This window comes from Bradyrhizobium sp. BR13661 (genome assembly GCF_029892425.1).
GTDB lineage: Bacteria > Pseudomonadota > Alphaproteobacteria > Rhizobiales > Xanthobacteraceae > Bradyrhizobium.
Genome location: NZ_JARXWB010000001.1, coordinates 453989 through 567360, shown reverse-complemented (window position 1 = coordinate 567360; position 113372 = coordinate 453989). Strand labels below are relative to the sequence as shown.

Here is a 113372-nt window from a genome sequence, read left to right as displayed (position 1 = left end):
CACGTTGAAGCGGACCAGGCGGTCCATGCCGGCGATGCCAATGGCCGACAGCAGCGCGCCGATCGTAGTCGGGATCAGCGTCACGAACAACGCGACCAGCACGATCACCGAGATCGAGCCGCCGGCATAGGCCGCATAGCTCGGAATGGTGACAGTGGCGAACACGAAGATGATGGTGAGGCCGGCGAGCAGGATGTTGAGCGCGATTTCGTTCGGCGTCTTTGCACGCTCGGCACCCTCGACCAGCTTGATCATGCGGTCGATGAAGGTCGAGCCCTGAGCCGCCGTGATGCGAACGCGGATCCAGTCGGACAGCACCTGCGTGCCGCCCGTCACCGCCGAGCGGTCGCCACCGGATTCGCGGATCACGGGCGCGGATTCGCCGGTGATGGCGGCTTCGTTGACGGAAGCAACGCCCTCGATCACCTCGCCGTCGGACGGGATGGTATCCCCGGCCTCGACCAGCACGACGTCACCGACCTTCAGGCTCGTACCCGGCACGAGCCTGAAGTCCCTACCCGCGCCGCTCAGCAGCTTGGCCTGGCTTTCGGTGCGGGTCTTGCGCAGCGATTCCGCCTGCGCCTTGCCGCGGCCCTCGGCCACCGCTTCGGCGAAATTGGCGAACAGCACGGTGAACCAGAGCCAGAGGATGATCTGGAAGGTGAAGCCGAGATTTGCGCCCCCCGTGAAGAGGTCGCGCAGGAAGATCACCGTGGTGAGCGCGGCCACGATCTCAACCACGAACATCACTGGATTCTTGATCATCAGGCGCGGATCAAGCTTAACGAAGGAGGCGCTGATTGCGGGCACGACGATCTTGGGATCGAGCATCGCCGACATCGGAGCGCGCTTTTGCAGTTTCATGGTTTCCATGGAGGTCACTCCAACAATCAGAAGACGTTACCGGCGTTCATCGCGAGATGCTCGACGATCGGGCCGAGTGCGAGAGCCGGGAAGAAGGTGAGGCCGCCGATGATCAGGATCACGCCGACGACGAGGCCGACGAACAGCCCGCCGGTGGTCGGGAACGTGCCCGCCGACGGCGGGATCGATTTCTTGGCGGCGAGCGAGCCCGCGATCGCCATCGCCGGCACGATCATGAAGAAGCGGCCGACGAACATCGCGGATGCGAGCGTCAGGTTGTAGAAGAAGGTGTTGCCGGTGAGGCCCGCAAAGGCCGAGCCGTTGTTGCCGGTCGCCGACGTATAGGCGTAGAGCACCTCGGTAAAACCGTGCGGTCCGGCATTGGCCATCGAGGCCACCGCCGCAGGATAGACCACGCCGACCGCGGTCCAGCCGAGATACATCAGCGGCAGCACCAGGATCGCCAGCATCGCCATCTTGACCTCGCGCGCCTCGATCTTCTTGCCGACATATTCCGGCGTGCGGCCGACCATCAGACCTGCGACGAAGATCGCGAGCACGACGAACAGCAGCATGCCGTAGAGGCCGGCGCCGACGCCGCCGACGATGATTTCCCCCAGTTGCATGTTGATCAGCGGGATCATGCCGCCGAGCGCGGTGAAGCTGTCATGCATGGCGTTCACGGCGCCGCAGGAGGCGGCCGTGGTGATCACGGCGAACAGCGAGGACGCGACGATGCCGAAGCGGACCTCCTTGCCCTCCATGTTGCCGCCGGCAAGGCCTAGCGCCTGCAACGTCGAAGTGCCATTGGCTTCCGCCCAATAGGTAACGGCGACGCCGGCGACGAACAGCACGCCCATCACGGCCAGGATCGCCCAGCCCTGGCGCTGGTTGCCGACCATGCGGCCGAACACGTTGGTCAGCGCGGCGCCCAGCGCGAAGATCGACAGCATCTGCACGAAGTTCGACAGCGCGGTCGGGTTCTCGAACGGATGCGCGGCGTTGGCGTTGAAGAAGCCGCCGCCGTTGGTGCCGAGCATCTTGATCGCAACCTGCGAGGCCACCGGCCCGACCGCGATGGTCTGCTTGGCGCCTTCAAGCGTCGTCGCATCGACATAGTCTCCGAGCGTCTGCGGCATGCCCTGCGAGACCAGGAATAGCGTGTAGACAACGCAGATCGGCAGCAGCACGTAGAGCGTGCAGCGCGTGACATCGACCCAGAAATTGCCGACCGTGCGCATCGAGGCGCGCGAGAAGCCGCGGATCAGCGCCACCGCAAGCGCAATGCCGGTGGCCGCCGACAGAAAGTTCTGGTGGGTGAGGCCCACCATCTGCACGAGATAGGAGATCGTGCTCTCGCCGCCGTAATTCTGCCAGTTGGTGTTGGTGATGAAGGAGATCGCGGTGTTGAACGACAGATCCTCCGCAACCGCGACCTGCCCGGCCGGATTGAAGGGCAGCACGGCCTGAAGGCGCATCACGCCATAGATGATGAGGAAGCCGCCGACATGGAACAGCAGCATGGCGACCGTGTAGGTCAGCCAATGCTGCTCGCGCTTCTCGTCGACGCCGGAGATCCAGTAGATGCCGGCCTCGATCGGGCGCAGCACCGGCGAGAGAAATGTCTTCTCGCCGCTGAAAACGCGCGTCATGTACCAGCCGAGCGGCTTTGCAAGCGCGACGATGATGACGCAGAATAGAATGATCTGGAGCCAACCGATCACAGTCATGGAATCAACCCTTCAGGCTTGGTGTCCGGCGCAACAGCGGCGGCAGCACCGCAAGCAGGCAGCCGACGAGCGCAGCGTCGGCCAGCAACAATTCGAGAAGCAGCACGGCTCAGAACCGCTCCGGCCGCAGCAGCGCATAGGTGAGGTAGATCAGCAGGCCGAACGAGACGGCACCGGCGAGCGTATAATCAAAGATCATGATGCGCTCCGTCACAGCCGTTCGCAGGCGTAGGTGTAACCGATCGCCAGCGCGAAGAACGCCGCAGCCAGCGCCAACATGAGAATGTCCATCATGGGATACTCCTCGTTGCGCTCAGTCCTGGCGCAACTATTCCGTAGTTTTGGACGGACATCTTGCGATGGATCAAAATCGATCCACGTAGCGCCGACCAGGATTTTCACAGCGGTGAAGTGCCACTGCCGCCATAGGTTTTCGAGACGAGGGCTATGACAAAAATATAGGAATTCCATAAAGAGCGATCCGGCCGGCCGCGTGGCCGCGCCCCTGATGCCCCCTCCCCGTCTTTATGAAATTCCTATATCTCCCGGCCCCATTCCATCTCGTTTTCCAATGCCCGTCCCACCATCCTGAAGAGGCCGGCCGACTGACCGACGCCCATTCCAGGACGCTGCCATGACCGTCGCTTTCCGCCATTTCGATCCACCATCCCTCAGCGAGCGCCTGCGCAACGCGCAAGGCATGACCGGTCCGCTGATGCGCGAGATCATGGACAAGGCCTGCCGACGAATCCCCTCACTCCGCCAAAGCGAGCGCACGGCGCGCCTGATGCAGCTGATCGATGCGGGGGCCTGGACCGATGCCGCGCTGGCGCTGATGGAGCTCGAGCTGCCGCTGTGGCACGTCCGCCGTATCGCCTATGACGAAGGCGAATGGCATTGCGCGCTGTCGCGTGAACGCGAACTGCCTGACTGGCTCGACGCGGCCGTCGAAGGCTGCCACGGCGATCTTGCGATCGCGCTGCTGTCGGCCTTTATCGAAGTCCAGGCACTGGCCGTGGACGTCTCTCGGCCGAGCGTTCCCAGCGTGCGCCCTGCCCCGGATGCGCTGTATGAGCCGGTCGCCTGCGAGAATATCGGCTGAGCGGGTACGAGGCCTTATGGCGTTCCTATGAGATCGCCGCGCGCTCTCTCTCGAAATCATATCCATTGAGCAAGATATTGATCGGGCGATGACGGGACGAGATCCCGCAGCGTCCGTCAATTGGAAGGAATATTTCCGTGAAATTCGTCGAACCTCCCTCGTGCAGCGCCCTCTCAAGTATCGTTTTCGTCGGCCGGAACCACCGGGGTCAGTGGATCGCCCAGGAGCAGAACGGCCTGTTCGGCGGCTTGTTCGTCAGCCGTGCCGAGGCCTTCAAATACGCATTGTTCGAGAACGGACAGCATCCCGAGACCATCGTCGAGCTGCCGCGCGAGATCGAGCTCGACATGGGTAGCCGCCCCAACCTGCCGCAGCGCGCCGCCTGAGCCGGCGCCTTCAGGCGGACAAGCCATGTTCATCCCTCCCTCAGCCTGGTTTACCGGCTTCATTCCCGATCTGCCGTCGCCGTTCGATGCGTCGGATGGAATCGATCTCAAGGCATTCGCCGCGCAGTGCGAGCGCCAGATCGCGGCGGGTGTTCCTGCGCTCGTGGTTTGCGAAACAGCGGGCGAAGCACCAACGCTCTCGCCCGCCGAACAGACGCTCGTCATTCGCGCCGCGGTCGACGTCGCCCGCGGTCGCGCGCGGGTTATCGCGGGCGCCATGTCGAATGCGACCAGCCGCGCCGTCGAGCTTGCCCGGCGCGCGGAGGCGGCCGGTGCCGACGCCATCATGTGTGCGGTGCCTTCCTACAACAAGCCGATGCAGGAGGGCATGCTCGCGCATTTCCGCACGATCGCCGGCTCGACAGGCCTGCCCGTGATCCTGCACGACGCGCCCTCCCGCACGTTGCGCCCGCTCGCCGACGAGACACTTCTGCGTCTGGTCGAGTCCCGCCAGTTCGTGGGCTTGCGCGATGGCAGCGGCGATGTCGCCCGGCCGATGCGCCTCAGCCGGCTACTGCCGACGGGCTTTCGCCTGCTGTCCGGCGACGACGCCACTACCTTCGGCTACCTCGCCGGAGGCGGTGACGGCGCGATTTCGGAGATCTCCAACATTGCGCCGGATCTCTGCCGCACGATCTTCTCGCAAGTTAGGCAAGGCCGCCTGCAAACTGCGCGCTATCTGCACAAGCGCCTGATCCCGCTGATCGCCTGCCTCTCCAAGGAAAGCCCGTCCGCGCTCAAATATGCGCTGAGCACGCTGGGCCTGATGTCGCCGGCAACACGGTTGCCGATCGTGCCGCTGGATGACGCGGCTCGGGCCGAGGTCATGAGAGCCTTCGTTGCGATTGCCGACGAAGAGCTGATCGATGGCCTCGGCGCGTAGAGCGCGCCTTTATGGCGTTCCTATGCGACAGCACCAGCGCCCGTCTCGCATTCCTATGCGGCAATGCTCATCATGAGAGGCATGATTGGGGCGGCCGCCGTGTCGCCCCAGGGACAAGGACTTCCGACATGTCGATGCTGACACATGACTTTGAACGGCCCTTCAACTGGGCCGAACGCCCGATGCGTATCTCTGGCGAGCGCAAGGCTCAGCTCAAGCGCGTCGCGTTGCGCGCGCTGGCCGCGCTCACCATGGGCGGCGTGCTCACCGCGCTCATCGCACTGAAGACTACAATCTTTGTCTGGAACCTCCACGCCTGACCGACGGCAAAGACCATCATGACCTTGCAGATGTGTGAGGAGGCCGCCATGGCCGCGATTGCTCTTCAAACCCCTCATCGCCAGGCACGGCAGGTGCCGGCGGCAGAACTCAAGCCGCTGGACCCTGACGTCGTCAGCACTGCCATTCCGGCCTTCTTCATCGGCCGCAACCAGGCAGGCCTCTGGGTCGCGCGCGAGACGAACGGGCGCGCCGGCGGCCTGTTCTTGCTCAAGAGCTCCGCCGTCGATTTCGCCAATCGTCAGAGCGCGCCAACGCGCTGCGCGCTGGTGTTTCCCAGCGAGACCTTCGAGCTCGACATCGAGAACCGCGGCAATCCGCTGATCGTACTTGCGGAACAGGCCAGGCGGTTTCTGGCGCGCCTCGCCGCGAGGTAACACGCCATGATCGAGCTCAAGATCGCCATACTGCTCGCGTTGATGGCCGCGCTGCTGCTCGGCCTGCGCGCCACGGCTGAGCCCGCCTCGGACAGCTAGACGTGCAGCTCCTCAAGGGACATCTCGAGCATGCGGCCACGATCATCCTGACCATGGCACTAAGCCTGGTCTGGGGCGCGGTCCTGACGATCGTGATCACGCTCGCCGCGCGGGGCCTCGGCGTCTAGATCCCCATCGCCCGGCCAGGGGCGCTTCGCGCCCTGCGGAAAATGGCCCGGCCGATCTGGCGCCGCTTCGCGGAACCGTGTTAGATCGGCTGCATGAGCACAAGCAGCGTCAATGTCGTCGCCCATCCCCTGGTCCAGCACAAGCTTTCCCTGATGCGGGAGAAGGACCGCTCGACCAAGAGTTTTCGGGAGATCCTGAACGAGATCGGGATGCTGCTGGGCTACGAGGTGACGCGCGACCTGCCACTGGAGCTGGTCGAGATCGAGACGCCGATCTCGCCGATGCAGGCGCCGAAGATCGCCGGCAAGAAGCTCACGCTGGCGCCGATCCTGCGCGCGGGCGTCGGCTTCCTCGACGGCATGCTGGCGCTGATGCCCTCGGCCCGTATCGCCCATATCGGGCTCTACCGCGATCCCGACACATTGCAGGCTGTGGAATATTACTTCAAGGCGCCGCAGGACCTGTCCGACCGCACCGTCATCCTGATGGACCCGATGCTGGCGACCGGCAATTCGGCCAGCGCCGGCGCCTCCCTCCTCAAGGACCGCGGCGCCCGCGACATCCGCTTTGTCTGCCTGCTATCGGCACCCGAGGGCATTGCGAAATTCCAGAGCGAGCATCCCGACGTGCCGATCTGGACGGCTGCGATCGACGAACGGCTCAACGATCACGGCTACATCGTGCCGGGCCTGGGCGATGCCGGCGACCGGATGTTCGGCACCAAGTAGACAGGTCTGCGCGGGCGGGCTACTCCGGTTGCCATGCATGCCGACGATGTTTCACTGCATTCGCTGATCGGATCGGAGATCGCCGCCGATCCCGCCTTCATGTTCGACGGCACGCCCGTCTCACGCGCGGAATTCTCGGGAAAGATCGAGCAGACGGCGGCGTGGCTGGCCGCACGAGACATCGGCAAGGGCGACGTGGTTGCCGTCTGGCTGTTCAACCGGGTCGAATGGATCGCGCTGCTGTTTGCCGCGGCCCGGCTGGGTGCGATCGTCGCCGCCGTCAATACACGCTACCGCAGCGCAGAGGTCGTGCACCTCCTGAAACTATCAGGCGCAAAGCTGTTGGTGGTCGAGGCGGCGTTCCGCTCGATCGATTTCGAGTCCATTCTCGCCGACATCGCCAAGGCTGATGTCCCCGCGTTGCAAGAGCTCGCGGTGGTCGGTGCGGATGCGATCGCGGTACAATGGCCCTGCGTGCGCTTCGACGCCTTCGACGAGCCCTATCCTCCAGCCCCCTCCCAGGCCGACGTCGATCTGCCCGTGCTGCTCTACACCACTTCGGGCACGACCAAGGGACCAAAACTGGTTGCGCATTCGCAGCGAACGCTCGCGAGCCACGCCAAGGCCGTTGCCAGAGCGCTCCAGCTCTCCCCGCAGCGCCACTCGCTGCTGGCGATGCTGCCGTTCTGCGGCACTTTTGGCATGACGAGCCTGCTCGGCTTCATCGCCGCCGGCGCGACCATCCACGTGCTCGACGCCTTCGAGGCCGCGCCGGCACTCAAGATCCTCACCGAGCACAGGATCACGCACAGCTTTGGCTCCGACGAGATGTTCCGCCGCATCCTCGCCCTCACTGAAGCGCCGCGGCCGTTCCCGCATCTCCAGGTCTGTGGCTTCGCTGCGTTCCAGCCCGGCTGGCGTGAGCTGGCTACGGAGGCCCAGGCGCGTGGTCTGCCGCTGTTCGGCCTCTATGGCTCCAGCGAGGTGCAGGCGCTGTTCTCGATCGCGCGCGACAGCGATACCTTCGCTGATCGCATCGAGGGCGGCGGCTGGCCGATGTCACCAGACGCACAGGTTCGCGTGCGCGACACCGAGACCGGCGAGCTTGCGGCGCCGGGCGTCTCCGGCGAGATCGAGATCCGCGCGCCGTCGTGCTTCCTCGGCTATTTCAACAATCCAGAAGCGACGCGCGACGCGATCACTGCGGACGGCTTCTTCCGCACCGGCGACATCGGCCGTATCCGCGGCGGCGCCTTCGTCTACGAGACCCGCGCGGGCGATGCCTTGCGGCTCGGCGGCTTCCTGGTCGCGCCCGGCGAGATCGAGGACGAGCTCAAGGCCTGCGCGGGCGTTGCCGATGCGCAAGTCGTCGCGGTCGATCTGAAGGGCCAGGCGCGCTGCGTCGCCTTCGTCATTCCAGCAGGAACCTCGCCACAACAGGATGCGCTGACGGCACGCCTGCGCGAGCGGCTCGCCGGCTACAAGGTGCCGGCGCGGATCTACATCGTGGACGCCTTTCCGGTCACCGACAGCGCCAACGGCGTCAAGATCCAGCGCGCAAAGCTCCGCACCATAGCGATGGAGCGGATCGCGGCCGAACAGGCCCAGCCTATTTCAGATAGCTCGCCAGGTTCATGCTGAGGATTTTTGACATCGCCGAATAGGACGCGGTGAGCTGCGCCTGGTAGGTCGAGAGTTGGGCGGTGATGGCGGCGACATCGACGCCGGTGAGGTCATTCGACAGGCTCTCGGCATAGCTCTTGTAGTCGGTCTGGCGCGCGCTCGCCGTCTCGATCGAAGACGCCGAGCTGGAGAGCTTGGCCTGCACTGCTGCAGTGTCGTCGAGTGCCGTGCTGGCGAGATTGAGCGCGCTGGAGATGTCCGAGGACGACAGCGAGGTGCTGTTGGCCACGAATTTCAGCACGCGCATCACTTCTTCGAACGCCGAATTGTCGGCGTTCACACCATAGGACACGGTGTCGTCGTTGGCGACACGCACCGAGGCGATCTCGTCATCGCCCTTGTAGTAGCTGGTGTCCGCCGTGGTGGTCGAGCCCGTCCCCGACGAAAAGCTGGTGAGGTCGACCGGTGCCGTGTCGGTCTTGCCACCGGCGAAGACATACTGGCCGTCATATTGCGTGTTCATCAGCGACCCCATCTCCTGGAGCATCTGCTGGGCCGAGGAAATCACCGAGGTCGTCTCGGTCGAGCTTCCGGTCGACGCCGCGCTGAGCTGGGAGCGGAGCTGCGTGACGATGTCGGTCATGGAGCCGACGGCCGAGTACATGACCTGGACCTTGCTGTCGGCGAGCGTCGCCGCATCGACATAGGACTGCGCGCGCGTCACCGAGACCTGGAGATTGACGACATGCTGCGCGTTCGAGCCGTAACCCGCAAAATCGGTCGAGACGACGCCGGAGGACTCCTGAACCTGCTCGTTGGCCATGACCGACTCGACGCGCATGGCGTCGGAAATCATCTTGCTCGACTGAGCAAAGGTGGCGATCCGCATCGCGACCATGATGCCCGCTCCCTCGCCTTACGACGACTGAACGGCGGTGATCAGCGCCGAGTACATCGTGTTGATCGCCGAGATCAGCGCGGAAGCCGCCGAGTATTGGTTCTGGAGCGTACTTAGATTGGCCGACTCTTCGTCGAGATTGACGCCCGACTGCGACGACAGCGAGCTCGCATAGGTCGACTGCGCGGTCTCCTTGGCGGTGTAGTTGGTAGAAGCCTGCGAGGATTTGCTCGCGACATCGGATACGATGGCCGAGGCATAGTCGGCGAAGGAGCCGGTGGTGGCGGCGAGCCCGCCTGTGGAAGAGAACGTCCGGGACGCCGTCAATGCGCTGGAGAACGCGTTGACCACGGTCGCGGACCCCGAGGTCAGCACAGAGCTGCCGACGGTGAGGCTCGACGAGGAATCCAGCGTCGCAAGCTGCAACTCGCTGGAGCCGGTCAGGATGCTGCTGTTGACCGCGATGTCAGACGCGCTGGTGCCAGTCACGAGGTCGTTGAGGCCAAAATAGTCGGAAAACCCTTCGCTCGAACTGCCGATCGAGCTCGTCATCTCGTTGATGGCGACGCCATTGCCCGAGCCGGTCGCGGTAATCGCGAGATGGCCGTTGGCATCGATCGATGCCGACATCCCGGAGATGCCGTTGATGGCGGTGACGAGATCACCGACCGTCGAATAGGATGACAGGTCGAGATCGCTGTAGGAAACCAGATTGCCGCTCTTGTCGGTGACGGCCAGCCGCACCGTACCCGTGGCCGACAAAGCCGTACTGCTGGTGACGCCGGTCGTCCCCGTCAGGGACGTCGGCGCCGGGACCGAGGACGCGCTGTTCGAGACGGTATTGACCGCGGAAGCGAGCTGCGTCGCCAGCTGGTCGAGCTGGGACTGTGCCGCCGGCAGGGTCTTGTCGCGAAGCGTGATCAACCCGCCGATGCTGCCGCCTGATATCTGCGAGGTGATGTCGACGCCGTTCACCGTGATCGCGCTGAAACCGCTCGACGACGAGCCGGCGGTGTAGGTCGTCGACGACGACACGTTGGCAGCCGACGTATAGCTGATCTTGTGCGCGGAAGAGTCGACCAGCGCCTGCCCGGTCGTGGTGTAGACCTGGAGATCGCCGTTCGACGCCGTATAGTAGCTGACGTTCATCTTGGAGGCGACGTCCTGGAGCGCAGTGTTGCGCTGGTCCTCCAGGTCAGCGGTCGACTGGCCGGCTGCAGCCGTCTGCTTGATCTCAGCGTTCAGATCCGCGATGTTCTGCAGGTCCGTGTTGACGCTGTTGATCGAGGACGAGATGTCCTGATCGGCATTGGAGCGGAGCTTCTGGATGCCGCTCGATGTCTCCCGCAACTGGCTCGTGACGTCGTCGAGCGCGCTGACGACGTTGGATTGCAGCGAGGCGCTGCTCGGCGTGCTCGCCAGCGACGACAGCGCCGACTCCAGCGAGGCGATGCCGTTGGCGAGCGAGGTCCCGGTCGACGAACTGCTCGTGCTGCTGGTCGAGCCGTAGAGCTTTTCCAGCGATGTCAGATAGGTGTTGGTCGTGTCGGCCGAGCCGAGATCGGAGTCCGCACTGACCAGCGACTTCAGCAGCAGCTTGTCCACCGTCGAGGTGATGCCGGTCACCGTGACGCCGGTGCCGACGCCGTTGGTGACGCTGCTCGACTGGTTCGCGGTCTTCTTGGTATAGCCCGTCGTGTCGGCGTTCGAGATGTTCGACGACGTCACACTGATCTGGACCGAGGTGGACGACAGTCCACTGAAGGCGATCGATCGTGCGATATCGAGCGACACGGCGGGCTCCCCTGCTCGTCAGGCGCTGCGGTTGGTGCCGCTGGAGACGGCGCGTGCAGCGACGCGGCCGGAGGCGCCATAGGGCGACACCGCGGCGATCTGTTCGCGGATCGCCTGCATGACCGCCTCGATCCTGCGGTTGCTGGCCTCGATCGCCGCGCGCAGGCGCACCAAATTCTCGTCCATCGCCGCGCGCAGCTTCAGGATCCGATCCAGCAGTTGCTCGCGCAGGATCCGGTCGCGCACGTTCAGCGTGGCCGTTCCGGCGGCGCATTCGGCGACGGTCCGCTCAAAAATCTCGGCCAGGCGGTTCTTTTCGTCGACCTGCTTCAGGCGCGAGGCCGGCAGGCCCTTGGCGAGCTCGGCATTCTCCTCCGCGACCAGCACGGTGAGAACGTCGATCAGCTGGATCAGCGACTTGATCCGCGCGTCGCCATTCGTGGCATTGGTCCTGGTGGTTTGGGCTACACTCATGGTCATCGCCTTCTTCTAATTATGCCGCTTGCCACGTTGGATTTGCGAATTGCGCAAATAGGCGCCGATCGCGGTCGTCCTGACCGTGGCCTGTCTCATCTGCCCCTCAACCTCGGCGCACTCCTTCATCAGACCGCGGCGGGTCGTCTCGATATCATCGAGCAACGCAACGAGCTGCTTGTGGTCGCTGTCCCTGACACTCCCGGCTCGCGCCACCAGGCGCTGCAGCCGACGCAGCAACACCTCTCCGGCGGCGCTGGCCTTGTCACCGCGCATCGCTCACCTCATCGCCGAAATGAGCGTGTCGTACATCTTGTTGACGGTCGAGATGACCTGGGAGGCAGCGGAATAGGCCTGCTGTGCCGAGATCATGCTGGAGAACTGGCTGGAGGTATCGGTGGTCGAGGATTCCAGCTCGCTGCCATAGATCGTGCCCGCGCCGTTCTCGCCGGACGCCTGCAATGCGGCGTTCCCAGACGTCACGGTCGCCGAATAAAGGCCGTCGCTCGCAGCAGAGAGCCCGGTCGGATCGGCAAAGGTCGCCACCGCGATCTTGTAGATCGCGATGGTCTGGCCGTTCGAATAGGTGGCGTCGACGATGCCGCTCTTGCCGATAGAGATGCTGGAGAGCTTGCCGTAGGACAGGCCGTCCGAGGAGATGCTGGTGACGTTGACGGTCGGCGTCGTCTCGCCCGAGGCATATTGCGTCAGACCGTCTGTCTTGCCGGCGGTGCCGAGATTCATCGTGATGGTGCTGTCCGTCGCGCCATCGGTCCAGCCCGTGACTTTCACCGTTGCGGGGCTTGGGCTGGTGCTGGCAAGCGAACCATCGCTGTTGAACGTAATCGCGATCGTGCCCGAGGCCGTGCCGGTCGCGGTCGTGGTACTCGATGTCGAGGTCGGATTGGCAAAGCTTGCGCTCCAGGTATTGGTCCCGGTCTTGGTCCAGGTGACCTGCATCGAGTTCGCAGCGCCGAGCGAATCGTAGACCGTCATCGAGCTGGTGTAGGTATCGCCGGTCGCGGCGTCCGACGGCAGATTGGCTGCAATCGTGGTCTTGGTGGTGGCGCTGCCGCTGGTCGAGGCGACCTGGGTGTTGATGGCCTGCAGATTGCTCGCCGATTCATTACCGACGACGTTTCCGTCCGCGTCAGTGCGCCAGCCTTCGAGGTAGCTGCCATTGTTCTCGAGATAGCCGGCGTTGTCGGTCGAGAAAGCGCCGTTGCGGGTGTAAGACGTGGTGCCGCCTGAGGTGGCGCTGGTCACGACGAAGAAGCCGGAGCCCTGGATCGCGACGTCGGTGGCGTTGGAAGTCGTCGCGAGCAGGCCCTGCTGCGTGATGTTGGCCCGGCCCGAGACCGTGACGCCGCCGGAGGCATAGGCCGTCGTGTTGCTCGATGCGGTGACGAGATCGTCGAACATCGCCGACGTCGTTTTGTAGCCTGTCGTAGAGGAATTGGCGATGTTGTCGCTGATCATCGACAGGGACTGGCTCTGCGCGCTGAGCGCCGAGATCGCCGAGGACAATGCACCGGTGAGACTCATGATGGAACTCCAGAGAAATCGTGACGAAGGATCAGGACGTGACGCCGATGATGTTGGCGGCGCTGACGGAGACGCCGTTCACGGTCAGCGACGGCGTTGAGGTCGACGTGTCGATACCCGTGACCGTGCCGGTGACGGTCGTGTAGTTGAGCACCGAGTTGCCGGCCGAATCCGTCGCCGTCACCGAAATGGTGTACTGGCCGCCGTCGGTGAGCTGGGTGCCGCTGGAATTCTTGCCGTCCCAGGTAAAGCTGTTGGAGCCGGCATTGCCGGTCCCTGTGCCGGTGTAGACAGTGTTACCCGAGGAGTCCTTCACGGTGATCGAAACGTCGGAGGCGGCCGATGACAACGAATAGCCGAACGTCGCCGAGCCATTGCTCAGCGTCGACGTGTCAGTCTTCGCCTCGACGGTGTGGCCGATATAGTTGACCGAGTTGAGCGTCACGAGGCTCGAGAACGAACTCGAAAGCGAGGTCAGACTGGAGTTGATCGACTGCTGGGAGGTGAAATTGGCGTAGGAGGTGAGCTGATTGACGAGGTCGGTGGTCGATGTCGCGTTCAGCGGATCCTGGTTCTGAAGCTCGCTGACGAGCAGGCTCATGAATTCGGTGGACGTCAGCGTCGAACTGGACGACGTGCTCGAGGACGACGATGTCGTCGTGGCGGCAGTCGTTGCAGAACTCGTCGCGGAAACTGTCATCAGGGACTCCGGGTTTCCCGCGCAGCCGGTGACAAGGATGTCGATCAGCGCGCTTGAAATCTGTGTGCTGATGAAACGCGTGGACGCGCCGATTCAGGCGCGGATTCACCCGCGCGAAAATCGCCTTCGACACGGCAAAATCTGCCGTGTGCGTGGGTGAGAAGCGTGATGATGTCGAGACGACCTGAAGCTGGGCTCTTTCGTCCCGCGAGCGGGGCGAGGTGAAGAAGCAAGCATAGAGACGTTGGAAGAAGAGCCGATCAGCTCTCGGCCGTCTCGCCTTCGGTGCGCGGCTCGGCGGTGTCGCTCTTCATTTTCGCGGCAGCGGCGGCGATGCGATCGGCGAGGCCGACCGGCGCCCGCACCGGGGGCGCGGCGAGTGCACGGCGCAAGGCGCGCATCTCTTCGAGCAGAGCCTGGGCGGCCGAGGAGTGCTTCAGCAGCTCTTCAGCAGGCAAGCGACGATCCTCGGGCCAGCGCGAGAGATCCTCGCCCAGCCGGTCGATCAGTTCCTCAAATTCGGTGACGTCCATCGCCCGCCGATCCCGCCTCGGTCAGGCCCGTCATAAAGCATTGCTGGTGCGGCGGAAACCGGTTTCCGCCGGCCTTGTGCGCCAAAACCGCCCGGAGCATTACGGAAACTGGCTCAAACTGCCGGGCTGGCGACGCCGGGATGCTTTGGCGGCCCGAGCGCCGCCGCCTTTAGCCTGTGCGGGCCGAATCGGCCGGCGCAGGCTTGGCCCCGCGCACCGCCGCGTCGACGTGCTCCCAGGCCTCCCGAAGCTCGGTCACGGCCGCGATGATCCGCCGAAAACTCTCCCGCGCGTGCGGCCTGCCGAACGCCTTGTGACTCGCCACGATCAGGCTGTTGTAGGTCTGGAACAGCCGCTCGGCCACCCCCTCACCCTTGGTGAAGTCGAGATTGTGGCTGAGCCCGCGCAGGATCGCGGTCGCCTTCAGCAGGTATTCGTGTCCTTCCTCGAAGCGCCGTGCCTCCTGCGCGGCCAACGACTTCTGGAAGAAGGTAATCGCGCCGCCAAGCAGCATCGAGATTGCCTTGAGCGGCGGCACGCTGGTGGCCGCGCCCCGATAGGCCTGATTGGCCATGTACGCCATCGGATTATGCATCATCAACCACTCGAGCTGGAGTTAAGCAGGGCCTTGAGATAGGTGAGCGTGTTGTTCGCGCTCGAGATCGCGGCCTGGTATTTCGCGTATTGGGTCTGGAGCTGGCTCTGGTAGGCGGACGCCGCGCTGTCGATATCGTCGACCTTCTGCTGAAGCTCGGTGTCGCGATCGGTCAGATTCGTGATCAGTGTCTGCAGTGAGCCCGAGCTCGACGACGCGGTCTTGGACAGCTGGTAGAGCTGCGTCGCGATGCCTGATGTCGAGGTCACCGTGATCGACTGCGACGTCGATCCCGAATAGGTGAAGGCCATGCCGGCATAGGCCGTTCCCGCAGCGCCGATGATCGTCGTACCGCTCACCGTGAACAGCGATGAGTCCCCGCCGACCGAAGCCGAGGTGAGATTTCCGGACGAATCCACGGCCACGTCGAGCGTGAAAGATTGCGGCGAGGTTCCCGTGTTGACGACGCTGAGCTGGCTCGACGAGGTCTTGGTCTGCGCCGACAATAGCGTGGTGACGCCGCTCAGATTGGTGCTCAGGACGTTGGACAGCGTCGAGGTGTCGAGTGAGAGCTCGTTCTTCTCGTTGAAGGACAGGCCGAGGTCGGCCATGGTCAGGCCGCCCACCGTGCTGTTGAGCGCGTTTTGCAGCGAGCCCATGATGTCGCGCATGGTGCCGTCGCCGAACAGCACGGCGCTGGAATCCGCGGTGCCATCCGAGGCTGTCGCCTGCTGCGCGATCACTGCGTCGCGGAACGTGTTGTAGTTGGTGACGAGCGTCTGGACCGCAGTCGAGATCTGGCTAGTGTCGGGCTCGATGCTGATGTTCAGCGTCGCTCCGCTGGTCGTTGCCTGAAGCAGATTGAACGTCACGCCCGTCAGCACGTCGGTGATGTCGTTGGTATCTCGCGTCATCGAGATGCCGTCGAGGCTGAATTTTGCCGCCTGCGACGTCTGCAGCACGTCGGAAAACGCGCCCGTGCTGTCGGTGATACCGAGCTTGTTCAGGATGTCGTCGCCGGACGTGCTCGAATACGAGATGTCGGCGGCATCCTCGGTGCCCGTCAGCACCATCTCGTACGACCCGCTCGACACCTGGACGATCGAAGCTTGGACATTGGTGGTCGACGTCTGGGCGTTGACGGCATCGACGACGTCCTGGAGCGACATCGTACTGGTGACGCTGATGCTTGCGGTGCTGCCGCTTCCGAGACCGAGCGAGAACGTGCCGGTGTAGCCGAGCGCGCTGGTCTCGCTCGACTGCGCAGTGCCGGCCACCTTCTGCGCGGTCGCGACCTGGCTGATGGTCAAGGTATGGCTGCCGGTGGCCGCGCCGTTGCTGACCGACATCGAGAGCGCGGAGGACGCGCTGACGTCGCCGGTCGAGCTGATGGTGGCCGAGCGCGTGGCGAAGACGTTGGTCGCGAGCGAATTGACGATTGATGTCGCAAGCGAGGACAGGCCGCTGGAGAGCGTCGAAAGGTCAGTCTGGAGCGTCTGGTAGGCCGAGATCTTGGCTTGGTTGCTGGTGATCGAGGTCGAGATCGTGGTCGCCGCCGTGAGCTTCGCGTTCACCGCGGCCGTGATCAGCGCACTCCAATCGACGCTGGTCGATGTCGTGGTCCCGGTCGTGGTCACCGAGGAGGCGCTCGACGTACTCGAGCTTGTGCTGGCGGTGCTGCTGGTGCTCGAACTGACTGACGTCACTGTGCTGCTCGATCCATCCCAGGGGGAACCGGGCCAGCATCAAGCCGGCCCGGCCATCATTGGCCTAGCCGCTTAGCCGAGCAGCTTGAGCAGATACTGCGGCATCTGGTTCGCCGCGGATTCGGCCGAGACCGCGGCCTGGGTCTTCACCTCGGCTGACGACAGCGTGGCCTGTTCGGACGCGATATCGACGTCCTTGATCGCCGAGTTGGCCGATTGCAGGTTCTGGGTCTGGGTCGAGATCGAGTCGGACGAGAAATTGAAGCGCGATTCCTGTGCACCGATGCTGGCGCGGGCGGCCGAGACCGTATTGATCGCGGTATCGAGCGCAGATAGCGCCGAGGTCGCGTCCGACAGCGAACTCACGTCGAGCGAAGAGACGCCGAGCGACGACGCCGTCAGGTTCGATAGCGTGATGGTGATGGTGTCCGAGCCGGACGAGCCGACCAGGACCGAAACGCCGGACGAGAACACGCTGGAGCCATCGAGCAGGCTCTGGCTCGAATAGCGCGTGCCGGTCGCGATCGAATTGATTTCGCTCGTGAGCTGCGAGAATTCCGAGTTGATGTAGGCGCGGCTGGAGTCGGTCGTGGTGCCCGAGGCGGACTCCGACGCAAGCGACTTCATGCGCGCCAGGATGTCGGAGATGTTGGAGGCGCCGCCGTCGGCGGTCTGGAGGATCGCGGTCGCCTGCGAAGAGTTGGTCGCGGCTTGCTGGAGCGTGGTGACGTCCGAGGAGATGCGGGTCGAGATCGCAAGGCCGGCGGCATCGTCGGAAGCGGAGGTGATGCGCGAGCCACTCGACAGTTTGGAGAGGGCGCTGCTCTCCTGCGCGGAATTGATGTTGAGGTAGCGGACCGCGGCGTTCGCGGCGGTGTTGGTGGAAATTGCAGGCATCGAAGACTCCTGTGCTGATGGGCAAGGCGTGCCGCATCGTTGAAGACGATTGACGACGCAGACCGCAGCCCCGTCCGTTCGCTCAAACGGTGGATCGCAAGGAGATCAGGCGCGAAATTTTCCGCAGAGCCGATTTTATGGTTAGCAATCGGTAAACGCGTTGCGGATGTCGCGTTCGTGCTTGCGCAGCAATTGACGCAACTGCTGGCGTCCGCGCTTGAGCAGGGACTCGACCGCCGCCACCGTCGTGTCCATCACCTGGGCGATCTCGCCGTTGCTCATGTTCTCGTGGTACGAGAAGATCACGGCAATGCGCTGCTGCTCGGGCAGGCGCAGCATCGCGAGCTCCAGCATGCCATTCAGCTCGTTGCGCTCGATGATCTCGACCGCGCCCGGCTGGCTGTCGGCGACTTCAGGCACCGTGTCGACATTCTCGTTGCGCGGCTTGCGGCGCAGGTCGATGCAGCGGTTGGAGATGACGCGGTAGAGCCAGGTCGAGAATTTTGCGCGGCCGTGCTGCCAGCGTCCGCGATGGCTCCAGATCTTGAGCATGGTGTCCTGCACCACGTCTTCGGCGTCGGCCGCGTTGCCGACGATGCGCAGCGCGATCGCGTAGGCGCGATCGATGTGGCGCTCGACCAGCATGCGGAACGCGGCCTCGTCACCGGTCGCCAGTTTGTCGAGGAGTTCGCTGTCTTCGTCGAAGACGATTTCAGCGGTATCAGGCGGGCTATCAGGCGCCAGCGGCGCCGACGGCATAACAGGCACGATCTCTTCAGCCGGCAGCGTCGTCGTGATCTCGGCCGCGGCGGGAGCCCAGACTTCAGCAGCGTAACTCATCCCGCAATCTCCAACCCGCAATGCCGGCGGCGCACATGCCACACGGCTTCCAGGCGTTGAACGCAGGGCCAAGACAATCCAGGCGGATAATTTTTCTTATTTTTCAAGACGTTAGCCGGTATCTTTTGCCGAGTGTCGGGCAATAATTGCCGAGCGCGCGAGCTCTTCGCGCATCCCACCTGCAATCATCACATCGTCTCGCGCCATGGCGGATCAATCATCCTGAACAGATGTCGTTGAGAGAAAACGCTGACATTACGCGGCACTAGGTGATCAAACGCGACGCGCACGCTGCGCATCAAGATGCTGATGTTTCCGAGTGTGAATGAACGCGAGACGACTTCTGCACTCGGCAATTTTTTCCGAATCACCTTTTTCGAACCTAGCGATTTTTTTGAATCTGTCAGTCGTGACGAATGCGTTTTTGAATCGCGCGTGAATTTTTTTCGCGCATGTGGCGCCTGACAACGCGAATGCGCACGTTAATTGATCCGATTGATGGGGAATCCCGGGATGGCGATCGCTACACCAGGCGCAGAGCGTCGTGCGAAGATTGTTTCTGCTTGGTCATTCGATGTTTTCGATACATTTCTTCTGCGCGCCTGCACGACGCCAGATGGCGTATTTGAAAGGACTTACGAGCTTTCCGGCATTTCGCAGATTTGTCCGAATGTTTCCGGTAGTTTCGTTCAGCATCGTATCCAGGCCGAAGCGCGCGCGCGGAGGACCGCGAAGGAGAAGCGCGGCGCGAGCGAAGTTCGCATCGATGACATCTATTCCTTTTTTCCGTTCAGGCTGTTCGGCCTTGCGCACCATCATCTGGACGATCTCGTCGAATCAGAGTTCGCAGCCGAACTCGAACTCTGCCGCGCCAATCCGGACATGCTCCGGCAATATTGGGACATGAAGCGCGCCGGCCACCGCGTCGGATTCATCTCCGACACCTACTGGGATTCCGACCGGCTGGCGCGACTGCTGCGCGCGTGCCGTCCCGGGCTGACCTGGGACTTCCTCTACGCGTCCTGCGACCATGGCAGCGGCAAGAGCGAGGCGCTGTTCGCAAAGTATCTGTCCGAGCAGGGCGTCGATGCCGGCGCCTCCTTTCACGTCGGCGACAACGACAAGGCCGACATCAAGGGCGCGAAGCGCCACGGCATCCGCCCGCGTTATTATCCGCAGGCGACCGCGCAATTGGCGTCTAGATTCCAGCGCGAGACCGCGCTGTTCGAGCTGTTATGCGGCGGCGCGCCGTCAAAGCTCGATCACGGCGCGCGGACCTTGCGGCGCATGATCGCCGCCCGCAGCGCCGAGAAATCGCCGGCCTTTCATCTCGGCATGACCGTGCTCGGGCCGGTGATGACCGCGTTCGACGCGTTCATCGCCCGGCGCTGCGAGGCGGTTGCCGGCCCGGGCCGGAAGGTCGCCCTCGCCTTTCTCGGCCGCGACGGCTTCTTATCCCACCAAATCTGGCAGGAGTTGCACGGCACGACATCGGCCTATCTGGAGATCAACCGGCGCGTCAGCCTGATCGCCTCGGCCGATACCATGCAGCCGTTAGTCGATCTCCTCAGCAAGATCTTGAAGATCGATGCGCCGGCCTTCCGGGACGTGATCAAGATCCTGCCGCCGAATGTCGCCGCGTTCTTTGCCGCTTATCCTGACGGAATTGCGCCCGGCGAAGATCTCGCCGAAGCTTTGCCAGAGCTGATGGACGCCAGCGAAATCGTCGAGCTAGCGACCGCCCTGCGTGCCCGACTGCTTGCCTATCTGCGCCACACAATCCCCGATTTCGACGAGTGCACCGACCTCGTGCTCGCCGATCTCGGCTATTCCGGCAGCGTACAGAAGGCGCTACGCCGCGTCTTCGATCTCGGGGGCCTCGAGATCCGCCTCCACGGCGCCTATCTGATCTCGCTCGACGACGCCTTCGACGATATCGCCGATGAGGACAGCGCGGCAGGCTTCATCTCGGACCTCGTGGTGACGCCCCATATCAAGCGTATGCTGATCCGCAATGTCGCGCTGCTGGAGCAGATTTGTTGCTCGGCGGACGGCTCCGTCCGGGACTATGACGGCGAGCGGGTGCTGCGCGAGATCAATCCGCGCCCGGCGAGCCAGATCGCGTTGGCCGCGGAGATCCAGGCGGGAGCAGTGGCGTTTGCGGAGAGCGCCGAGGATGTCGCGCTCGACTTCTGTCTCAGCCCTTATGACGCCCCTGATGTCGCCGCGCGCTGGTGCACGGCGACGCTGGCGCGGTTCCTGCTGCTGCCTGACGAGGACGAGCTGGCGCTGCTCGGCGGACTGAAGCACGACGTCAATTTCGGCACCCATTCGCTTGCGCCGATGATCGACAGCGATTTCATCCGCCGACAAATCACCGCCCGCGGTTTCTCCGCTGCCTGCACATCCGGCGCACCGCCGATGTGGCTCGCAGGCTGCTTCGCCCGGCTGTCACCGTCGAACGCCTACCTCTATGCGTTGTTCGGAGCCAACCGCCTGCCCGCCGATGTCTTCGAGGAAAGTCCCTGCGGCCAGGTCCGGATCGGGCTATTCCGCGCCAACGGCGAAGCGGCGCTGGAGACCTCAACTCTCTACCGCACCGGCCTCGGCGAGCTGCGCCTGCGGATTCCCCTTTCGCGCGCCATGGGCATCGCCATGATCGCGCTGCCCCTGCCGAAACTCGCCGCCGAGGGCATCCTGCATGGCGTGACCATCCAGTCCGCCGACGACATCAGCGACGCTGCCGAGAGCCAGGACGTGATCGGCATCGCCGCCGAAAGCCTCATCTCAGCCGGCATCCAGCGAAATCACGCGCACTATCGCGCCGAGAACGAGGACGCCTGCCTGCTGATCCCCGTCGCCCCGATGACGCAGGACATCGCGATCTACTCGGTCGCCATCACCCCGCTCGGGTCCACGCCCAAATAGTGCGCCTGATCGCGCCTCCTCCGCCGTTCAAGTCCAAGGGCTTGGTCGGCGACGCGAGGGGGCACGGAATTGACTGACGGGACGCATGAAGACCTTGATGACCTCCTGCAATCCGGTGGCCTCAGGCTCGGCCGCGCCCAGCGCGATCGCCTGGGCTGGCTCACGAGCCAATTTGGCGCCCCGACGCTGGACGACAGCGCCGGGATCCGGCGTGCCGGCGTCATCATCCTCAAGGAAGCGCCGAGCGGCGCCGCGGCTGAGCTGTTTTACCGCTCGCTCACTCCCGGCAGCGCCATCGTCATTCCCAGAAGCGAAAATCCCGGCTTCGATTTCCTCAAGTCCAAGCTGACCGAGTTCGGCACCGTCGGCCCCTGCGGCGCCGACGGCCCGCATGAGATGTGGTGGGGCGGGATCGGCTGGTCGAAATTCCTCGCCGCCGCCGCAGACACATCCACCGTCCGCCCGAGGATCGTTTCATGCTACCCGCGCGGCGGCGACGCGACTGCCGCCTTCGCGCTCCGGCATTCGCTCGAACGCTTCGATCTGGCCTGTCACATCGAGCCGATCGACACCCAATTCAGCGACCGCCTGCTCTGCTTCGAGAAGGCTGAGTTCTTGCTGCGGATGTGGGATAAATATCGCGAGCCGCTGCTGTTCGTCGAGGCCGGCGCCGTGCTGCGCGAGGCGCCGCTGCTGCCGTCCTTCCTCGGCTGCGACATCGCGCTTCACAAATGGAATCGCTGGGAGATGTCGGCGCGGACGTTCTATCTTGGCCGCACCCGCGCCGCGGAGATGTTGCTGCGCACCTGGCAGCACCTCGCCGCATCGTATCCCGCGATCTGGGAGGGCTATCTGCTCGACCAGGCCTGGAGCCTGACCTCGTCGCAGGTGCCGCTCGATACGGTGTGGCTGCCGCGCTCCTATCACGCGCTCGCGGGCGATCTCGGTGCGATGCGCGCCACTGTGCTGCACAACCAGCAGACGACGACGCTGGAACTCGGACCCGATCCCGCCTTTGCAAGCCTGGTGCGGTCGGCCCGCCGCGCCGGCCGCACCGGCGCACGCGATGCCTTCATGGTGATGACGTCGAAAGCCGAGGCGAGCAACGGCATCGCCGTGATCCTGCGCGACATCTCGAAAAGTGACGCCGGCGCGGTGGCCGCCACCGTGGAGGCCGTGACCGGCGCCTATGCCGCCGATTGCGGCGGTTATGGTCGCCTCGAACTGTCGCTGTGCGCCTGGCAGGACGACGTCGGCGCGGCACGCGAGGCGGCGGCGCTGGCGCGCCACCGCATCCTTGAGGTCGCGCCGGGACAGCGCATCGCCAACGACCTCTTTGCCAACTGCGCGGCCGACGACGCCATCATGCCCGCCCGCCATCTCTTCCCCTGAGGGACCTCACGCGATGCTCAAGACCATCATCCTGCTCACCGACACCGTGCAACAGCAGCAGCCGCTGGCCAACCTGCTTCGCGAGCACAATAGCGAGCTCGCCTTCTGCTCCGCGCTGGGCGCCCAGGATCTTAGCGCCATCGATCCGAAGACGCTGAGCGAAGCTCGGCTGGTCTCCTTCGCCGCCGACATCGCCGTGCCTGAAAAGCTCCTGCTCCAGCTAGGCTACGGCGCCTACAAATTCTACGCCGCGGCGACGCAATATCCCGGCTTGCCGCCGGAGCCAGACGAAAGCGATGAGGCTCCGAACTGCTACTCCGTGATCGCACAGTCGATGATGATCTGGCCGGATTTCAAGAAAGTCGTGGGTCTGGAAACTGTGACCATTCCGGACGGAACCGCACCCGCCGAGCGTGAGCGGCTGGTGTTCACCCGCCTTGCCCATTTGTTCTGGCGGATGTCCGACATGATTGCCGGCGGCGCCGAGGAGCTTCCGGGGATCATCGGATCCAACGATAGCCAAAGGCCAGCGTTTTCGATGTTGAATTGAGCTAACGGCCGACGCCGCGGAGCCCTTCCCTGGGATCCCGCCGGCAAGTCCGCTCTTCTAATACGACTTGGCGAGGCCGAGCACCTTTTCCGCAATGAAGCTCAACGCAAGCTGTGGGCTGACCGGCGCGATGCGCGGGATCAGCACTTCGCGCAGGTAACGCTCGACGTGGAATTCCTTGGCGTAGCCAAAACCGCCATAAGTCATCACCGCCTGCTCGCAGGCATGATATCCCGCTTCGCCTGCGAAATACTTCGCGGCATTCGCACCGGCGCCGCAGGGCAGGCCCTTGTCGTATTGCCAGGCTGCCTGCATCACCATCAGCCAGGCGGCCTCCAGCTCCACCCAGTTCACGGCGAGCGGATGCTGGATGCCCTGATTCTTGCCGATCGGACGATTGAAGACGACGCGCGTCTTGGCGTATTCGGTCGCCCGCGACAGCGCGAGCTTGCCGAGGCCGACGGCTTCCGCCGCGATCAGGATGCGCTCGGGGTTCATGCCTTCGAGGATGTACTGAAATCCTTTGCCTTCTTCGCCGATGCGATCCTCCATCGGGATTTCAAAATCCTCGAAGAACAGCTCGTTGGAATCGACGATCTTGCGGCCCATCTTCTCGATCTCGTGGACCTTGATCTTGTTGCGGTCGAAGTTGGTGTAGAACAGGCTCAACCCGTGGGTCGGCGAGCGCACCTCCTCCAGCGGCGTGGTGCGCGCCAGCAGCAGGATCTTGTGCGCGACCTGCGCGGTCGAGATCCACACCTTCTGGCCGTTGACGATGTAGCGGTCGTTCTTGGCAACGGCGCGGGTCTTGAGCTGCGTGGTGTTGAGGCCGGTGTTGGGCTCGGTGACGGCGAAGCACGCCTTCTCACGGCCCTCGACCATCGGCGGCAACATGCGCTTGCGCTGCTCCTCGGTGCCGAACACGACGACGGGATTGAGACCGAACACGTTGATATGCACCGCGGAGGCGCCGGACATGCCGGCTCCGGATTCCGCAATCGTGCGCATCATGATGGCCGCTTCGGTGATGCCCAGGCCGGAGCCGCCATATTCCTCCGGCACGCAGATGCCGAGCCAGCCGGCATCTGCCAGCGCCTTGTGGAAATCATGCGGGAAGCCGCCGTCGTGGTCCTTCTTCAGCCAATAAGCATCGGGGAAGCCTTCGCAGATTTTGGCGATGGCGTCGCGAATGGCTTCCTGCTGATCGGTGAGCGCGAAATCCATCGGTGTTTGATCTCCTTGATCGCCCCTGTTCGCGCTTTCCAGCCGTTAGGGTGGAGTACATAGACGTGAATCTCCCTGTCAAGTAGATGTACCATGCATGCGGCCATGCTCGGCGGAAATGCCGCCTCACGGCAATAAAGGAAAGGGACGCTCGATGCGTTCGATGCTGTTCGTGCCGGGCGATTCCCCGCGCAAATTCGAGAAGGCGAGCGAAGGTAAGGCCGATGCGCTGATCATCGATCTCGAGGATTCCGTCGTCACCGACAAGAAGCCGGAGGCACGCGGGCTGACGCTCAACATGCTCAAGAGCCGCCCCGGTCCTCACCAGCTCTATGTCCGCGTCAACGCGCTCGACACCGGCATGACGCTGGCCGATCTTGCCGCGGTGATGTCGGGCAGGCCCGACGGCATCGTTCTACCGAAGTCGCAAGGTGGCGACGACGTGCGCCAGGTCGCGACCTGGCTTGAGGCGCTGGAAGCGGCCGCCGGCATCACGGTCGGCGCGACGCGGATCGTCTGCGTCGCGACCGAGACTGCCGGTTCGATCTTCGGCCTTGGCAGCTACAAGGGTTGCTCCCCTCGCCTCGCCGGCCTGATGTGGGGCGCAGAAGATCTTTCGGCCTCGCTCGGCGCCACCGAGAAGGCGAGCGGCGGCGTATTCCATAGCCCTTATCGTCTCGCCCGCGATCTTTGCCTGATGGCGGCGGCGGCGGCGGAGGTCGCACCGATCGACACTGTTTATACCGACATCGACAATCTCGCCGGCCTCGAGCAGGAAACGCGCGCGGCACGGCGCGATGGATTTTCGGCGAAGGCGCTGATCCATCCCAAGCATGTCGAAATCGTCAACGCGGCGTTCGATCCGACCGACGCCGAGCGTGCATGGGCGGAGAAGGTGATCGCGGCGTTCGCAAACAACCCGAACTCCGGCACGCTGCGGCTTGATGGCCAGATGATCGACAAGCCACATCTTCGCGCTGCGAAGAAGATCCTCGGCCAGAGCTAGAACCGGACTCAAAGCCCCACCATGATCGTTCGCCAAGCCGCAAACGTCCTGGAGATCATGGAATTCTTCGCGCAAACGAGGAAGCCGGATTGGGCCGAAGATCGCCGAGGTCGCGACGCTGATTGCAAGGACGGTCGATCGGCTGCGGCCGAAGACAGCGGCGTAAGCTACACGATCTTGATCGACATATCCGGCAGGCCCTCGAGCTTGCACAGGAGCACGTCGCCCTTCACGACAGGGCCGACATTCTCCGGCGTGCCGGAATAAATGATGTCGCCAGCCTTGAGCTCGAACGCTTCCGACAGCTTTGCGATCTGCTCGGCGACGCTCCAGATCATCTTGCTGAGATCCGAACTCTGCTTCACCGTGCCGTTGATCGCCAGCGAAATGGCGCCCTTCTCGAAGTGACCGGTCTTGCTCGCCGGATGGATGGGGCCGAGCACCGCGCCGTGGTCAAAGCTCTTGCCGATCTCCCAGGGTTTCTTTTCCGCGGCCATGCCATTCTGGAGATCGCGACGGGTCATGTCGAGTCCGAGCGCGTAGCCATAGACGTGGTCGAGCGCCTTCTCAGGCGCAATGTTGGTGCCGCCGGATTTCAGCGCAGCTACCAGCTCGACCTCGTGATGGTAGTTCTTGGTCAGCGACGGATAGGGATGATCCGCGACCTCACCGACCGCGACGTTCTGGATCGCATCCGTCGGCTTCTGGAAGAAGAACGGCGGCTCACGGTTCGGATCCGAACCGCGTTCGATCGCGTGGGCGGCGTAATTGCGACCGATGCAGTAGATGCGGCGAACCTGGAACACGCTCGTTTCGCCGACGATCGGGATCGTCACCATCGGCACGGGGAAGATCGGCTTGGGTTCGGCCAGCGCTGCGGCCGGCGCAGTGTCAGCCAAGCCCGTGGCGGTCATCGCGGCTGCGGCAGTGAGCACGCTCCGTCGGGTGGTTTTTGTTATGGCGTCACTCCCTGATTTTCGCCGTTTCTTGTCTTGACATCCGTCATAGAGCCAAACGATGGGAGGCCCAATGGCCCGCCCTGTACGTCTTAAGTCGCGACGCGATCGAAGAACACACGAACCTTCTGCGCGCAAACATCCGGGTCGGTCGCAGCGACGTGATAGGAATCACCGGGCAGAACTTCCAGCTTCGAGCCCGGGATCGTCTCCTGCCACGCCCTGACGGAATCGACGCTGCCGAGCCCCGAGCCGGTCGTCGTGATCACGAGCGCCGGCCGCTTGATCGAGGGCAGTTCGCCGGTGACGTCGACCGTCGGCACCATCTGAAGGAACGCTTCCAGCGTCGACGCCTTGGTCTTCGACATCAGGCCGATCCACCAGTCGAGCGCCGCCGGCGGCAGCGACGAACCGAGCCGGCCGGCGGTGGTCTCGCGGACCCAGGCCTCCACGCCCTGCTCGCGAATTTGCTTGCGCCAGGTCGGCGCCCGCTCATTGAACGAGGTCAGCGAGGCCGGCGCGCCGACCGCGGCCACCGCGATCACGCGATCGGGATGCTTCGCGGTGAGATGCATCGCCAGTGTGCCACCGATCTTGCCGCCGACCAGGAACACGCGGTCAAGCTTGAGCGCGTCCAGCATCCGGATGATGTCGTCGCCGAGGCCTGCGAAGCGATAGACATAGTCGCCTTGCATCGGCGTCGAATCGCCGTAGCCGCGCAAATCGGGGCGCACCACGAGATGATGCGTGGCGAAGTACGGCGCCCAGCGCCGGAATGCCTCGCCGCTCTCCGCGAGCCCATGCAGCATCACGACCGGCGGCCTGGTGTCCCACGGCAGCAGATAATCGTCGATGCGAACCGCAAGCTGGCAATCGTCGCTGACACCGATCTTCCGCAGTTCGCTAGCCATCAGATACACCTCGTTCCACCGCCATCGACATTGATGCAGGTACCCGTAATGAAGGATGCACGATCTGAACAGAGGAATGCGACGAGGCCGGACACCTCGTGCGGCTGGCCGACGCGACCGAGCGGCACGGAGGCGATCGCAGCGGCATTCGTGGCGCCCTGATCCTGGCCGGAGATCGCCGCGCCCTGGGAGATAAGGCTGTCCCAGCGATCGGTCTGCACCGGCCCCGGATTGACGCCGGTAACCAGCACATTGTCAGGCGCGCATTCCTCGGCCAGCGCCAGTGTGAAGTTGAGAAGGGCCGCATTGACCGCGCCGCCCGCCATGTAGGCCGCGCGCGGCTGATGCCCGCTGCGGCCGATGATGTTGATGACGCGGCCCCAGCGGCGGTCGCGCATTTCCGGCAGGACGTTGCGCGCGCAGCGCATGTAGCCGAGCAGCTTCAGCTCGATCGACTTGGCCCAGATCGCGTCCGGCGTCTCCGCGATCCGGCCCATCGGCGATGCCCCGGCATTGTTGACGAGGATGTCGACGCGGCCGAAGGCTTCGCGCGCGGCGTCCATCGCGCGGGCAATGTCGTCGGGCTTGGTCATGTCGCCGGCGCAAGCGATCACGCGCCGACCGGTGTCGCGCGACATTTCCCGTGCTGACGCTGCAAGCCGGTCAGCGTCGCGCGCGACGATGACCACATGCGCCTGCTCGCGCGCGAGCTCGGCGGCGATTGCCCGCCCGATGCCGATGCTGCCGCCGGTGACGACGGCAACCTTGCCGCCCAGATTCAGATCCATGACGCGCCCCTCAATCCACGGTGGCGCCGGAGGCCTTGACCAGCTTGCTCCACTTCGCGGTTTCGTCCGTCATGAATTGCCCGAACGCGTCGCCGAACACCGCGCCGGGCTCGGCCCCAAGCTCGGCAAGCCGCTTCTTGACGTCGGGCATCTTCAGAATGGCTTCGATCTCGCCGCTCAGCTTGGCAAGCGCGGGCGCAGGTGTCTTTGCCGGCGCCACCAGTCCGAACCAGGACGAGGCCTCGAAACCGGGCACGGTTTCGGCGACAGTCGGCACGTCAGGCATGGCCTCGGCGCGCTTGGCGCCCGCGACCGCGATCGCATTGATGGCCTTGCCCTGCACCTGCGGTAGCACTGCGGGCATGTTGTCGAACATGAAGGGAATCTGGTCCGCGAGCAGATCGTTCATCGCCGGCGCCGCGCCGCGATAGGGCACGTGGACGATATCGATGCCGGCCATGCTCCTGAGTAGCTCGCCCGCAAGGTGATTGGTCGATCCGATGCCCGACGAACCAAAATTGAGCGAGCCTGGCTTGGCCTTGGCGAGCGCGATCAGCTCGGCGACGTTCTTGGCCTGCACCGAGGGATTGATGACCAGCACGATGGGCACCGAGGCGATCAACGCGACCGGCGCAAAAGCCTTGGCCGGGTCGAATGGCAGCTTCTTGTAAAGGGAGCCGTTGATCGTCAGCGGTGGCGGCGCGGTCAGCAGCAAGGTGTAGCCGTCGGGCTCCGCGCTCGCGACCACCTCGGCGCCGATGTTGCCGCCGGCGCCGCCACGATTCTCCACCAGGAAGTTCTGGCCGCTCCGCTCGGTCAGCTTCTGCGCGACGATGCGGGCGATGATGTCATTGGATCCGCCTGCCGGGAACGGCACGATGATCTTGACCGGCCGGGAGGGATAGTCCTGGGCACAAGCGAGGCCCGAGAACAGAGCGGCCGCGCAGGCGGCCAGAACGATGCGTCGCATAACCCCGCGCATGGGCACTTCCTTGATGGTTGTCTTGTTGTTGATTGGTTCATCACACAATGAGCAATGGTCTCAACTTGCCGATGTCGTCAAGCCATTCGAGATTGCCGATCTGCTCGATCGGCCTCTCGGCCTTGCAAGGCCCTGCACCATTGCGGCCAGGTCGCGCGCCTTCGTGGGCATGCTTCGTTCGCAGTTAGCATCGCGGGAACGCCGGCCGCCGAAATCTCTAAAAATTTGCCGAAGCAGTGGCTATTGTTGCGGCAAATCCCGACCGCCGCGCCCTAGCATGGAACTTGCATAAATTCTGGGCGACATGGACGCCGCATGAACCTCATCAGTCTCGACATCCGCATGCTCCGGTCGCTGATCTCGGTGGTCGAGACCGGCAGCATCACCGAGACCGCGCGACGGCTGGGCCGCACCCAGCCGGCCATCACGCTCCAGCTACAGCGGCTGGAGGAGCTGACCGGCAAGCAGCTGTTCGAGCATGGCGGCCGCAGGCTGATCCTGACCGAGGACGGCACCACGGTCCTTACCTATGCCAAATCCATCCTGAGGTTGCATGACGAGTTGATCTCGCAACTGGCGTCGCAGGAGATCGAGGGTCAGGTCGTGCTCGGCACGCCGGATCTCTATGCGGCGTTCATGCTTCCGCAGATCCTCAGCGTGTTCAGGAAATCATTTCCGCGCGTGCAGGTCGAGCTCAACTGTGCGCTGTCGACGCCGCTGGTCGGCCTGGTCAAGCGCGGCGATGTCGACATCGCGCTGGTCACCCGCATGAATGATTTCACCGGCGGCCAGGTGGTGCGGCGTGAGCAGCTGGTCTGGATGACCGGGGAGCAATCCGCCGCGCACCAGGAACGACCCATTCCGCTCGCGCTCTTGCCGCCGGGCAACATCTATCGCGACTATGCGATCGATACGCTGGAGCGCGCCAATCTGCGCTGGCGTATCGCCTGCGTCAGTGAAAGCGTCGGTGGCCTGCAAGCGGCGGCCTTCGCCGGCATGGCCGTCACCGTGCTCGGCCGCAGCGCGCTGGTGCCGGCGATGCGCGAGATCGGACCGAACGAAGGCCTGCCGCCGTTGCCGAAGATCGAGCTGCTGCTCTACAAATCGAGTGGCGCGACCTCGAAGGCGGCGACCGCGCTGCACGACTATCTCGCGCATTATCTGCGCCTCGACGAAGAACTCAGCGGGCGCGGCGCGCCGATCGAGCTGGGCTAGGCCCGCAAACGTCGAAAACAACCCCATGCACAGTAGAAAGCCCCTTGTTTGCAAAGGGGTTTTTGCTGCCCTTACCCTACCCCGCGCAACGCCACCTGCGGCCAGAACTTGGCCCAGGGCTGCGCCTGCTCGAACGCTGCGGCAATGCGGAAGATGGTGGGCTCGTCGAGCCAGGGCGCGATGATCTGAAGCCCGATCGGCATGCCATCGCGATCAAAGCCGCAGGGCAGCGTCGCCGCGGGAAGACCTGCAAGATTGATCGGCCAGGTGAACGGCGACCAGCCGAGATGCGGATCGACCTCGCGGCCGTCGATCTTGCCGACACCGATCTGGCCGGCCTCGAATGCAGTCACCGCGACCGTCGGCGTCACCAGCACGTCGACCCGCTCGAACAGCTTGACGAAGGCGCTGCGCGCCTGGCCGCGACGGTAACTCGCTTCGATATAATCCGTGCCGCTGTAATGGCGGCCGGCGCTGACGACATTGCGATAGTCCGCTTCGGAGCCGGCGAGATCGGCTGACGTCTTGGTCGCGACCGCGGCGGCCTGTTCGGTGAACGCGATCGGCTTCAGCGTATGCTCGAGGATGCCGGGGTCGAGACCCGGCCCATCCATCGTGACCTGCGCGCCGCAGGAATCGAGAATGGCGAGCGCCTTGCCAAAGGCCGCGCACACGTCAGGGCTGACGGCGGCATAGCCGAGATCGGCGCTGGCGCCGATGCGAATGCCATCCAGGCGCCCTGGATTCGTATCGAAGCGGCGCGCGGACACGGGTAGGCTTGCAGCGTCGCGCAGATCGTAAGCAGCGATGATCTCCAGCGTCAGCGCGGCGTCAGCGACGGTGCGCGTGATCGGCCCGGTATGGGCGAGCGAGGCCCAGGACGGCGGCGAGAAACCAGGCGAGCGCGGCACCAGGCCGAAGGTCGGCTTCAGCCCGAACACGCCGCAGAAGGAGGACGGCACACGGATCGAGCCGACGCCGTCGGTGCCGATCGCGATCGGGCCACAGCCGGCCGCCACGCCCGCCGCGGCGCCGCCGCTCGACCCGCCGCTGGTGCGACCGGGATTCCAGGGGTTACGCGTGATGCCGGTGACAGGGCTGTCGGCCGTCAGCTTGTAGCCTGACTCGCAGGTCGTGGTCTTGCAGGTGACGATCGCGCCAGCTGCTTTCAGAGCCGACACCACGGCGGCATCGACGTCCGGCACGAACGCCTCGTTCATCGGCGAACCCGCATAGGCCGGCACGCCCGCAACGAAGACGAGATCCTTGATGGTAACAGGCACGCCGGCGAGCGGACCCTCGGCTTCGCCCGCGCGCATCTCCCTGGTGAGACGGTCGGCCTCCGCCCTCGCCTGCTCGTACATCGGTGTCACCACCGCGTTGCAGGTCTCGTTCGTTGCCTCAAGTGCAGCAATGGTGTCGTCGACGACATCGCGTGGCGTGAACGCCCTGCGCCGGTAGCCGGCCATGATCTCGGTTGCAGAAAGCGCGCCAAGGCCAGTCGGCGCCGGCGGGAAGGCCGCTCGGCCGGAACCATCAGTCATCATCAACCCTAAGGAGCTAGCTGAGCGCCGCGTCAACGGCGCGCTTGGCCATCACCGTGACGAGATGCGCACGGTAATCGGCTTCGGCGTGGATATCGGAGGTGAGGCCGTCATTGTCGATCTTGATCGCCGCGATCGCGGACGGATCAAAACTTCCCGACAGCGCCGCCTCCATCGGCGGCACGCGGAATACGCCGGGGCCTGCGCCGGTGACTGCGACGCGGACACCATCGGCGAATTTCGCGACGAACACGCCGACCAGCGCATAACGCGACGCCGGCGCCTTGAACTTTGCGTAGCCAGCCTTGAGCGGCACGGGAAAGCGGATCGCCGTGATGATCTCGCCTGCTTCAAGCGCGGTCTCGAACAGGCCGAGGAAGAACTTGTCAGCCGGGATCTCGCGCATGCTGGTGACGATGGTGGCGCCGAGACCGAGCACACCGGCGGGGTAGTCCGCCGCGGGATCGTTGTTGGCGACCGAGCCGCCGATGGTGCCGCGGCTACGCACGGCGGGATCGCCGATCATCGCGGCCAGCGCCGCAAGCCCGGGAATCTTCGTCTGCACCAGTTTCGAGGCCGCCACCACCGCATGCGGCGTCATCGCACCGATGGTGATGGTGGCGCCATCGTCTGTGATGCCCTTGAGGGAGCCGAGCTTTGACAAATCGACCAGCGCAACCGGGCTCGCCAGCCGCTGCTTCAGCGTCGGGATCAGCGTCATGCCGCCGGCGACGAGCTTGCTGTCCTCGATTGAAGTCAAAAGCTTGGCCGCCTCGGGAATCTGGTCGGGCTGGTGATAGGCAAATGGTTTCATCGGTGTCCTCCCTATTCCGCGGCGACCGGCAGCGACGCGTTCTGCAGAAGGCGCCAGATCCGGTTCGGCGTTGCCGGCATGTCGACATGGGTGACGCCGAGATGCGCAAGCGCATCCACCACGGCGTTGATGACGGCGGCCGGCGAGCCGATGGTGCCGACCTCGCCGCACCCCTTCACACCCATCGGAGTGTGCGTGCAGAGCGTGGAGTGGGTCGCGACCTTCATCATCGGCAGATGGTCGGCGCGCGGCATGCAATAATCCATCAGCGAGCCCGACAGCAGCTGACCGGAGCCCTCATCGTAGACGGCATTCTCGAACAGCGCCTGGCCGACGCCTTGCACGATGCCGCCATGCAGCTGCCCCTCGACGATCATCGGATTGATGACTGTGCCGACGTCGTCGACCGCGGTGTAGTTGACCAGTGTCACGGTGCCTGTCTCCGGATCAACCTCGACCTCGGCGATGTGGCAGCCGCCGGGATAGGTGAAATTGACCGGATCATAATAGGCCTGCTCTTCCAGGCCCGGCTCGAGCACCTCGAGCGGATAATTGTGCGGGACGTAAGCGGCGCCCGCGATCTCCTCGAAAGTCTTCATGCGGTCCGTGCCGGCGACCGAGAATTTGCCGCTCTCGAACTGGATATCGACTTCGGCCGCTTCGAGCAGATGCGACGCGATCTTCTTGCCCTTGGCGATCACCTTGTCGGTCGCCTTGGACAGCGCGGCGCCGCCGACCACCAGCGAGCGGGAGCCATAGGTGCCCATGCCGAACTGAACGCGGTCGGTGTCGCCGAACACGATGTCGACATTGTCGAAGGCGACCCCGAGCTTGTCCGAAACGATCTGCGCGAAGGTCGTCTCGTGTCCCTGGCCGTGATTGTGGGTGCCGATCATGACCGTCACCTGGCCGGTCGGATGCACACGCACGGTGGCGCTTTCATAGAGACCGCCGCGCGCCCCGAGGCGCCCAGCGAAGCGCGACGGCGCAAGGCCGCAAGCCTCGACATAGGTGGAATAGCCGAGCCCGCGGAACTTGCCCTTGCTGGCCGAGGCCGCTTTTCGTACGCCGAAATTCTTGACGTCGGCGGCGACCAGCGCGCCATCGAGGCAGCCCATGGGATCGCCGGAATCATACTGGACCAGCACCGGCGTCTGATAGGGATACGCCTCTTTCGGGATCATGTTGCGGCGGCGGATCTCGACGCGATCGATGCCCATTTCGCTGGCTGCGACATCGACGATGCGCTCCAGCACGAACGTCGCCTCGGGACGGCCGGCGCCGCGATAGGCGTCAACAGGCACAGTGTTGGTGAAAACCACCTTCACGTTGCAGTAGATCGCCGGCGTGGTGTAGACGCCGCCAAGCAGCGGGCCATAGAGATTGGTCGGAATGTTCGGCCCGAAGGTCGAGAGATAGCCGCCCATATTGGCGAGCGTGTTGACGCGGAAGGCGAGAAACTTTCCGTTTTCGTCCAACGCCAACTCGGCCTCGGTGACGTGATCGCGACCGTGGCGATCGGAGACGTAGCCTTCCGAACGGCTCGCGACCCACTTGATCGGCCGCTTCACCCGCTTGGCGGCCCAGGTGATTACGGCTTCCTCGCCGTAGTGGAATTGCTTGACGCCGAAGCCGCCGCCGACGTCGGGCGCGACCACGCGCAGCTTGTGCTGCGGGATATTCAGCACCAGCGCGCCCATCAGGAACCGCACCACGTGCGGGAACTGGCTGGTGGTCCACAGCGTGAAGCGGTCGGTGCCCGGCTCGTATTCCGCGATCGCCGCGCGCGGCTCCATGGGATTGCCGATCAGGCGGTTGTTGACGAGGCTGAGCTTTGCGACATGCGCCGCCTTGCGGAACGCGGATTCCACGGCGGCCTTGTCACCGAGCTCCCAATCGCAGCAGATGTTGTTCGGCACGTCGTCGAACAATTGCGGCGCACCGGGCCTGACGGCCTCGAGCACGCCGACTACGGAAGGCAGCACTTCATAATCGACGTTCAAGAGTTCGGCTGCGGCATTCGCCTGCTCCGGCGTCTCGGCGATGATGAAGGCCACCATGTCGCCGACAAAGCGCACCTTGCCCTGCGCCAGCATCGGAAACGGTGGCTCCTTCATCGGCACGCCCTTGGCATCCGAGATGCCCCAGCCGCAGGGCAACCCGCCAAGGCCGTCGGCCTTGACGTCGTCACCGGTCAAGACCGCGATGACACCGGGCGAGGCTAGCGCCGCGCTCTTGTCGATGCCACGCAGCACCGCGTGGCCATGCGGCGAGCGTACGAACACGCCTGCGCTCATGCCGGGACGCTTGATGTCGGAGACGTAATTGCCGCGGCCGGTGAGGAAGCGCTGGTCTTCTTTCCGCTTCGGTGCAGCGCCGATGCCGATCACATTGCCCATGGTCACTCTCCCTTGGCGGCGTTCATGGCGGCAGCGCCGGCCATCACGGAAACCACGATGTTCTGGTAGCCGGTGCAGCGGCAGATGTTGCCTTCGAGACCGTGACGGACGTCGGCCTCGGTCAAATCAGGCTTCTCGGTGGCGAGCGCGATCGCAGTCATCAGCATGCCGGGCGTGCAGAACCCGCATTGCAGCCCGTGATGCTCGCGAAAAGCTTCCTGCATCGGATGCATCTGGTTGGAGCCCGGCGCACCCTGCAGACCTTCAATGGTCAGCAGCGTCGCGCCGTCGAGCGCCGGCGCCAGCAGTGTGCAGCTCTTCACCGGCAGGCCATTGAGATGCACAACGCACGCACCACACTGGCTGGTGTCGCAGCCAATGTGGGTGCCGGTGAGGTGAAGCTGTTCGCGCAGCAGCTCGGCGACCAGTGTTGCCGGTTCGACGTCCACGGTGGTGGGCCGGTCGTTGAGTGTGAAGGATATCTGCAAGGTCATACTCCTGCGCGACGGGGCTTTAGGCGAGAGGCAACGCGCTGCCGGTGGCCCATGTGGCCATGACGACATCGCCGACGGTGAAGGGATCTGCGAAGAAGGTCTTTTCCGGCACGTAGGCGACGAACTCGTCGTCGGGCACGGTGTCGAGCATGACCTTGACGAAATAGCCCTGATACTCGATCGCGAGCACGCGGCTTGGAAGCGAGGTGGTATGGCCTGATGGCAAGTCCCTGCCCGGCCTGACGAGCGCAACGTCATCGCGGCGGACCGCGATATCGACCCTGTCGCCGACACTGACCGTGGGTCGCGCCTGGAGCGGCACCTCGATGCCTGACGGAGCCGCTTGTGCGAGCGTGAAGCTCGCGCCGTTGACCTTCTCGACGCGGCCGGACAGCACGTTCTGGCCACCCATGAACTCGGCGACGTAGCGGTCGTGCGGATGGGCGTAAACGTCGCGCGCCGCGCCTGCCTGCTTGATCTTGCCTTGCTCCATCACCACCACGAGATCCGCGAGCGCGATCGCCTCGAGCTGCGTGTGGGTGACGTGGATGAAGGTGATGCCGAGCTCCTGCTGCATCCGCCGGAGCTCCTGGCGCATCTGGACGCGAAGCTGCTCATCGAGCGCGGAGAGCGGCTCGTCGAGCAGCAGCACGCGCGGCTCGGTGATCGCGGCGCGCGCCAGTGCGACGCGTTGCTGCTGGCCGCCGGAGAGCTGCGCCGGCAGACGATCGGCGAATTGCGTCAGGCGCACCTTTTCGATCATGGCGTCGGCCGCACGCAGGCGATCGGTCTTGGACATGCCGCGCACGCGCAGCGCAAAAGCGATGTTCTCGCGGACGGTCAGATGCGGAAACAGCGCGTAGGACTGGAACATCATCGCGGTGCGGCGCTGCACCGGCGCAAGGCCGACGACGTTCTGGCCGCCGATCACGATCTCGCCCGCGGTTGGATCCTCGTGGCCCGCGATCATGCGCAGGATCGTGGTCTTGCCGCAGCCGGAGGGACCGATGAAGCAGCAATAGGCGCCGTCCGCGATTTTGAGATTGACGCCGTCGACCACGTTGGTCACGCCGTCAAAGCTCTTGCAGACACCCGCCAGTTCGATATCGCCGCGATCGTTCTTCATTCCTAACCCTTTACCCGGCTGCCGCGCTTCTTCTGGATCAGCACGATGGTGCCGAGGCTTGCGCCGATGACGATGAAGGAGACCACGGTGGTCACCGTGCCCAGCGCGTAGAGCGAGGGCGAGGTGACGTTCAGCGTCATGCTCCAGATTTCGAGCGGCAGCGTGTTGAGCGAACCCGCGGTCTGGAGGCTGCGCGCGAATTCGTCGTAGGACAGCGTGAAGCCGAACAGCGCGACGGCGACGAGGCCGGGCGCGAGCACCGGGATCATCACCAGCCAGATCGACTGCCAGCGGCTGGCGCCGAGGTCATAGGCCGCCTCCTCCCAGACATGGTTGAAGCGCGACATCACCGCGAACATCACGAGCACGCCGAACGGCAGCGTCCACGACAGCTGCGCGCCGAGCGCGGACGTGTACCAGCTCGCGTTCAGTCCGAGCGCCTGGAACAACAGACCGGTGCCAAGGCCGAGCACGAGGCCCGGCGCCACCAGGCTGCCGATCATCATGTAGAAAACGACGGTGTCGCCGCGAAAGCGTTTGCGGAAGCCGAGGCCGGCAAGGAACGAGACCACCACGGTGATCACGGTGACGATAACCGCGAGCTTGATCGAGCGGTCGAACGAGCCCTTGACATCGCCGGTGCGTACCTGCGTGAAGAGATCCACGAACCAATGCAGCGAATGGCCCTTCATCGGGAAGACGAGGCCGCCGCGGATATCCTGGAACGACAGGACGTAGATGCAGAACATCGGGCCATAGAGCGCGATCACGTAAGCGGCGAACAGCGTCGCCAACACGTAGAACGTCCAGGGACGGCCGCCCCTGCTCGGCGCGATGGCCTTGGTCGTCGCGGGCGCGACGCTCTTGGACGTATCGGTTTTGGGCATGTCGGCGAGAACCGCGCTCATCGCGTGATCTCCTGCCTGATGTCGACGGTGCGCAGGATCAGCGAGACGATTGCGACCAGGACCAGTGTCAGCAGCACGGCGCTCGCGGCCGCGGTCGGATATTGCAGCACGCCGACATCCTCGTAGAAGGCGCTGACTACGGAGGCCGAGCCGCCGCCGGACATCACCTTCACCACGAAGAAGTCGCCCATCACGATCGAGACCACGAAGATGGTGCCGAGCGCGATGCCGCTCTTGGACATCGGCACCACGATCAGGCGCATGATGTCGAAACGGCTGGCGCCGGCGTCGATCGCAGCCTCGATCAGCTTCTTGTCGATCCGGGCCATGGAATTGAAGATCGGCACGATCATGAAGATCGTGAGCTGGTGGACATAGGCGATGACCACCGCGAGGTCGGAGAACAGCAGCACTTCCAGCGGCTGATGGATGATGCCGGTGGCAAGCAGCGCCTGATTGATCAAGCCTTCTTTCCCGAGCAGAGGAATCCAAGAAATCATCCGGATGATGTTCGAGGTCCAGAACGGCACGGTGCAGAGCAGGAACAGGCCGATCGCCAGCAACTGGTTGCGGACGTGGAAGACGAGGAAATAGGCAACGAAGAAACCGATGATCAGCGTGAATATCCACGTCAATACGGTGAACTTGATGGTCGCCAGATACAATTTCAGCGTCAGCGCCGAGTGCAGCACCTCGACATAGCTCGCGAGCGTGAAGCCCGGCGTCAGTCCGCCAAAGCCGTCGGTGGCAAAGAAGCTCGCGGCCAGCACGACCAGGATCGGCGCGACGAAGAACGGCACGAGCACCAGGACCAGCGGCGACACATAGAGCCAGCCGGCGAGATTTGCGCGTGGCGGAGATTGAGTTGAACTCGAACTTGGCTGCATATCAGCAAAGGCCTCGAAGTCGGTCTTATCAGCACCGGCGCGTGATGGCGCCGGTGCTTCATGTCAGTCAGGGAAAGCAGGTTTCAGGCCACCTTGAAGTCGTTCCAGCGCTTGTTCATGTAGGCAGCCTCGTCCATCAGCGTGTTCCAGCACGAGATGTTCTTGACGCGGTCGAGGAACGAGCCGCCGTCGCGCTTGGTGCCGGCCTTCTCCATCGGCACGCCGTAGGGATCGTTCACCACTTCCGGTGCGGCCTGGCCTTCGTACCAGAACGCCCATTCGGCCGGCGTCAGGAATTTCTTCGCGGTCGAGGGCACCGGGCTGTAATAGCCGTAGCGCGCGACGAAGCCGCCCTGCCAGCCCGAGAGGTACCAGTTGAGATATTCGTAGGCGGCATCGAGCTTCTTGCCGGAGAGATGCTTCATCAGGCCCATGCCGTTGCACCAGCCGCGATAGCCCTCCTTGCCGTTCTTGACGTTCACAGGCGCGTAGACGCAGGGGATTTCCTTCACGCGCACCGCGGCTACCGCCGGCGACCACATCGACTGGATCACCACCTCGCCTGCAGCCATCAACTGCACCGACTGGTCGAAAGTGGTCCAGGTGGCGCGGAACTGGCCCTGCTTCTTCAGCTCGATCAGCTTGTTGCAGGTAAAGTCGATCTCCTCCTTGGTCATGTTGCCCTTGTTGCCGTACTTGATCAGCCCGGCACTTTCGAAGCAGAGCGCGGCATCCATGATGCCGATCGCAGGCACGTCGAGGATCGCGGCCTTGCCCTTGAACTTGGGGTCGATCAGGTCCTTCCACTCGGTCACTTCATGGCCGACGAGGTCGGGGCGATAGCCGATGGAGTCCGCGTTGTAGACCTGCGGCAGGAAGGTCGCCCATTCGGTGACGCCGTCGTTCAGATCGGTGGAATCGGGCTTGGCGATGTACATGGCTTCATAGGGCGAGATGCCCTGGCGCGGGATCTTGTGGCCGTCGATCTCGCCCTTGGTGAAGATCGGCAGGATGTTGTCGAACTCCTTGATCTTCTTGACCTCGATGCCCTGGATCACCGAGCGCTTGGCGGCGAGCTTGGCCTGCCAGCCCTCGAGATCGGCGATATCGACCGTATTAGGCTGGCTTATGAAGCGGTTGATGGCGGCAGAGGTGTCGAGGTTCTGCATCGTCACCTTGAAGCCGAGGTCCTTGGCCGCCTGGTCGCCGATCGCCTTCACCACCGAGTAGGAGACGCCGACATGGCGCAGCTCGATGTCCTTGATCTCCTGCGCCCAGATGGTCGGGAATCCGCGGATCGCATCCGAGCCTGCGGCCGCGCCCGCAACTGCGGCCGCTCCCTTTAACAGCGTGCGCCGGCTCAGTTTTTTCGTCGACTTGACGTCCGCTTTTGCTTCCGTTCCCGCCAGATCGGAAGTGGATGTCCGCTTATCCCTGTCAACCATAGCAACCCTCGTTGGTTACGATAAACGCCCGCACCGATCGCCATTGACCGGCTGCGATGTGATCAATTGCCCGCGAGGCTATGGGCGGGAGTTTGCGAAGTAAAATTGGAAGTAAAAATTCGGCGTATAAACGCGGCTAATGGATCGGGCTGCTGCATTTGCTTTTGGCAGCGCGCATAAGAAGGCATCAGGGCGTGCATACAAGGCAAGGTGCCGGATCGCGCGAACGCGTTCGCGCCGCGGTTGTTATAACGATTGCGCTGCTGATTGCCGCAACGTTGGGCGCAGCGCACGCAAGCGACGTATCCGCAGCGCCTGCGGAACTGAAGGCGATCGGCACGGTCGACACGCGCTTTCAATCCTACAACATCGAGATGGTGGAGGTGACCGGCGGACGGTTCTGGAAGCCTTATCCGCGAACGATGCGCGCGCTCGATGAGCGGGATCGTTACGGCGCGAGATCGCCGATCGATCTTGCCAATGCCCGGCTGCGCAAGCTCGCCGCCGCCTTGTCGCCGGCTTATGTGCGCGTGAGCGGCACCTGGGCCAATGCGACGTCCTTCGCAGACACCGACGGCACGCGGGGAAAGCCGCCGCCGGGATTCGACTCCGTGCTCAGCCGCGACCAATGGCGCGGCGTCATCGATTTTGCGCGCGCGGTCAATGCGGAAATCGTCACCTCTTTCGCGATCAGTCGCGGCAGCCGCGAAGCGGATGGCCTGTGGACGCCGGATCAGGCGCAGCGCATGATCGATGCCACGCGTTCGCTGGGCGGCCGCATCGCGGCGGTTGAATTCATGAACGAGCCGACACTCGCCGCGACCAACGGTGCACCGCCGGGATATGATGCGAAAGCCTATGGGCGCGACTTCAGGATATTTCGCGAATGGATACGGCACGCCGCGCCGGAAACGCTGATCGTCGGCCCAGGCTCAATCGGCGATGCGCCATCGCCATCCGGGTCGGAGATCACCACGCGCGATCTGCTCGCTGCATCCGGCCCCGGCGTCGATCGATTCTCCTATCATCATTACAACGCGCTCTCGCCACGCTGTGGCGGCCGCAACGATCCGGCGCAGGCGCTCACCACGGAATGGCTGGTGCGCGCAGACGCGACACTCGCGACCTACCGGGCCCTGCGCGATGCATTCGAGCCGGGCAAGCCGATCTGGCTGACGGAGACGGCGGACGCCGCCTGCGGCGGCAACCGATGGGACGCGACGTTTCTCGACACGTTCCGATATCTCGATCAGCTCGGAGGCTTGGCGAGAGCCGGCGTCCAGGTCGTGATGCACAACACGCTCGCCGCCAGCGACTACGGCCTGCTCGACGAGGGGACGTTCCGCCCACGGCCGAACTACTGGGGTGCACTGCTCTGGCATCGGCTGATGGGAACGATCGTGCTCGACGCGAACGCGGTCGCCGCACCCGATCTCCATCTCTACGCGCATTGCCATCCGGCCGTGCGAGGCGCGGTGTCCGTGCTCGCGATCAACGCGTCGCGGCGCCTGTCACGCGTGCTGAATTTATCAGGTCCCGCAGAGCGGTACACGCTGCACGCGGCGCGGCTGGAGAGCGCGACCGTGCAGTTGAACGGCAAGGCGCTCGCACTGAGGATCGACGACGAGTTGCCCCGACTTGCGCCGCGCACAGCTCCCGGGGGAGCGATCCGGCTTGCGCCCGCGACCATCACCTTCCTGATGTTTCCGGACGCCGCAAATCCTGCCTGCCGGTGACTGCTCTCACGATCTCAGCGTGTCGCGCGCCGTCTCCGGCGTCATCAGCGTCGCGATGATGGTGATGATCGAGAGGCCGATGATGTAGAGCGACACCGGCCAGTAGGAGCCGGCCCAGGCGAGCAGCGCCGTCGCGATCAGCGGCGAGAAGCCGCCGCTCAAGGCGGCTGCGACATTGGCGCCGAGCGAGGCGCCGCTGTAGCGCACCTGGGTGCGGAACAGCTCGGGCATGAACGCAGCCTTGGGTCCGAACAGCAGCGCATGCGTCAGCGTCATCGTGACGACGAGTGCCAGCGTGATCAGCATCGGCTCCCTGGTGTCGAGGAACCAGAACAGCGGAAACGCCAGTGCCACCGTGAACACGGCGCCGGCCAGGTACAGCGCCTTGCGGCCGAAGATATCCGAGAGCCAGCCGGCGAGCGGCAGCGTCGCGAACTCGACGAGCGCGGCATAGACCACCGCATTGAGGATCACCTGGCGCGGGATGCCGAGCTTTGCCGTGGCATAGACCACGACGAAGACGGTGAGGAGATAAGCGAGCCCGACCTCCGACACCGTGATGCCGATGGCGAGCAGGAAGCTGCGCCAGTCGCGACGCAGCACTTCCCACACCGGCTGCGCCAGCACTTCTTTGCGCTCGACGACTTCCTTGAAGTGCGGCGTCTCCGCAAGCTTGAGCCGCACGATGAAGCCGATGCCAACAAGCAAAATGCTGATCAGGAACGGCACGCGCCAGCCCCAGCTGAGGAAGTCCGCCTCCGGCAATTGCGTCATCAGGCCGAAGATGCCGGTCGATGCGGCGACGCCCACGGGAAAGCCGATCTGCACCAGGCTGCCATAGAAGCCGCGCCTGGCGCCGGCATGCTCGACGACCATGACGACCGCGCCGCTCCATTCGCCGCCAAGGCCAATGCCCTGGATGAAACGGAGGATGACGAGGAAGATCGGAGCCCAGACACCGATCTGGCTGTAGGTCGGCAGGCAGCCGATCAGGAACGTGCCGAGCCCCATCGCGATCATGGTCGCGACCAGCATCCTCTTGCGGCCGAGCCGGTCGCCGTAATGCCCGATGATGGCGCCGCCGATCGGCCGCGCGACGAAGCCGACCGCATAGGTCGAGAAGGCCGCAAGCGTGCCGACGAACGGGTCGAAACTCGGGAAAAACAGCTTGTTCAGCACCAGCGCGGCAGCCGTGCCGTAGATCAGGAAGTCGTACCACTCGATGGCCGTGCCGAGCGCACTCGCCCACACCACATGCGCCGTCGTCGATCGCTCCGTCTCGCCGGAGACCCCCGTTGCTACCGTCATTGCCTTCAGCCCCACGATTCCGGTGGGCATCATGGCCAATCGGGGTGATCGCTGCAACCTGCGGCGGTGTTCACACTGGAGTGCCCCGAGCTATTATTCGCTATTGACAAACTTATTCGTCAATATCTAATTTACCATCAGAACAGCCGGCCGCACCAAAGCGGCCCAAAAAGAGAGGGAACGACGATGAGAGGGCTTTTGGCCTGCGCCATGCTCGCGGCCATGACTTCGGCTGCCATGACCAACGTTGCGCACGCGCAAGTCTCCGACGATGTGGTGCGGATTGGTGTGCTGACGGATCTGTCGAGCTGGGGCCGCGATAATTCCGGGCCGGGCTCGGTCGAGGCGGCCAAGATGGCGGTGGAGGAGTTCGGGCCGACGGTGCTCGGCAAGCCGATCGAGATCATCAGCGCCGACCACCAGATGAAGACCGACGTCGGCGTCAACATCGTGCGCGGCTGGTTCGACAACGGCAAGGTCGATGCGGTGGTCGACATTCCCAATTCCGGCATCGCGATCGCCGTGCACAACATGGTGCGCGAGCGCAACAAGATCGCTCTGCTCTCCGGCCCCGGCGCCAGCTCGCTGACCGACGAGCTGTGCAGCCCGAACACCGTGCACTTCACCTACGACACCTATGCGCTGTCCAAGGTGACGGCCTCCGCCGTGATCAAGGAGGGCGGCAAGTCCTGGTACTTCATCACGGCCGACTACGCCTTCGGCCAGCAGTTGGAGAAGGACGCGACACGCTTCATCAACGAGATGGGCGGCAAGGTGCTCGGCGGCGTCAAGCATCCGACCAACACGGCTGATTTTTCTTCGTTCGCGCTGCAGGCGCAGAGCTCGAAAGCCGACGTCGTCGCCTTTGCCAATGCCGGCCAGGACACCGACAACGCCATCAAGCAGTCAGGCGAATTCGGTCTCGTGCAGGGTGGCCAGAAGCTCGTCGGCCTGTTGATGTTCGACACCGACGTGCACGCAATCGGGCTCAAGTCCGCACAGGGCACCTACATGACCACGGCGTCCTACTGGAACATGGACGAGCAGACCCGCGCCTGGTCCAAAAAATTCTTCGCGCGCACCAACGTGATGCCGACCATGATCCAGACCGGCGTATATGGCGCGGTGCTGCATTATCTCAAGGCGATCAAGGCGGCCGGCACCGACGATCCGGCCAAGGTGATGGCCAAGATGCGCGAGCTGCCGATCGAGGATATCTTCGTCCATGGCGGCAAGTTGCGCGAGGACGGCCGCGTCATCCGCGACATGTATCTCGCCAAGGTGAAGACCCCCGAGCAGTCGAAGGAGCCCTGGGATTATCTTGAGATCATCAAGACCGTGAAGGGCGAGGACGCTTATCGTCCGGTCTCCGAATCCAAATGTCCGCTGCTGAAAAAGTGAGGCCCTGATGACCGGTGACGAGCATGGCGCAATTGAGACGTACGAGTGCGATGTGCTCGTGGCCGGATCGGGCTGCTCCGGCATGTCGGCCGCGATCACCGCCAGATATCGCGGCCTCGACGTGCTGATCGTCGAGAAGGAGCCGCGCTTCGGCGGCACCACCGCCCGTTCCGGCGGCTGGCTCTGGATCCCCGGCACGTCGCTGGCGAAGGCCTACGGCATCGCGGAGACGCCGGAGCAGGCGCGCACCTATCTGCGTCACGAGGCCGGCAACAATTTCGATGCCGCCCGTGTCGATGCATTCCTCAGCGCAGGCCCTGAAGCCGTCGATTTCTTCACCACCAAGACGGCGCTCCGTTTCGACATGCCGCTGGTGTTCCCGGATTATCACGCCGAAGCGCCCGGTGGCGCGCAGGGCGGCCGCTCCATGGTGACGCGCCCGTTCGACGGCCGCGAGCTCGGCGACCAGATCAAGACGCTCGGCATGCCGCTGCCCGAACTCACCGTGTTCGGCATGATGCTGGGATCAGGCAAGGAGATCATCCATTTCATGCGGGTGACGAAGTCGCTGACCTCGGCGGTCTACGTCGCCAAGCGGCTGTCGCGGCATCTCATGGACGTGCTGCGCTATGGTCGCGGCATGACGCTCACAAACGGCAATGCGCTGGCGGGACGGCTGGCGAAATCCGCGCAGGACTTGAAAATTCCGATGTGGCTGTCCGCGCCGGTGCGCGAGCTGACGGTCGAGAACGGCACGGTCACCGGCGCGATCGTATCGCGCGAAGGCCGCGATGTGCGCGTTCGCGCAAAACGGGGCGTCGTGCTCGCCTGCGGCGGCTTCCCGCATGATATCGAACGGCGCAAGAAGATGTTTCCGCATGCGCCGACCGGCCATGAGCATTTTTCGCCGGGCCCAACCGGCAACACCGGCGATGGCCTCCGTCTTGCGGAGAGCGCCGGCGGACATGTCGAGGATCGCCTGCCGAATGCGGCCGCCTGGGTGCCGGTGTCGCTGACGACGCGCAAGGACGGCTCGACAGGCGTGATGCCGCATTTCATCGACCGCGCCAAGCCCGGCGTGATCGCGGTGATGCGCGACGGCAAGCGCTTTGCCAATGAGGGCAATTCCTATCACGATTTCGTCCAGGCCATGATCAAGGCCGCAAAGCCCGGCGAGGAGATCGCGGCCTATCTGGTCTGCGACCACGCAACGCTGCGCAAATACGGCCTCGGCTGCGTGCCGCCGTTCCCGATGCCGCTGGGTCATCACCTCGCGACCGGCTATCTCATGCGCGGTGACACGCTGGAAGCGCTGGCGGCGAAAGCCGGCATCGACGCGAAGGCGTTCACGGATACCGTCAAGCAGTTCAACGCGACCGCGCCGCAAGGCCAGGACGCAGCGTTCGGGAAAGGCTCAAGAGCCTATAACCGCTACCAGGGCGACGCCATGCATGGCCCCAACCCCTGCATCGCGCCGATCGGCAACGGTCCGTTCTATGCCATCAAGATGGTGATCGGCGATCTCGGCACCTATGCCGGCATCGTCACCGACGAGAACGCGCGGGCGCTGGACGCCGAAGGGCGGGTGATTCCCGGGCTCTACGCCGCCGGCAACGACATGGCGAGCATCATGGGCGGCAATTATCCCGGCGCCGGCATCACGCTTGGGCCGGCGCTGACCTTCGGCTACATTGCCGGGCGTCATCTTGCCGACAGCGCCGCCAGGCGCGACGCGGCGTAGAGCATGATCCGGAAAAGTGTGCAGCGGTTTTCCGAAGAGATCATGCTCAAACAACAACTCAAGCGCATCGGAGGCGCATGAAGAGAGAAAGCCGCGGCATCCAGTCGATCGAGGTCGGCGGAGAATTGCTCCGCGCGCTCGCCAGATGCGGCGAGCCGATGATGCTGCGCGATCTCGCGCGCGAGGCCGGCATGACACCGGCCAAGGCGCATCCCTATTTGGCCAGTTTCTCCCGCATCGGCCTGATCGAGCAGGACGAGACCACCGGCCGCTACGAGATCGGCGCGCTGGCGCTGGAGCTCGGCCTGATCAGCCTGCGCCGCCTCTCCGGCGTCCGCATTGCGCAGCCGAAGATCGCAGCGCTCGCAAGCCAGATCGGCCACGCCGTCTCGCTCGCGGTCTGGGGCACACATGGCCCAACCGTGGTGCAACTCGAAGAGCCCGGCCAGCCGGTGCACATCGTGATGCGCGCGGGATCTGTGATGGCCTTGCTGGAGACCGCAACGGGCCGTGCCTTCGCGGCGTTCCTGCCGGAGAAGACCATCAATGCCGCGCTCGAAAGCGGGCTCGATCGCCAGGGCGTCGGCTACAATCCGAAGCGGCCGATGAAAGGCGCCAAGGTTGCCGAGATGCTGGCTGAAGTCCGCAAGCACGGCCTCGCCCGCGCTCTCGGCGATCCCCTGCCCGGCGTCAATGCATTCTCCGCGCCGGTGTTCGACCATTCAGGCCATGTCGCGCTGGTCATCACCGCGATGGGGCCGGAAGGCACGTTCGATGCGCGCTGGGACAGCCCCATCGCGCATGCACTGCGGGATTGTGCCGGCGGAATCTCGAAGCGGCTCGGCTACGGCATGACGATCGCGGCGGAGTAATCCGGCCTTATTTGTCCTTCACCGGCACCGTGTAGTTCAGGATCAACCGGCCGCCATCTGGATAGATCGTCTGCCCGGTGATGTACGACGCATCGTCGCTCGCGAGGAACGCGACGACGGATGCGACCTCGCTCGGCTCACCGCCACGGCCGGCGGGCGTACGCGACATCACGGTCTTGCGGGCCTCCTCCGAGGTGTAGATCGATGACGCCACCATGTCGGTGAGGATCGTGCCGGGCCCGACTGCGACGACGCGGATGTTGTGCGGGGCGAGCGCGACGGCGGCCACCGAGGTCAGCTGCTTCATGCCGCCCTTGGACATGGCGTAGGTTGCAAGCGCCGGGATCGCCAGCAGCGCGTTCACCGAGGACATGTTGACGATGACGCCGCCGCCGCCCTGCGCGATCATCTGCTTGGCCGCGGCCTGCACGCCGAAGAAAGCACCCTTCAGATTGATGCCGATGATTTCGTCGAATTCCTCTTCGGTGATTTCCAGGATGTCGCGGTTGCGCGCGACGCCGGCGTTGTTGACCATGATGTCGAGCCGGCCGAACTCCTTCACCGCGGTCGCGACCAGCTGATCCACATCAACCCGCTTAGCGACGTTTCCTACCACGGTGCGCAAGGCCTCAGGCCGCCCGAGTTCGGCGGCCGCGGCAGTCAGACCGTCGGCATCGACATCCGAGATGACCACCTTGACGCCGTCGTCGAGAAATCGCTTTGCGCAGGCCTTGCCGATGCCGCGCGCCGCGCCGGTGATGGCGGCGACCTTGTCGGATAGTTTCATGGGGTCTCACTCCAGAATAGCTGCTTGCGGCAGGCCTACGCCGAATGAGGACCGAGCGCTAGGCCGCCGCAAAGCCGAGATGAGCGGAACCGGTTCTTGATAAAGACCACGTCGCCCGAAGGCAGCGAGCGCGACGCGCATGACCGCGCCCTCTCCCCTTGCGGGAGAGGGCATCACCGCAGGTGGACACAAACTCGCTTAGGTGAGGGGTCTGTCTCGGCGTGCTCAGACGCTGCTGTATGCGTGGAGAAATACCCCTCATCCGGCGCCTCGCGCCACCTTCTCCCGCAAGGGGAGAAGGGAAGAGCACCGTCGCTGTGGCTCGCTAGCTAATTCGCCCCGGCTCTCGCCGCCGGCATGTAGATCTGCGCGTAGCCTTCCTTGATTGCCGAGGTGATGCGATCGAGGCGGCGGTCGATGTGCTTTTCCAGCACCGAGACGCAGGTCTCTTCGTTGCGCGCCTTCAGGCCCTCGATCACCGCGCGGTGCTCGGCCTGGGTGTTGGAGCGGTTGATGCTGTCCATGTCGATCCAGCGCACGAAGCGGATGCGGGCGTTCACGTTGCGCAGGACGCGCAGCATCTCGGCATTGTTCGACATCGCCATCAGCCGCTCGTGAAAGGTCTCATCGAGCTCGACCAGCTCCACCGAGGTTCGCTCGCCGGGATCGGGGCCAGTGGCTTCGAGGAATTTCAAGAGCGAGTCGATGTCCTCATCCTTGGCGCGCTTGATGGCGAGGCGGACCGCGGCGACCTCGATCGATTTGCGCAGCTCGTAGAGATCGAAGATCTCGTGCGCGTCGAGCTCGCGGCAGAAGAAGCCCTTGCCCGGCGTGAAGCGCAGAAAACCTTCGGTGTTGAGACGGTTGAGCGCTTCGCGCAACGGCGTGCGGCTGACGCCGAGGCGCTTGGCCAGCTCGCCCTCGTTGAGCCGTTCGCCCGGCTTGAACTCATAGCTCACGGCCATCGCCTTGAGCTGCTCATAGACGCGATCGACGATACTATCGGAAGCCAGTTCCACGTTGCTCATCATCAACTGCATTCATCCCCGAACACAGCTCAATATACCGGGGCTGCGGGAGCGATTGCAATGTCAACGAGAGCACAGCTCGTGAAGGGCACGCATCGGCTGGAATCAGGCAAATACGCGCGGGCGCAGTCCAGCATGAAACCAGGTGATCATGGAATAGATATCGTAGACCGGCAACCCGACTTCCGCCTGCAGCGCGGCCGCATAAGGCGGCATGTTGGTGCATTCGAGCACGATGGCGCCGACGTCAGGGTTCCTGGCGACCAGTTCCTTGCCGGCCTCGACCACGTCGCGCTCGGCCTGCGCCACGTCCATATCATCCTTCTCGGCCTTGATCAGCACGCGGAAGAACTCCTTGCCGTGCTCGGTGCCAACCAGCGGCGTATCGAGCGGCACGCCGGCACCTTCGAGATGGGCCGGCGTCAGGGTTGAGCCTGATACCGTCACGAGACCGACGCGCTTGCCCGGCGGCAAAGTCGCCTGCACCCACGGCGCCTGCATCAGCGACGAGGTCGCAACGGGAACACCGACGGCCGCTGCGATCTCCTTCTGGAACAGCGAGAGGAAACCGCAATTGGTGGTGATGGCCTCAGCGCCCAACCGCACCAGATCCTTGGCCGCATCGATGAAATCGGGCAGCAGGCCGGCGGCGCCCTTCAGCACCACCTTCTCGGGCGATGCGCCGCTCACCACGCGATAGAGCACGGGGAATGGCCAGGTCGTGCCGTTGCCCATGTCGCCGGGAATGCGGGGAAAGCGCGCTTCCAGCATCAGAATGCCGAGTGGCGCGCCGTAGATGGCCTTGCCGCCACGGGCGATGCGGGAAGAGGAGTTGGCAGAAATGGTCATGGTGCGATCTCAGAGAAAGCGACTGGGCGAAAACGGCGCGAGCGAAATTTCCGGCGGCTTGCCGCTCAGGAGCTGGGCGACGAGACGGCCGGTGCGAGCCGAGCTGACGAGGCCAATGTGCCCGTGGCCGAAGGCATAGACGATGTCGCGCGAGGCGCGTGCATAGCCGATACAGGGACGTCCGTCCGGCATGCTCGGCCGATGACCGAACCAGGTCTTGATGCGCGAGGCTGGAATATCCTTCGGCAGTTTCGGAAACATGCTGAGAAGGTGATTGCGCAGGATCTCGGCGCGCTTCCAGTTCGGCGCAGCCTCGAGGCCGGCGATCTCGACGGTGCCGGCAGCGCGCAGGCCCTTGTCAGTCCAGTTCACCACCATCTTGGCGTCGGACGCCATTATCGAGCTGCGCGGACCTATTTCCGGGTTCTCGATCATGACGTGATAGCCACGCTCGGTCTCGAGCGGGAGGGGATCGCCGACCGATGCCGTGAGCTTCTTTGAATGCGCGCCGGCCGCGACCACTGCGGCATCGCAAGCGATCTCACCAGTCTCGGTACGAACGGCGACGAGCTTGTTGCCGCTCAGCTTCAAGCCGATTGCCTTCGCTTGCACGAACTTCACCCCGTTCGCGAGCGCATGCTGGGCCAGCGCCGCAACGTAAGCGCCGGGATCGCGGCAGCGTCCGGCCTCCTCCACCACCACGCCAAAGGTGTAGCGCGGATGCAGATCCGGCTCGCGCTGACGCATCTCGTCGGCGTTGAGCTCCATCCACTGGACACCGACCTTCTTGCGCAGGCGCCAGCCGAGATCGTTGTCGAAATTGCCGCGCGACGGGAACACGTGCATGACGCCGTTGCGCTCGACCAGCTCAGGCACGCCGGCTTCTTCCGCGAGCTTCCGGTGCAGCAGTGGCGCGTCCTTCAACAGATCGCGCAGCGCAAACGCCGTTGTCTCGACCCGCGCCTCGGTCCAGCCCGAGAGCAGATATTTGATCAGCCAGGGCAGCGCCTTCGGCAGATAAGACCAGCGGATCGCGAGCGGACCGAGCGGGTCGATCAGATAACCAGGCACCTTCTTCCAGACGCCGGGCTCGGCCGGCGGGATCACCGAATGCGAGGAGAGCCAGCCAGCATTGCCATAGCTCGCCGCCTGCTCGCCACCAGGCGTGCCTGCGTCGATCAGCGTGACGCGGTGTCCTTCGCGCAGCGCCTCGATGGCGCTGATCACGCCGATTGCACCGGCTCCGATGATGGCGACGTGGCGGCTTTCCGGCATCGCTTACGCCTTCACCGCCGGCGAAAAATCCTTGCCGACCGAGATCGCGCGGGGATCGATGATGCAGTGAAGGATCGACGGCTTGCGTGAAGCCAGCGCGCGCTCGAAGGCCGGCGCGAATTCTTCGGTGCGCTCGACGCGCTCGCCATGGCCGCCGAACGCCTTCGCATACATCGCGAAGTCAGGATTCTTGAGCTGGGTGCCGACGACACGGCCGGGATAGTCGCGCTCCTGGTGCATGCGGATGGTGCCGTATTGCGAATTATCGACGACGACAACGATCAGCGGCGCGTCGTACTGCACGGCGGTCGCGAATTCCTGGCCGTTCATCAGGAAGCAGCCGTCGCCGGCGAAGGCGACGACGACACGGTCCGGATATTGCCGCTTGGCGAGTACGCCGGCCGGCACGCCATAGCCCATCGAGCCCGAGGTCGGTGCGAGCTGCGAGGCAAAGCTGTGGAAGCGGTGATGGCGATGGATCCAGCCGGCATAATTGCCGGCGCCGTTGCAGACGATCGCGTCCTTCGGCAGGCGGTCGCGCAGCCAGGTCATGACCTGGCCATACTGGAACGTGCCCGGCAGCTCGCGCGCCTTGTCGGTCCAGGCGAGATAGTCTGCATGGGCCTTGGCGGCCTCGCCCTTCCAGGCAACCGTGCCTGCGGGCTTCAGCGTTTCGACGGCGGCAGTGAACGCGGCCGGTGTCGCCTGGATCGCGAGCTCAGGCTGATAGATGCGGCCGAGCTCTTCCGAGCCGGGGTGAACATGGATCAGCTTCTGCCGCGGTGTCGGAATGTCGAGCAGCGTGTAGGACGATGATGGCATCTCCGACATGCGGCCGCCGATGAGGAGAAGGACGTCGGCGTTGTCGATGCGCGCCTTCAGGCCCGGGCTCGGCCCGATGCCGAGATCGCCGGCATAATGCGAATGGTCGGCGTCGATCAGCGAGGCCCGGCGGAACGAGGTCGCAACCGGCAGGTCGAAGCGTTCGGCAAAGCGCGCGATGCTCTTGGTGGCGTGATCTGTCCAGCGCGAGCCGCCGAGAATGACGAGCGGCGCCTTGGCGCTCGCGAGCATCGCACCGACCTGCTCGATATCTGATGGTGCCGGCCAGCTCACCGCGGGCTCGATGCGCATGGCATCGGCCACCGCCGCAGTCTCGGTCAGCATATTCTCCGGCAGTGCGATCACGACCGGACCGGGGCGGCCCTGCATGGCGACGCGGAAGGCGCGCGCGACCAGCTCGGGAATGCGGTCGGGGCGATCGATCTCGACCGCCCATTTCGCCATGGTGCCGAACACGGCCTTGTAGTCGAGCTCCTGGAACGCTTCGCGTCCAATCATGCCGGTGTCGACCTGACCGACGAACAGGATCATCGGCGTCGAATCCTGCATCGCGATGTGAACGCCGTGGCTGGCATTGGTGGCGCCGGGGCCGCGGGTGACGAAGCAGACGCCCGGGCGTCCCGTGAGCTTGCCATAGGCTTCGGCCATCATCGCCGCACCGCCTTCGGCGCGGCAGATCATGACGTCAATTGGGCTGTCATGCAGCGCATCGAGCGCCGCAAGATAGCTCTCGCCGGGCACGCAGGTCACGCGCTCGACACCTTGCGCGACCAGCTGGTCGATCAGGATCTGGCCCCCGGTGCGGGTGTTTCTGATGGTCATGACGGCTCCCTGCAGGCTTTGGCGAATGCGCTTTTGGCGTAGGACAGGCTGAAATCGAGTGCAAGGCCGATGCTGACAGTGCTGAGGGCATCGACACGCATGTCAGCGCCGCGCGGCAATCGCGATCACCTCGATGCGGTAGGCGGGGTCGGCGAGTTCGACCTTGCCGCAGGCGCGGCACGGCGTGCTGCCTGATACGACCCAGGCATCATAGACCGCGTTCATGGCGTCGAAATCGTCCATCGTCTTGAGCCAGACCTGAACGCTGAGCAGCCGCGACTTGTCGGTGCCGGCGCGCGCCAGCATGTCGTCGACCTTCGCCAGCGCCTCCTTGGTCTGCTGGGTGATGTCGGCGGTCTTGGTGTCAGCGACTTGTCCGGCAAGGAAAACGAGATCGCCGAACACGGAAGCGCGGCTGCGGCGGGCGTTCTGGTCGATGCGGGTGATGTCAGACATGGGATGTCCTTGTTCTTTACTTGCCAGTCGCGATGATGCGGCGGCAGTGGTCGAGGGCCGCGCCGATGAGATTGTCGCTCGCCTCCGGCGTGCGGAATGCCGAATGCGCCGACAGCGTCACGTTCGGCAGTTTTGTGAGAGCATGGCCAGCCGGCAGCGGCTCGACGGTGAAGACGTCGAGGCCGGCATGGGCGATGTGGCCTGAGCGGAGCGCCTCCAGCATCGCGTCTTCGTCGACGACAGCGCCGCGTGCCGTGTTGATCAGGATGCTGCCCTTGCGCATCTGCGCGATACGCTCGCGCGACAGGAATCCCTTGGTCTCGTCGTTGAGCAAGAGATGCAGCGAGACGACGTGGCTCTCGGCCAGCAGCTTCTCCAGCGAGACGAACTCCACGCCTGGATGCGTCTTCGGCGTCCTGTTCCAGGCGATCACCTTCATGCCGCAACCTGCCGCCATGCGCGCGGCCTCCGCCGCAATGCCGCCGAAGCCGATCAAGCCGAGCGTCTTGCCGGTGAGCTGCACGGCGTCGCGACGCAGCCAGTTGCCCTCGCGCATGCCGCGGTCCATCTCGCCGAAGCCTTTAGCCGACGCCCACATCAGCGCGATCGCGCATTCGGCGACGGCCGTGTCGCCGTAACCCTTGATGGTGTGAACCGAGATGCCGCGCTCGGCGAGCTCATCGGGATTCATGTAGCTGCGCGCGCCGGTGCCGAGGAAGACGACATGCTTCAGCGCCTTGCAGGTCCCTGCGATCGGCGTCGGCACCGCGGTGTGGTCGACGATCATGATCTCGGCATCGCCGAGCAGGCCGGGGAGATCGTCGGGCTTGATCGCGGGATTTCTGACGATGCTGACGGGTAGATTCTGTGCGGCCAGCAGCTTCTCGGTGACCGCGGCCAGGGTGTCGTTGGCATCGACGAAAACAGCACGCACAGACTTATCTCCTCTCAATCCCGGTAGCCCTCCGGCCGGCCCGATATAGGCACGGCTTCACGGAGTTTTCTCTCGCTTTGCCAACGGATTAGGCTCTAACCTGCCTCATCGCACAAATCCCCGGCAAAGGCGCAATACCATATTGCATTATGACCTGAATACAGAAATAGTCCACCCGCCGGAGTTGATGATCCCCATTCCCCAGGAGCACTTGCCCATGAACCGCAGGGACGCACTCACCACCGTCGCGCTGGCGGGCGCCGCAATGGCCGCGACCACATCAGTCAAGGCCGACACCGCGCCGACTTCCACGCTCGAGCGCATCAAGAAGAGCGGCGTGCTGCGCATCGCTGTCATCGCCGGCCAGGATCCCTATTTCCACAAGGACCTCTCCACCAATCAATGGTCGGGCGCCTGCATCGACATGGCGAATGACATCGCTGGCAAGTTAGGCGCCAAGGTCGAGATGCTGGAATCGACCTGGGGCAACCAGATCCTCGATCTGCAGGCCGACAAGGTCGACCTCGCCTTCGCCGTGAACCCGACGCCGGAGCGTTCGCTCGTCATCGATTTCTCGACCCCGATCCTGGTGCACTCCTTCACGGTCATCACCAAGAAGGGCTTTGCCAAGCCGCAGACCTGGTCCGAGTTGAACAAGCCCGAGGTCAAGATCGCCGTCGACATCGGCTCGACGCACGAGACCATCGCGCGTCGCTACTGCCCGAAGGCTGATATCCTCGGCTTCAAGACCCGCGACGAGGCGATCCTCGCGGTATCGACCGGGCGCGCCGACTGCAACATCTCGCTGGCGGTGCTCTCGATCTTCACGCTGAAGAAGAATCCGACGCTCGGCGAGCTTGCGATCCCGCGGCCGATCCTGACACTGCCGACCAATCTCGGCATCCGCGCCGAAGCCGATCGCCGCACCAAGGATTTCCTCAGCGCCTGGGCCGACTACAACCGTTCGCTCGGCCAAACCCGCGAATGGCTGCTGAAGGCCTATCAAACCGTCGGCCTCAGCGCCGACGACATTCCGGGCGAAGTGCAGTTCTGATCGATCGCGCATGTCGGCGACGCCTGCAGCCGTACAGTCGGCGGCTGAGGCGTTCTTGAGGCGATCTCACTGGACATATTGACGCGGGATGCCCCGAGCAAACCGGGACGCTGATATGCAGTCGCGTTACGTGGCGCTTCCGCTGTTGACGCTGACACATGCGCGTTTAAGTAGGTGAGACAAAGACTGCTGGGGGTGGCGACGTTCGCTGGGCTTATTCCCGTTGCCGTCACCCATGCAGGACACATGACGACCTCGCCTCCCGCGACCTCGCCAAGCGCGAAACCGAAATCCCATTCAGCGCCCCCTCATCTCGCCATCGTCCTGTTCTCGCTCGCGATGGGCGGTTTTGCGATCGGGACCACCGAATTCGCATCGATGAGCCTGCTGCCGTTCTTCGCGGCCGACCTTCATATCGACGAGCCGACCGCCGGACACGCCATCAGCGCCTACGCGCTCGGCGTGGTGCTGGGCGCGCCGCTGATTGCGGTGCTCGGCGCGAAGTTCGCGCGGCGCACGCAGCTCTTGGCGCTGATGGCCGTGTTCGCACTCGGCAACGCCCTCACCGCACTGGCACCTGGCTTTGGTTCGATGATCGCGGCCCGCTTCCTGTCGGGCTTGCCGCACGGCGCCTATTTCGGCATCGCCGCGCTGGTGGCCGCCTCGCTCGTTCCGCAACATCGTCGCTCGCAGGCGGTTGGCCAGGTAATGCTGGGCCTGACCGTCGCCACCATCATCGGCGTGCCCCTGGCCAATCTGATCGGCCAGGCAGTCGGATGGCGCGCGAGCTTTGGCCTCGTGTCGGTGCTGGCCTTGCTCACGATGCTGCTGTGCGCGCTGTTCGCGCCGCGCGACCAGGCCGGGCGGTCGGATCCGCTGCGCGAGCTCGGCGCGCTCAAAAGCCGCCGCGTCTGGAATACGCTTGCAATCGGCGCCATCGGCTTCGGCGGCATGTTCGCCGTCTACACTTATCTGGCGACGACCTTGATCGAGGTCACCAAGGTCAGCACTGGGGCCATTCCGTTCTTCCTGGCGATCTTCGGCATCGGCGCCACGCTCGGCAATCTGTTCGTGCCGCGGTTCGCCGACCGCGCGCTGATGCCGACGGCGGGCGGCATCCTGGTATTTGCCCTCGTGGCCCTGCTGGCATTTCCGCTTGCCGCCGGCAATCCCTGGCTGCTCGCGATCGACATTTTCGCGATCGGCGCCAGCGTCGCGCTCGGAGCCGTCCTGCAAACGCGGTTGATGGACGTCGCCGGAGACGCGCAGGCGCTTGCCGCCGCGCTCAACCATTCGGCGTTCAACACCGCCAACGCGCTCGGCCCGTTCCTCGGCGGTCTTGCCATTCGTCAGGGGTTCGGCTGGACCTCCACCGGCCCTGTCGGCGCGGCGCTCGCGGTTCTGGGCATCCTGATCTGGTTCGTCGCCTGGCGCGACACCGGTCCTGCACCGGTTGAACACGGCTCAGGCGGTGACGCTGCGCCACGAGAGGACGCGCCGCTGAAGCCCGCACCGCCGCTGGCGCCGCGTGAGCGAAGCCGCTCCAAGGAACCGGTGGCCTGAGGGATTGCGACGCGCTCAGAATAGAGCGGCGTTGAGAGCCTGTCCGTAGATCATCGCGGCGACGAGCGAGACCAAGAGGCCCGCGCCCGAGAAGATCACGAGGATCTTCAGCGTTTCGATGTCGACATTGGTTCCCGTCGCACGGGATATTGCTTTTGCCAGTGCAGCAATCATCGCCAGCTCCGAAGCCGGCCGCGCGACGCGGGGCCTGACCTCATCTAGCGCAGATCGGCGCATCCGCCTGTGAAACAGATTACAGGTGCCGACTTCGCGCTAGTCGCGCGATATCCGCGGTGTCGACGGCGTGACGTTGGCGGGCGTGTGGAATTCGAGCCGCACCCGGTTCTCCTCGCGCAGCCCAGTGTCGTCGCCGAACTCGACATAGGTTTGCGCGTCCGGCTTCCATTGCGGCCACGGCGTTGCCGGCGTGGCCGGATTGCCGGACCGCGCGAAGGCGACGAGCGTGTCCATCATGCGCTCGGACAGCGCGCGGTCGAACTCGGTCCAGTTGCGTGTGGTGCGAAATTTGTTGAAAGCATCCTGCGTTCCGAACCAGTAGGGCACATCCGAGGTGTGATAGGCGCCGATCTTCTGCGGGCTGTCGAAGAATTCGACACCGGGCGTGAAAGGATGCACGCGCGAGAACATGTACATGTAGAACGGCGCCTTGCCGGTCTTCGCCTGCGCTTCGGCCCAGTTGCGCGTGCCGATCTCGACCAGGCCCTCGCGCGCAGCGAGCAGGCCCATGGCTTTTGCCTCGTCATCGGTCCTGGCGGGATAGAGCGCGAGAAAGCGGTCGGCCTGGTCGCCGTAGAGCTTCTTCGCGGCCGCGACGTAGGCCTCCAGCGTGCCGGCGGTGCGGAGATCGTTCGAGCTCTCATCGCGCGTGAAACCGGCGACGGTCGCGACATCGTTTTGCTTGCCGGCCGCAAAAATGTTCGGAACGGTGTCGGGCAGCACATAGCCGTCGATATCGGGCGACACCGAGATCGTTCCGGCGCAGCCGAGCTGGCAGTCCTTCTGGACCGCCAGAATCTTGTCGGCCTGGATCAGCCGCATCTCGGCCAGCGACGCTGCGCCGAGCGCGGACTGCACCTCGAGGCCGGTCTTTTCGGCCGCCGGCAGCGCCGGGAATTTGAATCTGGCGTCGAACATGCTGAGACTCATCGCGAAGCCGCGATGGAACAGGCCCTTCGCCAGCGGACTCGCCTCCAGCGCCGACACCGACATCGCGCCGGCCGATTGCCCGGTGATGGTGACGTTGTCGGGGTCGCCGCCGAACTGCGCGATGTTGCGCTTGACCCATTGCAGCGCCGCGACCTGGTCCATCAGGCCGTAATTGCCGGAGGCGTGGTGCGGCGATTCCGCGGTCAGTTCGGGATGAGCGAGATTGCCGAGAATGCCGACGCGGTAGTTGAAGCTGACGAAGATCGTGCCTTTTCTGGCTACATTCTCGCCGTCATACATCGCCATGCCGCTGGAACCGAGCGTGAAGCCGCCGCCATAGATCCAGACCACGACCGGCAGTTTTGCACCCGGCTTGGCATCCGCGCTCGCCCAGATGTTCAGATAGAGGCAGTTCTCGCTGGTCGCCTCTTCGCCGAAATAATGATTGAGATTGTGCCGGCGCAGCACCTGGATGCACTCAGGCGCCAGCCGGTCGGCGTGATACACGCCCTTCCACGCCTCGACCTTCTGCGGCGCGCGCCAGCGGAGATCACCGAGCGGCGGAGCTGCGAAGGGAATGCCGAAATAGGCTTTGACATTCGACGGCAGCACCTTGCCGGAAACGGCCCCGCTATCGATGCTGACGGGGTCTCCGGGAACAGGCGTCGCGACGATCTGCGCCGAGAGCGGCGAAGCTGCAAGCATCGCGAGCAACGAAGCGATCGAGATTGCGGACCATGACGCGTTCCGGTTCAAGATGCTCATACGGCCTCCCTGATGTTCTTTTTATCGTTGGCGCCAGTGCTCAATTCCGCCCACAGGCGGAAGCGCGCGCCTTCGTTCTGCGGCACGATATGAAACGGCTGACCGAAGATTGCGAGCGGCTCGTTAGCAGGCTCGAACCGCGGCCAGGCTTCCGCGACGTCGGGCTGGCCTGATGTCACGAAGCGCAACAGGCTGGTCTGAAACCGGGCCGCGACGTCGATGTCAGCAGGCGTCATCGGGCCGCCCTTGCGTTTCAGGATCGGCCGATCGATGAAGTCGGGCAGATGCGCCCAGAGGCAGGCATTGTCGGCGCCGTGGGTCGGACCTTGCGAGAGGAACGGCTCCAGCGCCGGGCGATGATCGAACCGGCTCAGCCACACCGCGCCGCCCGCAGCCGAATGGAGCCGCGCGAGATCGGCCATCGGGCGATGCCAGAACGCATCCGACAGCAGCGCCTCGTAGGGATCCTCGTCGGGGCGCGCCGAGCCGCGATAGCAGGCCAGCAGACGCTCCCAGCCGGCGTCACTGAGCGCAACACGAACATTGCGCTCGGTGGTGCGGATCATCGCGGCCGGCGGATTGCTCTTCAGGAACATCACCATTTCGTCGCGACAGGAGCCGAGCCAGAGCGGGATGTGGCGCAAGGCCCCGTCGGCGAAGACATCGCGCGGCTCGCGCGCGATCACGGTGCCGTCGAGCACCGGGCCGAACACGGTGCCTGAATCCGTCTCGTCCGCGATCCTACGGCCGACGCGTTCGACGGCCGCGAATAGCTTTGGCAACGGCAGGGATTCGATCGCCTGCGGGTCTTGCTCGAGCTCAAGTTCGGCCAGCACCCGGCGCACGACGTGATCGGCATGGGCGGCGCTCATGATCTTGCGGCCGGGTGCGCTTAGCGCCAGCGCACGGGCGAACTTGCCCTTGGCTTGCGGCAAGGTCGCGAGCGCGATCACCATGGACGCGCCCGCCGACTGGCCCGACAGCGTCAGCTGATCAGGATCGCCGCCGAAATTGGCGATATTCGCATGCACCCAGTCGAGCGCAGCGAGCGAATCCGAGATGGCGAGGTTGTTGGCTTCAGCCAATCCATGGCCATGCAATTGCAGAAAGCCGAGCGGACCGAGCCGGTAATTGATCGTGACAATGACGGCCGGGCCGTGCGTAGCAAGGAACGCGCCGTCATAGTCGGCGCCGCCGCCGGTGACGAAGGCACCACCGTGGATGAAGAACAACACCGGCAGCGGGCCCTTCGTCCCGACCGGCGCCCAGATATTCAGGCTGAGACAAGACTCCTCCGCCTGATCGAGATGCCCGGGCTGCGGCGCGTAAGCGCCGTAGTCCGTGCAGCGGCGCGGTTCGGTCCACGCCGGCGGCGGTGTTGCCTTGGCAAAGCGCCGCGCGGTCGCGAAGGGCACACCCTTGAAGGCACGGATGGCGCCCTGCTCGGCCCCCATGATCGGGCCGAGCGTGGTCTGAACTGCGTTGGTCAGCATCGATCCCAATCCTGTCTTTACGCGCGCCGCTTGCCGAGATCGGCGATGTCGACCTTGTGGGTTTCGCGCGCGGTCGATGCGGCCAAGGCCGAGGCGACACAGCAACCGGCGACGAAGATCGCAACCGGGATCCAGCCATTCGGTCCCTCGCCGACGAGGCTCGCGCTCACCAGCGGCGTGAAGCCCGCGGCGAGAAAGCCGAGCTGGGTGCCGATCGCGGTGCCGGAATAGCGCACGCGCGCCTCGAACATCTCCGCATAGAACGACGGCCAGATCGCGTTCGGCGCGGAGTAGATCATGTAGAGCCCGATCGCGGCGGCGAAGATCGCAGTCGTGCTGCCCGACGTCACCAGCATGAAATACGGAAACAGCAGCACGGCGCAGCCGAGCACGCCGCCGATGAACACCGGCTTGCGGCCGATCCTGTCGGCGAGCAGAGCCCAGAGCGGCTGCGCGAACAGCGCGGTGACATTGCCGAGCACGCCGGCCCACAGCATGGTCGGGCGCGCGACGCCGAACTTGCTGGTGGCATAGCCGAGGGCGAACACCGCGGTCAGGGTGGAGACGGTCGCGATCAGCGCGCAGACGATGACGCGCAGCACGTCCGGCCAATAGTCGCGCAGCAGCGCCACGACGGGAAAGCGCGCCACTTGCGCCTTGTCCTTGATGTCCTCGAACACGGGCGTTTCCGGCATGGTCCGGCGCACCAGATAGGCGACCAGCAGCACCAGCGCGGAGAGCAGGAACGGAATGCGCCAGCCCCAGCTCAGCAGCTGATCTTCCGGCATGCTCGACACCGGGATGAACACCAGCGTCGCCAGGATCGCGCCGGCCTGAGTGCCGCTCAGGGTCCAGCTCGTGAAGAAGGCGCGGTTCGAATTGGCGGAGTGCTCGAGTGTCAGCGAGTTCGCCCCGCTCTGCTCGCCCGCCGCCGACAGGCCTTGCAACAAACGCAGCAGCGTCAGGATAACAGGTGCGGCATTGCCAATGGTCTTCGCATCGGGAAGCAGGCCAATCGCGAGCGTCGAGGCGCCCATGATCACCAGCGTAAACAGCAGCACCGTCTTGCGACCGATGCGGTCGCCGAAATGGCCGAGGATCACGGCGCCGACGGGGCGCGCGATATAGCCGATGCCGAACGACAGCAGCGCAAGCAGCGTCCCTGTCGACGGGTCGACATTGGCGAAGAACACTTTTGGAAAGATCAGCGCGGCCGCGGTGCCGTAGATGAAGAAGTCGTAGTATTCGAGCATGCTGCCGACGAAGCTGACGAGTGCGGCGCGCTTCGGCAGCTTGGCTTGCGCAACGTCCGCGCCGGATGGCGCGTGCAGCGATGCAGTTGAGGTCAAGCTCATCAGAATTCCTCCCCGTGTGATGGCGGTCGCAGTTCGCGTCATGCCCGTCCGGCCGTGCGCGTCTTTTGCTTTTGGTTGCCGCAACCTTGGTTTCGATCCATAATGTACGAACTAGTACGTTTATGCAAGGCCGCGCCGGAGAAGCGTCGGATTGGGCGAAATTTGCCTTCACCTTCAAGGTGATCCATAGAAACGGGCGGGAGAAACTGTGATGCTCAAGCGCATGCCACCCCCATCGAAGCGCACCAACGACCCCGAGCGCACCAAGCGCGACATCCTCGAAGTGGCGATGGCCGAATTCGCCTCGGAGGGTTATTCCGGCGCGCGCGTCGATGCGATCGCGGCGCGGACACGCACATCCAAGCGGATGATCTATTATTATTTCGGCGGCAAGGAGCAGCTCTACCTTGCCGTGCTGGAAGAGGCCTATCGCAGCATCCGCGCGCTGGAGGACCAGCTCGACATCGAAAGCTGCGATGCGCGCGAGGGCCTGCGCCGGCTGATCGAGGCGACCTTCGACCACGACGAGCGCAACCCGAACTTCATCCGCCTCGTCTCAATCGAGAACATCCACCATGGCAAGCACCTCAAGCAGAACCTGCAGCTGCGCCAGCTCAACGCCAGCGTGATCGCGACGCTCGACGGCATCCTCAAGCGCGGTCGCAGCGAGGGCGTCTTCCGCGACGACGTCGACGCCATCGATCTGCATCTGGCCATCTCCTCCTACTGCTTCTTCCGCGTCGCCAACCGGCATACGTTTGGTGCGCTGTTCGATCGGGATCTGAGCGAGCCGAAGGTGCTGGCGAAGAGCCGGAGCCAGATCGTGGAGATGATCCTGGCGTGGTTGGGGGCGAAGGCTTGAGCCGACCGCCCTCACCCCGCCTTCTTCTGCCGCGAGCTCGCCGCTAACACCAGCAGGAACGACGCCGCCGTCATCAGCGTCGAGATAGCGGCAATCGTCGGATCGATCTCGTCGCGGAGCGCGGTGAACATGCGCTTGGTCAGCGGCTGATACTGGCCGCCGGAGATGAACAGCGCGACGATGGTCTCGTCCATCGCCGAGATGAAGGCGAAGATGCCGCCGGCGATTACGCTCGACTTGATCTGCGGCAAGGTCACCGCGAAGAAGCTGCGCAGCCGGTTCATGCCGAGGCTGCGCGCCACCATCTCCTGCGCGGGATCAAAGCTTTGCATACCGGCGAGCACGGAGATGACGACGTAAGGCAAGCCCAGCATCACGTTCGCCAGCACGAGGCCGGGCATGGTCGCGACCAGGCCGACCTTGGCGTAGACGAAGAAGATTCCCACCGCGGTGATGATGATCGGCACCACCAGCGGCAGCAGCAACGCCATGTGGATGACGCGCATGATCCGCAGTTTTGACTGGCTGATGGCATAGGCAGCGGCCACCCCGAACGGGGTCGCGATCACCACCGTCAGCAGCGCGACCGTCAGCGTCGTCAGCGTCGCCTGCATCCAGGCCGGATTGGAGAAATACTGCTGATACCAGCGCGTCGAGAACGACGGCGGCGGAAAGGTCAAGAAGCGCGCGCTGGAAAACGAGATCGGCGCGATGATCAGAACCGGCAGGATCAGATAGACCAGCACCAGCGCGCTGATGACGTAGAGGGCGATGCGTGCGGGCGAGATGCGCGTCATTTCTGCCCCAACACGCGATCGAGCGAGATAAAGCGGCTGACGACGAAGAAGATCGCGAGCACGCCAAGGAGCAGCACGACGGCGACCGCGCTCGCGGCACCGAACTGGTTGTAGAGCTCGACATTGCGGCTCACCAGCATCGACACCATCACCGTGCGGCCGCCACCGAGCAATTCCGGCGTGATGTAGAAGCCGAGGCAAAGCACGAACACCATGGTACAGCCCGCGAGCACGCCCGGCAGCGACAACGGCAGGAAGACGCGGAAGAACGTCAGCGACGGGCTCGCACCGAGGCTGGCGCCGGCCTGCATGAGATCGCCGGGAATTTTTTGCATGGTGGCGTAGAGTGGCAGCACCATGAACGGCAGCAGGATGTGCACGGTCGCGACGGCAGTGCCGAACGTGTTGTGAACCAGCGCCAGCGGCTCGGAGATCACATCGAGATAGCGCAGGAGCTGGTTGATCACGCCGGTGCGCTGGAGCAGCGCCAGCCAGGCATAGGCGCGCACCAGCACTGATGTCCAGAACGGCAGCACCACCAGCGATAGGATCAGGATGCTCCATCCCTTCGGCACGGAATTGGCGAGATAGGCGACGGGATAGCCGAGCAGCAGCGCGATGACGGTCACCGCGAGGCTGATCTCGAAGGTCAGCGCAAAGCTCCGCCAATAGATATCCTCGGTAAAGACGCGGCGATAATTCTCCAGCGTGAAGCCGTCATGGTAGATCGACTGCCAGGCGAGCCAGCCGACCGGCAGCACGATCAGAGCCAGGATCACCAGCAGCGCCGGCGACACCAGCGCCAGCATCAGGCCGTGCTCGCGGCGCTGATGCTTTTGCGATGGATCTGGCACAGACATCGTCAACGCCGCCTCGCTCATTTCTGCATAAACGATGCCCAGCGCTTCTCGGCGGCCTCACCTGATGGCGAGGACCACCAGGCGTAGGACATCAGCGCCTGCTTGGCCGCATTCGCCGGCTCGCTCGGCAATTGCGCAGCGCGCTCGGGCTTGATCACATTGGTGTCGAACGCCTTGGGATTGCCCGGACCGTAATCGATGTTGAGCGGCAGATTGGCCTGGTGCACGGGGTCGACGGCCTCGTTGAGGAACTTCACCGCCGTATCGAGGTTGGGCGCGCCCTTGAGGATGCAGAGCGAGGTGCTCTGCAGGATGCCCTGGTTGTAGGTGAAGGTGACCTTGGCGCCCTCCTTGGCGACCGCGCTGACGCGGCCGTTCCACGCCATCTCCATGTCGACCTCGCCGTCATTGAGGAGCTGCGCCGACTGCGCGCCCGAGGTCCACCACACCGTGATGTTGGGCTTGATCTCCTCCAGCTTCTTGAAGGCGCGATCGACGTCGAGCGGATAGAGCTTGTCGGGCGCGACGCCGTCAGCCATCAGTGCCGCTTCGAGCGTGGCAATCGGGTGGTTACGCAGCGCACGGCGGCCGGGGAATTTCTTGACGTCCCAGAAATCCGCCCAGCTGTTCGGCGCGTCCTTTGGGAACGTCTTCTGGCTGTAGGCGAGAACGCTGGAATAGAATTCATACGACACTGAATAGGGACTGCGATACGCTTCCGGCATCGCCGCCGCGTTCGGGATCTTCGAGAAGTCGAGCTTCTCGATCAGCCCCTGCTCGCCGCCGCGCAGGCAATAGCCGGTGGGGGTGTCGACGACGTCCCAGATCGGCTTGCCGCTGCCGACCTGCGTCTTGATCGCGGGCCAGGCGTCGGGAATCGAATCCTGGTTGATGGTGATGCCGAGCTTCTTGGCGGAGGGATCGAGGATCGCCACCGTCTGCGCCTGTTGATAGGCACCGCCTTGCGAAACGAAGGTGATCTGCTCGGCGGCATCCGCCGCAGCGGTCAATCCCATCGCGCCCACCAGCGCGCAGCCCAATCCAAATTTCCGTTTCATGTTCATCCTCACCTCCTCCATCACCAAAGATCCTATTGACCGATCGCGTCGAGAAACTGGTACCAGCCGGCGACCATGCGCACGGCGGGCTCGCGCAGCGGATAGAACGGAATGGCCTTCATCCGGCTGACGTCGAGCAGCCCGACATCGGGCGCTTCGCCGCGGACGAAGGCCGCAAGGTAGCGGCCCATCAGGCTCGACATCGCGACGCCTGCGCCGTTGTAACCCATCGAGACCAGCGTGCGGTCGTCGATCCGGCCGATATGCGGCACCGAGTCCAGCGTCATCGCAACGAGGCCCGACCATTTGTAGGCGAGCGGGACGTCGGCGAGATCAGGGAAGATGCCGACCATGGCCTTGCGGAGCGCGTCAAAGGCGGCTTGCGAGTCCTGCTTGCCGAAGGCGCCGCGGCCACCAAAGATCACGTGATCGTCGACCATCCGGAACCAGCGCATCATGCGCTTGGTCTCGGTGTAGGTCCGCCCGGTCGGCATCAGCATGCCCGCGAGATTGCGCGGCAGTTTTTCGGTCGCAATGAGCGCGCTGCGGAACGGGATCAGCGTGCGCTGCATATGTGCGGTCGCATCGGTCAGATCGGAATAGCTGTTGGTCGCGATGATCGCCTGCTTCGCGCGCACCGCACCTTGCGGGGTCTCGGCGACAATGCCGTCCTTGTCGCGCCGCAGCTTGATCACTGGCGATTGCTGGAAGATCGGAACGCCGCGGCGCGCCACACCATCGGCAAGGCCGCGCAGATAGTTCAGCGGATGAATGCCGCCCGAGCCGGGATTGAGCACGCCGCCGACAAAGACGTCCGAGCCGGTCTCGTCGCGCACGGCGCCCTTGCTGAGGATGCGAACCTCGGCCGAGCCCATCTCGCGCGTCATCCAGTCGGCTTCGTCGACGGCGGCCTTCAGTGTCGTCTCGTTGTGCGCTGCCTTGACCTGGCCGGTGCGCGTCAGGTTCGCGCTGGTGATGCCGAACTCGGAGACCAGTTCCTCGACCATGTCGGTCGATTCATGCGCGATCTCGTACATGCGCCTGGCCATGGCGCGGCCATGCACGGCATCGATCTCGCGGAACGACAGGCGAAACTTTGCGGTGATCACGCCGCCATTGCGGCCGCTCGCGCCCCAGCCGGGACTGTTAGCCTCGAGCACAACAGGTGCGAGGCCGCTCCTGGCGATGTGGTGCGCGGCGGACAGGCCGGTGTAGCCCGCACCGATGATCACCACATCCGCCTGATGCTCGCCGGACAGCACGGGAAACGCGCGCGCCGGCTCCGCTGTGGCTTCCCACAGCGAGTTGGCCGATGGCAGCGCTGTCCAGTCCCGTGTCATGCCGGCGCTCACGGATTACGCCGCAGGCCCGATGGCCGCGTCGGCCAGCGCCTTCAAGGTCGGGAAATGGAAGTCCGGTTTTGTCAATGTCTCGACGGCGGGCGTGCCGCCAAAACCGGCGATACCCTGACGGCGTTCGATCCAGCACACCTTGTAGCCGAGCTTCCGTGCAATCCCGATGTCGTGGTACTGGCTCTGCGCCACGTGCAGGATGTCGGATTGCTTGTAGCCGAAGGCCGACTGACGGCCCTTGTTGTAGGCGAAGAACTCCGGGTTCGGTTTCGCAACGCCCGTCTCGTCGGCGCAGACGGTGTCGTCGAAGGGATTGCCAAGCGCATGCGCGTAGCACGACAGCGCAACCCGGTCGGCATTGGTCATCGCCACCAGACGAAACTTTGTGCGCAGGCGCTTCAGCGCCTCGACGGAATCAGGGAATGGTCCCCAGCGTAGCACCGAGAGCTGGAACACGTCGCAGGACGCGTCATCAGCCGGCAGTCCGAGCTCGGTCGCGAGATGACGATAGACGTGGAACATCACTTCGCTCGAGCGCTCGTAATGCCTGTCGCGGCCACGCTTGTAGGGCTCGAAGATCTGCTCGTCGCTGAGCTCGGCTGCCTTCTTGCCTCCGATCCTGCGCACGGCTTCGAGCACGCCAGTTTCGAAATCGATCAAGGTGCCGACGACGTCGAAGGTGAGAACCTTGAAATTGCTGAACGCGGCTTGGGTCGACATGTGTTCTTCTTCTCTCAGGTTGCAACAAGGCTTCAGTCCGCCCGGGGCACGACGATGGTGTCCTCGGGATGAAGGGTGACGGTGAGGCTGCCGCCGAGCGGCGGAATGCGGCTATAGGCCTGGTGATAGGAGGGCTGGCGCAGGCTGATCGCGATGCCGTCAGCGAGCGCCAGGAAGATGCGCAGGCTCTCACCCTGATAGACGATGTCGGTGACCGTCCCGGTCAGGCGGTTGCAGGTGGCATCCTGCGCGCCGTCGTCGATCAGCAGCTTCTCGCTGTGCACGGCGAGCATCAGGGCGTCACCATTTGGAATGGCGCGGGCGCTGCGCAGCAGGGCATTGCCGAGCGCGACACTGGAGGCATCGACGCGCCGGACGGGGAGCATCGTCGCCTCGCCGATGAAACTTGCGACAAAGGAATCCGCCGGATGATCGTGCAGCCGCTCGGGCTGGTCGATCTGGATCAGGCGGCCGTCCTTCATCACAGCGACCCGGTCACTCATGGTCAGCGCCTCGCGCTGGTCATGGGTGACATAGATGATGGTGGCCTGGATGCGCTTGTGCAGCGCGCGCAGCTCGATCTGCATGGTCTCGCGCAGCTGCTTGTCGAGCGCCGAGAGCGGCTCGTCCATCAGGATCAATCGCGGCTCGAAGATCATGGCGCGCGCGAGCGCCACGCGCTGACGCTGACCGCCGGACAGCTGCGCGATGCCGCGCTCCTCGTAACCGGCAAGGCCGACCATCGACAATGCCGCGCGGACCTTGTCCGGCCAGCTCGCTTTCGGCAGGCGGCGGGCGCGCAGGGGAAAGGCGACGTTCTCGCCGACGCTCATATGCGGGAACAGCGCGTAGTTTTGGAAGACGACGCCGATGTCGCGCTTGTGCGGCGGCATGTAAGTGACGTCGCGGCCGCCAAACAGGATGGTGCCGGAGGTCGGCAGGATGAAGCCGCCCAAAATGCCGAGCAGCGTGGTCTTGCCGGAACCGGAGGGGCCGAGCAGCGAGACGAATTCGCCGGCGCCGACATTGAGGGAAACGTCATCGAGGGCGCGAACGGCGCCGTACGCCTTGCTCGCGGACCTGATCTCGACGCTTTCCGCTCGTTTGTCCAACGATCGACCTCGCGCATCCCTGTGAATGGCGTGCCTCACTGCACGCCATAAGCCTGCTTTATAGACAGCGTTTTGGAGCATTCTCAGGCGTAGCGTGCGCCGCACCAAATTCTTGCTCGCAAAGCCTGTCTTTTGGCTGTCACGGCAATGACACCAGACTTGGCAGAATCCGGCAATTGCCAAATTCTCACCGCGCTCATAACATGACGTTATGCCCGAGCTGCGCCGCATGCTGCCCTCAAGTAACGCCCTGTTCGTCTTCGACGCAGCGGCGCGCAATGGCAGCTTCACGGCTGCAGCCGCTGAATTGAACGTTACGCAGCCCGCGGTCAGCCGCATGCTTGGACAATTCGAGGAGCATCTCGGCGTTCGCCTGTTCGACCGCGGTGCGGGGCGCGCGGTTCTCACCGAGGAAGGCGAGCTGCTCTATCGCCGCGTGCTCGAAGGCTTTCGCAGCATCGAGACCGGGCTCACCGAGATCGAGCGCCGCCGCAAGGGCACCGAGACCGTGACGCTGTCGGTGTCCTCCGCCTTTACCACGCATTGGCTGATGCCGCGGATCGACAAATTGCAGAAGCAGTTTCCGCAGGTCGATCTGCGCTTCCAGCTGATATCAGGCGCGCTGCGCGGCCCGGTCGAGAATGTCGATCTCGGCATGCGCTTTCGCGATCGCGACGAGCCGTCATCCGGCGGCACTTTGGTGATGAAGGAAGTGATGCTGCCGATGTGCAGCCCTGGCTATCTCGGTGAGACCGATCCCGCTAAAGGCAACACCATCATTCGCCTCGCCGAGACACCGGGCGACTGGGCCGCGGATTATGCCTCGCTGCTCACAGGGCGCCGCGGCGCGGCCAAGGGGCTGAGCTTCACCGACTACGCGGTCGTGGTGCAGGCGGCCCTGCTCGGTCAAGGCATCGCGCTCGGCTGGCTGACCGTCGCCTCGCACTGGCTGCTCACCGGCGCGCTGGTGCCGGCCTCCGACCGGCTCACCACCACGCGCCGGATCTGCGAATTCCTGCCGCCGCGCAACCGGCCGATGCGCCCGATTGCCGCCGAGATCCGCGACTGGATCATCGGCCAGATGCAAAGCGAGATCGCGGCGATCGACAAGCTCTATCCCAAGCTCGGCGCGATGGCGGCGTGCTATTGAGAGCAACCGGCTGGTGTTCCGCTCCGGACGCGCACATTGGCACGCGACAGCTGGCGCCGTCCTTCAGCTCGCATCGAGCGGCCATTTCGGGCGCCGGATCTTGCGGTATGGCAGCGAAGTGACGTCGCGGGCCACGACGCCGGGCGCGTCGACCATGATGACGCGCGTGGCAATCGGCTCGAAGGACGCGCGGAAGTGCTGGGATGACTTGACCACGACGATCTTGCGTTGCGCGGGATCGACCCCGAGCTGGGTGAAGACATCGATACCGAAGGCCTGGCAGCGGAAGGTCGAGAGCACGACCTCGACGCCGTTGCAGGCGACAAGCGCGCAGTCGCCGAGCTTCGCCGGCGTTCCCGCAAGTCCCGTCATCACCATGCCCGGCTTGAGCGCGCGGATCTCCCAGACGGCATCGATGGGATCACCGGACAGCGGCCCGATCTTGCCGCCGATGCGCAAGGCGAGGCGCGCGCCGATGCCGGCATCGAAAGCGATCCGCACCGCGCCCGGATCCCACAATGGTCCGAGACAGGCGCTCGCGACGTCGCGATCGATGAGGCGTCGCAGGATGTAGGTGGAATCGCCCGGCGCGCCGCCGCCGGGATTGTCATTGCCGTCGCCGAGCACCACCGTGCCGTTGGTGGCCACCGCCGCATCGAGCGCGGCATCGACGCCGATCAGGGGCTCGGCGAGCGCCTCGCGCAAGTCGCAGAGTTCGCGCGCCAGGCGCTGCGCCACGTCCCGGCCGCGCGCGCCGTCGGGATCGGCCGCGGCGTCGGTGTAGACCAGCATCTTCGTGCCCATGTCGGGCACATCGCCCCAGGCGAAGCCGTGCACGGGGGATATTGAGACTATGCCATCCTTGCCCTCGAGCGCGCGCACGCGGTTCACAAAACCCTTGCCCGGCTCGCGCGTGGTGTGCAACGACGCGATCATTCCGGTGTCGACAACGGCAACCTTGAGCTTGAGACGCTTCTCGGCCAGCGCCGTGCAGAATTCGACGAGCTCCCGCGCCCGCTCCAGGATGTCCGTGTGCGGATACTCCTTCCAGCAGATCAGGAGGTCGGCATTCCCAACCATGGCGTCGCTGAGATGCGTGTGCGGGTCGAGCGTGCCGCCAACGACCGTATCGGGTCCCACGATCTGCCGGACGCGCGCCAGGAGGTCCCCTTCGCAATCATCATAGCCGTCGGCGACCATGGCGCCGTGCATGCCGAGCAGGACCATGTCGACGGGAAGCGCCGCCTTGAGATCCCCGAGGAGCTGGTCGCGGAGACTTTCATAGGCTGTGCGCGTGACGATGCCGTTCGGCACGGCTGCCGCCACCAGCCCCTCGATCAGCGTCCAGCCGCGCGACGGCCCGACCTCCCGCGCGGCCCAGAGCGGGCCGCCGTGCATCTGCATCACGTCGGGATGCTTCCCGGCCGGATAGTAGGCGCGCTCGTGAAACGCCGACACGCCCGTCGGCATCGGCGCAAAGGTGTTCGTCTCGGTGGCAAGTGCGGCGGAAAAGACGCGCATGGGATTTCACTTCTCTCATTGAGAAGCGCAATAACGCCCGCTATGGCGGCCCGGCGCAACCGTCTTTAATGCATGATCGCTCGCTCGGATGGCAGGCATTGGACCCCTTGGACTGGTGCCGAGAGTTCCGTATGCTTGGATTGATGCGTCTGGGGCGGACGAGCAATGAAGCGGCGGCAGTTTATTCTTGGACTTTCAACCTTAGTTACCTTGCCCGCACTTGCCGGGGCACAACAGCGTAAAGGAATGCCACGTCTCGGCGTTCTTATGACGATCGGTGCGGAGGCGAAAGATCGGATTGCCGCATTGAATAGAGGTCTCCGCACACGGGGCTGGATAGACGGGGAAAACCTTGAAATCGATTATCATTGGGCAGACGGCAACAAGCAGCGCATTGCGGACATCGCGAACGTCTTGGTCAACTCTCGACCCGATCTCATCCTGGCCCACAGCTCGCCTGCAGTCCCTCCGTTTTTGCGCTTAACGCAAGACATTCCAATCGTTTTTGTTCAGGTCTCTGACCCCGTGGGCCAAGGGTTCGTCAAAAATCTAACTCGACCCGGAGGCAATGTAACCGGCTTTGCCGCGTTCGAGTTTTCGGTCGGAGGAAAATGGGTCGAACTGCTCAAGGAGCTGTCGCCGAACGTCGATAGGGTTGGGATCCTCTACAATCCGTCCACGACGCCATATGAGCAGTATGTCGTGCACGGGAGGGCGGCTGCCGACGCTCTTGGGATCGCGCTTACGCAGGTCGAGGTTCGCGAGAGTGAGGAAATCAAACCGGTCCTTGGCAAGTTTGGCGAGCGTCCGGGCGGCGGCTTGGCTCTGCTTCCCGATCCATTCACATCGATCCATCGGGACGAGATTGTCGGTACCGCTGCGCGTCTTGGCGTGCCGGCTATCTATCCCTATCGAGCCTACGTAGATTCGGGCGGATTGTGCTCGTATAGCTACGATGTGTCGGACCTGTTCTTCAGATCCGCCACGTATGTCGACCGCATCCTGAGGGGGGAAAAGCCCGGCGACCTGCCAGTCCAGCTGGTGACGCGCTATCAACTTGTATTCAATCTCAAGACCGCAAAGACGATGGGCCTTGCCCTACCGCCGACGCTGCTCGCCCGCGCCGACGAGGTGATCGAATAACCGCCGGGTTTGCTGCGGTGCATGAGTCTCCTGATGGCCCTGGCTGACTTCAGCCCAGTGCGCGTCGATGTGCGCTTCCGAGTGGTGACCTGATCAAGGGCATGCTTGCTTCGAGGCCAGCCTTTGGACCCATGGGAGACACTACCCCGAATCCTTGTGCGCGTCGAAAGTCGGTGCGACCTTTGTCAAAGTCCTTGTGCAAAGTTAAGATGCTGCTCCTACAGGGGTGAGAGCGCGGTATGCGACGTCGGGATTTCATAACCGGTGGTTTGGCCACGGCGTGGCCCCTCGCTGCGCACGGGCAGCAAGCACGCAAGCTTCCAGTGGTCGGTTTTCTTGTCCCCGGCACAGAGCAATCGCACGGCAAGTGGGTCGCCGCTTTCACCAAACGCATGAGCGAGCTTGGCTGGATTGATGGCCAGACCGTTCGTCTTGAATATCGTTGGGCCGCGGGCCACCCTGAGCGCTATCCTGGCTTTGCTGCAGAATTCGTTGAGCTCAACGCCTCGGTTCTCGTAACGTCCATCAACGATGGCGCCGTCATTCTGCAGAAGGCGGCGCCCGAGACGCCGATCGTTCACACCGCCATGGTCACGGGATCGACGTTCATTTCCAGCCTGTCTCATCCGGGTGGCATGGTGACCGGACTGTCGCAGATTGGAGGGGAGCTTGGCGGAAAGCGTCTGCAGCTTCTCATCGATGCTATCCCCCAGCTTCGTCACGTTGCGGTGCTCGGCGTCGCCGCGGATGTCAAGCGTGCCCCGGAAACGGAGCAGGTCACCGCAGCGGGGCAACTGTACGGCATCGAAGTCGTGCCGCTCACGGTGAGCAAGCTGGATGACATTGCCCCAGCGATCTCGTCAGTGAAAGGCAAGGTCGACGCGCTCTACGTGATCATTCATCCTTTCGTGAGCGTCAATCAAATCGCCATCAATACATTGGCGCTCGAAGCTCGCTTGCCGACAATGCATGGCTTGCCTGAGCACGTCAGGTCTGGTGGCCTGATGTCGTATGGCCCGAGCTTTGAAGACCTCTTCGCCCGAGCTGGAAACTACGTCGATAAGATCTTGCGCGGCGCCAAGGCCGCCGATTTACCGGTCGAGCAACCGGTCAAATTTGATCTCGTCATCAATCTGAACACCGCGAAAGCGCTGGGATTGAGCGTGCCGGTGTCGCTGCTCTCAAGCGCGGACGCGGTGATCGAGTAAGCTCCGAGTTCCGGTTTTGGCCCGCGGCTGACCTCAGCCCAGAGTGCAACGATGTCCGCTTCCAAAAGATGACCTGACTAAGGGCATAGTGCTGCCGAGGGCAGCCTTTGACCCGAAGCGGTCTTGGAGCTACCGCCGATGCGGATCGCTTTCATGCGCTTTTCTTTAGGGGAATGCTGTAGCGAACGACGCAAAGAGAGCGAACAAAAAGACAAGAGATGCCATCGCGACCAACATGATGCACATGGCTAGGTAGAGATCGCCCGAGTCCAAACCCTTGAACTCAGGATTCCGCGCACGTTGCAGCTTCTCAGACTGCGAAACCATCTCCTGAAATCTCTGCCAATTCAAATTCATGAACAACGGCATTAGAAATAGAACTAGCTGAACGATTGTGAGCAGATTCAGAGCCGACTCTGCGTTCGCCGAATCATGCCGTCCAGCCCGCATCGGCGCGTCTCGACCCCAGAGATGCGCCCAGGTTGAAATGGAGGCGCCAACGGCGAATAGGCACCCATTGATGCCACAGGCCCATTTTGCTGGGCTTCGTGAGGCATTGAGAATAGAGCGTTCTTTTTTTACATGGTCATTCATTGCGATCGCGGCACATAGTTGTCTTTTCAGTCCAACGATCATGGATAAGTGCGCTAAACAAAAAGCCCCAGCAATGCCGGGGCCTTCTTCGTCACTGCATTAGGCGGATCAGTACCGCGCGACGACAGGGCCACCGAAGGTGTAGTTCAGCCGGACGGTACCCATGTCGATATCCTGCTGGATTCGCTCGGTGCGATCGAACACGCCCGCTGGCGTGATGATATTGCTGCTGCTGCGACCCATGAACAGATGGTCGTATTCGACCGCGACCGACCAGTTCGGCGCAAATCCGTATTCGAGGCCGACACCGACCGCGCCGCCCCAGCGGGTTCCGCTCGCGCCGTCGAAAGCGGTGCCGACCGGGAATGCGCCGACTGCGGTTTGCACCACGCCGTTGTAGCTATTGTGGGTGACGGCGGCGCCGCCCTTCAAATAGCCGAGCACATTATTCCATGCGTAGCCAACCTGGCCGGTGAAGAGGCCGATCGCATCGGTCTTGGTTTGATTCAGGAACGGAAAACCGCCGAAGGTGCCGGTCAAACTCGTGTTCGAGCCCTTGAGGTTTGCCCAGTCGCCCTGGGCTTCGAGGCCGAACACCCAGTTGGTTGCCTGCCACCGATAGCCGACTTGGCCACCAACCAGACCGCCCGTCGCGTCCGAACAACCTTCGCTCGGCGCGGCCGGAACTGGACCGGCTGCGACGGCCGTCAGATTCCAGCAATTGCGGCTCGAGCCGCCGCCGGCGTTGAGGCCGACGTAGAAGCCGCCCCAATTGTAGACCGAAGCGGCCGCAGGCGCCTTGGTGTAGACCTTGGCGGCAAGATCGGCAGCAGATGCAGCACTCGCAAAGCTCACAATCGAAAGCAATCCGGCACAAACGGTATTGAAGCGAAGCATTCCCAGTCCCCAGAGTTGCAACAGAGCAGCCCCACTACTGGCATGAAATTTCAAGCTGCGACAGTTTGCCGTGGCTCCCGGCTTTTCTTTTCTCTGACGTGTTGCCGGGGCGCCACGGGCCACACCTGCGCCCCTATGTTCAGCTGTTGCCCATCGCGACATATTGGGCTGCCGCACAAACTTGGTCGCTATGGGGGCAAAGCGGACATTGCTTTCGTCGCATCAAGTCGCCGGGTTTATGGGTACACGGCCTAGCTTCTCCTCTCCCCGCTCTTATCCGCCCAAGCCTTAGCGAAGGCGGATGCGGGGCCGCGACGAGCTTCGCTCGCGCTGAGAGGGTCGGAATGAGGGGCTGCTTCCGCAATCAGGTGGGAGATGGACTCGCGGAGAGTCCCCCTCACCCGGAATTTGCTGCGCAAATTCCGGCCTCTCCCCCGCAGGCGGGGAGAGGCGAAGAGTCCCGAGCCCAAGCTTCGCCCTACCGATGCCCAATCGCCCGGATCGCGCCGCGCAACTCGGCAAGGCCGCGCAGGCGGCCGATTGCGGTGTAGCCGGGATTGATGCGCTTGGTGGCGGTGAGATCGTCCAGCATGCGGTGGCCGTGATCGGGGCGAAACACGATCTGCTCGCCCAGTGAACGCCGCGCGTTCTCCTTCAGCAGCACCTTCAGCACCGCAATCATGTCGACGTCGCCGTCGAGATGATCGGACTCGTGGAACGACAAGCCATCGGCCTCGCGTTTGGTCGCGCGCAGATGCGCAAAGGCGATGCGCGGGCCGAAGCGTTCGGCCATCGCGGGCAGATCGTTCTCAGGCCGCACGCCGAGCGAGCCGGTGCACAGGCAGATGCCGTTGGCCTTTGACGGAACGGCGTCGAACAGTGCCTGGTAGTCCTCGGCGGTCGAGGCGATGCGTGGCAGGCCGAACAGCGGCCGCGGCGGATCATCCGGGTGCAGCGTCAGCGACACGCCGAGCTGCTCGGCGATCGGCGCGACGCGGGCAAGAAATTCGACGAGATGCTGCCGCAGGATTTTTGGCGTGATGTCGCGATAGGCCTCCAGCCGGTCGCGGAATTGCGGAATGGTCATCGGCTCGGTGGTCGAGCCCGGCAGCGCGCTGGCGATGACCATGATGAGATAATCGATATCGGCCTGGCTCATCCTATCGAACAGCTTTTTGGCGCGTGCCTGCTGCTCAGGCGAATATTCCTGCATCGCCGCCGGCCGCTCCAGGATATGCAGCTCGAATGCCGCAAACCGGTCCTGATCAAAGCGGAGCGCGCGGGCGCCGTTCGGCAACTCCCATTCGAGATCGGTGCGGCACCAATCGACGACGGGCATGAAATTGTAGCAGATGATCTTGATGCCGGACGTGGCCACCGCCTCGAGGCTTGCGATCCACGCGTCGATCGATTTGGTTGCCTTAGCCCCGAGCCGCTTGACGTCATCCGGAATCGGAATCGATTCCACCACCGACCAGGTCAGTTGCGAGCGGCCGGGCTGGCCATTCTCGATGAAATTCTTGCGCTCCTCGACCGCCTTGCGCGTCCAGGCCTCGCCGATCGGCACCTGATGCAGTGCCGAGACGACGTCGCTTGCGCCGGCCTGCCTGACATCATCAAGCGACACGGGATCGTTGGGTCCGTACCAGCGCCATCCTTCGCGCATCATCGGCTCTCTCCGATCAGTTGGCGGTCAGCACGACCTTGACGCTCTGCGAACGGTCGAGTGCCAGCCGCAACGCGTCCGGCGCGATCGAGAGCGGCCGCTCGGCGGTGACCAGCGACAGCACATCGACGCTGCCCGAGCCGATCAGTTCCACCGCCGTCATGAACTCGAGCCCGAAGCGGAACGAGCCGCGCAGGTCGATTTCCTTGGCCATCACCGCATTCGAAGGCGTCGGAATCTGGCCGCCCGGCAGATTGCCGATCTGCACCACCACACCACCGCGCCTGACGATGCCGATGGCGCTCGCCAATCCCGCAGCCGTACCGGAGACCTCGAACGCAACGTCGTAGGGGCGTGACGCGGCCTGCGCCTTCAGGCCCTCCTCGCCGCCCGCGACATTCTCGACGTGGGACGCACCGAGCTTGCTCGCGAAGGCCAGCGGCGCCGGCGCGATGTCGGCCACCGTGATGTCGGCCATGCCGGCACGGTGCGCCGCCAGCATGGTGAGAAGTCCGATCGGGCCGGCCCCGAAGATGATGCCACGCTTGCCCTCGATCTTGCCGGCGCGCGCAACCGCGTGCAGGCAGACGGCGAGCGGCTCCGCGAGCGCTGCGGCCTGATAGGACACATGATCAGGAATCTTCACGCACTGCGCGGGGATCGCGTCGAAGAGGTTGGCAAAGCCGCCCTGCATGTGCGGCGTCTTCGAGGCCGAGCCCATGAAGTAGATATTCTCGCAGAGGTTCTGCCGGCCCTCGCGGCAGGCGACGCAATGGCCGCACCAGCGCGACGGATTGACAGCGACGCGGTCGCCGACCTTCAGGTTCGCAGCCGGGCCCGCGATCTCAACGACCTCGCCCGAAATCTCGTGGCCCAGGATCAGCGGCGACTTCACCACGAAATCGCCAGTCCGGGCATGACGGAAATAATGCATGTCCGAACCGCAGATGCCACCGGCGCCGAAGCGGATGCGCACCATGCCGTCTGCGAGCTTGTCGAGCGGGTGCTCGATCATGCGCAGATCTTCCGGGCCGAACAGGGTTGCGGCGAAAGAGGTCGAGGTCATCGGTCAAATCCCATTGTGTCTGCAGCTTCGTTCACCCGCCTCAACAGAGACGAGCCATCCAAATTCATCGCCGCCGCGCGCTGCCGCTTTTGGCCTGCGCGCCAGACGGTCGTTTTGGCTTCGCCGGCGCACCTCCGGATCGCGCCGCCCGCTTCCGCGCCGCCGGCGCTCCTGCAGTGCCGTCGGCGCCAAAGTTCTGCGCAAAGCGCTCCTGTGAATGCGCCAGGTGGTCGCGCATGGCGTCGTGAGCCGTTAATGGCCGGCCCGCCGCAATGGCGTCGCGGACGGTGCGATGCTCGTCGAGCGCGGCGCGCCAGGTACCCGGATTCTCGAAATAATGCGCAAGCTGCGCGAAGTAGGGATTGAGGCGCTGGTCGAACAGCTCGCCGACCACCCGCACCAGCACGGCATTGCCGAGACATCCGGCAATCGCGATATGGAAGGCGCGGTCATGGACCATCGAGGCTTCGCCGGGATGCTCGACATTCTCCATCGCGACGAGCGCGGCGTCGATGCGGGCGACGTCGTCCTTGGTCGCAACGCGCGCAGCCTGTTCGGCAATGGCGCTTTCCAGGAACTCGCGGGCGCGCAGCAGCTCGAATGGCCCTTCGATCACGGCAGACGTCACAGGCGCGGCGTCGGCGGGCTCGGTCACATAGATGCCTGAGCCGACGCGAATGCGGACGCGGCCTTCTACCTCGAGCGCGATCAGGGCTTCGCGCACCGTCGGCCGCGAGATTTTCAGCTGCTCGGCGAGCTCGCGCTCGGTCGGCAAGCGGCTGCCGACCGCGTATTCGCCGCTGTCGATCAGGCTTCGCAATTGATCGGCGACCTGGCGGTAAAGCCGTCTCGCCTCCACAGCTTCCAGTGGCACGCTGGCCTCCCCGAGAAGGTGACACCGGTCGACCCGGCGGCCCGCCCATTTTGGGAAATTGGTCTTACCAATTGACCTGATACAGCCGCCATGTCAAGCAGCGTCCAAACCTTCAGGAGACGCCCATGCGGCTTGGCCATGCCAATCTCGACCGGATACCATCGGCCATCCGCCGCCCGGCCTATGACCGCTCGCGCGTCACTCCGGGAATCGTGCATCTCGGCCTCGGCGCGTTTCATCGTGCGCATCAGGCCGTCGTCATCGACGATTGCCTTGCCGCAGGCAGCTCGTCATGGGGCATCATTGGCGCGAGCCTGCGCAGCCCGGAGACACGCGACGCCCTCGCCCCGCAGGATCACCTCTATACGGTCGCCGTGCGTGCCACTGAGGGCACCGAGCTTCGCGTCATCGGCGCGCTGCTCGACAGCGTCGTCGGGCGCGAAAAGCCGGCAGCGCTCGTCGAGCGGATGGCCGATCCAGCCATTCGCATCGTGTCGCTCACGGTCACCGAGAAAGGCTATTGCCACACGCCGCAGACCGGCGATCTCGACGAGCGGCATCCCGATGTCGTGCACGATCTGAACAATCTCGACGCACCGCGCTCGGCCCCCGGCTTCATCGTCGCCGCGCTGGCGCGCCGGCGGGCGCTTGGGGTTCAGCCGTTCACCGTGCTGTGCTGCGACAACCTTGCCGCCAACGGCCACACCGTGCAGCGGATCGTGACGCAATTCGCGGCGCTGCGCTCAAAGGATCTCGGCAAGTGGATCGCGGACAAGGCCACCTTCCCCTCGACCATGGTCGATCGCATCGTGCCGCAGACGACGGACACCGATCGCGACGCGGTTGCATCGTCCCTGGGGCTCCGCGACGCCTGGCCGGTGATGACCGAGCCGTTCACGCAATGGGTGGTCGAAGACCGCTTTGTCACAGGCAGGCCCGATCTCGCCGCTGCGGGCGTCGAGCTCGTCAGTGACGTCAAGCCGTTCGAGCTGATGAAGCTGCGGCTGCTCAATGCCAGTCATTCGGCGCTCGCCTATCTCGGCTATCTCGCTGGCTACGAGACCATCGCCGACACGATGGTTGATCCGCATTTCGCCCGGCTCGCAGCGCAAGTGATGGAAGAGGCTGCGGTGACGCTGACCATGCCTGCTGGTACGGACCTCGCCGCCTATCGCGCCTCGCTGCTCAAGCGCTTCACCAATCCGGCATTGCATCACCGCACCTGGCAGATCGCGATGGACGGCTCGCAAAAGCTGCCGCAGCGGCTACTTGGCGCGATGCAGGACCGTCTCGCCAAAAACCTGCCGATCGCGACGCATGCGCTCGCGGTGGCCGGTTGGATGCGCTACGTCACCGCGACCGACGAGCAGGGCCGCGCCATCGATGTGCGCGATCCCCTCGCCGCCGAGCTGGCGGCGCTGGCGCGCGAGGCAGGTCCCGCCGCCGAACGGCTCGCGCCCGCATTGCTCGGCGTCGGCAAAGTATTTGGGCCGCTCGGTGCCGAGCCGCGGCTGCGCGAGGCCGTGACCGTGGCGCTCGGACGTCTCTATAAGGAAGGTGCACGGCGCGCGGTGGAGACGCTGATTTCGGCGTGACCAGAAAGTGGGCAGTCATGCTGCACTGCGTTCAAAGTCGGACAGAAGTCGCGCTTGATTTTTGCGTGCCATTGGCCCACCCGAGAGGTATGGCAAAGGACACCAAGGTCATCGCCGCAAACGCGGCTTTCTACGCCGCCTTTTCGAGGGGCGATTTCGACGGCATGAAGCAGATGTGGGCGGATGACGACGCCATTTCCTGCATTCATCCCGGCTGGCCCGCGATCGTCGGCCACGCTACCGTGATCGGGAGCTGGCGCGATATCCTGCAAAATCCTGAACGGCCGCAGATCGTCTGCGCCGAACCGCAGGCGATCGTCGACGGCGACAGCGCCCGCGTGCTCTGCATCGAGATCGTCGACGGCACTGCGCTCGCCGCCGCCAACCATTTTCGCCGCGTTGGCGACGGCTGGCGCCTGGTGCATCACCAGTCGAGCCCGATCGCGCAGATTGTCGAACAGGGTGAGGACGATAGAGCGAGCCACCGGGTGCACTGACCGCCACCCTCACGCCGGCGTGATGTACTGTGCATGGGGTTGTTTTGCGGTTTTGATTTCTTATGAGCGAGGACGCACAGGCTCGCGCGAACCAAATTCGGACCCAGCACGAAAGACGCATGCGGCTCTTCATCCTCGGCCTCGGCTATAGCGCCCGGCATTTCGTCCGCAGGTTCGGCGGCAGCTTCTCGCATATCGCGGGCACCGTCCGCGATCCCGCCGGGCGGAACGACCTCATCGATCTCGAGCTGCATGGCTTTTCCGGCAGCCGCCCGTCCGACGTGGTGGTCAATCGTATCCGCGATGCCGACGTCCTTCTGATATCGATCCCGCCGGGCAGCAGCGGCGATCCCGCACTCGCAGCGTTCGGCGAGGCTTTGGCGGCGCACCACCGCAAGGTCGTTTATCTCTCCACCATCGGCGTCTATGGCGATCATGGAGGCGGATGGGTCGACGAGACCACGCCGCCGCAATCTTCCCTCGACCGCGCGCGGATGCGGGTCGCGGCGGAGCATGCCTGGACGGAGACGGCGCACGGCGATGTCGCGATCCTCAGGCTTGCCGGCATCTACGGCCCCGGCCGCAACGCGCTGGTGACGCTGCGCAATGGCACGGCCCGACGCATCATCAAGCCCGGTCAGGTCTTCAACCGCATCCATGTCGACGATATCGCCAGCACCATCATGGCCGCGATCAACCACGACAGCGGCGGCACCTGGAACGTCTGCGACGACGAGCCGGCGCCGCCGCAAGACGTGATCACCTATGCCGCGCAGCTGATGGGCGTTGCCCCGCCGCCTGAAGAGGCGTTCGCAACCGCCGAGATGTCGGCAATGGCGCGCAGCTTCTATTCGAGCAGCGCCCGCGTCTCCAATGCGAAGCTGAAGCGCGAGCTCGGCGTCGTGCTGGCGTATCCGACCTATCGGCACGGCCTCGATGCGCTTTGGCGCGACGACGAAGAGAGACTCGCACAGACAAAATGAAAAGGGCGGTCGCTCTGACCGCCCTTTTGGAATCCAGCGTCAGCTCAACACGCCGTATTTCTTGAACCAGGCCTGCGCCTGGGCCCACGCATCTTCTGCGGCGTCCTTGCGGTAGCTGCCGCGGTAATCGGCATGGAAGCCGTGCGGCGCTTCCGGATAGATCTTGAATTCTGCCGTCTTCTTGTTCTGCTCGAGCGCGGCCTTGAGCTGCTCGACCTGGGCGACGGGGATGCCGGTGTCGGCGCCGCCATAGAGGCCGAGCACCGGCGCCTTCATCTCGGGTGCGAGCTGCAGCGGGCTCTTCGGCCAAAGCGGATTGGGCGCATCGACCGGCGGACCGTAGAAGGCGACGCCGGCCTTCAGCGTGCCGCTATGGGCGGCATATTCCCAGACCGTCCGGCCGCCGCGGCAGAAGCCGATGATGCCGAGCTTCGCGGTGTCGCAGCCTTGCGATCCGGCCCAGGCCACCGTCGCATCGAGATCGGACAGCAGCTCTGTGTCCGGCTTGGCGTTGACGACCGGCAGCAGGTCCTTGATGTCGGTGATCTTGGTAAGATCAGTGCCCTTGCGGAAGTAATAGTCGGGCGCGACCGCGAAAGCGCCGAGCTTGGCAAGGCGCCGCGTCACATCCCTGATGTATTCGTGCAGGCCGAAAATCTCCATCGCCACGATGATCACCGGCGCCTTGGTGTTGCCGGCGGGCCGCGCGAAATAGGCCGGCATCTCCTCGGAACCAACCTTGATCTTGGCATCGCCGACCTGAAGGCCGCTCGTGTCCGTCGTGATGACCTCGGCGCGGACGGGACCTGCCGCAAGCGTATAGCCGGCGGCAACGGCCGCGGTAGCGCTCATGAAGCCACGACGCGAAACCGGGGCGACTTTCGTCAGCCCGACGACGTCGGCTGTCATGGTAGTATCGATGCTCATCGGTTTGTCCTTCCTGCTGCCTAGCCCTAGCCCTGATGCTTCAGGCGGCGCATTCGTCGACAATTGTCGGTAAAACGCAAATCACCAGCCTGCGAGCTTTCGCCGCGTCCGGGATGCGGCCGATTTAACCGCGTGACCGCATTGCGTCGCAACATCCATTAACCGAGATAGGCGGTTCTCCCGCACCTCAGTGCGCCATGACGTGTCACACGCTGTGTGTGGTTTCGCGCAATTCGAAACGTTTCGCCGCAACATTCGGTCTCGATCGTGGCGGCAACGACACATCATGTTGCCTGGACACCGCACAGCACTCCGTCATAGGACGCAAGCCCGCGCCATTTGACACGAATTTTCAGATCAGTTGAGCCGTCATCTTTACTCGAACTTTCTATGCGGCGCTCTAGTTCCACTCCCGAATGTTCCGTCTCCAGAATGGAGAAGCGTCTTTCAAGCGCGGCATTTGTTTCCGCTTCGAGCGACGCTCGACAGCCTCATTCTGACCCGCAGCGATTACGCATCCTACCGCCCAATTGAAAAAGACCTTATCCGATCCGGCATCGAAATGAATTTGGCTCGCGAAGCGATTGAATTATTGGGACAGGTGGCACGGATCCTGTGGTTCGAAGGCACCAAGCATGGCATGCGCGATCGCGAGTGGATGGCGCTGCGATTCCTCTCCCGTGCAAACCGGTTTTCCAGGACGCCTTCGGCGCTGGCGAGCTATGTCGGCGCCACGCGCGGCACCGCCTCGTTCATCATCGGCGAGCTCGAGCGCCTCGGCTATGTGGAACGGAAGCGATCCGCCACGGACAAGCGCTCGGTGATGCTGAGCGTGACGCAGCAGGGCAAGAAGTTCCTCGCGCGCGATCCCGTCAACGGCCTGGTCGACGCCATTGCCGTCCTCGATGACGACAGCAAGATCCGCTTTCGCGACACCTTGCGACACGTGCTCGATCAGTCGGATGCCGCCGAACAGCGGCATCACACCGACGTCTGCAAGCGATGCATCTTCCTGCGCGAGGATCGCACCAGCTCCGAGAGCAAGTCGGCGGTCGAGTTCACCTGCCGCCTGTTCCGCGCACCGATCGCGGAGGCCGAGATCGACCTGCTATGCACCAGTTTCGAGCATCACCGCCAATAGATTTTCGGCCAGTCACTTGCGGGCCGAATAGACCACACCGCCACCGCTGGTTTCCACGACCAGACGACCGTTCTCGTTCCTGATCTCCTCGATGCGGCCGAGGTTCGGCACCTGCTGGCCGAGCACGGCCTCGATGACGCCGTTCGGCCCCTGCAGGATCGCAATGCCTTCATAAGCCTGGCGAACCGACCAGCCCTTGATCACCTTTCGCGGCGCCGAGCTGCGTTCGATCGGAGACACCGACCCTGTGGTCTCCGGCGCCGCGACCGAGGCCATCATCGGCATCGCCGACGACGGTTGCGCCGCGACCGGTGTCGGCGCCGGGACCTGAGCTTGCGCGAGCCTGTCCAGCTTCGCCGTCGAAGACGAGCTCACCCGCTCGATGCGATCCAGATTCTCGGCAAAGCGGCCGAAGCGGTCGCTGGTCGCCTTGCTCGACTGATCGACCGCCGTGCGCAGGCCGTCGAGGTTTTCGGATACGCCGGACAATTGCTTGCGCAGCTGCGCGACTGTGTCGCGTAGATTCCGGATCTCGACATTGGCCGCGACATTGGTCTGGCTCGGCTGGGTCGTGAGATAGGCAATCACGCCAGTACAGGCGCAAACCACCAGAATGGCGGCCACAGCCAATGTCGCGAGCGGCGCGACCCATGTCGGACGTGGCGGCGGCGGCTTCGCCACGATCACCGCCGGCTTGACCACGACAGGCGCAGGCTTTGGTATGGCCATCTTGTCGAGGCGCGCCTTGGCGCGAATACGCTTCAACCCCTCGAGCGCCTCTTTGGCTGCAACTTCGTCACTCGACGCCGACGCAGGCTTCAACCCAGGCGCAGGCTTGGCCGCACGCGGTGCATTGTTCACCTTGCTATCGCGCGCTTGCGGAGCCGGCTTCGCCGCCGCAGCGATGTCCGCAGTTTCGGCGGGACGCGCTTTTCCTTCCGACAACATTTGAAAATGCTCCGTTCGTATTTCGATCTGTCGAACGAAGCTAGTTGGCGAAGCTTGCCTGAAACGTGCGCGTCAAAAACTTTTCGTCGCGCTCACGCGACGTCGAACGAGTCGGACGCATCATGCGCGACGCGAAAGTGCGACTCGAAAGACACACACGCGCCAAGATTTCGCCAAGCTTGAATTTCGTTGCCATACATGAGTCGAATTGTCGCAGGCGGATGCGCGGCCAGAAGAGTCAATCCGGGGTTGAATGCCCTGCACCGCGGCGGCTCGGTGGCACTACCCAAAATTGCTTTAGTTGCACAGGCATGCGGAACTTTACAACCGTTACGGTGCAAAACTAGTTTGAATATCAAATCAACTGGTGAAGCTGGAAATACAAAGAAACAGCCAGAAACAAACCAACAGCATCAAGCACACGTAGCAACAGCTTTGTTTCGCACGCTTGATCGGAATTCGGCAATTGTTACGGTCCTACTCAAGTGATTCTCTCCAGTTGGCGAGGAGATCGACTGAGTTCAGTTGCGTTGGACACGATAAGCAACTTGGCGCAACTGTTCTAGGTCGCTGTCTCAATCCGCCCCGCAAGGTGATCCGTAGGACACCCGCCGGGCCTCACACAGTAAGCGTTCAGTATCGAGTCGAAGTAACAGGCCTGCTCACGCAGGCACTGAATGCGTAGGGCTGCCCGCGAATATCGAAACCATAATAACGGTTCGCGGGAGGGAAAATATCGTCAAACAGCATAGCCGACGAACCGGGGCATCACAAAAACCTCCCGGTCGCTGCAAGTGCGAAACAGGGGCGAAAGACTGATGTATATTATCGTTGATGATCGCGAGAGCGTCACGAACAGCTACGTTGGAGGGCTCGTTCGCGAAGGTGTATCGTCGATCGGCTTCTCCTCCGGAGAATTCTGGGACTGGCTGCAATCCGCGAATGAATCGGATCTGGCAGCCGTCGATGCCTTTCTTCTGGGGGACTGCGATGCCCGCGGCAGCCTGCCACGGGCGATGCGCAAGCGCTCCATGGCTCCGATCATCGCCATGAGCGGCCAGAAGATGCTCAAGAACACGCTGGAGCTGTTTGAATCCGGCGTAGACGACGTCGTCCATGTGCCGATCCATCTGCGTGAGATCCTCGCCCGAACGGCTGCGATCGCACGTCGCCGGGTGGGCGAGCTGCCGAGGCCCTGCGAAACCAGGATCCAGGTCTTCTTCAACGGACGTGACCCCGAGATCGCGGGCCACGCCCTGACCCTGCCCCGCCGCGAACTGCGCATCCTCGAATACATGGTCAGCAACCACGGCAAGTGGATCACCAAGACGCAGATCTTCAACGCGGTCTACGGCATCTTCGAATCCACGTTCGACGAGAGCGTGATCGAGAGCCACGTCAGCAAGCTGCGCAAGAAGCTTCGCGACCGCCTCGGCTTCGACGCGATCGTGGCCCGGCGTTACGTCGGATACCGGCTCAACATCCCGGCGAGCGAGGCGATCGACGAGCCGATGCAGGAGATCGACGAGGTCGGCATCCTCCTGAATCGGGCACATGCCGCTCCCGCCGCCTACCCGGCCGGCAACTGACGCACTGAGTCAGCCAGCAAAAGACCACCGGCCTCTGCGGGGAGATCCCACAGAGGCCGGTTCGTTTTCGTGGAGAGAGACGTCGCTGCGCTGGCGCGGCTTCGCAGACCGGCGCGTCAGGGCTTCTGCTGGAACTCTTCCCTGGAGACGTAGTTGAAGTCCTCGACCATGACGTCCTGGACGATGTCGGCCTGCATCCGCTCGTTGACGCGCTGCTTGATCGCCGAGGTGAGGACGGAGAGATCGTAGCGGGCGAGCTTCCTGAAATCGAGCTTGTCGTCAGCGTAGATCCTGCGGAAGGCCTCATCGACGACGAATGGCTCCGGCGGAACAGTGAGCTGGTGCATGGTCCGCGCCTCCACGGTGTAGACGAAGCGCGCGACGATGTAACCCTGCACGGCGCCACCCTCGACCATGGGCACGCTCAGCGCCCGCGTCTTCTGGTACTGCAGCCCGTCGAGGTATTCGTCCTTCGCGGGCAACAGGCTGCCGTTCTCCTTCCAATAGGCCACGCCATAGCTCGTGCCCGCGGTGAGGATGCAGACCCAGAGACCGGCCAGAACGAGCTTGATCATTTTCCGTCCCGTGCTGCGCGACCGGTATAGGTGCCGTCGGATTCGGAGTCCTTGATCGCCTTGACGATGATGGCCGCCACCTCGCGCACCGCATCGTAGTGCATTTCGAGCAGCGAGCGGTTTCGCTCGAGCTTCTCGCGCAGCCGCTGGATCTGCTCGGTAATCTCGGTTTCGTCACCGAGATGCATCCGTGCCCGCATCAGGCGGACGAATTCCAACATGCTCCGGCTTTTCCGGGCGCTGAAATCGTCAAAATCGATCTTCTGTCCGGTGGCGAGCGCGACGGTCTCCTCTTCGACGATGCTTTCGAGCCGGCGAATTGCGGCGAGCAGGCCCGAGATCTCTTCGGAACGCGTAGCCTCCGACCTTGCCGCTTCAGCGTCGTCGGATATCACGTCGCTGCCAACATTTGGCAGGAGCGCGGGCAACTGAGCATCGCCTGGCGCAATTTCCGTCATGACCTCGATGCCCGCGACCGGCTGCTCCATGACTACAGCCGTCGCGCCTTGTTCTGCCTGCATAGCCAATTCACCCCTCAACTTTCATCACCCATGTCCCGATTCATCCTTCGGCCTTCCCTGTCACGTCCGGGCCCGCCGGATGCGCAGCCGCTAGCTGCCTGGCAATTCCGATCCCCTTGCCCTTCGCAAGCTGGGCGCCGAGCTGCTCGGCCAGCATCGATTTCCAGATGCCGCCGGCAGTGCCTTTGCCGAACACTTCCTCCGACTCCTTCGGCAGCATTGTCTCGACAAAGGTTTGGAGCACGAACGCTTCGAACTTGCGATAGACCTCGTCCTGGCCGGGCTTCTTGATCACCCGCACCGGCGGTCCGTTCACCACACCCGATTGCGCCCCCGCCAGCTGCCCGGCGGATTGATCGGCTGCCGCGGCGGTCGCCTTGCTGGCTGCCGCGTCCATCGTGGCGGCGAAATCGGCGTCCGACGATTTCAGCGCGTCGAGCTTCGCGGTCGCCGCGCGCTGCGCCACCGGGTCGGCGGCATCGAGGACGTCGAGAACGAGGTCGGGCGTTGCTGTCACGATCATGTCTTGTTCCGGCTGGCTGGCCGCGGCGTCAAATCGCGCACGGCGGCATGTGTCCCCGTCATGTCCTCGAGCGAGCGCTTCTCGGCGTCGCGCAGCTTGTCGGCCAGCGCGGCCCTGGCGACTTCCTCGAGCTGCTTCACGCGCCGGTTCTCGGAGCGGACCTTGTCGAGCTGCATCGCAGCGCGCTCCTGCACGGCACGCGCCCCGATGCTCGTCCTGTTGAGCCGCCGCGCGATCGAATCGCTCGACGATCCAGCCGGCGCCCTCCCCTCGTTCAGGGTTCCAACCAGCCACGCCTGCTCGTCCTGCATGGTCTGCTCCTGCTGCCGCAATTGCGCGAGCTGCCATTCCGACAACCGCAATTGCAGCTTCACGAGCGAGACGATCCGGCTGAGCTTGTCGGCGCGCGATGTCATGACCAATCATCCCGCCAGCCATGACGACATGCCGAGCATGAACTGCGTCAGCAACTCGTCGCTGGTGAGGTAGAGCAGCAGGAAGCCGCCGAGCAGGACGAACGGCACCGAGACGAAATAGACCGGTATAGCCGGCGTCAGCTTGTTGATGAGACCGACCGAGAAGTTGACGATGATGGAATAGACGATGAACGGGCTGGTGATGCGCAGCGTCAGCACGAACGCGTCGGCGAGGCGGCTCACGAGCTGGTTCAGCGCCATCTCGCCAGTCAGCTTCTCGCCGGGACGCCAGACGTCGTAGGAGTTCATCAGCCCGCGCAGCACCTGCCAATGCTGGTCGGTCAGGAAGAACAGGGTGGTGACCGCGGCCATGACCAGCGGCACCACGGGCGGCGCCGGATCGGTATCGCCGACGGGCGTGCCCGGGATACTGCTGAGCCCGATCGCGCTCGCCATCACGGTGAGCATGGTCTGGAGCGCCAGGAAGAACACGCGCCCGCCGAGGCCGATGACGCTTCCGACCACCAGTTCGGTGACGATCAGCAGCGCCAGCGTCAGTGGCGAGGCGCCGTCGACGAGCGGCTTCAGGATCGAAACCAGGATCGGCGTCAGTGCAAACGTCGTGACCAGCGCGACGAACAGGCGGATCTGCGGCGGAACGTTCACGCTGGAATAGCCCGGCACCAGCATTAGGCAGGCGCCGATTCGGCAAAACACGATGAACGTGGCGAGCACGTTGTCGGTGAGGCCGCCGATCACGAAATGGCTCCGAGCGCCCGGATCTCGGCGCTGCGGGCCACCTCGACATGCGACAGGATCGGCAGGGTCGGGAATACCCGTTCCAGGATCATGCGGACATAGGGGCGCGCTTCCGGCGTCACCGCCAAGACCACGCTGGTGCCGTCCTCGGTGAACTTCCGGACCGCAGCGCTGGCTTCCGTTGCGAACTGCTCGATCAGCCGTGGATCGGCATCGAACTCGACGACGTCGCCCTTGCCGTCGCGCTTCAGGCTCTGGTGGAAGGCCAAATCCCAGCGGTTGCCGAGGCGAAGAACGTTGAGCACGCCATTGTCGGAGAGATCTCCGCAGATCTGCTGGGCCAGACGCATCCGCACGTGCTCGGCAACCTGCTCGGAGCGTCGCACGTGGGGCGCGATCTCGGCAATCGCCTCGAGGATCAAATGCAGGTTCCGGATCGACACCCGCTCGCCCAGCAGGATCTTCAGGATCGCCAGCAGGCCCGAATAGGAGATCTGCGACGGGCAGAGATCGTCGACCAGGCGCTTGTACTCTGGCTCGAGCCGGTCGAGCAGCCCGCGCATGTCCTTGTAGGACAGAAGCTGGGAGAGATTTGCCCGGAGCACTTCGCTCAGATGCGTGAGCAGAACCGAGAGATTGTCGACCGGCTTGCAGCCCTGCCGCTTGACCTCGTCGGTGAACGCTTCCGTCACCCAGAGCGCCTTCATGCCGAATGCCGGTTCGATCACCTCGTCGCCGGGGACATCGGGCTTGCCGTCCTTGTCCACCAGCACCATGATCTCGCCGATCCTGAGCTCGCCATGGGCGACGCGGGTATCGTGGATCCTGATCTGGTATCCCTTGGGGTCGATCGACAGATTATCCGACAGCTTGATCTCTGGAATGACGAAGCCGTACTGCTTGGCGAACTTCTTGCGGATCTTGGCGACGCGATGGGCGAGCTCATTGCGCGAGCTGAGCAGGTGCACCGACAGATGGCTGCCGAGCGACAGCTCGATCTCGGCGGTCTTGAGCGATTCCTTGACCGATTCCTTGGCCTCGTTCTGCGCACGCTCTTCCGCCTTTCGCGCGTCTTCCTTCTGCCTCGCGGCCGCCTGGCGCCTCGGCAACGAGTAGCCGACGAAGGCCATGACGCCGCCCAGGAGCACGAACGGCGCCATCGGCAGGCCCGGCATCAAGGCGAGCACGAACATCATCAAGGACGCCGCCGACACCGCGCGCGGATAGCCACCGAGCTGCCGCAGCACCGCCTGCTCGGCCGAGCCTCTGGTGCCGCCCTTGGACACCAGCAGGCCCGCCGACAGCGACACGATCAGTGCCGGCATCTGCGTGACCAGACCGTCGCCGACGGAGAGTTTTGTGTAGACGTCGGCGGCGCGCGACAAGGTCAGACCGTGATGAGTGACGCCGATGATGATGCCGCCGAAAATGTTGATCGCCGTAATGATCAGGCCGGCGATCGCATCGCCGCGCACGAATTTCGAGGCACCGTCCATCGCGCCGAAGAAGGAGCTCTCCTCTTCGAGCTCGCGGCGACGGCGTTGGGCTTCCTTGTCGTCGATCAGGCCCGCGGAGAGATCCGCGTCGATCGCCATCTGCTTGCCGGGGATGGCATCCAGGGTGAAGCGGGCGCCGACCTCGGCGATACGCGTTGCGCCCTTGGTGATCACCACAAAATTCACCGTGACCAGGATCGCGAAGATGATCAGTCCGATCACGAAGTCGCCGCCCATGACGAACTTGGAGAAGCCGGCGACAACGTGGCCTGCAGCCGTCTCGCCCTCCCCGCCGCGCGACAGGATCAGGCGGGTGGTCGCAACGTTGAGAGCAAGCCGCAGGATCGTCGCGATCAGGAGCACGGTCGGGAAGGCGGAAAAATCGAGCGGCCGCTGGATCCACAATGCGACCATCAGGATCAGCGCCGCCAGCGCGATCGAAAAAGCGAGGCCGAGGTCGATCAGGATAGGAGGAATCGGCAGGAACAGGATCGTGAGCATGGTCACGATACCGCCGGCGAAGAAAGCATCCGCGCCGAGGCGTCGCGGGTTCGGCAGGCTAGCAGCTAACGTATCGGCCATGGGTCACCGGCAGCAGGGTCCGCCCCGCAATTTGCCCCGCAAAGCTTACGCGAGGGTGGTGGCCGGAGCTCTCAGCGGATCAGAAGCCGTGCTCGATCCGCGAATAGACCATCTCGGTGAAGGTGGAGAGATGCGCGCCGATGAAGGAACCCGATAGAGCCACGACCACGAGGATGACGACGATCTTCGGAACGAAGGTCAGCGTCGCCTCCTGGATCTGGGTCAGCGCCTGGATCAGCGCGATGGCGACGCCGACCAGCATCGCCGCGCCGACTGCGGGTCCGCAAGCGACGAGGATGGTCCAGATCGCCGACTGGACGAGGTCGAGGGCGTCACGCTCGTTCATGACTAGTTGCTGATCGTGAGGCCGGGGCCGACCGCGACCTTTGTGCCGTCCTGAAGGGTCGCGACGGAGCCGTTGCTGTTGATGGAGATCGACGCGACCTTGCCGGAGAAAGTCGCTCCGGTCGAGTCGGTGAAGCTGACGTTCTTCCCGATCAACCCGTCCGCCTGCGACAGCGACTGGGATGACAGCAGCGAATCGAGCTTCGTATTGGTCTGCATCGCCTGCTCGACCGTGGAGAGCTGGGCGAACTGGCTCATATATTGCGACGTATCGGTCGGATTGGTTGGATCCTGGTTCTTCATCTCCGCGATGAGGAGCTGGAGGAAGGTATTGTAGTCAACGCCGGTGCTTGACGTGGACGAAGTGGACGACGTTGGGCTGGTGCTTTTGTCGGTCGCGCTGGTGACGTTCATGTGTCTCTCCGCTGTCAGGCAGCCTCGAATGGGGTCTCAGTGGTAGCGGTGCCGGCCAGGATCGCCTGCTCCAGAGGAAACAGTGCCCGGATCCGCTTGAGCGCTTCGAAGTAACGGGTGCCGCCGACCATCTCGTCGATCGCGGCAAGCCCGTCGAGCATCTCGCGGTTCTCGCACACCGCACACAGCGCCGCATGATGCTGCCCGTAGAGCGAGGCGGCGGCGGCGACATCCGTCGGGTTCATCAGCATCAGCTGGACGATGAAATAGAGCTGGCGCATTGCCGTGGTGGCGTCGGACGCCTGCATGACCTGCCCTTCGAGCAGGAACATCACGTCGTTGACGAGTTCGAGCGAGACCTTGCGGTCCACGCGCAGCACCGCGCCGTTGATGTAGACCCGTTCGCCCGCCCGCAAGGAAATCTTCATTAAAGCGCGTCTCTGATCAGGCGGTTGATTTCGATCAGCTGCATCACGTCGTTCGATCGTTCCTCGCGAACGCGATCGGCTTCCTTGACGACCCACAACCCGATCGAGATGATGTCGGCACGCAGCTGCTCGGGCAGTCCGTTCTCGGGATGCGCCAGATCCTCGATGAAGATGGTCCACAGCCGCCGCACATAGAGCAAGCTCTGGACCTGATCTTCCATGCTGAAGCGCTCCTTCTGGAGCCGCTCCAGCCGCTCGATGCCGAGGCTGAGCGCCTGGCGCTCGCGCCCCCGCGCCTCCTGGCCGCTGTCTTCAACGACCGTCTCATAGGCTTCAAAAGTCATCCGAACAACTCTGCGCAGGAATTTCCAGGAAACTGAATCGAGAACGTGACGGCCGCACAGGCTCAGAGATAGTTGATGAGGCTGATCTTCTGGAGCTGCGAGGTGAGCGCAAGCGCCGTCTGGATCTGCGTCTGCAGCGCACTGACGCGCGTTGACGCTTCCGCCGGATCGACCTTCTCCATGCCGACGATCTGGTTGTTCAGAATGTCCTTCTGCGTCTTCAGCTTGTCGGTCGCATTGGTGATCCGCTGCTGGACCGTGCCGACGTCGCCGCCCAGCGTCGCGAGGTCGGTGATGGCGCTGCCGACGAGGCCGATGGCCTTGTCCACGACGACCTGGAACGTCGATTGATTGAGATTCGCGTTACCGAGATCGGCCATCATGGTGTAGGCCTCGGCAAGCTTGCGGAAACCGGTCTGGTTGGCGCTCACAGACGTATCGGCGATTTCGGTCGTTGAGATGCGGCTCTGCATGACCTGGTCGGTGGCCGTCGACCAGTTGGTGTTCCAGGCCGGGCTCGCGAACTCGGCATCGAAGCTGGTGTTGAGGAACGTCTGCATTTGGGCCGGCGTGATGTTGGCCACGCTGGCCGAAGATTGCGAGAAGCCGAAGGTCGAGAGGAAATCGCTGTCGACCTGGTTCTTGCTGGCTGAGCCCGCGGTGTAGGCCGTGATCGGCTGGTTCTGCGTGTTGATGCCCGAGAACAGAAACGAACCGTTATAGGAAACGTTCAGCGCGCCGATCAGATCCTGCAGGTTGGACGACGCCGGCGGCAGGATGATCCGCCCGCCACCGTCGGTGCTGCGGGCCGCGATCAGGTCCTTGAGGAACTCCGTCGCGGTCGAGCTGAGCTGGGTGATGCGGTTCTGGGTCACGTCCAGGCGTCCCGCGACGAGCCCGTTGGTATCGACCAGCTGATCGCCGAAGTTCAGGTCTGCGCGCAGGGTGACGTCGCTTCCCGTCGTGGCACCGAGCTGGAGGCCGACGTCTGCGAAGCGGCCCGTCGTCGCTTCCGTTGACGCCTTGCTGAGCAAGGCCTGGTTGTTCGTGATCGAATACCTCAATGACGAGGACAGCATCAGGGTGGAAATGTAGTTTGCACTCATCATGGCTCAGTTCCCCACGGCTGCCAGCAGGCTCTGCAGCATTTGGTCGACGGTCGTAATGATCTTCGACGACGCCGAATAGGTGCGCTCGACCTGGAGCATCAACGACATCTCGTCGTCCATGTTGACGCCACTGACATTCGATAGCGCCGTCGTGCTGCGGGTCAGCAGCGTATTCTGGTACTGCGAATTGTCATTGGCGGCCTTGCGCTGGTTCTCGATCCAGCTCGTCGATGACGCCGCGAAGTCGATCAGGCTGCCGTTCGGCTTGCCCTTCGTGGTTGCATCGAACGGCTGCGACGCATCCATGTTGCCGATGAGCTGCTGAAGCCGTGTCGCGAAACCGGCATTGCCGGCCGTGTTGTATTTGTAGGCAACGTTGCCGCTGATCGCACCGTCACGCAGCAGATTCGGGTTGCCGCCCACCGCCGAATCGACCGATGCGGCAACCGCGATCGTGCCGGCGAGCCCCACCGAGACGGTGGCGCTCGCGGGCATCGCCGGCGCGCCGGGATAGGTGAAGAGACCGGGAACGTCGGGCAGCGCCGCACCCGATTGGTCGCTTTCCTTGAAGGAATTGATCAGGCCGCGGGCGACTTCGTCGAGCTGGCTCTGATAGGTCACGGTGTCATTGTCGCGCAATTGGGCGAGACCGGCGAGCTTGCCTGATTTGATCGGCATCACCGAATTGGCGCCGGTCACCGGCACGCCGTCGATGAAGACCGCGTTGCCCGTGATGCTCGCCGAATAGGAGGTGGTCGGAGCGAAGCTCACGGCCCGCGCGGTCTTGTCGAACAGGACCACGCCACTGTCGGTGTAGAGTGCGGCGTCGCCGTTGGTGCGGATCGACATCGTGACGCCAACTTCCTGCGACAGCTTCGAGACGATGTTGTCGCGCTGGTCGAGATAGTCGGTCACATCGTCGCCGGCGATCGTTCCCTTCACGATCGCCGTATTGACGGTCTGGAACTGCGAAAGCAGCTGATTGATGTTCTGGACCGAAACCTTCATGTCGGAATCCGCGCCTTCGCGGACCGACTGTACGGTCTGGGTTGCCTGGTTGAGCGCGGTCGCCATGTCCTTGGCCGACGTCACGGCAGCCTGCGCCAGCGTGGTGTTGTCAGGCGCGTTGGCATATTGCTGCAGCGCCTGCTTCAGCGCATTGAGCTGAGCCGTCGGCGACTGGTCGAGCTGCGGATCGTCGACCGTGGCAGATGCGATCTTCTGCAGACCATCATAGATCGCGCTCTGCGTGGCGGCCGCGGAGGTCGCGGTCAGGACGTTGGCGTACAGGCCCGAGGAGGCCGCACGCTGGATCGCCGCCACATAGACGCCGGCGCCGGGGAGGTTGTCCAGCACCGTGATCTTGCGCGAATAGCCGGTCGTGCTGGCACCGGCGATGTTGCGCGAGACTGTCGACGACTGGATGCCAGACGCCATAAGCGAAGAGCGGGCGGAGTCGAGGGCCGAAGTGATGGACATGGCGTGCTCTTGGGCGTGCTCTTGCCGGGAAAAGCGCTGAAGGACTCAGCGCTTCAGGTTGACGACGACGTCGAGCAAATCGGCGCCGGTCTGGAACGATTTCGAGTTCGCGGTGAAGCCGCGCTGCGCCTCGATCATCGACGTCAATTCGTTCGCGAGATCGACGTTCGAATCTTCCAGCGCGCCCGACTGGATGGTTCCGAGACCGCCCTGGCCGGCGAGGCCGACCTGCACGTTTCCGGAATCAAGGTTCGGCGAATAGACGTTGCCGACCTCAGGCGTCAGATGGTCCGGGCTCGGCACGGTGGCGAGCGCAACCTGGAAGCTTGGCAACTGGGTGCCGTTCTTCAGGACCGCGGTGACGACGCCCTTGCTGTCGATGTTGACCTTCTCGACGGCGGACGGCGCGTTGCCGTCGACGGTCGCCTTGAAGTCGAAGCTGGAGGCGACCTGGGTCATGGCCGACATGTCGATGTTGAAGGCCGAGCCGCCGGGAATGTTCACCGTGAGCGAGGTCGCGCTTGGCGGCGGGCCAACGAGGTCCAGCTTGCCTTTTCCAGTCGCACTCACGTCGAACTTGAAAGTGGTCGCGGCCGAAGGACCGGCCGTCAGCGCGGTAGCGCCATTGTAGACCTCGATGTCCCAGGTGTTCGCAGCGGTCTTCGCGGCGTAGACGTCGAGCGTCACGGCATTGCCAATGTTATCGTAGGTCACCATCGACGTCTTCGAGGTGTAGTTGCCCGGACCGGCCGCAGCGGCTGGTGCAGCGACAATCGCAGCGCTCGGATCGAGGTTGGCGGCCACCGTTGCCTTGGTCGAGGGCGAGGCCTGCAGCGCCATCTTGTTGACGTTGATGACCTGGAGGCCGCCGAAGCCGTTGGCCGCGACGTTGGGCGCGGCGCCGTTCTGGATGTTGTAGCCCATCAACTGGAAGCCGGCGGTGTTGACGAGGTTGCCGGTGCTATCAGGCACGAACGAGCCGGCACGGGTGAGGAAGTTGTTGCCGTTCGCATCCTTCACGACGAAGAAGCCGTTGCCCTGCACCGCGAGGTCCGTCGTCGAGGTCGTGAACTGCAGGTTGCCGCGGTCGGTGATGGCGTAGCGGACCGTGGTCTCGACCGCGCCGGAGTCGTAGTTGCCGGAGCCGCTCTTCAAGATCAACGAGGAGAATTCCGTCGAAGCCCGCTTGTAGCCGACCGTGTTGACGTTCGCGATGTTGTCCGAGACCGTCGACAGCTTGTTGGACTGCGCGTTCATCCCGGAAACGCCGGTGCGCATAACACCATACAGGCTCATGAAGTGGGCTCCTTTGACCGATTGTCATTACAATGGGGGGTCTTGCTTGCGCGGGGCTGATGATTTGCCACGATGCACAACTTCATGAGGCACTTCGTCATCTCAGGTTGTTCCGGGTTGGCAGAACGAGCGCGCCTTGTCGGTCCACGCGCCGAAGCCGCTGGAGACGAGATGCGCGACGATGTGACAGACGTAGCGCTTCTGCGCAGGTTGATTGTTGGGACCGGCGTTGTAACGGGCAACCGCCATGGTCCAGCTTCCCTCGCGTTGCTTCAGCTCTTTCAAAAATCGCGCGGCGTAGTCGACGTTCTTGGCCGGGTCGAACATCGCGCGCACCGATGTGAACTTGTCGCCGTGAAAATAGTGGTTGATCTGCATGCAGCCGAGATCGATCAGCTTGATGCCCCTGGCTCGCATTGCCTCGAAATTGGCGATCGCATCGTCCATGTCCCTGGCGAACACGGTCTGTCCTTCGGCGCCAAGCGCGTAAGGATAGAGCGCGCCGCGCCGCCCGGTCTCGGTGAGGCCGACGGCATAGAGAATGCCGAGCGGAATCCCGTGCTGCTGCGACGCGCGCGCCATCTCGCGCTCGCACGGGCGCGCAGTGTCGCTCGCCGCCGCCGCGGCTGCGGTTGCGTTACAGATAAACAGGGCCGCGACGAGTATGCGGCGCCACGTCCTGGTCATGGCGTGCCTCCTGATTGGGTGGCTGGTCCTGCCGGGCTTGCCTGGCGCCGCCGTCCGATTGGCCGGACGACGAACCCGCTCCGCCGAACGCGCCTTGCGACTGGGACGATTGCTGTTGCTGGCCCGCGAGCTGCGGCTGCGACTGACCCGAACCTGACTGGAATCCGTCGAGCGAGCCGTGCTGCACCGGCGCGACATCGGCCACATAGCCCGCTGACTGCATCAGGCCGCGGATCTGGTCGCGCTGCTGATCCAGCATCGTGCTGGTGTCCTTGCGTTCGGCGGCGAGCTGGACCGACACCTCGTTGCCGACGAGACGCAGGCGCATCGTGACGTTGCCAAGCGACGGCGGCTCAAGATTGACGGTGAGGATCTTCAGTGGCTGGTCCGGTGAATTGCTCTGCGCGCCCGCGAGATCGGCTGCGGCGGACGCGGTCGGCGCGGGCGAGCTCTTGAGCTCCGACACCACGGCGTTTGCGACCTGCTGAGTGGCGCTGAACTGTCCGACAGGAGGCAGATGCGTCTCCTGCTGAACCACCGTGACCTTGGTCGCCTCCGGCAGGGCATCGCGGCCCGCAGACTTTGCGGCGTGCTCGACATTCGCCGCGATGGCGTCAAAGCCGGGCGTGACAGCCGCGGCCTTCGGTTGAACATCGCTTCCCTGCGGCATCGCCGCAGCCTGAGCGCCGATCGCCGGTTCCGCACGCGGGCCGGAGGCATCGCCGGCGGACCGCGCGGCGATCGAGGGCGCGGTGACCGACGCAGCGGCGGCGCGAGCGACATCTGTCGCTGCCGCCTTTGCGTCGCCGATGCTTTGAACCTCGCGCTTCGCTGCGGTCGGACGCTCGCCCCGCTCCGACGTCTCCTTCCTGTCGCCCGACGGCTGCGGCGCCTGCACCGTCACCGCTTGCGCGGCGGCGAGCTCCTGCCCCACGATCGCCGGAAGACTCAATCTGGTCGGGACGTCCGCCTTTGCAGCCTGATCGACTTGCTCCTGCTTGTTCGACGACTTGGTCTCTTCGGCGCGTTCGTGCACCGGTTCGTCTTTCGAATTGCCGTGCTCGGTCAGTTGGGTCACACGCGGCCGTATCGGGGCAGCCTTCGTGGTCGTGTCGGGGCCCTGATCGTCCAACGCCCGTTTGGCCATGTTCGAAACGGTATGAAGCAGGTCGTGAAACGAGGAATCGTCTGCCGCTTTTGTGCCCGTCATTGCCGCACCTTTCGTCGCACGGGTCATCCCGCGCGTGAGGCTTTCGGCGAGACCCGCGAAAAGTTGTCCAGAAGTTCCACTGAGCTTGGTCATGGACGGCGGTCCTTGGTGAGAAGCTCCAGTCCGTCGAGTTGCGTCTTGGCGCGCGCAAGCATCGCGTTCGAGGAGGCGAGATCGATCCGCGCCGGCGTCGGCGGCGGCTTGTCGGCGGACATCATGGCAGCCGGACCCGCGATCGGCTTGCGGACGTCGAGCGCAAGCTGGAGAGTTGCATTGAGGAGCAGGACGTCGCGTTCCGCCAGCTTCGACCGGTCCAGCGCCTTCAGCTCGGCGAATCCGCCGTCGTACTCGTCAGTGAGCGCGCGGGATGCACCGCGATAGAAGTGAGCACGCTCGCGGTCGGCCGTCGTGTCTGCGCTGAGCGTCAGCGCTCGCTCGCTCGCGAGCTTGACGACGACGAGCTTGCCGCGGATCAACGCTCCGCGCGCGATCACCAGGTAAAGTTTGAGGCGGCTGGCACGATCGACCTGTTCCAGCAGCGCCGCGATCCGCGCAAAGCGGCGATCGTCCAGCGCAAGGCTGGATTGCGTCAGGCCGGTGGAGAAGCGCTGCCAGAAATCGCCGGCATAGACCGAATTGCGGTAGTGCCGAATATAGGCCAGCGTCAGGAACTCGAACTTGTCGAAATCCTCGGCTTGCCCGACCAGCAGGATCTCGCGCCGCAGCGCCGCCTCTTCGACGAGCGTGCCGGGCAACAGCAGGCGCGCATCGTCCAGACGCTCGATCGCGAGCGATGCCTCGGACCGCGCGAACAGCGCGCCCTGGACCAGCGCCACCTGCCCGCCCATACCGGACGGGATCGTGCGCGGCTTGACGTCCTTGAACAGGTCCCTCGCCTCGTCCTGCCGGCCTTCGACGTAGGCGAGCGCGCCGTCGAACAGCGCCTTGTCGACGTTGATCTTGTCGCGCGGCAACTTGCGGACGATCTGCGGCGCGCCACCGCTCAGCAAATAAATCACGACCGCCTGACCATTCTGCGGATTACTCCACACGCCGGGATCGGCCGCGAGAAACTTTTCGCCGATCTGGCGGATCAGCGCGAGGTGGCTGCCATGCGCCGCGGCGTCGCCATTGGCGATGCCGTCCTGCACCGACTGCAAGTTGCGGACGAGCTCGAACGGTTCGCCGGACGGCGGTGCGGATTCGGCAAAGGCGCGTGTCGCCATGAGCGACAACACCATCAGAAGCAGGTTGCGGAGCAGCGGCCTGGTCAAGGGCGCTTCTCCCGGATCAGGATCTCGATCCGCCGGTTTTGCGCGGCTGCCGGATCGTTCTGAAGCTTCGGCCGCCGATCGGCATACCCCTCGACATGCTCGATCCGCTGCGCGTCGATTCCGGAGCGGACCAGCATGTAATAGGCCATCTGCGCACGCGCCGTCGACAGCCGCCAATTGTCATAATTGTCGGACTTGTAGGGACGGTTGTCGGTGTGACCACGCACGATGATCATGCCGCGACGCTTCGCAATGATCGGACCGATCTTGTCGATGACGCGAACGAGCTCGGGTCGCGGCTCGGCCGAGCCGACCGCAAACATGCCGAAGCTCGCATCGTCGGTCAGGCTGACCAGGAGGCCCTCCTCGACCTGGCGGACCTCAGCCACCGGCCCGGCGCCGGCCTTGATATCCGACAGCGCGTCGGCGATCGCGGACTGAAGCTGCTTCACGGTCGGCTGCTGGGTCTGAGCGGCGTCGCGCGGTTCGGCCTCCTTCGGGGCGTCGGCGGGACGCGCCTGCGGCGCGGCGTTGGCCTGAAGATTGGGCTGTGCGTTCGGCTGAACGTTGGCATCTCGCGTAGCCGATGACGGCGCCGGCCCCGGCGGCAGCAGTGGCGACACACTCGTGGACGACGCCGGCGCGTCCGGGGCGACGTTGCCGCCGGTATCATCGGTCCGGCCGCGTCGCGGCTCGCCTTGACTGGCCCCGGCCGCATTGTCGCGCGCGGACACATTCGCCTTCGGCTCGCCCTCCATGATCCTGTCGGCCTCCTTGGAAGCCTCGGGCGCGAGCTTCCAATAGCCGGGATCGAATGGATCGCGATAGGCATCGCCGCCTTTGAGGCCATCCTCTTCGGCTGATGTCAGCGCGCCGGCGCGCCGCTGGCCCGAGGCCTGGTTCGAACTCGCTGCGATTTCGGCGAGCGTTGCGTAGGGATCGCGGAACAGCACCTTCTCTTCGTAGAAGGGCGGCTTCTCGGCCGTCGGCGAGTCGCCGCGGCGCTCCTCGTTCGGCCCGTTCGGTTGGCGCTTGCCGTCCTGCCCCTCGAACGTCGTCGGCTCCTTCTTGGTGAGATCCTTCAGCCCCTTAGGCGCCGGCGCATTCTCCGCGAGCTTGATCGGGTTGAAGTAACTCGCAACCACCTGTTTCTGGTCCTGGTTAAGCGCATTGAGCAGCCACATCACCAGGAAGAACGCCATCATCGCGGTCATGAAGTCCGCATAGGCGATCTTCCAGACGCCGCCGTGCCCCTTCTCGTCTTCGAAGGCGCTCCGACGACGGATGATGACGAGCTCGTGCTTGACCTCTTCCATGGTGCAGTTACCGGCGCGCCTCGTTCAGCCGATCCATCCAGGTCGATATCTGCGTCTCGATCCTGGTCTGATCGGCAAGAACGCGAACCTCGACGGTGTCGGCAGACTGGTACTCGACGCCCGTGCGGCCGGCGAGATTGAGCTGGGTCCTGACGAGGTCGATGAGCTCGCTCGGCCCGGTGACGCGAAAGGCCGAGACCGGCGAATTAGATGTCAGCGCCGAGATCTGCTCGACCAGGGAGCCGATCGCCTTGTCGCGGACCGCGTCAGCGAGGAACGGCAGCAATATCCGCGCCACAGAGCTTGCGATATTGCTTTCGATCTCGCGGCAGGCAGCCTCGAAGCCATTGACGATCGCGACTGCCTGCTGGTCGGACCATTTGGCGCGCTCCTCGCCGAGGCGGATCGCGCTGCGGACCCGCTCTTCGGCGATCTTGGCTTCACCTTCCGCAAGACCTGCAGCATGACCGCGCCGATAGGCATCATCGAGAAGATTGACCGGCGGGGCTTCCGCCGCGGAGGCCGCAGCCGGCGACTGCAGTTGCGGCTGCGATGGCGCCGGACGTTCCTCACGCTGCGGTTGAGATTGAGGCTCGCGCCGGGCCTCCTTCTGCTTCGTCAGCACGTCCTGGATCTTCAGCGGCGGCGGTGACTTGACCCGGCCGTTCGCGTCGAATTGCGTCAGGAGTTTTCCGATTGCCGCGTTCATGCCGCCTCCTCGCGTCGCATCCAGTCTTTAAGGATTGCTGCCGCCTGCATCTGGTCGAGGCGGACGATCTGCTCCAGCCGCTTCTGCGGCGTGCGCTGCATCTTGCCCTCGAGGTCCTCGACAAGGTTTAGCTCCGGGTCCTGGCTGTCGGCCAATGCGAGGGCCGTAGCGGTCTCGAGCTCGGCGGCCTCGGCAGCCTCGGTCTGCTCCTGTGCCGCGCGATGGGTCAGAATGCCGTTGACTGCAGGCCGAAGTCCGAACCAGACCAGCATCGAAGCGACCGCCAGGATGGTCACGGCGTTGATGACACTGCCGAGCTGCTTGTTGATCATTTCGACGAAGCTGATCGGCGGCACTGGCGCCAGGTCACGTGAGCCCTCGACGAAGTCGACCGCCGTCACCTGGATCTGGTCGCCGCGCGCCTTGTCCAGACCGCCGGCGGTCGCCGCAAGCTGGCTGATCTCGGCGAGCTTGCTGTCGACGATGGCCTGGTTGGTCTTGTCGCCGAGGTCGGCGACCAGACGTGTGCGGTTGACCAGCACCGCGATGAAGAGCTTCTTGATCGAATAGCCGTCACTCACCGTCGTCGTGGTCTTGGACGAGACCTCGAAATTGGTGACGTCCTCGCGGCGGGTCTTGTCCTCGCTCGAATTCTTGGTGCCGCCGGCATTGACCTGCTGGTCAGGAAGGTTCTGCTGGACGGTTGTCGGAGTCGAGCGGTCGGCGTTGGATGACTTCTCGTTTTCGCGGACATTGCGGACCGAACGCTCGGCGCGCGTCTCCGGATCGTAGACGGTCTCGTTGGTCTGGCGCTTGTCGGTGGAAAGCTGCGGCGCGACGCTGACCTCGAAATTGTCCAGCCCAAGATAGGGCGTCAGCGCCTTGCGGATGTTTTCCTGCACCATCCCGCCAACGGTCTTCTGCAGGCTCGCCATCTTGGTGGGCGCTGCACTGGCCTCGTCCTCTTCGGCCAGCAACATCGAGCCGTCGGCATCGAGCACGGTGACCTTGTCGCGCGTCATGCCGGGAATGGCGGCTGCGACGAGATGGCGGATCGACTGCGCCGTGCGCGCCTCGATCGCGCCGTCGGTGCGCAGAACGACCGATGCCGAGGGTGGCTGCTGTGTCGCGCGAAACGAGCCGCGCACCGGCATCACGATGTGCACTCGCGCGGCCTTGACACCCTTCATCAGCTGAACGGTGCGCGCGATTTCGCCCTCCAGCGCGCGGAGCTTGGTGACCTCCTGCATGAAGGAGGTCAGTCCGAGCGATCCGATCTTGTCGAACAGCTCGTAGCCCGAATTGGCGCTGGTCGGCAGCCCCTTTTCGGCCAGCAACATTCGCGCCTGCGCGGTCTGGCTTGGTCGCACCGAAACGGTATCGCCGGCCGCGTTGATATCGAAGGCGATGTTCTGCTCGCGCAACGCGGCGCCGATACGTGTCACGTCTTCGCGGGCGAGGCCGGTATAAAGGGGTTCGAACTCCGGCCGGCTCAGATAGTAGGCACCGCCGACCACGGTGACGAGGACGGCGAAGCCGATCAATCCCAAGGCCATCAGACGTCGCGGCCCTAGTTCCAGCAGATTGTTGAGCAGCTGCTGTAGCTGCGCGCGACTGAGCATATGACCTCGTACCAATGCGAATGGTGAAGACACTCCGCCGCCAACCTTGCCCGAAGGTTGTGCGCGGACACGGATATGTCAGTTCGCAGGCGAGGCGTTGCAGTTTTGCAAAAATCCCGGGGGGCAGCAACCGGATCAGCGGCAAGCGACATGCGTTCGCATGGCTGTGCGAGCCACTCGTTGCGGGAAGTCCAGGGTCAGGAGATCGATTGCGGGCACGTCATGTGCCATCGTGTCCGCCGGCCACGGCGGGACCGCGCCCCCATGGGAGCACGGTCGTTTCCAAAGCCTGAGCTTACTTGAACAGCGACAGGATGCTCTGGCTGTTCTGGTTGGCGATCGAGAGCGCCTGGACGCCGAGCTGCTGCTGCGTCTGCAGCGCCTGAAGGCGGGTGGATTCCGCGTTCATGTCGGCGTCGACGAGCTGACCGACACCGCGCGTCACCGAGTCCATCAAGGTCTTGACGAAGTCCGTGTTGGTCGCGATGCGGTTCTTGACCGCGCCGAGGCCGGCGGCGGCCGAAGCCACCGAGTTGATCGCAGCTGTAACCTGCGAGATGTAGCCGCTGAGCGTGGTCTGGTCGGCCGCCGAGTCGGTCAGCGTGCTGATGTTGATCGTGTCGACCGATGCGCCGCCGCTCACGGTGTCCAGGATGCCGCTGGTGGACGAAGTATAGAGCGAATAGTTGGAGATCGTCAGGGTGATGGAGCCGATGGTCGGCGTGCCACCGACGCGGGAGAACGACGACACGAGGTCGAAGGTCGCGGGCGTCGCCGTCGTCGTGCTCAGCCAGTTCACGCCGTTGAAGGTTGCCGCACCGGCGGTGCCCTTCATCTGTTGCTGGATCTGGGTGATGTCGGCCTGGATCTTGGTACGGTCGATGCCGGCGGTCTTGGCTTCGACCAGCAGCGACTGCAGCTTGGTCAGGCCGCCGGTGCTGTCGCCGACAACCGCGGTCAGTGCGGTGTATTCGGTGTCGACGGTCGCGGCCGACAGACCGAGCGAGTCGGACACCGCCGAGAGCGCGGCGTTGTCGGCGCGCATCGAGGTTGCGATCGACCAGTAGGCAGCGTTGTCCGAAGCGGTGGCCACGCGCTGACCGGTCGAGATCCGGCTTTCGGTGGTCTGCAGGTTGGAGCTGACGTTGCGCAGCGTCTGCAGCGCGGTCATAGCGGCGGAGTTCGTGAGAAGGCTGGAGCTCATGTTTGACGTCCCCTTGAAAACGATTTGAAATGTTTGGGACATACCGGGCTTGCACCGGTACGACAGGGCGGCATCATGCCTTTGGGTCGCGGAAAAGCGCGCTCAACCTGTCGTATCAGCGGCGATAGCACGCGAAGTTTGCGCGAGGCTTGCGGCTGTTACCTGAACGCAGCAGAGCGAGCCAATTTCGATGTGTCATATTGGCATTGCTGCGCGTGAACGACGCCGGACAAAAATGAAAAGGGCCGCGCTTGCGAACAGCGCGACCCCTCTCGGATAGTCTTCAGACTTAGCGGAACAGCGACAGGATGCTCTGGCTGTTCTGGTTGGCGATCGAGAGCGCCTGGACGCCGAGTTGCTGCTGCGTCTGCAGCGCCTGAAGGCGGGTGGATTCCGCGTTCATGTCGGCGTCGACGAGCTGACCGACACCGCGATTGACCGAGTCCATCAAGGTCTTGACGAAGTCCGTGTTGGTCGCGATGCGGTTCTTGACGGCGCCGAGGCCGGCGGCAGCCGAAGCCACCGAGTTGATCGCAGCGGTAACCTGCGAGATGTAGCCGCTGAGCGTGGTCTGGTCGGCCGCCGAGTCGGTCAGCGTGCTGATGTTGATCGTGTCGACCGATGCGCCGCCGCTCACGGTGTCCAGGATGCCGCTGGTGGACGAGGTATAGAGCGAATAGTTGGAGATCGTCAGGGTGATGGAGCCGATGGTCGGCGTGCCACCGACGCGGGAGAACGACGACACGAGGTCGAAGGTCGCGGGCGTCGCCGTCGTCGTGCTCAGCCAGTTCACGCCGTTGAAGGTTGCCGCACCGGCGGTGCCCTTCATCTGTTGCTGGATCTGGGTGATGTCGGCCTGGATCTTGGTACGGTCGATGCCGGCGGTCTTGGCTTCGACCAGCAGCGACTGCAGCTTGGTCAGGCCGCCGGTGTTGTCGCCGACAACCGAGGTCAGTGCGGTATATTCGGTGTCGACGGTCGCGGCCGACAGACCGAGCGAGTCGGAGACGGCGGAGAGCGCGGCGTTGTCGGCGCGCATCGAGGTTGCGATCGACCAGTAGGCAGCGTTGTCCGAAGCGGTGGCCACGCGCTGACCGGTCGAGATCCGGTTTTCAGTCGTTTGCAGGTTGGAGCTGACGTTGCGCAGCGTCTGCAGCGCGGTCATAGCGGCGGAGTTGGTGAGAAGGCTAGAACCCATTTTGATGTCCCTTTGAAGATCGAGTTGTTTTGGGGACATACCGGACTTGCACCGGTACAACAGGGCGGCGTCATGCCTTTGGGCTGCGGAAGAGCGGGTTAGGGCCCAACCTGTCGTACGGCGACCCTAGCGTGCGAAGCTTGTGCGGGGCTTGTGGCCATGTGTCCCCAGCGCAACAGGGCAGTCGAATTTGCGGCGCGCGCGGGACGTCACGTCAAACGAAAGGGCCGCGCTTTGCGAGAAGCGCGGCCCCCTTGTCAGATGGTTTTCAGACTTAGCGGAACAGCGACAGGATGCTCTGGCTGCTGCTGTTGGCGATCGAGAGCGCCTGAACGCCGAGTTGCTGCTGAACCTGGAGTGCCGACAAGCGGGTCGATTCCTGGTTCATGTCGGCGTCGACAAGCTGGCCGACACCGCGCGACACCGAGTCCATCAGCGACTTCACGAAGTCCGTGTTGGTCGAGATACGGTTCTTGACGGCGCCGAGGTTGGCGGCGGCGGATGCCACCGAGTTGATCGCGGAAGTCACCTGCGCGATGTAACCATTGAGCGTGGTCTGATCGGCCGCCGAGTCGGTCAGCGTGCTGATGTCGATCGTGTTGACCGACGCACCGCCGCTCACCTTGTCCAGGATGCCGCTGGTGGACGAAGTATAGAGCGAGTAGTTGGCAACGGTCAGGGTGATGGCACCGGTGGTCGGCGTGCTGCCGACGCGGGAGTAAGACGACACCAGGTCGACCGTCGTCGGGGTGGCCGTCGTGGTGCTGAGCCAGTTGACGCCGTTGAAGGTCGCCGCAGACGCGGTCGCCTGCATCTGCTGCTGGATCTGGGTGACGTCCGCCTGGATCTTGGTGCGGTCGATACCGGCCGTCTTGGCTTCGACCAGCAGCGACTGCAGCTTGGTCAGGCCGCCGTTGCTGTCACCGACAACCGAGGTCAGAGCGGTGTATTCGGTGTCGACGGTCGCAGCCGACAGACCGAGCGAGTCGGAGACGGCGGAGAGCGCGGCGTTGTCGGCGCGCATCGAGGTGGCGATCGACCAATAAGCGGCGTTGTCCGACGCCGTCGAGACGCGCTGGCCGGTGGAGATGCGGGTCTGCGTGGTGGCGAGTTGCGAGCTGACAGACCGCAGGGTCTGAAGCGCGGTCATGGCGGTCGAGTTCGTAAGCAGGCTTGACATTGCGAATGTCCCTTTATGTACGCGTTACATTTTCACGAGGGGACATACCGGGCTTTCACCGGTACGGAGGGGCGGCATCATGCCTTTGGACTGATGTGGGTGGGGTCCAACCCGCCGTGCCGCATTGCTAGCACGTCGAATCTTGCTTCCGAATTAATGCGGCCTTGAATTATGTAGCAAAATCATATGGTTAATATTACTATTCACTAACCTTAACCAACCGTTAGGGCGATGATCGCCCTCAGGAGAACGACCGCACCAATCCGGAGGCGAGCAGATTCCAGCCGTCGATCAGCACGAAGAACAGCACCTTGAACGGCAGTGCGAGGATCGATGGCGGCATCATCATCATGCCCATCGACATGGTCAGCGTCGCCACGATCATGTCGATGACGAGGAACGGCAGGATGATGAGGAAGCCGATTTCGAACGAGCGCCGGAGCTCGGAGATCATGAAGGCCGGGATGATGACGCGCATGTCGATGCGCTTGTCGTCGAACTTCTTGCGGAAGCTTTCCGCGGCGAGCGACTCGAATGTCTGCAGATCCTTGTCGCGCACATGCGCCAGCATGAACTCGCGAAACGGATCGCTGATCTTCAGATAGGCATCTTCCTCCGAGATCTCGTTCTTCATCAGCGGCTGAACGCCGGTTTCCCAGGCGCGGTCGAAGGTCGGCGCCATGACGTAGAAGGTCATGAACAGCGCGAGGCTGATCAGCACGAGGTTCGGCGGCGTCGTCTGAAGGCCGAGACCGGCGCGCAGGAACGACAGCGCGACGGCGAAGCGGGTGAAGCTCGTGACCATGATGAGCAGCCCCGGTGCGACGGACAGCACCGTCAGCAGCGCCATGAGCTGGATGATGCGGCCGCTGGTCGAGCCATTGCCCGGCGGCAGCAGCGAATTGAGGTCCGGGATCTGGGCGAACGCCACTTCGGGCAGCACGACCAGGACCAACGCGAGCAGCAGGACTCTCAGTTTCACTGAATCACCAACGTTTCAATGATCAATTCGCGCACCTTTCCGGACGAACGAATGCTGGCGCGTTCGGACAGGTCATCGCGCAGATGCTGCAGCCCGCGCGTACCTTCGAACTGCGTGACCGAGGCGGTCCGCAGGTACGTGACGATATCTTCGCTGATATGGGCGGCCAGGATACCGGCATCCTCATCGCTCATGCTGTCGGTCACCATGGAGGCTTCGACCCGGGCCCAATTGTTGGCGGGTGCTGCGAGATTGGTCACGATCGGCGACAGTTTCCTCAGCCGCGCGCTGCCGGTGTAGCTCGACGCGATCGGCGGTGGAGTTGCGCCCTTCTTGGCGTCGGCGACGCGCTCGGCGGCAGCGAACAGATGCAGGCCCGCCAGCGCGCCCGCGCCGATCGCGACCAGGGTCAGCACGACGATGGCGGCGATCAGGCGCATGACGCCCCCTGCTCCCACGACGCGCGAACCTCAGAACGGTGCCACGGCATCATAGATCCGATGTCCCCATCCCGGCTGCTGCACGTCCGACAGATTTCCGCGACCACCATAGGAGACGCGCGCCTCCGCGATCTTCTCGTAGGAGATCGTGTTGGTTCGCGAAATATCGCGTGGACGCACGATGCCGCCGACGTTGAGCACGCGCATCTCCGTGTTGATGCCGAACTCCTGCGAGCCGCTGATCATCATGTTTCCATTCGGCAGCACGTCAGTGACGACCGCGGCGATGGAAAGCTTGATGTCCTCGGAACGGTCGATCTGGCCGTTGCCCTTGATCTGCGTATTGGTGTTGAGGTTGGCATTGGCCTGGCCCTTGTCCTGCCAGCCTGCAACGTCCATCAGCCAGTTCAGCCCGAACTGGACCTGCGAATCGCGCGAGCGACCGGTCTTGTTGTCGAGCTTGGCCTTGTCCTGCATCGAAATGATCACCGTCACGACGTCGCCGATGCGCCGGGCGCGGGGATCGCGGTAGAGATCCGTGCCATCGTCCCAGGTCGAGCGATAGCTGACGGGCGTGCGCATGCGGGGTGTCACCGGAATCGGTTCGGCCGGCGTCCTCAGGCCGCTGCCCACGGGTGACAGCTTCGGGCCGGTCAGGATTTCTGCCGGATCATGCGAGCATCCGGCCAGAAGCAACAGCGACAGGATGAGGAACGGCGTCTTCATTTACTTGGTCTTTCCGTCATCCACGCGACGCATTCCACCGAGCACATCGGCGAGATGTGCTGCGCGCCCGGTCTCCATCTCGTTGAAAATCGCGCTCGAGCTCCTCGGGCTGAGCTTTGCGAGCACGGCGGCAGCCGTCTCGTCCGCCATGCCGGCGATCTGGGTGGCGGCCGCATCCGGCTTCATGCGCGAATAGATCTCGACGACGCTTGCCTCGGCCTTCTTCAGGAAGTCGTCGCGCAGTGCCATCCACTTCTCGTATTCCGCGCGCTTGGCCTCGACTTCGGCGATTCGCTCGCGCAGCAGGCTCTCGGCCTTCTCCAGCTCCTTGAGCTGCCAGGCGAGCCTGGCGTCGACGGCGGGATCGGCGACGTTGCCACAGAACAGCGCAACCTCGTTGTCGGCAGCTGCGGCGGCTTGAGCCGGCGCCGGCTTCGGCGGCGCCGTGACGCTGCCGGGCTTCGCCGGTCGTGGCGGCGCGGGTGCGGGAGCCGGCGGAGGCGTCTCCGGCACGGCACCGGTGATTGCGGGACCGGAATCCTCCGCCGCCCAGGCCGTTGCGCGTGGATTATCGCTCGGAACCGGCGTCGCCGCTGCGTGCGGCTTCTGCGGCCCAGCCGCGCGAGCGCGCGCAAATGACAGCAGATTAAGCGGCTTCGACGGCTTCGGCTCGTCCAGCGCCAGCACCGGCGACGCGCTCGCGAGTGTGAACATCGCGGTCATGAGAAGGAGTTGCGCTTTGTGATCCAGCTTCAGCATCGGCTTGCGTGCGATTCCCGGTCGAGACCAGAGCATTGAGCGACCAAGCTTGCACCACGCTTGTGCATCATTGCACGATGACTTCGGCCTGCAGCGCGCCGGCGGTCTTGATCGCCTGGAGGATCGCGATGATGCCGGACGGCTTCAGTCCGATCTGGTTCAGCCCGCGCACGAGACGCTGGAGGTCGACGCCGCTCAGGATCGCCACCTGCGAACCCGCCTCGTTGGCCTCGACCACGGTCTGCGGCACGACGACCGTCTGTCCCTGCGAGAACGGCGCCGGTTGCGACACCACGGGCAGCTCGGTGACACGCACCGTCAAATTGCCGTGCGTGACGGCGACGGTCGAGATTCGCACGTCGCGTCCGATCACCACCGTGCCGGTGCGTTCGTTGATCACCACGCGGGCTGGCGTGTCGGGCTCGACCGTGAGCTCGCCGATCTCGGCAAGGAAGCGGACAGGGCCCACATAGCGCGGCTTGGACAGCACGATCGTCCGGTAGTCGCGCTCGAAGGCGATCTGGGCGCGATAGCGGCCGCCCGCATAACGATTGACGGCGTCGAGGATCCGCGTCGCGGTGACGAAGTCGGGGTTCTTCAGCTCCAGCACCAGGAACTCCATCTCGTGGAGGCTTCCCTGCACCTCGCGCTCGACCAGCGCGCCGTTCGGAATGCGCCCTGCGGTCGGCGTACCCTGGCTGACGTTCTGGGCCTGGCCGCCGACGCTGTAGCCGGCGACGGTGACCGCGCCCTGCGCCACCGCGTAGACGGCACCGTCGGCCGCGCGCAGCGACGTCATCACCAGCGTGCCACCGAGCAGCGACGTCGCGTCTCCAAGCGAAGACACGGTCACATCCATCCGCTCGCCTGGTCCGATCGACGGCATCAGGTCTGCCGTCACCATCACGGCGGCGACGTTGCGTGTGCGCAGTGTCGTCGGCCGCGACTGGTTGTTCGTGCTGCTGGTCTCGTTCCGGACGTTGATGCCCATATTCTCGAGCATCGACTGCAGCGACTGCTCCGTGAACGGCGCGTTGCGCAGAGTGTCGCCAGTGCCGTTGAGGCCGATGACGAGGCCGTAGCCCACGATCTGGTTTTCGCGCAGCCCCTTGATGTCAGCGATGTCCTTGATGCGGACGGCGGCTTGAGCGCTGGCAGCGGAAACAACGAGGAGAAGCGCGATCAGGAATCTGGTCATGACCCGTCCGCGACCTTGACGGTACCGTCCGGCTGGACAATGGCCCTGATGATCACGCCTGTATCGGTGTTTCGCACGGTAATGAGCGAGCCCGGTGCGCCGGACTGCATGGCCGCTCCGTAGGTCACGATCGAGAGGCCGGAGTCTTCGACCACGACCTTCACCATGGCGCCACGGGCGATGGTGAAGGGATCCTCCACCGAATTGGTCGGGATCGGCTGCCCCGGCAGCAGCGCCCGCCGCGCCATGCGGCCGACAAGGACCTGACGCCCTTCGATGAACACGGCAACACCCAGCGCGTTCGGGTCGAAGATGCGCTCGGTGATCATGTCATCCCTGATCAGCTCGCCGGCGCGGATCGATACCGCCGGCACGGGAAGCCGCTTCTCGTCTGCGGCGGCGTACCGCGCGGAGACGAGAACCAGCAGTGCGGCGGCCAACCCGCGCACGATCAGGCCCACCCTGTTCAACATGGAGACACCGGAACTAGCGACTGAGACCCTTCGATACCGTCTGGGCCATGTCATCCGACGCCTGGATGACCTTGGCATTCATCTCGTACGCACGCTGCGCCGAGATCAACTCGGTGATTTCCTTGACGGGATCGACGTTCGAGGCTTCGAGATATTGCTGATTGATCTTGCCGTAGCCGGCATCGCCGGGCAGGCCAACGACCGGCGCGCCTGACGCCGTGGTCTCACGATAAAGATTGCTGCCCAGCGGTTCGAGGCCCGCTTCGTTGGCGAAATTGGCAAGGTTGAGCTGGCCGATCTGCCGCGGATTGACCTCCGTATCCAGCTTGGCGAACACCTGCCCGGTCTGGTTGACGGTAACCTGCACCGTGCCCTGCGGCACCGTGATGTTGGGATCCAGCAGGTAGCCGTCCATCGTCACCAGCTGGCCGGTGGCATTGGTGTTGAACGAGCCCGCACGGGTGTATTGCACTTCGTTGTTCGGACCAAGCACCTGGAACCAGCCGCGGCCGTTGATCGCAAGGTCGTATGGATTGCCGGTCTGCGTAAGCGCGCCCTGGATGTGCAGCTTGCGGATCGCCGCCGACTTGACGCCGAGGCCGAGATTGGCGCCTTCCGGGATCGGCGAGGCGCCGTTGACGTTGGCTACGCCCTGCATGCGGTCCATCTGGTAGAACAGATCGGTGAATTCCGCACGCGCACGCTTGAACGAGGTCGTGTTGATGTTGGCGATATTGTTCGCGATGACTTCGATATTGGTCTGCTGGGCATTCATGCCCGTGGCCGCAATGGCGAGCGATTTCACGACGTTACTCCTTCAGATCAGATCGTCATCCGCGCAACTTCCTGGTAGGCCTGCACGACCTTGTCGCGAACCGCGACCGCCGTCTGCAGGGCCTGCTCAGCCGACATCAGCGCCTCGACGACCTTTCGCGTCGATTCCTTGCCCTGCATCGCCGAGATCGACGCCGCTTCGCCGGCCTTCAGCGTTCCAATCGCGTCCGTGGTCACCTGCTTCATCACGGAATCGAAACCGACATCGTCGGCGGACTGGATTGCCGATGTCGCCGGGGGCGCAACGGCCTGCGTCTCGGTGGTACGAGAGGCCGCCTGAGCTGCGTTGATCGCGGTCGATGAAATCGCCTCTAGCATTGTCAGCTCCTCAAGAGATCGATGGTCATGCCGAGCATCGACCTGACTTGTTTCACGACCTGGAGATTGGCTTCATAGGAACGGTTCACTTCCCGCATGTCCGCCATCTCGATCATCATGTTGACGTTTGGCATCTTGACGTAGCCGGCCTTGTCGGCGGCGGGATGTCCCGGATCGTACTCGACGCGATATGGCGTGGTGTCGACCCCGATCTCCTTGACCTTCGCCAGCTGCGTGCCCGAGGCCCGGTCCAGCGCGGCATCGAAGGTGATGGTCTTGCGCTGATAGGGATCGGCACCGGCGGTGCGCCCGGTCGACGTCGCGTTGGCGAGGTTTTCCGAGACGACGCGCATGCGGGTCGATTGGGCTTCGAGTCCCGAGCTTGCAACCGTCAACGAAGCCGTGAGAGCATCCAGCATGTCAGTTCACCTCAGGTCTTCGCGCTGGTCAGAACCATGCGATTGAACGAGCGCACGATCGCCGAATTCATCGAATAGTCGCGGTTGACGTCGCTGCCCTTGATCATCTCCTGCTCGAGGCTGACCGAGTTGCCGGAGTGGACGACATCCCAGCTGTCCTTCTTCGCGGTCGCCCGCGTATCGGTCTCCGCCGGAGACAACTGCATGTGCTCGGGCGACGTGGTCGCGAGCCTGACCGGCATGGCGTCGAGCACCTTGTTGAACGGTTCCACGTCGCGCGCCTTGAAGCCCGGCGTGTTCGCGTTGGCGACGTTGGTGGCGATTGTCGATTGACGAAGCTCGAGCCAGCGAGCCTGCGACGATGCGAGTTCGAAGAGATAAAGCGGTCCCACGACAGCCCCATTCTGGTCCATTCCGGAAGAACCCTAGGGCGTTAAGCTTTCGTCAAGCTTTTGCGCGAAGCACCATCCTCGGAAACCTACTGAACTTTCTCGGGCCGCGGCGCTTGCTTGGACTGCAGGAAGTAGATGATTTCGGCTACGGGACGGAAAAACTCGGCCGGGATCACCTGATCGACCTGCACTGCCTCGTAGAGCGCGCGCGCGAGCGCCTTGTTCTCGATGACGGGGATTCTGCTCTTCTCGGCGACTTCGCGA

At 64.0% G+C, this 113372-nt stretch carries 116 protein-coding genes (2 of these 116 running past the window's edge); 30 read left to right on the top strand and 86 right to left on the bottom strand.

What is annotated here, in order from left to right; translation table 11 throughout:
- The 4 genes from kdpB to M2427_RS02655 form a co-directional block, all read right to left on the bottom strand.
- Positions 1 to 873, bottom strand: partial view of a potassium-transporting ATPase subunit KdpB gene (kdpB, locus tag M2427_RS02670; protein ID WP_280704561.1) — the beginning only. 1242 nt of this gene lie to the left of the window's left edge; 873 of the gene's 2115 nt are visible here — the first part of the coding sequence; it begins with the start codon at positions 871 to 873; the stop codon falls past the left edge of the window.
- 17 nt (positions 874 to 890) lie between these two features.
- Positions 891 to 2594, bottom strand: coding sequence for a potassium-transporting ATPase subunit KdpA (kdpA, locus tag M2427_RS02665; RefSeq protein WP_280704560.1), 1704 nt, complete (start codon positions 2592 to 2594; stop codon positions 891 to 893).
- 109 nt (positions 2595 to 2703) lie between these two features.
- Positions 2704 to 2793: a K(+)-transporting ATPase subunit F gene (locus M2427_RS02660; protein WP_035677463.1), complete on the bottom strand. Its 90-nt coding sequence runs from the start codon at positions 2791 to 2793 to the stop codon at positions 2704 to 2706.
- 11 nt (positions 2794 to 2804) lie between these two features.
- Positions 2805 to 3065 (bottom strand): hypothetical protein, encoded by a 261-nt coding sequence (locus tag M2427_RS02655; RefSeq protein WP_280704559.1) that lies wholly within the window; start codon positions 3063 to 3065, stop codon positions 2805 to 2807.
- Positions 3066 to 3228: 163 nt separating this feature from the next.
- Between M2427_RS02655 and M2427_RS02650 the strand changes: the two genes are divergently transcribed.
- The 8 genes from M2427_RS02650 (at position 3229) to M2427_RS02615 (ending at position 8338) form a co-directional block, all read left to right on the top strand.
- A complete protein-coding gene (locus M2427_RS02650) occupies positions 3229 to 3696 on the top strand; it encodes a hypothetical protein (protein ID WP_280704557.1) in 468 nt (155 codons plus the stop codon).
- Between the two features lie 137 nt (positions 3697 to 3833).
- Positions 3834 to 4082 (top strand): hypothetical protein, encoded by a 249-nt coding sequence (locus M2427_RS02645; protein ID WP_280704556.1) that lies wholly within the window; start codon positions 3834 to 3836, stop codon positions 4080 to 4082.
- A gap of 25 nt (positions 4083 to 4107) precedes the next feature.
- Positions 4108 to 5025, top strand: a complete 918-nt coding sequence (gene dapA, locus M2427_RS02640) for a 4-hydroxy-tetrahydrodipicolinate synthase (protein WP_280704555.1) — start codon at positions 4108 to 4110, stop codon at positions 5023 to 5025.
- Between the two features lie 128 nt (positions 5026 to 5153).
- Complete coding sequence (locus tag M2427_RS02635; protein WP_280704554.1) at positions 5154 to 5345, top strand: hypothetical protein; 192 nt, start codon at positions 5154 to 5156, stop codon at positions 5343 to 5345.
- A gap of 18 nt (positions 5346 to 5363) precedes the next feature.
- Positions 5364 to 5741 (top strand): hypothetical protein, encoded by a 378-nt coding sequence (locus M2427_RS02630; protein WP_280704552.1) that lies wholly within the window; start codon positions 5364 to 5366, stop codon positions 5739 to 5741.
- Positions 5742 to 5842: 101 nt separating this feature from the next.
- The gene (locus tag M2427_RS02625) at positions 5843 to 5968 is read left to right on the top strand and encodes a hypothetical protein (RefSeq protein WP_280704551.1); all 126 of its coding nucleotides are present in this window, start codon (positions 5843 to 5845) and stop codon (positions 5966 to 5968) included.
- 93 nt (positions 5969 to 6061) lie between these two features.
- A complete protein-coding gene (gene upp / locus M2427_RS02620; protein WP_280704550.1) occupies positions 6062 to 6697 on the top strand; it encodes a uracil phosphoribosyltransferase in 636 nt (211 codons plus the stop codon).
- Between the two features lie 33 nt (positions 6698 to 6730).
- Positions 6731 to 8338, top strand: a complete 1608-nt coding sequence (locus tag M2427_RS02615; protein ID WP_280704549.1) for an AMP-binding protein — start codon at positions 6731 to 6733, stop codon at positions 8336 to 8338.
- On the opposite strand, the gene M2427_RS02610 is transcribed toward M2427_RS02615, so the two are convergent.
- From M2427_RS02610 to M2427_RS02585, 6 genes are read right to left on the bottom strand one after another with little or no spacing between them, the layout of a single operon-like run.
- Positions 8307 to 9218 (bottom strand): flagellin, encoded by a 912-nt coding sequence (locus M2427_RS02610; protein WP_280704547.1) that lies wholly within the window; start codon positions 9216 to 9218, stop codon positions 8307 to 8309. The genes M2427_RS02615 and M2427_RS02610 overlap by 32 nt on opposite strands.
- Before the next feature lie 18 nt (positions 9219 to 9236).
- Positions 9237 to 11012: a flagellar hook-associated protein FlgK gene (gene flgK / locus M2427_RS02605; RefSeq protein WP_280704546.1), complete on the bottom strand. Its 1776-nt coding sequence runs from the start codon at positions 11010 to 11012 to the stop codon at positions 9237 to 9239.
- 18 nt (positions 11013 to 11030) lie between these two features.
- On the bottom strand, positions 11031 to 11492 hold the full coding sequence (locus M2427_RS02600) for a flagellar protein FlgN (RefSeq protein ID WP_280704545.1): 462 nt from the start codon (positions 11490 to 11492) through the stop codon (positions 11031 to 11033).
- A gap of 9 nt (positions 11493 to 11501) precedes the next feature.
- Entirely contained in the window at positions 11502 to 11762 is a 261-nt protein-coding gene (locus M2427_RS02595) for a hypothetical protein (RefSeq protein ID WP_280704544.1), read from the bottom strand.
- Positions 11763 to 11765: 3 nt separating this feature from the next.
- Positions 11766 to 13031, bottom strand: coding sequence for a flagellar hook protein FlgE (flgE, locus tag M2427_RS02590; protein ID WP_280704543.1), 1266 nt, complete (start codon positions 13029 to 13031; stop codon positions 11766 to 11768).
- Positions 13032 to 13062: 31 nt separating this feature from the next.
- Positions 13063 to 13731 (bottom strand): FlgD immunoglobulin-like domain containing protein, encoded by a 669-nt coding sequence (locus M2427_RS02585; RefSeq protein WP_280704542.1) that lies wholly within the window; start codon positions 13729 to 13731, stop codon positions 13063 to 13065.
- On the opposite strand from M2427_RS02585, the gene M2427_RS02580 reads away from it, so the two are divergent.
- Positions 13631 to 13891 carry a hypothetical protein gene (locus M2427_RS02580; protein WP_280704709.1) on the top strand — a complete coding sequence of 87 codons (261 nt, stop codon included), beginning with the start codon at positions 13631 to 13633 and terminating at the stop codon, positions 13889 to 13891. The two genes, M2427_RS02585 and M2427_RS02580, sit on opposite strands and share 101 nt — an antisense overlap.
- 100 nt (positions 13892 to 13991) lie before the next feature.
- On the opposite strand, the gene M2427_RS02575 is transcribed toward M2427_RS02580, so the two are convergent.
- The 3 genes from M2427_RS02575 to fliD all read right to left on the bottom strand — a co-directional run bounded on the left by M2427_RS02575 (position 13992) and on the right by fliD (position 16496).
- Positions 13992 to 14264, bottom strand: coding sequence for a hypothetical protein (locus M2427_RS02575; protein ID WP_280704541.1), 273 nt, complete (start codon positions 14262 to 14264; stop codon positions 13992 to 13994).
- 169 nt (positions 14265 to 14433) lie between these two features.
- Entirely contained in the window at positions 14434 to 14862 is a 429-nt protein-coding gene (locus M2427_RS02570) for a flagellar protein FliS (protein ID WP_280704539.1), read from the bottom strand.
- Positions 14862 to 16496: a flagellar filament capping protein FliD gene (gene fliD / locus M2427_RS02565; protein ID WP_280704537.1), complete on the bottom strand. Its 1635-nt coding sequence runs from the start codon at positions 16494 to 16496 to the stop codon at positions 14862 to 14864. Before fliD ends, M2427_RS02570 begins: the two co-directional genes overlap by 1 nt.
- Here fliD and M2427_RS02560 point away from each other — a divergent pair.
- A complete protein-coding gene (locus M2427_RS02560; protein ID WP_280704536.1) occupies positions 16489 to 16641 on the top strand; it encodes a hypothetical protein in 153 nt (50 codons plus the stop codon). The two genes, fliD and M2427_RS02560, sit on opposite strands and share 8 nt — an antisense overlap.
- Here the strand turns inward: M2427_RS02560 and M2427_RS02555 are convergent.
- Both M2427_RS02555 and M2427_RS02550 read right to left on the bottom strand, forming a co-directional pair.
- On the bottom strand, positions 16638 to 17462 hold the full coding sequence (locus M2427_RS02555) for a flagellin (protein WP_280704535.1): 825 nt from the start codon (positions 17460 to 17462) through the stop codon (positions 16638 to 16640). The genes M2427_RS02560 and M2427_RS02555 overlap by 4 nt on opposite strands.
- Before the next feature lie 141 nt (positions 17463 to 17603).
- Positions 17604 to 18302: an RNA polymerase sigma factor gene (locus M2427_RS02550; RefSeq protein WP_280704534.1), complete on the bottom strand. Its 699-nt coding sequence runs from the start codon at positions 18300 to 18302 to the stop codon at positions 17604 to 17606.
- Between the two features lie 513 nt (positions 18303 to 18815).
- Here M2427_RS02550 and M2427_RS02545 point away from each other — a divergent pair.
- From M2427_RS02545 to M2427_RS02535, 3 genes are all read left to right on the top strand, one after another.
- On the top strand, positions 18816 to 21230 hold the full coding sequence (locus tag M2427_RS02545) for a hypothetical protein (protein WP_280704533.1): 2415 nt from the start codon (positions 18816 to 18818) through the stop codon (positions 21228 to 21230).
- Between the two features lie 69 nt (positions 21231 to 21299).
- A complete protein-coding gene (locus M2427_RS02540; protein ID WP_280704531.1) occupies positions 21300 to 22622 on the top strand; it encodes a hypothetical protein in 1323 nt (440 codons plus the stop codon).
- 13 nt (positions 22623 to 22635) lie between these two features.
- Complete coding sequence (locus M2427_RS02535) at positions 22636 to 23172, top strand: hypothetical protein (RefSeq protein WP_280704530.1); 537 nt, start codon at positions 22636 to 22638, stop codon at positions 23170 to 23172.
- 57 nt (positions 23173 to 23229) lie between these two features.
- Here the strand turns inward: M2427_RS02535 and M2427_RS02530 are convergent, their stop codons facing one another.
- Positions 23230 to 24396 (bottom strand): acyl-CoA dehydrogenase family protein, encoded by a 1167-nt coding sequence (locus tag M2427_RS02530; RefSeq protein ID WP_280704529.1) that lies wholly within the window; start codon positions 24394 to 24396, stop codon positions 23230 to 23232.
- A gap of 154 nt (positions 24397 to 24550) precedes the next feature.
- On the opposite strand from M2427_RS02530, the gene M2427_RS02525 reads away from it, so the two are divergent.
- Positions 24551 to 25402: a CoA ester lyase gene (locus M2427_RS02525; protein WP_280704528.1), complete on the top strand. Its 852-nt coding sequence runs from the start codon at positions 24551 to 24553 to the stop codon at positions 25400 to 25402.
- Between the two features lie 167 nt (positions 25403 to 25569).
- Here M2427_RS02525 and M2427_RS02520 read toward each other — a convergent pair whose 3' ends face one another.
- From M2427_RS02520 to M2427_RS02505, 4 genes are all read right to left on the bottom strand, one after another.
- The gene (locus M2427_RS02520) at positions 25570 to 26361 is read right to left on the bottom strand and encodes a fumarylacetoacetate hydrolase family protein (protein ID WP_280704702.1); all 792 of its coding nucleotides are present in this window, start codon (positions 26359 to 26361) and stop codon (positions 25570 to 25572) included.
- A gap of 89 nt (positions 26362 to 26450) precedes the next feature.
- Positions 26451 to 27269 carry an alpha/beta hydrolase gene (locus M2427_RS02515; protein ID WP_280704527.1) on the bottom strand — a complete coding sequence of 273 codons (819 nt, stop codon included), beginning with the start codon at positions 27267 to 27269 and terminating at the stop codon, positions 26451 to 26453.
- Positions 27269 to 28057: an SDR family NAD(P)-dependent oxidoreductase gene (locus M2427_RS02510; RefSeq protein ID WP_280704526.1), complete on the bottom strand. Its 789-nt coding sequence runs from the start codon at positions 28055 to 28057 to the stop codon at positions 27269 to 27271. Before M2427_RS02510 ends, M2427_RS02515 begins: the two co-directional genes overlap by 1 nt.
- Before the next feature lie 10 nt (positions 28058 to 28067).
- Positions 28068 to 29039 (bottom strand): tripartite tricarboxylate transporter substrate binding protein, encoded by a 972-nt coding sequence (locus tag M2427_RS02505; protein ID WP_280704525.1) that lies wholly within the window; start codon positions 29037 to 29039, stop codon positions 28068 to 28070.
- Between the two features lie 315 nt (positions 29040 to 29354).
- On the opposite strand from M2427_RS02505, the gene M2427_RS02500 reads away from it, so the two are divergent.
- Positions 29355 to 30254 carry a LysR substrate-binding domain-containing protein gene (locus tag M2427_RS02500; protein WP_280704524.1) on the top strand — a complete coding sequence of 300 codons (900 nt, stop codon included), beginning with the start codon at positions 29355 to 29357 and terminating at the stop codon, positions 30252 to 30254.
- 71 nt (positions 30255 to 30325) lie between these two features.
- Here the strand turns inward: M2427_RS02500 and M2427_RS02495 are convergent, their stop codons facing one another.
- From M2427_RS02495 to M2427_RS02460, 8 genes are all read right to left on the bottom strand, one after another.
- Entirely contained in the window at positions 30326 to 31798 is a 1473-nt protein-coding gene (locus M2427_RS02495; RefSeq protein ID WP_280704523.1) for an amidase, read from the bottom strand.
- 16 nt (positions 31799 to 31814) lie between these two features.
- Positions 31815 to 32612 (bottom strand): xanthine dehydrogenase family protein subunit M, encoded by a 798-nt coding sequence (locus M2427_RS02490; protein ID WP_280704521.1) that lies wholly within the window; start codon positions 32610 to 32612, stop codon positions 31815 to 31817.
- 11 nt (positions 32613 to 32623) lie between these two features.
- Positions 32624 to 35011, bottom strand: a complete 2388-nt coding sequence (locus tag M2427_RS02485) for a xanthine dehydrogenase family protein molybdopterin-binding subunit (RefSeq protein WP_280704519.1) — start codon at positions 35009 to 35011, stop codon at positions 32624 to 32626.
- 2 nt (positions 35012 to 35013) lie between these two features.
- Positions 35014 to 35505: a 2Fe-2S iron-sulfur cluster-binding protein gene (locus M2427_RS02480; RefSeq protein WP_280704518.1), complete on the bottom strand. Its 492-nt coding sequence runs from the start codon at positions 35503 to 35505 to the stop codon at positions 35014 to 35016.
- A 19-nt stretch (positions 35506 to 35524) separates the two neighbouring features.
- Positions 35525 to 36631, bottom strand: coding sequence for an ABC transporter ATP-binding protein (locus M2427_RS02475; RefSeq protein WP_280704516.1), 1107 nt, complete (start codon positions 36629 to 36631; stop codon positions 35525 to 35527).
- A gap of 2 nt (positions 36632 to 36633) precedes the next feature.
- Entirely contained in the window at positions 36634 to 37539 is a 906-nt protein-coding gene (locus M2427_RS02470) for an ABC transporter permease (protein WP_280704515.1), read from the bottom strand.
- Positions 37536 to 38426, bottom strand: coding sequence for an ABC transporter permease (locus M2427_RS02465; RefSeq protein ID WP_280704514.1), 891 nt, complete (start codon positions 38424 to 38426; stop codon positions 37536 to 37538). Before M2427_RS02465 ends, M2427_RS02470 begins: the two co-directional genes overlap by 4 nt.
- A gap of 83 nt (positions 38427 to 38509) precedes the next feature.
- Complete coding sequence (locus tag M2427_RS02460) at positions 38510 to 39871, bottom strand: extracellular solute-binding protein (RefSeq protein WP_280704513.1); 1362 nt, start codon at positions 39869 to 39871, stop codon at positions 38510 to 38512.
- 194 nt (positions 39872 to 40065) lie between these two features.
- Here M2427_RS02460 and M2427_RS02455 point away from each other — a divergent pair, with 194 nt between their 5' ends.
- Positions 40066 to 41607, top strand: coding sequence for a hypothetical protein (locus tag M2427_RS02455; protein ID WP_280704511.1), 1542 nt, complete (start codon positions 40066 to 40068; stop codon positions 41605 to 41607).
- Positions 41608 to 41613: 6 nt separating this feature from the next.
- On the opposite strand, the gene M2427_RS02450 is transcribed toward M2427_RS02455, so the two are convergent.
- Complete coding sequence (locus M2427_RS02450) at positions 41614 to 42915, bottom strand: MFS transporter (protein ID WP_280704510.1); 1302 nt, start codon at positions 42913 to 42915, stop codon at positions 41614 to 41616.
- Positions 42916 to 43101: 186 nt separating this feature from the next.
- Here M2427_RS02450 and M2427_RS02445 point away from each other — a divergent pair, with 186 nt between their 5' ends.
- From M2427_RS02445 to M2427_RS02435, 3 genes are all read left to right on the top strand, one after another.
- Entirely contained in the window at positions 43102 to 44316 is a 1215-nt protein-coding gene (locus tag M2427_RS02445) for an ABC transporter substrate-binding protein (RefSeq protein ID WP_280704508.1), read from the top strand.
- A 7-nt stretch (positions 44317 to 44323) separates the two neighbouring features.
- Positions 44324 to 46057: an FAD-dependent oxidoreductase gene (locus tag M2427_RS02440; protein ID WP_280704507.1), complete on the top strand. Its 1734-nt coding sequence runs from the start codon at positions 44324 to 44326 to the stop codon at positions 46055 to 46057.
- A 77-nt stretch (positions 46058 to 46134) separates the two neighbouring features.
- Entirely contained in the window at positions 46135 to 46929 is a 795-nt protein-coding gene (locus tag M2427_RS02435; protein WP_280704506.1) for an IclR family transcriptional regulator, read from the top strand.
- Positions 46930 to 46936: 7 nt separating this feature from the next.
- Here the strand turns inward: M2427_RS02435 and M2427_RS02430 are convergent, their stop codons facing one another.
- The 7 genes from M2427_RS02430 to M2427_RS02400 form a co-directional block, all read right to left on the bottom strand.
- On the bottom strand, positions 46937 to 47716 hold the full coding sequence (locus M2427_RS02430; protein WP_280704505.1) for an SDR family oxidoreductase: 780 nt from the start codon (positions 47714 to 47716) through the stop codon (positions 46937 to 46939).
- Positions 47717 to 48045: 329 nt separating this feature from the next.
- Complete coding sequence (locus tag M2427_RS02425; protein ID WP_280704503.1) at positions 48046 to 48747, bottom strand: GntR family transcriptional regulator; 702 nt, start codon at positions 48745 to 48747, stop codon at positions 48046 to 48048.
- A 102-nt stretch (positions 48748 to 48849) separates the two neighbouring features.
- A complete protein-coding gene (locus M2427_RS02420; protein ID WP_280704502.1) occupies positions 48850 to 49593 on the bottom strand; it encodes an aspartate/glutamate racemase family protein in 744 nt (247 codons plus the stop codon).
- 9 nt (positions 49594 to 49602) lie between these two features.
- The gene (locus M2427_RS02415) at positions 49603 to 50868 is read right to left on the bottom strand and encodes an FAD-binding oxidoreductase (protein ID WP_280704501.1); all 1266 of its coding nucleotides are present in this window, start codon (positions 50866 to 50868) and stop codon (positions 49603 to 49605) included.
- Positions 50869 to 50871: 3 nt separating this feature from the next.
- Positions 50872 to 52533 (bottom strand): thiamine pyrophosphate-binding protein, encoded by a 1662-nt coding sequence (locus tag M2427_RS02410; RefSeq protein WP_280704500.1) that lies wholly within the window; start codon positions 52531 to 52533, stop codon positions 50872 to 50874.
- A gap of 102 nt (positions 52534 to 52635) precedes the next feature.
- Positions 52636 to 52989: a RidA family protein gene (locus M2427_RS02405; protein ID WP_280704499.1), complete on the bottom strand. Its 354-nt coding sequence runs from the start codon at positions 52987 to 52989 to the stop codon at positions 52636 to 52638.
- 16 nt (positions 52990 to 53005) lie between these two features.
- Positions 53006 to 53923, bottom strand: coding sequence for an NAD(P)-dependent oxidoreductase (locus tag M2427_RS02400; RefSeq protein WP_280704498.1), 918 nt, complete (start codon positions 53921 to 53923; stop codon positions 53006 to 53008).
- 217 nt (positions 53924 to 54140) lie between these two features.
- On the opposite strand from M2427_RS02400, the gene M2427_RS02395 reads away from it, so the two are divergent.
- Together M2427_RS02395 and M2427_RS02390 are read left to right on the top strand one after the other, a co-directional pair.
- Positions 54141 to 54977, top strand: coding sequence for a transporter substrate-binding domain-containing protein (locus M2427_RS02395; protein ID WP_280704497.1), 837 nt, complete (start codon positions 54141 to 54143; stop codon positions 54975 to 54977).
- A 246-nt stretch (positions 54978 to 55223) separates the two neighbouring features.
- Positions 55224 to 56540: an MFS transporter gene (locus M2427_RS02390; protein WP_280704496.1), complete on the top strand. Its 1317-nt coding sequence runs from the start codon at positions 55224 to 55226 to the stop codon at positions 56538 to 56540.
- Positions 56541 to 56555: 15 nt separating this feature from the next.
- On the opposite strand, the gene M2427_RS02385 is transcribed toward M2427_RS02390, so the two are convergent.
- From M2427_RS02385 to M2427_RS02370, 4 genes are all read right to left on the bottom strand, one after another.
- Positions 56556 to 56714 carry a hypothetical protein gene (locus M2427_RS02385; protein ID WP_280704495.1) on the bottom strand — a complete coding sequence of 53 codons (159 nt, stop codon included), beginning with the start codon at positions 56712 to 56714 and terminating at the stop codon, positions 56556 to 56558.
- A gap of 99 nt (positions 56715 to 56813) precedes the next feature.
- Complete coding sequence (locus tag M2427_RS02380; RefSeq protein WP_280704493.1) at positions 56814 to 58472, bottom strand: carboxylesterase family protein; 1659 nt, start codon at positions 58470 to 58472, stop codon at positions 56814 to 56816.
- Positions 58469 to 59965, bottom strand: coding sequence for a carboxylesterase family protein (locus tag M2427_RS02375; protein ID WP_280704492.1), 1497 nt, complete (start codon positions 59963 to 59965; stop codon positions 58469 to 58471). The genes M2427_RS02380 and M2427_RS02375 overlap by 4 nt, the downstream gene beginning before the upstream one ends.
- Positions 59966 to 59982: 17 nt before the next feature.
- A complete protein-coding gene (locus M2427_RS02370; RefSeq protein ID WP_280704491.1) occupies positions 59983 to 61320 on the bottom strand; it encodes an MFS transporter in 1338 nt (445 codons plus the stop codon).
- A gap of 211 nt (positions 61321 to 61531) precedes the next feature.
- Between M2427_RS02370 and M2427_RS02365 the strand changes: the two genes are divergently transcribed.
- Complete coding sequence (locus M2427_RS02365) at positions 61532 to 62182, top strand: TetR/AcrR family transcriptional regulator (RefSeq protein WP_280704490.1); 651 nt, start codon at positions 61532 to 61534, stop codon at positions 62180 to 62182.
- An 11-nt stretch (positions 62183 to 62193) separates the two neighbouring features.
- On the opposite strand, the gene M2427_RS02360 is transcribed toward M2427_RS02365, so the two are convergent.
- From M2427_RS02360 to M2427_RS02335, 6 genes are all read right to left on the bottom strand, one after another.
- Positions 62194 to 62979 (bottom strand): ABC transporter permease, encoded by a 786-nt coding sequence (locus tag M2427_RS02360; protein WP_280704489.1) that lies wholly within the window; start codon positions 62977 to 62979, stop codon positions 62194 to 62196.
- The gene (locus tag M2427_RS02355; RefSeq protein WP_280704701.1) at positions 62976 to 63788 is read right to left on the bottom strand and encodes an ABC transporter permease; all 813 of its coding nucleotides are present in this window, start codon (positions 63786 to 63788) and stop codon (positions 62976 to 62978) included. The genes M2427_RS02360 and M2427_RS02355 overlap by 4 nt, the downstream gene beginning before the upstream one ends.
- Before the next feature lie 68 nt (positions 63789 to 63856).
- Positions 63857 to 64903 (bottom strand): ABC transporter substrate-binding protein, encoded by a 1047-nt coding sequence (locus tag M2427_RS02350; RefSeq protein ID WP_280704488.1) that lies wholly within the window; start codon positions 64901 to 64903, stop codon positions 63857 to 63859.
- Between the two features lie 26 nt (positions 64904 to 64929).
- Positions 64930 to 66237, bottom strand: coding sequence for an FAD-binding oxidoreductase (locus tag M2427_RS02345; protein ID WP_280704487.1), 1308 nt, complete (start codon positions 66235 to 66237; stop codon positions 64930 to 64932).
- Positions 66238 to 66252: 15 nt separating this feature from the next.
- Positions 66253 to 66969: an HAD family hydrolase gene (locus M2427_RS02340; RefSeq protein WP_280704486.1), complete on the bottom strand. Its 717-nt coding sequence runs from the start codon at positions 66967 to 66969 to the stop codon at positions 66253 to 66255.
- 32 nt (positions 66970 to 67001) lie between these two features.
- On the bottom strand, positions 67002 to 68081 hold the full coding sequence (locus M2427_RS02335; protein ID WP_280704484.1) for an ABC transporter ATP-binding protein: 1080 nt from the start codon (positions 68079 to 68081) through the stop codon (positions 67002 to 67004).
- Positions 68082 to 68292: 211 nt separating this feature from the next.
- On the opposite strand from M2427_RS02335, the gene M2427_RS02330 reads away from it, so the two are divergent.
- Positions 68293 to 69231 (top strand): LysR family transcriptional regulator, encoded by a 939-nt coding sequence (locus tag M2427_RS02330; protein WP_280704483.1) that lies wholly within the window; start codon positions 68293 to 68295, stop codon positions 69229 to 69231.
- A gap of 63 nt (positions 69232 to 69294) precedes the next feature.
- On the opposite strand, the gene M2427_RS02325 is transcribed toward M2427_RS02330, so the two are convergent.
- Complete coding sequence (locus tag M2427_RS02325) at positions 69295 to 70752, bottom strand: M81 family metallopeptidase (protein WP_280704481.1); 1458 nt, start codon at positions 70750 to 70752, stop codon at positions 69295 to 69297.
- A gap of 165 nt (positions 70753 to 70917) precedes the next feature.
- On the opposite strand from M2427_RS02325, the gene M2427_RS02320 reads away from it, so the two are divergent.
- Together M2427_RS02320 and M2427_RS02315 are read left to right on the top strand one after the other, a co-directional pair.
- On the top strand, positions 70918 to 71895 hold the full coding sequence (locus M2427_RS02320) for an ABC transporter substrate-binding protein (protein ID WP_280704480.1): 978 nt from the start codon (positions 70918 to 70920) through the stop codon (positions 71893 to 71895).
- A 323-nt stretch (positions 71896 to 72218) separates the two neighbouring features.
- A complete protein-coding gene (locus tag M2427_RS02315; protein ID WP_280704479.1) occupies positions 72219 to 73103 on the top strand; it encodes an ABC transporter substrate-binding protein in 885 nt (294 codons plus the stop codon).
- Between the two features lie 702 nt (positions 73104 to 73805).
- On the opposite strand, the gene M2427_RS02310 is transcribed toward M2427_RS02315, so the two are convergent.
- The 4 genes from M2427_RS02310 to M2427_RS02295 form a co-directional block, all read right to left on the bottom strand.
- Entirely contained in the window at positions 73806 to 74594 is a 789-nt protein-coding gene (locus M2427_RS02310) for an outer membrane beta-barrel protein (protein ID WP_280704477.1), read from the bottom strand.
- Between the two features lie 478 nt (positions 74595 to 75072).
- Positions 75073 to 76263 carry a mannonate dehydratase gene (gene uxuA, locus M2427_RS02305; protein ID WP_280704476.1) on the bottom strand — a complete coding sequence of 397 codons (1191 nt, stop codon included), beginning with the start codon at positions 76261 to 76263 and terminating at the stop codon, positions 75073 to 75075.
- Between the two features lie 13 nt (positions 76264 to 76276).
- Positions 76277 to 77326 (bottom strand): L-idonate 5-dehydrogenase, encoded by a 1050-nt coding sequence (locus M2427_RS02300; protein ID WP_280704475.1) that lies wholly within the window; start codon positions 77324 to 77326, stop codon positions 76277 to 76279.
- 64 nt (positions 77327 to 77390) lie between these two features.
- Positions 77391 to 78200, bottom strand: coding sequence for a FadR/GntR family transcriptional regulator (locus tag M2427_RS02295; RefSeq protein WP_280704474.1), 810 nt, complete (start codon positions 78198 to 78200; stop codon positions 77391 to 77393).
- 125 nt (positions 78201 to 78325) lie between these two features.
- Between M2427_RS02295 and M2427_RS02290 the strand changes: the two genes are divergently transcribed.
- From M2427_RS02290 to M2427_RS02280, 3 genes are all read left to right on the top strand, one after another.
- Positions 78326 to 79795, top strand: coding sequence for a mannitol dehydrogenase family protein (locus tag M2427_RS02290; RefSeq protein ID WP_280704472.1), 1470 nt, complete (start codon positions 78326 to 78328; stop codon positions 79793 to 79795).
- An 89-nt stretch (positions 79796 to 79884) separates the two neighbouring features.
- A complete protein-coding gene (locus M2427_RS02285) occupies positions 79885 to 80292 on the top strand; it encodes a nuclear transport factor 2 family protein (RefSeq protein WP_280704470.1) in 408 nt (135 codons plus the stop codon).
- A gap of 119 nt (positions 80293 to 80411) precedes the next feature.
- Positions 80412 to 81275: an SDR family oxidoreductase gene (locus tag M2427_RS02280; RefSeq protein WP_280704469.1), complete on the top strand. Its 864-nt coding sequence runs from the start codon at positions 80412 to 80414 to the stop codon at positions 81273 to 81275.
- Between the two features lie 39 nt (positions 81276 to 81314).
- On the opposite strand, the gene M2427_RS02275 is transcribed toward M2427_RS02280, so the two are convergent.
- Entirely contained in the window at positions 81315 to 82202 is an 888-nt protein-coding gene (locus M2427_RS02275) for a dienelactone hydrolase family protein (RefSeq protein ID WP_280704468.1), read from the bottom strand.
- Between the two features lie 562 nt (positions 82203 to 82764).
- Between M2427_RS02275 and M2427_RS02270 the strand changes: the two genes are divergently transcribed.
- The gene (locus M2427_RS02270; RefSeq protein ID WP_280704467.1) at positions 82765 to 83343 is read left to right on the top strand and encodes a MarR family transcriptional regulator; all 579 of its coding nucleotides are present in this window, start codon (positions 82765 to 82767) and stop codon (positions 83341 to 83343) included.
- A 12-nt stretch (positions 83344 to 83355) separates the two neighbouring features.
- Here M2427_RS02270 and M2427_RS02265 read toward each other — a convergent pair whose 3' ends face one another.
- Positions 83356 to 84291 (bottom strand): hypothetical protein, encoded by a 936-nt coding sequence (locus M2427_RS02265; RefSeq protein ID WP_280704466.1) that lies wholly within the window; start codon positions 84289 to 84291, stop codon positions 83356 to 83358.
- A gap of 818 nt (positions 84292 to 85109) precedes the next feature.
- Here M2427_RS02265 and M2427_RS02260 point away from each other — a divergent pair.
- A complete protein-coding gene (locus M2427_RS02260) occupies positions 85110 to 85880 on the top strand; it encodes a response regulator transcription factor (protein ID WP_280704465.1) in 771 nt (256 codons plus the stop codon).
- A gap of 116 nt (positions 85881 to 85996) precedes the next feature.
- Here M2427_RS02260 and M2427_RS02255 read toward each other — a convergent pair whose 3' ends face one another.
- The 33 genes from M2427_RS02255 to flhB all read right to left on the bottom strand — a co-directional run.
- On the bottom strand, positions 85997 to 86455 hold the full coding sequence (locus M2427_RS02255) for a hypothetical protein (protein WP_280704464.1): 459 nt from the start codon (positions 86453 to 86455) through the stop codon (positions 85997 to 85999).
- Entirely contained in the window at positions 86452 to 86976 is a 525-nt protein-coding gene (locus M2427_RS02250) for a flagellar biosynthesis protein FlgN (RefSeq protein WP_280704462.1), read from the bottom strand. The genes M2427_RS02255 and M2427_RS02250 overlap by 4 nt, the downstream gene beginning before the upstream one ends.
- A 40-nt stretch (positions 86977 to 87016) precedes the next feature.
- On the bottom strand, positions 87017 to 87499 hold the full coding sequence (locus tag M2427_RS02245) for a rod-binding protein (protein WP_280704461.1): 483 nt from the start codon (positions 87497 to 87499) through the stop codon (positions 87017 to 87019).
- On the bottom strand, positions 87496 to 87915 hold the full coding sequence (locus tag M2427_RS02240; protein ID WP_280704460.1) for a hypothetical protein: 420 nt from the start codon (positions 87913 to 87915) through the stop codon (positions 87496 to 87498). Before M2427_RS02240 ends, M2427_RS02245 begins: the two co-directional genes overlap by 4 nt.
- A gap of 6 nt (positions 87916 to 87921) precedes the next feature.
- Entirely contained in the window at positions 87922 to 88674 is a 753-nt protein-coding gene (gene fliR, locus M2427_RS02235) for a flagellar biosynthesis protein FliR (RefSeq protein WP_280704459.1), read from the bottom strand.
- A complete protein-coding gene (flhA, locus tag M2427_RS02230) occupies positions 88671 to 90752 on the bottom strand; it encodes a flagellar biosynthesis protein FlhA (RefSeq protein WP_280704458.1) in 2082 nt (693 codons plus the stop codon). Before flhA ends, fliR begins: the two co-directional genes overlap by 4 nt.
- 79 nt (positions 90753 to 90831) lie before the next feature.
- Complete coding sequence (fliQ, locus tag M2427_RS02225; RefSeq protein ID WP_280704457.1) at positions 90832 to 91098, bottom strand: flagellar biosynthesis protein FliQ; 267 nt, start codon at positions 91096 to 91098, stop codon at positions 90832 to 90834.
- A gap of 2 nt (positions 91099 to 91100) precedes the next feature.
- On the bottom strand, positions 91101 to 91511 hold the full coding sequence (flgD, locus tag M2427_RS02220) for a flagellar hook assembly protein FlgD (protein ID WP_280704455.1): 411 nt from the start codon (positions 91509 to 91511) through the stop codon (positions 91101 to 91103).
- 14 nt (positions 91512 to 91525) lie between these two features.
- Complete coding sequence (flbT, locus tag M2427_RS02215; RefSeq protein WP_280704453.1) at positions 91526 to 91939, bottom strand: flagellar biosynthesis repressor FlbT; 414 nt, start codon at positions 91937 to 91939, stop codon at positions 91526 to 91528.
- Entirely contained in the window at positions 91939 to 92283 is a 345-nt protein-coding gene (flaF, locus tag M2427_RS02210; protein ID WP_280704452.1) for a flagellar biosynthesis regulator FlaF, read from the bottom strand. The genes flbT and flaF overlap by 1 nt, the downstream gene beginning before the upstream one ends.
- A gap of 62 nt (positions 92284 to 92345) precedes the next feature.
- On the bottom strand, positions 92346 to 93392 hold the full coding sequence (locus M2427_RS02205; RefSeq protein ID WP_280704450.1) for a flagellar hook-associated family protein: 1047 nt from the start codon (positions 93390 to 93392) through the stop codon (positions 92346 to 92348).
- Positions 93393 to 93395: 3 nt separating this feature from the next.
- On the bottom strand, positions 93396 to 94871 hold the full coding sequence (gene flgK / locus M2427_RS02200) for a flagellar hook-associated protein FlgK (RefSeq protein WP_280704449.1): 1476 nt from the start codon (positions 94869 to 94871) through the stop codon (positions 93396 to 93398).
- Between the two features lie 45 nt (positions 94872 to 94916).
- A complete protein-coding gene (locus M2427_RS02195; protein ID WP_280704448.1) occupies positions 94917 to 96167 on the bottom strand; it encodes a flagellar hook protein FlgE in 1251 nt (416 codons plus the stop codon).
- Positions 96168 to 96269: 102 nt separating this feature from the next.
- Positions 96270 to 96854, bottom strand: coding sequence for a transglycosylase SLT domain-containing protein (locus tag M2427_RS02190; RefSeq protein ID WP_280704446.1), 585 nt, complete (start codon positions 96852 to 96854; stop codon positions 96270 to 96272).
- Positions 96805 to 98157, bottom strand: coding sequence for a flagellar hook-length control protein FliK (locus tag M2427_RS02185; RefSeq protein WP_280704445.1), 1353 nt, complete (start codon positions 98155 to 98157; stop codon positions 96805 to 96807). Before M2427_RS02185 ends, M2427_RS02190 begins: the two co-directional genes overlap by 50 nt.
- Positions 98154 to 99338, bottom strand: a complete 1185-nt coding sequence (locus M2427_RS02180) for a chemotaxis protein (RefSeq protein ID WP_280704444.1) — start codon at positions 99336 to 99338, stop codon at positions 98154 to 98156. The genes M2427_RS02185 and M2427_RS02180 overlap by 4 nt, the downstream gene beginning before the upstream one ends.
- The gene (locus M2427_RS02175; RefSeq protein ID WP_280704443.1) at positions 99335 to 100654 is read right to left on the bottom strand and encodes a MotB family protein; all 1320 of its coding nucleotides are present in this window, start codon (positions 100652 to 100654) and stop codon (positions 99335 to 99337) included. Before M2427_RS02175 ends, M2427_RS02180 begins: the two co-directional genes overlap by 4 nt.
- Before the next feature lie 7 nt (positions 100655 to 100661).
- The gene (locus M2427_RS02170; protein WP_280704442.1) at positions 100662 to 101363 is read right to left on the bottom strand and encodes a hypothetical protein; all 702 of its coding nucleotides are present in this window, start codon (positions 101361 to 101363) and stop codon (positions 100662 to 100664) included.
- A complete protein-coding gene (fliF, locus tag M2427_RS02165) occupies positions 101360 to 102985 on the bottom strand; it encodes a flagellar basal-body MS-ring/collar protein FliF (RefSeq protein ID WP_280704441.1) in 1626 nt (541 codons plus the stop codon). Before fliF ends, M2427_RS02170 begins: the two co-directional genes overlap by 4 nt.
- A gap of 295 nt (positions 102986 to 103280) precedes the next feature.
- Positions 103281 to 104189: a flagellin gene (locus M2427_RS02160; protein WP_280704440.1), complete on the bottom strand. Its 909-nt coding sequence runs from the start codon at positions 104187 to 104189 to the stop codon at positions 103281 to 103283.
- Between the two features lie 289 nt (positions 104190 to 104478).
- Complete coding sequence (locus M2427_RS02155; protein ID WP_280704439.1) at positions 104479 to 105387, bottom strand: flagellin; 909 nt, start codon at positions 105385 to 105387, stop codon at positions 104479 to 104481.
- Between the two features lie 274 nt (positions 105388 to 105661).
- Positions 105662 to 106567, bottom strand: coding sequence for a flagellin (locus tag M2427_RS02150; protein WP_280704438.1), 906 nt, complete (start codon positions 106565 to 106567; stop codon positions 105662 to 105664).
- Positions 106568 to 106808: 241 nt separating this feature from the next.
- A complete protein-coding gene (fliP, locus tag M2427_RS02145) occupies positions 106809 to 107549 on the bottom strand; it encodes a flagellar type III secretion system pore protein FliP (RefSeq protein ID WP_280704437.1) in 741 nt (246 codons plus the stop codon).
- Positions 107546 to 107989 (bottom strand): flagellar basal body-associated FliL family protein, encoded by a 444-nt coding sequence (locus M2427_RS02140; protein ID WP_280704436.1) that lies wholly within the window; start codon positions 107987 to 107989, stop codon positions 107546 to 107548. Before M2427_RS02140 ends, fliP begins: the two co-directional genes overlap by 4 nt.
- 30 nt (positions 107990 to 108019) lie before the next feature.
- Positions 108020 to 108715, bottom strand: coding sequence for a flagellar basal body L-ring protein FlgH (flgH, locus tag M2427_RS02135; protein WP_280704435.1), 696 nt, complete (start codon positions 108713 to 108715; stop codon positions 108020 to 108022).
- Entirely contained in the window at positions 108716 to 109474 is a 759-nt protein-coding gene (locus M2427_RS02130; RefSeq protein ID WP_280704433.1) for a MotE family protein, read from the bottom strand. It lies immediately after the preceding gene.
- A gap of 67 nt (positions 109475 to 109541) precedes the next feature.
- Entirely contained in the window at positions 109542 to 110672 is a 1131-nt protein-coding gene (flgI, locus tag M2427_RS02125; RefSeq protein WP_280704432.1) for a flagellar basal body P-ring protein FlgI, read from the bottom strand.
- Positions 110669 to 111145 carry a flagellar basal body P-ring formation chaperone FlgA gene (flgA, locus tag M2427_RS02120; RefSeq protein WP_280704431.1) on the bottom strand — a complete coding sequence of 159 codons (477 nt, stop codon included), beginning with the start codon at positions 111143 to 111145 and terminating at the stop codon, positions 110669 to 110671. Before flgA ends, flgI begins: the two co-directional genes overlap by 4 nt.
- 13 nt (positions 111146 to 111158) lie before the next feature.
- Positions 111159 to 111950: a flagellar basal-body rod protein FlgG gene (flgG, locus tag M2427_RS02115; protein ID WP_280704429.1), complete on the bottom strand. Its 792-nt coding sequence runs from the start codon at positions 111948 to 111950 to the stop codon at positions 111159 to 111161.
- Between the two features lie 17 nt (positions 111951 to 111967).
- Positions 111968 to 112297: a flagellar hook-basal body complex protein FliE gene (locus M2427_RS02110; protein ID WP_280704428.1), complete on the bottom strand. Its 330-nt coding sequence runs from the start codon at positions 112295 to 112297 to the stop codon at positions 111968 to 111970.
- Positions 112298 to 112299: 2 nt separating this feature from the next.
- Positions 112300 to 112716, bottom strand: coding sequence for a flagellar basal body rod protein FlgC (flgC, locus tag M2427_RS02105; RefSeq protein WP_280704427.1), 417 nt, complete (start codon positions 112714 to 112716; stop codon positions 112300 to 112302).
- Positions 112717 to 112727: 11 nt separating this feature from the next.
- A complete protein-coding gene (gene flgB, locus M2427_RS02100) occupies positions 112728 to 113129 on the bottom strand; it encodes a flagellar basal body rod protein FlgB (RefSeq protein ID WP_280704426.1) in 402 nt (133 codons plus the stop codon).
- Positions 113130 to 113194: 65 nt separating this feature from the next.
- On the bottom strand, positions 113195 to 113372 hold the 3' end of the coding sequence (flhB, locus tag M2427_RS02095) for a flagellar biosynthesis protein FlhB (protein WP_280704424.1). It continues 908 nt past the right edge of the window; only the last 178 of its 1086 coding nucleotides appear in the window; its start codon lies off the right edge, out of view; its stop codon occupies positions 113195 to 113197.

Coding starts and splice junctions, on each gene's coding strand:
- kdpA (WP_280704560.1), bottom strand. CDS start 2,594: ATGACTGTGATCGGTTGGCTCCAGATCATTCTATTCTGCGTCATCATC.
- M2427_RS02660 (WP_035677463.1), bottom strand. CDS start 2,793: ATGATCTTTGATTATACGCTCGCCGGTGCCGTCTCGTTCGGCCTGCTG.
- M2427_RS02655 (WP_280704559.1), bottom strand. CDS start 3,065: ATGGAATTCCTATATTTTTGTCATAGCCCTCGTCTCGAAAACCTATGG.
- M2427_RS02650 (WP_280704557.1), top strand. CDS start 3,229: ATGACCGTCGCTTTCCGCCATTTCGATCCACCATCCCTCAGCGAGCGC.
- dapA (WP_280704555.1), top strand. CDS start 4,108: ATGTTCATCCCTCCCTCAGCCTGGTTTACCGGCTTCATTCCCGATCTG.
- M2427_RS02635 (WP_280704554.1), top strand. CDS start 5,154: ATGTCGATGCTGACACATGACTTTGAACGGCCCTTCAACTGGGCCGAA.
- M2427_RS02630 (WP_280704552.1), top strand. CDS start 5,364: ATGACCTTGCAGATGTGTGAGGAGGCCGCCATGGCCGCGATTGCTCTT.
- upp (WP_280704550.1), top strand. CDS start 6,062: ATGAGCACAAGCAGCGTCAATGTCGTCGCCCATCCCCTGGTCCAGCAC.
- M2427_RS02615 (WP_280704549.1), top strand. CDS start 6,731: ATGCATGCCGACGATGTTTCACTGCATTCGCTGATCGGATCGGAGATC.
- M2427_RS02610 (WP_280704547.1), bottom strand. CDS start 9,218: ATGGTCGCGATGCGGATCGCCACCTTTGCTCAGTCGAGCAAGATGATT.
- M2427_RS02600 (WP_280704545.1), bottom strand. CDS start 11,492: ATGACCATGAGTGTAGCCCAAACCACCAGGACCAATGCCACGAATGGC.
- M2427_RS02595 (WP_280704544.1), bottom strand. CDS start 11,762: ATGCGCGGTGACAAGGCCAGCGCCGCCGGAGAGGTGTTGCTGCGTCGG.
- flgE (WP_280704543.1), bottom strand. CDS start 13,031: ATGAGTCTCACCGGTGCATTGTCCTCGGCGATCTCGGCGCTCAGCGCG.
- M2427_RS02580 (WP_280704709.1), top strand. CDS start 13,631: ATGAATTCGGTGGACGTCAGCGTCGAACTGGACGACGTGCTCGAGGAC.
- M2427_RS02585 (WP_280704542.1), bottom strand. CDS start 13,731: ATGACAGTTTCCGCGACGAGTTCTGCAACGACTGCCGCCACGACGACA.
- M2427_RS02575 (WP_280704541.1), bottom strand. CDS start 14,264: ATGGACGTCACCGAATTTGAGGAACTGATCGACCGGCTGGGCGAGGAT.
- M2427_RS02570 (WP_280704539.1), bottom strand. CDS start 14,862: ATGATGCATAATCCGATGGCGTACATGGCCAATCAGGCCTATCGGGGC.
- M2427_RS02555 (WP_280704535.1), bottom strand. CDS start 17,462: ATGCCTGCAATTTCCACCAACACCGCCGCGAACGCCGCGGTCCGCTAC.
- M2427_RS02550 (WP_280704534.1), bottom strand. CDS start 18,302: ATGAGTTACGCTGCTGAAGTCTGGGCTCCCGCCGCGGCCGAGATCACG.
- M2427_RS02545 (WP_280704533.1), top strand. CDS start 18,816: ATGGCGATCGCTACACCAGGCGCAGAGCGTCGTGCGAAGATTGTTTCT.
- M2427_RS02535 (WP_280704530.1), top strand. CDS start 22,636: ATGCTCAAGACCATCATCCTGCTCACCGACACCGTGCAACAGCAGCAG.
- M2427_RS02530 (WP_280704529.1), bottom strand. CDS start 24,396: ATGGATTTCGCGCTCACCGATCAGCAGGAAGCCATTCGCGACGCCATC.
- M2427_RS02525 (WP_280704528.1), top strand. CDS start 24,551: ATGCGTTCGATGCTGTTCGTGCCGGGCGATTCCCCGCGCAAATTCGAG.
- M2427_RS02515 (WP_280704527.1), bottom strand. CDS start 27,269: ATGGCTAGCGAACTGCGGAAGATCGGTGTCAGCGACGATTGCCAGCTT.
- M2427_RS02510 (WP_280704526.1), bottom strand. CDS start 28,057: ATGGATCTGAATCTGGGCGGCAAGGTTGCCGTCGTCACCGGCGGCAGC.
- M2427_RS02505 (WP_280704525.1), bottom strand. CDS start 29,039: ATGCGCGGGGTTATGCGACGCATCGTTCTGGCCGCCTGCGCGGCCGCT.
- M2427_RS02500 (WP_280704524.1), top strand. CDS start 29,355: ATGAACCTCATCAGTCTCGACATCCGCATGCTCCGGTCGCTGATCTCG.
- M2427_RS02495 (WP_280704523.1), bottom strand. CDS start 31,798: ATGACTGATGGTTCCGGCCGAGCGGCCTTCCCGCCGGCGCCGACTGGC.
- M2427_RS02490 (WP_280704521.1), bottom strand. CDS start 32,612: ATGAAACCATTTGCCTATCACCAGCCCGACCAGATTCCCGAGGCGGCC.
- M2427_RS02485 (WP_280704519.1), bottom strand. CDS start 35,011: ATGGGCAATGTGATCGGCATCGGCGCTGCACCGAAGCGGAAAGAAGAC.
- M2427_RS02480 (WP_280704518.1), bottom strand. CDS start 35,505: ATGACCTTGCAGATATCCTTCACACTCAACGACCGGCCCACCACCGTG.
- M2427_RS02475 (WP_280704516.1), bottom strand. CDS start 36,631: ATGAAGAACGATCGCGGCGATATCGAACTGGCGGGTGTCTGCAAGAGC.
- M2427_RS02470 (WP_280704515.1), bottom strand. CDS start 37,539: ATGAGCGCGGTTCTCGCCGACATGCCCAAAACCGATACGTCCAAGAGC.
- M2427_RS02465 (WP_280704514.1), bottom strand. CDS start 38,426: ATGCAGCCAAGTTCGAGTTCAACTCAATCTCCGCCACGCGCAAATCTC.
- M2427_RS02460 (WP_280704513.1), bottom strand. CDS start 39,871: ATGGTTGACAGGGATAAGCGGACATCCACTTCCGATCTGGCGGGAACG.
- M2427_RS02450 (WP_280704510.1), bottom strand. CDS start 42,915: ATGACGGTAGCAACGGGGGTCTCCGGCGAGACGGAGCGATCGACGACG.
- M2427_RS02445 (WP_280704508.1), top strand. CDS start 43,102: ATGAGAGGGCTTTTGGCCTGCGCCATGCTCGCGGCCATGACTTCGGCT.
- M2427_RS02440 (WP_280704507.1), top strand. CDS start 44,324: ATGACCGGTGACGAGCATGGCGCAATTGAGACGTACGAGTGCGATGTG.
- M2427_RS02435 (WP_280704506.1), top strand. CDS start 46,135: ATGAAGAGAGAAAGCCGCGGCATCCAGTCGATCGAGGTCGGCGGAGAA.
- M2427_RS02430 (WP_280704505.1), bottom strand. CDS start 47,716: ATGAAACTATCCGACAAGGTCGCCGCCATCACCGGCGCGGCGCGCGGC.
- M2427_RS02425 (WP_280704503.1), bottom strand. CDS start 48,747: ATGATGAGCAACGTGGAACTGGCTTCCGATAGTATCGTCGATCGCGTC.
- M2427_RS02420 (WP_280704502.1), bottom strand. CDS start 49,593: ATGACCATTTCTGCCAACTCCTCTTCCCGCATCGCCCGTGGCGGCAAG.
- M2427_RS02415 (WP_280704501.1), bottom strand. CDS start 50,868: ATGCCGGAAAGCCGCCACGTCGCCATCATCGGAGCCGGTGCAATCGGC.
- M2427_RS02410 (WP_280704500.1), bottom strand. CDS start 52,533: ATGACCATCAGAAACACCCGCACCGGGGGCCAGATCCTGATCGACCAG.
- M2427_RS02405 (WP_280704499.1), bottom strand. CDS start 52,989: ATGTCTGACATCACCCGCATCGACCAGAACGCCCGCCGCAGCCGCGCT.
- M2427_RS02395 (WP_280704497.1), top strand. CDS start 54,141: ATGAACCGCAGGGACGCACTCACCACCGTCGCGCTGGCGGGCGCCGCA.
- M2427_RS02390 (WP_280704496.1), top strand. CDS start 55,224: ATGACGACCTCGCCTCCCGCGACCTCGCCAAGCGCGAAACCGAAATCC.
- M2427_RS02385 (WP_280704495.1), bottom strand. CDS start 56,714: ATGATTGCTGCACTGGCAAAAGCAATATCCCGTGCGACGGGAACCAAT.
- M2427_RS02380 (WP_280704493.1), bottom strand. CDS start 58,472: ATGAGCATCTTGAACCGGAACGCGTCATGGTCCGCAATCTCGATCGCT.
- M2427_RS02375 (WP_280704492.1), bottom strand. CDS start 59,965: ATGCTGACCAACGCAGTTCAGACCACGCTCGGCCCGATCATGGGGGCC.
- M2427_RS02370 (WP_280704491.1), bottom strand. CDS start 61,320: ATGAGCTTGACCTCAACTGCATCGCTGCACGCGCCATCCGGCGCGGAC.
- M2427_RS02365 (WP_280704490.1), top strand. CDS start 61,532: ATGCTCAAGCGCATGCCACCCCCATCGAAGCGCACCAACGACCCCGAG.
- M2427_RS02360 (WP_280704489.1), bottom strand. CDS start 62,979: ATGACGCGCATCTCGCCCGCACGCATCGCCCTCTACGTCATCAGCGCG.
- M2427_RS02355 (WP_280704701.1), bottom strand. CDS start 63,788: ATGCTGGCGCTGGTGTCGCCGGCGCTGCTGGTGATCCTGGCTCTGATC.
- M2427_RS02350 (WP_280704488.1), bottom strand. CDS start 64,903: ATGAACATGAAACGGAAATTTGGATTGGGCTGCGCGCTGGTGGGCGCG.
- M2427_RS02345 (WP_280704487.1), bottom strand. CDS start 66,237: ATGACACGGGACTGGACAGCGCTGCCATCGGCCAACTCGCTGTGGGAA.
- M2427_RS02340 (WP_280704486.1), bottom strand. CDS start 66,969: ATGTCGACCCAAGCCGCGTTCAGCAATTTCAAGGTTCTCACCTTCGAC.
- M2427_RS02330 (WP_280704483.1), top strand. CDS start 68,293: ATGCCCGAGCTGCGCCGCATGCTGCCCTCAAGTAACGCCCTGTTCGTC.
- M2427_RS02325 (WP_280704481.1), bottom strand. CDS start 70,752: ATGCGCGTCTTTTCCGCCGCACTTGCCACCGAGACGAACACCTTTGCG.
- M2427_RS02320 (WP_280704480.1), top strand. CDS start 70,918: ATGAAGCGGCGGCAGTTTATTCTTGGACTTTCAACCTTAGTTACCTTG.
- M2427_RS02310 (WP_280704477.1), bottom strand. CDS start 74,594: ATGCTTCGCTTCAATACCGTTTGTGCCGGATTGCTTTCGATTGTGAGC.
- uxuA (WP_280704476.1), bottom strand. CDS start 76,263: ATGATGCGCGAAGGATGGCGCTGGTACGGACCCAACGATCCCGTGTCG.
- M2427_RS02300 (WP_280704475.1), bottom strand. CDS start 77,326: ATGACCTCGACCTCTTTCGCCGCAACCCTGTTCGGCCCGGAAGATCTG.
- M2427_RS02290 (WP_280704472.1), top strand. CDS start 78,326: ATGCGGCTTGGCCATGCCAATCTCGACCGGATACCATCGGCCATCCGC.
- M2427_RS02285 (WP_280704470.1), top strand. CDS start 79,885: ATGGCAAAGGACACCAAGGTCATCGCCGCAAACGCGGCTTTCTACGCC.
- M2427_RS02280 (WP_280704469.1), top strand. CDS start 80,412: ATGCGGCTCTTCATCCTCGGCCTCGGCTATAGCGCCCGGCATTTCGTC.
- M2427_RS02275 (WP_280704468.1), bottom strand. CDS start 82,202: ATGAGCATCGATACTACCATGACAGCCGACGTCGTCGGGCTGACGAAA.
- M2427_RS02270 (WP_280704467.1), top strand. CDS start 82,765: ATGAATTTGGCTCGCGAAGCGATTGAATTATTGGGACAGGTGGCACGG.
- M2427_RS02265 (WP_280704466.1), bottom strand. CDS start 84,291: ATGTTGTCGGAAGGAAAAGCGCGTCCCGCCGAAACTGCGGACATCGCT.
- M2427_RS02260 (WP_280704465.1), top strand. CDS start 85,110: ATGTATATTATCGTTGATGATCGCGAGAGCGTCACGAACAGCTACGTT.
- M2427_RS02255 (WP_280704464.1), bottom strand. CDS start 86,455: ATGATCAAGCTCGTTCTGGCCGGTCTCTGGGTCTGCATCCTCACCGCG.
- M2427_RS02250 (WP_280704462.1), bottom strand. CDS start 86,976: ATGCAGGCAGAACAAGGCGCGACGGCTGTAGTCATGGAGCAGCCGGTC.
- M2427_RS02245 (WP_280704461.1), bottom strand. CDS start 87,499: ATGATCGTGACAGCAACGCCCGACCTCGTTCTCGACGTCCTCGATGCC.
- M2427_RS02240 (WP_280704460.1), bottom strand. CDS start 87,915: ATGACATCGCGCGCCGACAAGCTCAGCCGGATCGTCTCGCTCGTGAAG.
- flhA (WP_280704458.1), bottom strand. CDS start 90,752: ATGGCCGATACGTTAGCTGCTAGCCTGCCGAACCCGCGACGCCTCGGC.
- fliQ (WP_280704457.1), bottom strand. CDS start 91,098: ATGAACGAGCGTGACGCCCTCGACCTCGTCCAGTCGGCGATCTGGACC.
- flgD (WP_280704455.1), bottom strand. CDS start 91,511: ATGAACGTCACCAGCGCGACCGACAAAAGCACCAGCCCAACGTCGTCC.
- flbT (WP_280704453.1), bottom strand. CDS start 91,939: ATGAAGATTTCCTTGCGGGCGGGCGAACGGGTCTACATCAACGGCGCG.
- flaF (WP_280704452.1), bottom strand. CDS start 92,283: ATGACTTTTGAAGCCTATGAGACGGTCGTTGAAGACAGCGGCCAGGAG.
- M2427_RS02205 (WP_280704450.1), bottom strand. CDS start 93,392: ATGATGAGTGCAAACTACATTTCCACCCTGATGCTGTCCTCGTCATTG.
- flgK (WP_280704449.1), bottom strand. CDS start 94,871: ATGTCCATCACTTCGGCCCTCGACTCCGCCCGCTCTTCGCTTATGGCG.
- M2427_RS02195 (WP_280704448.1), bottom strand. CDS start 96,167: ATGAGCCTGTATGGTGTTATGCGCACCGGCGTTTCCGGGATGAACGCG.
- M2427_RS02190 (WP_280704446.1), bottom strand. CDS start 96,854: ATGACCAGGACGTGGCGCCGCATACTCGTCGCGGCCCTGTTTATCTGT.
- M2427_RS02185 (WP_280704445.1), bottom strand. CDS start 98,157: ATGACCAAGCTCAGTGGAACTTCTGGACAACTTTTCGCGGGTCTCGCC.
- M2427_RS02175 (WP_280704443.1), bottom strand. CDS start 100,654: ATGGAAGAGGTCAAGCACGAGCTCGTCATCATCCGTCGTCGGAGCGCC.
- M2427_RS02170 (WP_280704442.1), bottom strand. CDS start 101,363: ATGAACGCGGCAATCGGAAAACTCCTGACGCAATTCGACGCGAACGGC.
- fliF (WP_280704441.1), bottom strand. CDS start 102,985: ATGCTCAGTCGCGCGCAGCTACAGCAGCTGCTCAACAATCTGCTGGAA.
- M2427_RS02160 (WP_280704440.1), bottom strand. CDS start 104,189: ATGAGCTCCAGCCTTCTCACGAACTCCGCCGCTATGACCGCGCTGCAG.
- M2427_RS02155 (WP_280704439.1), bottom strand. CDS start 105,387: ATGGGTTCTAGCCTTCTCACCAACTCCGCCGCTATGACCGCGCTGCAG.
- M2427_RS02150 (WP_280704438.1), bottom strand. CDS start 106,567: ATGTCAAGCCTGCTTACGAACTCGACCGCCATGACCGCGCTTCAGACC.
- M2427_RS02140 (WP_280704436.1), bottom strand. CDS start 107,989: ATGCGCCTGATCGCCGCCATCGTCGTGCTGACCCTGGTCGCGATCGGC.
- flgH (WP_280704435.1), bottom strand. CDS start 108,715: ATGAAGACGCCGTTCCTCATCCTGTCGCTGTTGCTTCTGGCCGGATGC.
- M2427_RS02130 (WP_280704433.1), bottom strand. CDS start 109,474: ATGCTGAAGCTGGATCACAAAGCGCAACTCCTTCTCATGACCGCGATG.
- flgI (WP_280704432.1), bottom strand. CDS start 110,672: ATGACCAGATTCCTGATCGCGCTTCTCCTCGTTGTTTCCGCTGCCAGC.
- flgA (WP_280704431.1), bottom strand. CDS start 111,145: ATGTTGAACAGGGTGGGCCTGATCGTGCGCGGGTTGGCCGCCGCACTG.
- M2427_RS02110 (WP_280704428.1), bottom strand. CDS start 112,297: ATGCTAGAGGCGATTTCATCGACCGCGATCAACGCAGCTCAGGCGGCC.
- flgC (WP_280704427.1), bottom strand. CDS start 112,716: ATGCTGGATGCTCTCACGGCTTCGTTGACGGTTGCAAGCTCGGGACTC.
- flgB (WP_280704426.1), bottom strand. CDS start 113,129: ATGGACCAGAATGGGGCTGTCGTGGGACCGCTTTATCTCTTCGAACTC.